The sequence below is a fragment of the Streptomyces sp. NPDC021356 genome (assembly GCF_040641015.1).
Classification (GTDB): domain Bacteria; phylum Actinomycetota; class Actinomycetes; order Streptomycetales; family Streptomycetaceae; genus Streptomyces.
Genome location: NZ_JBFACU010000014.1, coordinates 56121 through 170237, shown reverse-complemented (window position 1 = coordinate 170237; position 114117 = coordinate 56121). Strand labels below are relative to the sequence as shown.

Sequence of the window (114117 nt, the reverse complement as noted above, 5' to 3'; positions counted from 1 at the left end):
CCGCCGCCGAGCCCACGGCCGGCACGGACTCCACCCTTCCCACGGAGAACTCCGCGGCCCCCACGGCTCCCACGGCTCCTACAGATCCCACGGCCCCCACGGCCCCCACTGCCCCCACGGCCCCCACTGCCCCCACAGCCCCCACGGACCCCACCGTGGTGGCTCCCGATGCCGTCGCCGCCGCGCCCACGCCACCGTCTCCGGGACACCCCGGCGACCGGGGCGGCACGGCGGGCCACCTGCCGACCGCGGTCGACGACCAGACACCCCCGCCGGGCCCGGCCCCGACCCCCGCTCACCCGGGGCACGGTGGGCCCCCGCGGCACCCGCAGCAGCACCCCGGGCACCACCCGCCCCGGACCGGCGACCCGGCGCCCGGCCCGCCCGGCGCGACGGCCCCCGCCCCGTACGCCGGCTCCGCAGCGACCCCACCGCACGGCCATCCGCAGTACGGAAGCCATCAGGACGGACATGCGCCGTACGACTCGCAGCGGGAGGCACGCCCGCCGCACGGACCCCATCAGGACGGGCACCCGCCGCACGGCAACCAGCAGGCCGGGCACCCGCCGTACGGCAACCAGCAGGGGGCACGCCCGCCGCACGGCAACCAGCAGGACGGGCAGCCGCCGTACGGCAACCAGCAGGACGGGCAGCCGCCGTACGGCAACCAGCGGGAGGCACGCCCGCCGCACGGCAACCAGCAGGACGGGCAGCCGCCGTATGGATCGCAGGGGGAGGCGCACTCGCCGTACGGGCCCCGGCAGGGCGGCCCCCAGCCGTCCGGGCACCCGCCGCACGGCGCGGCGCCGGCCGGCTCCACCCCGTCGGCCGGCTCCACCCCGCCGTTCGGTCCCACCCCGTCACTCGGCCTCGCCGCGCAGTTCGGCCCCACTCCGCCGTTCGGTCCCTCCCCTCTCCCGGCGCGGGGCGGGCCGCGCAGCGGTGGGCTGTCCACGGTGGCGCTCGTCGTCGTGGCGATGGTGGTCGCGCTCGGCGCGGGCGGCTCGGTCTACGCCCTGATGCGGGGCGGCGGCAACGCCGGCCCCGGCCCGTCCCCGACGGTCACCGCACCCACCACGACCGGCCCCGGCCCGTCCCCCACGGCCTCCCCGCCAAACCCGGCCGCCCCCTCGGGCGGGGAGATCCCGACGGGGTACCTCGGCACCTGGAGGTCGTCGATCGACACCGCCTTCGGCCCGGGCCCCCGGCGGCTCACCATCTCCCAGGGCGGGGTCGGGGACACCGTGCTCACCCTGGTCGCCGACGGTCCCACCGAGTCGGGCGGCAGCTACCACTGCGTGTTCGAGGCCCCGCTCGCCGCGCCGCCGGGCGCCGGTGGCGCGCTGGAGATCGGTCCCTCGACGGTCTCGGCCGGGCCGGGCGGCGCGTGCAGGCCGGGCGCGGCCACGCAGCTCGTCCTGCTGCCGGGCGGCGGCCTCCAGCGCATCAACAAGGACAGCGGCGAGCAGCTGACGTACGACAAGGCGGGCGGCTGACGTACGCCGCCCCTCCCACGACCGCCGGTCCCCGGCTCCTCACCGGGGTTCCGGCGGCCGCTGCCGGGGCATGTTCGGCCGGGTGCCGCCCGGCGGCAGCGGAAAGCGGCCCGGGCCGGTGCCGCCCAGCTCCGGCCGGCCGCCGCCGGGAGCGGCGTCCCGGAGCCCCATCGGCACCGCCCCGACGCGGAACTCCACCATCCAGTCGGCCGTCTCGGTGCGCACCAACTCGGTCACGTCCTCCGAGAACCGCCGCAGCACCGCCAGGCACCGCTCCGCGGCCTCGCCCGCCGTCCCCTCGGCCGGGCCCAGCACCTCCCGCACGCACTCGGACGCCCAGTCGAACTGGAGCGTCTGCAGGCGCCGCTGCACGGCCTGCGCCGTCGCCACGTCCCGCATCCATCCCGAGGTCACCCCGAAGTACCGGTCGGTCCCGACGCACGCCGCCGACAGCAGCAGTGCCAGACAGCCCCACGGCGCCACCCCGCCCAGCACCCCGGTGAGGTCCAGCAGGGGCAGCGCCGCCCCGGCCACCGCGCCGGCCGCCGTCCCGCAGCGCAGGGCCCGCGCCCCGCGCCGTTTCCACACCCGCTCCGCCAGGTAGCGGGTGGCGGTCCGGAGCGCGCCGTGTTCCACCCACCGGTACAGCTCCTCCAGCCGCTGGGCGGGATCGCCCCAGTCGCCGAGCGGGAGGGCCCGTCCGGCCAGGTCCCCCGGCCGCAGCCCGGCCGCTTCGTCGCCCCGCCTGTCCCGAGGCGGACGCTCGGGCTGCATCTCCGGCTGACCCACCCGGCACTCCCTACTGATCACGTGCTGTGACGCTCTGCTGACCACTTTCCGATCAACCTGGTCGACGTTCCGACCACGGGCTGTGGCACTGGCTGACGCGCCGACCCCTTCCTACCCCCCAACGGGTGGCGAAGAGGACGGAAGCACCGCTTTTCCGCCCGGAAGAGGGCCTTGATCAGGTATAGGACTCACCCGAGACTCACCCGAAAGAGTGGCGGGGCGCCGCCCGCCCGGACCACGTAGGCTCGTGCCAGCGGGGAAACGCCGAAGGCACCGGCGGACGGACCCCGCCCGGACGCCCGGACCATCCGGTCATCCGGACGTGCCGTACGAAAGCAGGAGCTGATCGTGATTCCCGGTGGTGGCCAGCCCAACATGCAGCAGCTGCTCCAGCAGGCCCAGAAGATGCAGGAGGACCTGCAGCGGGCCCAGGAGGAACTGGCGCAGACCGAGGTCGACGGGCAGTCGGGCGGCGGCCTGGTGAAGGCCACCGTCACCGGCGCCGGCGAGCTGCGCGCCCTGAAGATCGACCCGAAGGCGGTGGACCCCGAGGACACCGAGACCCTCGCGGACCTGATCGTCGCCGCCGTCCACGCGGCCAACGAGAACGCCCAGACCCTCCAGCAGCAGAAGCTCGGTCCGCTGGCACAGGGCCTCGGCGGCGGCAGCGGCATCCCCGGGCTGCCTTTCTAGGCGGCCCGCGGGCAACTACCGTACGTACCGAAGCACCACACAGGAAGGACGGCGGTCCGGTGTACGAAGGCGTGGTCCAGGACCTCATCGACGAACTGGGGCGACTGCCCGGCGTCGGTCCCAAGAGCGCGCAGCGGATCGCCTTCCACATCCTGCAGGCGGAGCCGGCGGACGTGCGGCGGCTCGCCCAGGCCCTGACGGAGGTGAAGGCGAAGGTCCGCTTCTGCGCCGTCTGCGGCAACGTGGCGCAGGAGGAGCTGTGCGGCATCTGCCGCGACAGCCGCCGCGACCCCGCCGTCATCTGCGTCGTCGAGGAGCCCAAGGACGTCGTCGCGATCGAGCGCACGCGCGAGTTCCGCGGCCGCTACCACGTCCTGGGCGGGGCGATCAGCCCGATCGAGGGCGTGGGCCCGGACGACCTGCGCATCCGTGAGCTGCTGGCCCGCCTCGCGGACGGCACGGTCACGGAACTGATTTTGGCCACGGACCCGAATCTGGAAGGCGAGGCGACGGCGACGTACCTCGCCCGCATGATCAAGCCCATGGGCCTGAAGGTCACCCGCCTGGCCAGCGGCCTCCCGGTGGGTGGCGACCTGGAGTACGCGGACGAGGTCACCCTCGGCCGCGCCTTCGAGGGGAGACGACTCCTAGATGTCTGACGCCACGCTGCATGCGACCAGCCAGAACCCCGACGACTTCGCGGTCCAGATCGCCGACCAGATCGAGAGCTTCCTGGTCGCCGTCACCGAGGTCGCCAAGGGCGACGAACCGGACTCCGCGGTGCCCTTCCTCCTCCTGGAGGTCTCCCAGCTCCTGCTGGCCGGCGGCCGGCTCGGCGCGCACGAGGACATCGTCCCCGACGAGCGCTACGAGCCCGACCCGGGCCCCGAGCAGGACGTGGACGTCCTCCGCGAGAACCTGGCCCGGCTCCTGGAGCCCATCGACGTCTACTCCGAGGTCTTCGACCCCTACGAGCCGCGCCGCGCCCCGGTCCCCGCCCGTATCTCCGACGACCTCGCCGACGTCGTCAACGACCTGCGTCACGGCATGGCCCACTACCGCGCGGGCCGCACCACCGAGGCGCTGTGGTGGTGGCAGTTCTCCTACTTCTCCAACTGGGGCGGCGTCGCCTCCGCGACCCTGCGGGCCCTGCAGTCCCTCGTGGCGCACGTCCGCCTCGACCAGCCGCTGGAGGAGCTCGACGGCCTCGACACGGACCAGGCGATGGGCGACGAGACCCTGGAGTTCGAGGCGGGCCAGGTCATGGCGGAGGAGATCGGCACCCCGCTGGGGCTGCACGGGGCGCAGTAGGACGGCGTTCGCCTCCTCGTCCGGCGGCGCCGCGACGACTGTGACGCCGCCCACGTTCCGCGTGCGGGTCCGCCCCCTGGGCATGAGCCGTCCTGGTAAGCGGGCTCCGGAGGTCTCAGCATGCGGTATCGCAGAGGGGAAATTCGGACGCTCGATAGACTGAGTCGACCGCACTGCACACGCGCAGGTGCGACAGACACGGACTGAGCGAGGAGCGCACGTGGGCCTTGTCGTGCAGAAGTACGGAGGCTCCTCCGTAGCCGATGCCGAGGGCATCAAGCGCGTCGCCAAGCGGATCGTGGAAGCCAAGAAGAACGGCAACCAGGTGGTTGTCGTGGTCTCCGCGATGGGCGACACGACGGACGAGCTGATCGATCTCGCCGAGCAGGTATCCCCGATGCCTGCCGGGCGGGAGTTCGACATGCTGCTGACCGCCGGGGAGCGGATCTCCATGGCTCTGCTGGCCATGGCGATCAAGAACCTGGGCCACGAGGCCCAGTCCTTCACCGGCAGCCAGGCAGGTGTCATCACCGACTCGGTCCACAACAAAGCCCGGATCATCGATGTCACGCCCGGCCGCATCCGGACCGCGCTGGACGAGGGCAACATCGCCATCGTCGCCGGTTTCCAGGGCGTGAGCCAGGACAAGAAGGACATCACCACGCTGGGGCGCGGCGGGTCCGACACCACGGCCGTGGCGCTGGCCGCCGCCCTCGACGCCGAGGTGTGCGAGATCTACACCGACGTGGACGGCGTGTTCACCGCCGACCCGCGGGTGGTGAAGAAGGCCCGGAAGATCGACTGGATCTCGTTCGAGGACATGCTCGAACTGGCCGCGTCCGGGTCCAAGGTGCTGCTCCACCGGTGTGTGGAGTACGCCCGCCGGTACAACATCCCGATCCACGTCCGCTCCTCCTTCAGCGGGCTGCAGGGCACGTGGGTCAGCAGCGAGCCGATTCGGCAGCCGAGTGAGCAAGGGGAACAGCAGGTGGAGCAGGCCATCATCTCCGGTGTCGCGCACGACACCTCCGAGGCCAAGATCACGGTCGTCGGCGTGCCGGACAAGCCCGGCGAGGCCGCCTCCATCTTCCGTACGATCGCCGATGCCGAGATCAACATCGACATGGTCGTGCAGAACGTGTCCGCCGCCTCCACCGGCCTGACGGACATCTCCTTCACGCTCCCCAAGGCCGAGGGCCGCAAGGCCATCGACGCGCTGGAGAAGAACCGCTCCGGCATCGGCTTCGACTCGCTGCGCTACGACGACCAGATCGGCAAGATCTCCCTGGTCGGCGCGGGGATGAAGACCAACCCGGGCGTCACGGCCGACTTCTTCACCGCGCTGTCCGACGCGGGCGTGAACATCGAGCTGATCTCGACCTCCGAGATCCGCATCTCGGTGGTCACCCGCAAGGACGACGTGGCGGAGGCCGTGCGCGCCGTGCACACCGCCTTCGGGCTCGACTCCGACAGCGACGAGGCCGTCGTCTACGGCGGCACCGGGCGATGACCGTGCACCGCCGGGGCCCCGGGCACGGAGGCGTACGACGATGACCGTACGACCGACGCTCGCGGTCGTGGGAGCGACCGGAGCCGTCGGCACGGTCCTGCTGCGGATCCTGTCCCAGCGCGCGGACGTCTGGGGCGAGATCCGCCTGATCGCCTCCCCGCGCTCGGCCGGCCGCAAGCTGGCCGTGCGCGGCGAGGAGGTCGAGGTCCTCGCGCTGAGCGAGGACGCCTTCGACGGGGTGGACATCGCCCTGTTCGACGTCCCCGGCGAGGTGGCCGCCCGGTGGGTCCCGGTGGCCGCCGCCCGGGGCGCGGTCGTCGTGGACAACTCCGGTGCCTTCCGCGCCGACCCGGACGTGCCGCTGGTGGTTCCCGAGGTCAACGCGCACGCGCTGCGGCGCCGTCCGCGCTCCATCGTCGCCAGCCCCGACTGCACCACCCTGACCATGATCGTGGCCCTGGGGGCGCTGCACGCCGAGTTCGGGCTGCGCGAGCTGGTGGTCTCCTCGTACCAGGCGGTGAGCCAGGCCGGGCAGGCGGGCGTGCAGACGCTGCGCCGCCAGCTGTCCCTGGTCGCCGGTACGGAGCTGGGGACCGGCCCCGGTGACGTGCGGCGGGCCGTCGGCGACGACACCGGGCCCTTCCCCGAGCCGGTGGCGCTGAACGTGGTGCCGTGGGCCGGGGCGCTGTGCGACGACGGCTGGTCCTCGCAGGAGATGAGGCTGCGCGACGAGTCCCGCAGGATCCTCGGCCTGCCCCGGCTGCCGGTCGCCGTCACCTGCGTACGCGTGCCGGTGGTCACCACGCACTCCCTCACCGTGCACGCCCGTTTCGAGAACGACGTCACCGTCGACAAGGCCCGCGAGATCATCGCGACCGCACCCGGCGTCGTGCTCTACGACGATCCCGCGGCGGGCGAGTTCCCCACCCCGGCCGACGTGGTCGGCACCGACCCCACCTGGGTCGGGCGGGTGCGGCGCGCGCTCGACGACCCCACGGCGCTCGAACTCTTCGTCTGCGGCGACAACCAGCGCAAGGGTGCCGCGCTCAACATGGCGCAGATCGCCGAACTGGTGGCCGCTCAGGCGGAGTGAGCCCCCGTCATATGACGGACGGAAAAGGCATGGCCACAGCCGGGTCCCTTTGTAGGATCTGTGTAAGAGGTGTGGACCAGTTGTCGGTCCAGGCCACTTGAACCCTGCTGCCCCGGCGTCCGAAGATTTCCCCTCCCGCCCTCCGCAACCGCGCGCAGGGCGGGAGGCGTCTTTGCGGTCGCCTTTCGGGGGCGTGGGGACGCTGCGGGGCGTGGGGACGCCCCGGTCGCTTCGCGGCACGCCGCGACATAGGGGAAGAGCGGGACACATGAGGGCATGTGGGGCACCGGCTGTTGTGCCGCCTGACGCGAGAACGTCGTCGGACGCGCCACCGGGCCCGGCCGGCGCAGAACCGGCGTCCGGCGCGTACAACCCCCGAGGGGGCAGACGTGTCCAACTGGCGTGGCAGAGGTACTCGACTTCAGTGCGGCGACCCGCGGCGCCGCTCTGCGGCCGCCCCGCGCGGCGCTCCGACCGCGTAGACCCGGGATCCCCGGGATCCCCGGCATCCCCGGCATCCCCGGTCTCCCCGGTATGTCCGGCCCGCCGGGCGCGCCCCGCCCGGCCGGCGCGCCCGGCCCGGCCGGTGGCATGCCGGTGATCGCCCCCATGCCCGCGGCGCGGCCCACCCGCATACCGAACCAGCGTGACGCCGTCGAGGAGACCGTGGCGGCCGGCACCACCGTCGACCACCTCACCGAGACCTACCGCGCCCACTACCGCTCTCTGCTGGGCCTGGCGGCGCTCCTCCTCGACGACACGGCCTCCTGCGAGGACGTCGTCCAGGAGGCGTTCATCCGCGTCCACTCCGCCCGCAAGCGCGTCCGTGACCCGGAGAAGACGCTCGCTTACCTGCGCCAGACGGTCGTGAACCTCTCCCGTTCGGCGCTGCGCCGCCGCATCCTCGGCCTGAAGCTGCTGTCCAAGCCCATGCCGGACATGGCCAGCGCGGAGGAGGGCGCCTACGACCAGTTGGAGCGCGACTCGCTGATCAAGGCGATGAAGGGGTTGCAGCGCAGGCAGCGCGAGGTGCTGGTGCTGCGCTACTTCGCCGACATGACCGAGGCACAGGTCGCCGAGACCCTCGGCATATCCCTCGGGTCGGTGAAGGCGTACGGCTCGCGCGGCATCGCCGCGCTGCGCATCACCATGGAGGCGCGGGCATGAGGGAGAACGCCGAGGGACGCGACTCGCACGAACGCCACGAGCCCTACGCGTGGCACGAGCCGGGGCAGCAGGAAGAGCACCACCACACGCCGTCGCACGCTGGGAACGCAACCGTGAACGAGAGCCCTGAAACGAAGGGCCCTGAAGCGAAGGACCCGGACTCGAAGGGCCCGGATCTCGTGGGCCGGGTCTTGAAGGAGCCGGTCTCGGAGGACCCTGGCCCCGTGGGCCCGGTTTCGGAGGGGCCCGCCCTGAAGGGCCCGGGCTTCGAGGATCCGGTCTCGGAGGACTCGGAGCCTGTGGGCCCGGATTCGAAGGGCTCGGTATCGGAGGGGGCCGCCGCGAAGGGGCCTGGTCCCGTGGGCCCGGGCTCCGTGGGCTCGGTATCGGAGGGCTCGGTCTCTGAGGACCCGGCCCTGAAGGGCCCGGGCTTCGTGGACCCGGTCTCGGACGGCCCTGGCCCCGTGGGCCCGGAATCGAAGGATCCGGTCTCGAAGGACCCGGGCTCGAGGGCGCCCGCTGGTCCCGAGGGCGATGCCCCCGGAGGGCTTGCCCCGGACGAGCTGGCGCTGCGCCGGATGCTGCACCGGGCGGTCGAGGACGTCGAGCCGCGCGAGGAGACGCTGGAGCACCTGCGGCGCGCGGTTCCGGCGCGGCGGGCCCGCAAACGGCAGGCCGCCGTCGGCATGGCCGCCGCCGCCCTGTTCCTGGGCACCGCCGTCCCGGCCCTCGTCCACGTGTCGCAGTCCACCGGCTCCACCGCGGACCCGGCCATCGCGGGCCAGGCCTCGCAGGCCCAGGGCGGCGCCGGGGCGGGCAAGGACGCGGACGGCGGGACGAGCACCGCCGGCGCGTCCTCGGACCGTCCGACCGGCAAGCGGACCGGCGGCAAGAAGGACGACACCAAGGACAGCAAGGCCCCCGTACCGGGCAGCGCCCCCGGCGCCACGGGCAGCCCCTCCGCTCCCGTCCGCACCGGCGCCCCGGTCTGCACGGCCGCCCAGCTGGGTTCCGCCACCGCCACCGTCAGCGCCCCCGACGCGGCCGGCGCCGTGTACGGCACCTTCCATGTCACCAACGTCTCGCCCGGCAACTGCACCGTGGGCGGCCCGGGCTCGGTCACCACGCTCACCGAGGGCGCGGCCGACGCCTCCCGGGTCAGCGTGGTGCAGCACACGGCGGGGGACGCGGCGGCCGGCCTGCCCGACCCGTCCACGGAATCCGCGGCACTGGTCCTGTCCCCGGGGACGGGGTACGAGGTGAAGTTCGCCTGGGTCCCCTCCGACGCCTGCCCCACCGGCGGCGACGGCGGATCCGGGGGCAGCGGCGGCACCGGCGCTGCGGGCGGCACGGAGACGGGCAATCCGTCGTCCGGCCCGTCGCCGACCCAGGAGGCGAGCACCGAGGGCGGCACGGCCACGGGCCCGGAGACCGGTACGGGCGCGGGTACGGCGCCCCAGCTCGTCCGGGAGGACGGCGGCGGCAAGGCGGACGGGAGCGTCGTGGTCTCGCACACCCCGGAGGCCGGCTCACCGGAGGTCTCGGCGACGGTACCGGACGCCTGCGCGGGCACGGTCTACCGGACCGGAGTGCTGGCGACGACGACGCCGTAGGCCGGTCGGGGCGGGACCCCGCCGTGCCACGGCGTGTCGTGTCCGCCGGACCGGCCGGACATCCGCCGGACCGGCGGGTCAGACCGTGGCGGGGTGCTCTTCCGGGGATCCGCCGGGCCCGCCGGGACCCCGCGGGTCCCCGGGAGCCCCGGAGTCCTCGGGCGCCAGGCCGAGCGCGGCGTCGCGTGCGGTCTCCACCTCGCGCCGGACCAGCCGGAACCACATGAAGACCACGAACCCGGCGAAGACGAACCACTCACCGGTGTACCCGAGGTTCTGGAACGCCTTCAGGTCCAGCCCGCTGCCCTCGGGCGCCTTCGCGGGCACCGCCTTCATCCCGGAGTCGGCCTCGTCGAGCGTGACCCACGCGTCGTACACGTCGTACGGCACGAGGTTGACCAGCGAGGCCGCGCTGATCGCCCCGGTCTGCCCGGCCGGCAGGCCGCCCTGCGCACCCGCCCCGTTGTCACCGGGTGACTCGGAGGCCTGGAGCGCCCCGGTGACGGTGACCTCGCCGGTGGGCGGCGCGGGGGCCTTCGCCGCGTCCGCGTCACCCGGCAGCCAGCCGCGGACGACGGGCAGCGCCTTGCCGGAGTCGGTGCGCAGCAGCGTCAGGACGTAGTACCCGCTCCTGCCGTCCAGCACGCGGTCCGGGACCAGCAGCTGCTTGCCGTACCGGCCGGTCGCGGTGGCCCGCATGCCCGAGGTCCGCTTGTCGACGGGGAGCAGCCCCGCCAGCGGGCGCGGCGCCTGCGTACGGGCGGTGGCGGACTGCTCCGTGAGGGCGCGGTGGTCCTCCACGCGCGCGTCGAACCGGCTCAGCTGCCACGATCCCATGAAGACGCAGAACGGGATCGCGAGCAGCACGAACACGTTGATGCCCCACCAGCGGGGCGTCAGAAGAAACCGGTACACGGCTCAACCGTACGGTGCCCGCCCGGCGCGGCAGGCCGCGGGGTCAGAGTTTTCCACAGGCGGGTGAGCGTGGAGGGGGGCCGTGTCGAATGTTTTCCACAGGCTGGGGAACCTGGCGGCACGTTGTCGGTCGGGCCAGGCACTATGGGGCCATGACTGAGAGCAACGGGCCCGGGGCGCAGGCTCGGCAGAGCGGGCGGAGCCGGCAGGGGCGGACCGAGGACGCGGCAAAGACGCGGGGGCCGGAACAGGGCCCGGGACAGGGGGCAGGGGTGACCGTGGATACGCCGGCGAGTCCGGGCGCGTCCCGGGGGCCGGGGCTGCCGGACTGGGAGAAGCGCTTCCGGGCGCCCCGGGTGTCCCTGCCCGACTGGGCGGAGGACGCACCGGACCGCTCCCTGTTCGTGTCGAACGCGACGGGGACGTACGAGCTGTACGCCTGGGACCGGGCGAGCGGCGCCCAGCGCCAGGCCACCCACCGGCCGAACGGCACCACGGACGGCGTGCTCTCCCCGGACGGCGCGTGGATCTGGTGGTTCGACGACAAGGACGGCGACGAGTTCGGCATCTGGCGCCGCCAGCCGTTCGACGGCGGCCCCGACGAGGCCGCCGTGCCGGGCCTTGACCCCTCCTACCCGGCCGGCCTGGCACTCGGCCGGGACGGGCGTACGGCGGTCGTGGGCCGCTCCACGGACGAGGACGGCACGACGATCCACCTCGCGCGCGTGGGCTCGGGCGAGGCCCCGGCGGAGATCTACCGCCACCGCGAGTCGGCGGGCGTCGGCGACCTCTCCCACGACGGCGGCCTCATCGCGATCGAGCACACCGAGCACGGCGACGCGATGCACTCGGCGCTGCGCGTGCTGCGCCCGGACGGCACGGCGGTCGCCGAGCTGGACGACACCAAGGGCGGCACCGTCGAGCTGGGCCTCGAAGTGCTGGGCTTCGCCCCGGTCGACGGGGACACCCGGCTGCTCGTCGGCCACCAGCGCAGGGGCCGCTGGGAGCCGCTGGTCTGGGACGTGGCGACGGGCGAGGAGACCGACCTGGCCCTCGACCTGCCCGGCGACGTGAGCGCCGAGTGGTACCCGGACGGCGGCGGCCTGCTCGTCGCCCACAGCTTCGAGGCCCGCAGCGAGCTGTTCCGCTACGACCCGGCGACCCGCGAGCTGACCAGGATCCCCACCCCGCCGGGCACCGTCTCGGGGGCGTCGGCCCGCCCCGACGGCAGCGTGGAGTACCTGTGGTCGTCGGCGGCCGAGCCCTCGGCGGTCCGGTCGACGAACGGCCGGGTGGTCCTCGATCCGCCCGGCATGAAGTCCCCCGGCTCGGTCCCGGTGGAGGACGTCTGGGTGGAGGGCCCCGGCGGCCGCATCCACGCCCTCGTGCAGAAACCGGCGGGCGCCACCGGTCCGCTCCCCACGGTCTTCGACATCCACGGCGGCCCCACCTGGCACGACAGCGACTCCTTCGCCGCCGGCCCGGCCGCCTGGGTCGACCACGGCTACGCGGTGGTCCGCGTCAACTACCGGGGCTCCACGGGCTACGGCCGGGCCTGGACGGACGCCCTGAAGCACCGGGTCGGCCTGATCGAGCTGGAGGACATCGCCGCGGTCCGCCAGTGGGCGATCACCTCGGGCCTCGCCGACCCGGACCGGCTGATCCTCACCGGCGGCTCCTGGGGCGGCTACCTCACCCTCCTGGGCGTCGGCACCCAGCCGGACGCGTGGACCCTGGGCATCGCGGCGGTCCCGGTCGCCGACTACGTCACGGCGTACCACGACGAGATGGAGGCCCTGAAGGCCATGGACCGCACCTTGCTGGGCGGCACCCCGGAAGAGGTCCCCGAGCGCTTCGAGGCCTCCTCCCCGCTCACCTACGTGGACCAGGTCAGGGCCCCCGTCTACATCTCCGCCGGGGTCAACGACCCCCGCTGCCCCATCCGCCAGATCGACAACTACGTCAAGCGCCTCGCGTCCCGCGACGCCGTCCACGAGGTCTACCGCTACGACGCCGGCCACGGCTCGCTGGTGGTCGACGAGCGCATCAAACAGGTCCGGCTCGAACTGGACTTCGCCGAACGCCATCTGCCGAAGTAGCCGCCCCGGCCTCGGGAGGAGAGGGGCGGTGCGGGGGCCGCGGGGCTCCGGTGGGGGACGGCGCGGGAGGCCAGGGGTCTCCGGTGGGGGGCGGTGCGGGGGGCCGCGGGGCTCCGGCGGGGAGGGTGCGGGAAAGGCCACGGGCCTCCGGTGGGAGGCGGTGCGGGAGGCCCCGGCCGCGGCCTCCTACACCGCGCCTTCCCGTTCCTCCCGCCCCCGCCGGCCCAGCAGCTCCGCGAGTCCGCGCCGGGTCGCCGCCAGGACGACCCGGTCCTCCTTCCGCAGGACGTACGTGTCGGGCAGGTTCCACCGCGGCCCGGCCGCCCGACCCGGCAGGGGCTCCGTGCCCCCCGCCGCCTCCTGGGCGGCGGGCTCGCGCCGCTCCCCGGCCCCGCCCGGCGCGCCCGCCTCCAGCGCCAGCACTCGCCAGTACCCCGCCCGGAACGCCTCCGCGACCGTCCTGCCCTCCAGCTGCGGATGCCCGCCGACGTCCACGGACGCGAACAGCAGCACCCGCCGCTCCACCGGGACCGCCCCCAGGATCTGCCGCCCGAACATCGCCCCGGCGAACGCGGGGGCCGCCAGGTGCGTCACGCTCCGGCTGCGCGTCCGCGCCCGCGGATGCGCAGCCCGCAGCGTCCGGTAGACCGCCGTCGCGAAGTCGTCGTCGTACAGCCGCAGCACCACCCGCAGGTCGGGCCGTACCGACCGCGCGTACAGCACGGCCTCCAGGTTCGTCGTGTCCGCGCTCGTCACCGCGAGCAGCGCGTGCGCGCGGTGGATCTTCGCGGCCTCCAGCACGCCCTCCTGCGTGACGTCCCCGAGCACCACGGGCACCCGCAGCCGCCGCGCCGTCGCCAGCCCCCGCGCCTCCGGATCCGACTCCACGCACACCACCGGGACCTGGAGTTCCCGCAGCCGCGTCAGCACCCGCGTGCCGACCTTGCCCAGCCCGAGGAGCACCACGTGCCCGCCGAGTCCGCGCGGCGGCCTGCGCAGCGCGGACCCCGACCGGAAGGTCCCCAGCGCCTCCAGCACCGCGGCGAGCAGCACCGGCAGCAGCAGCAGCCCCACAAGGCCGGACAGCAGTTGGAGCACCTGCCGTCCCACCGTCTGCCCGATCGCCGGGTCGTCGATGGCGAACAGGTCGAGCAGCGTCAGATACAGCGCGCCCAGCGGACGTACCCCCGTGACCAGCCACAACGCCACCGCGAGCGCGAACACGCACGCCACGAGACCCGCCACCGACCACCGCAGGCGCCGCGAGAACAACGACGTGAGCGGCGGGACGACACCGACCCCGCGCCCGGACGGCAGGGGAGGCCCGGCGGCGTACGACACCTGCTCCAGCACCACCGTGCCGCGCCCGGTGGCCTCCCGTACCGCCGCCGCGTCCGGCAGCAGCCGGGGCCGCTGCTCCCCGCTGGCCTCGGACCCGTCGGCACCGGCCGGATCGCTGCTGGTCGCCGACAGCAGGGCCAGCGTGCACAGCCCGGGGTCGGCGACCTGCCCCGGCGCGGGCGGCGGCCGTTCGACCGCGTGCAGCAGCAGCCCCTCGGTCTGCACGACCTTGCTGGTGCCGACGACCGCACCGGCGGCCAGCGCGGGCGCGGCCGTGTCGGCGTCCGACAGCACGGTCGTGGACGCGTCGCCGGCGAGCGGGGCGTCGCTGTCGCCGGTCGCCAACGCGGCGGCCTGGTCCAGGAGTTCCTCGATGTGCTGCCCGAGCCGCCGGTTGTACAGGCGCAGGACGAGCCGCAGTCTCGGGTTGAGCCGCCGGACGGTGAGCGCGGCCCGGATGTTGGTCTCGTCGTCGTCGTACACGAGGGCCAGCGCGGTCGCCCGCTCCACCCCGGCGTCCAGGAGCACGGCCTCGGTCGGCTCGGCCGCTTCCACCACCCGGTCCGCACCACCACCGGCCCCGCCGCCGGTCCCACTGCCGCCCCCGCCGCCGGCGCCACCGGGACCGGCGCCCGCGTGAGCGTTCCCGCCGTTCCCGCCGGTCCGGCCCACGGCGGCGCTCACCACCCGGTCCAGCAGCGCCGAGGCGGACCGCGCACGGCCGACCACCGGCGGCCGTACCGCGCGCTCGGAGGCAGGCACGACCAGCGTGACCTGCTCGCCGTACACACCGCGCAGCTCGGCGGCCAGACGGTGCGCGAGCCCGTCGTCCCCGCACACCACCATGTGCGCCCCCGTGCCGCCCGGCGCACCACCTTGATACGGAACGCTCCCCACGAGGGAAAAGACTGCCCTACGGGGGCAGGTGGTTCCAGCGGCTCGAGCTCCGGGGAATCCGGGAGAATCGGACAGAGGGGTCGCGCACGGTCGGCAATCCCTCGCCACGGACAGGCCGTATGTACGGATATGTCAAGGTTCCGGTTCCCTGTGGGTCGTCTCCCGGACGAGGCTCTGCTCTCCGGGCTGGCCACCGGTGACCCGGAACTCGCCGTCAGCTTCGTGCGGCGGTTCCAGCACCGGGTCTACGGCGTCGCCATCGCCGTCACCGGTGATCCGCAACTGGCCGAGGACATCGCCCAGCAGACCTTCGAACGGGCGTGGCACCACGCGCAGATCTACGACTCGCGGCGCGGTTCGGTCACCACCTGGCTGACCACCATCGCCCACAACCTCGCCATCGACGCCGTCCGCGCCCGGCGCCCCGAACCGGTGGCGCCCGAGGACCTCGACGCGGTCCTGGACGCCGTCAGCGACACCCCGGAGCAGCACGCGCTGGCGGACGAGGCGTCGGCCCGGCTGCGGGCGGCGGTGGCGGAGCTGCCGCCCGCACAGGGCCGGGCCCTGGTGATGGCGGGCATCTACGGCATGACCGCCCAGCAGATCGCAGACCGGGAGGGGATCCCGCTGGGCACCGCCAAGACACGGATCCGGGCGGCGATGGGGAAGCTGCGGACCACGCTCGAATCCGACCGGCGAGGCGACCATGAGCAGTGACGTGACCTGCGAGAAGCTGCGCGATTTCGGCGCCGAGCTGGCGCTTGGCGTGCTGCCGGGCCGCGAGCGGGCCGGCGCCGTGGCGCATCTGGAGGGGTGCGCGGACTGCCGGGAGCACGTCCGGCAGCTGACCCAGGTCGGCGACCGGCTGATCGGGCTGCTCCCGTGCAGCGAGCCACCGGTCGGGTTCGAGACCCGGGTGGCGCAGGCGCTGACCAGGGGCGCGCAGATGCGCGAGGGACGCGACGGGCGGGAGGGACATGAGGGACACCTGGGGCGCGCGCGTGCGCGTGCGGCCGGGCTGCGGGGCCGCGGCATCCGGCCGCGGATCGTCGCCGCCGCCACGGCCTTCGTCCTCGCCGTCGGGTTCGGCGGCTGGTCGGTCGGCACGGCGGTCGAGTCCGCGCTGGCGGGCCCCGCTCCGTCCGGCACGGGCCGGGAGACGGGCCTGCTGTGGGGCGGGCTGACCTCCGTCCGTCCGGTGTCCGGACGTCCGGCCGGTGAGGTGTACGCCCACGCGGGCTCCCCCGGCTGGGTCTACATGACGGTCGATCTCACCGCGGCCGGTGCCGCGTACACCGGCAAGGTCTCCTGCGTGCTGGTGCGCCAGGACGGCAGCGGCGTCCGGGTCGGCACCTTCGACCTGTACGACGGCAAGGGCGCGTGGGGGGCACCGGCGCCGCCCATGGACCGCTCGGCGCTCGCCGGGGCCCGGCTGACGTCCGCCGACGGGACGGTGCTGGCGAGCACCCACTTCACCACCGCCTCGGCGTACTCCGGCTGACCCCGGCCGGCCGCGGCAGGGGCTGATCAGCGGCAGCCGGTCCCGCTCACTTCAGCAAGCGCGCGCAGCGCCGCCGCCAGCTCGGGGACCGTGGGCCGTGCTGCCGGGTCCTGCCGCAGACAGCCGTCGACGGCGGCGGCGAGCGCGCGAGGCAGGCGCCGCCGCGCCGAGACCGGCGGTGCCTCGGCCTCCAACTGCGGATACCAGCCCCGGCCCTCCCCGCCGCCGTCGCCAACGCCAGTGCCACCGCCGCCGCCGCCAACGCCAATGCCACCGTCGCCGTCCCGGCCGCTGCCGCTGCCGCTGTGCACGGTCACCCCGCGGTCGAAGGGCACGTCGCCGCAGGCCGTCTCGTACAGGGTGACGCCGATGCCCCACACGTCCGCCGCGGCCGTCAACGATCCCCCGCGTGCCTGCTCCGGCGCGAGGTAGGAGAAGGTGCCCACCCCGGGCGGGGCGGGACCGGGCGGCCGGGCCACGCTGAGGTCGAGCACCTTCGCGCAGCCGTGGTCCACGACGACGTTGGACGGCTTGAGATCGAGGTGCAGCAGGCCGCGGCCGTGCAGGTAGTGGACCGCGGAGCACAGCTGCACCCCCAGGAGCGCCACGTCGGCGGCGGCCGGCCGCCGCCGCAGCCGGTGGACGAGACGGGACAGCGTCTCCCCGGTCAGTGTCTCCAGGACGACCAGCGGCTGCGGTGCCGTGCGGACCTCGTACCCGCGGACCAGGTGCGGATGGGTGAAGTTGCACAGCCAGCGGCCCTCCCGCAGCAGCCGTTCGGCCGCCGCCTGCTCGGCACGGCGGTCGGGGCGCAGCACCTTGAGGACGCACCGGCAGGCCCGTTCCTCGCTCCAGGCGTCGTACACGTCCAGCCATCCGGTTCGGGCCAGGTGCCCGAGGACGCGGAAGCCGGGCACCGGCCGGGTGCCCGGGGCCAGCACGGGGCCCGCCGGGGGGCGGCTCATGACAGTACGGCCCCCCGGGAGGGAGCGGCCATGGCGTGCAGCCGGTGCAGCCGGGCGTACGCGCCGCCGTGCCCGAGGAGTTCGTCGTGGGTGCCGCACTCGGCGATCCGGCCGCGGTCGAGCACCACGATCCGGGAGGCGTCGGCGACGGTGAGCAGGTTGTGCGAGATGACGACGGTCGTCCGGCCCGACATGAGGCGGCGCAGCGGGGCCATGATCCTGCGGCCGGATCCGGCGTCGAGGCCGGTGGTGGGCTCGTCCAGGAGCAGCACGGGCGCGTCCCTGATCAACGCGCGGGCGATCGCCAGACGCTGGCGCTGGCCGCCCGAGAGCGTCCGGCCGCGCTGGCCGACCGTGGTGTCGTATCCCTGCGGGAGCCGCCGGATGAACTCGTCGGCATGCGCCGCCCGTGCCGCCGCGAAGATCTCGGACTCGGTGGCGCCGGGCCGGCCGTAGGCGATGTTCTCCCGCACGGTGCCGTGCAGGACGAGGGTCTCCTGGAGGACCACCGCGACACTCTCGCGCAGGTCGGCCAGGGCCAGGTCCCGCAGGTCGGTGCCGTCCAGGCGTACGGCGCCCAGGTCGGGGTCGTAGAAGCGCAGCTGGAGCTTGGCCACGGTGGACTTCCCGGCCCCGCTGGCTCCGACCAGGGCCAGGGTCTCGCCGGGGGAGACGCGGAAGGACACGTCGGTGAGCGCCCAGGGGGCCGCGGGACCGGACGGGATGCCCTCGCGTCCCGGGCGGCCTTCGCGTCCCGGGCGGCCTTCGCGTCCCGGGGGGCCTTCGCGTCCCGGGGGGCCTTCGCGTCCCGGCGCGGTGTCGCCGCTCGGGCCGGCCGCCGGGTAGCGGAAGCTCACCGCGTCGAACTCGATCTCACCGCGTGCCCGGCCGATCCGGCGGGTGCGGGGCGCCTCGGTGACCTGGGGGCGCTGGTCGAGCAGTTCGACGATGCGTTCGGCGGAGGCGGAGGCGGCGTAGAAGGTGGTGCCGAGGCGGGACAGGTCGCGCACCGGGCCGTAGAGCTTGCCGATCAGGGCCAGGAAGACCAGGAGGCCGCCCAGGGTGAGCTGGCCCTGGGTCAGTTTCCAGGTGCCGAGGCCCATGACGGCGAGCGCCCCGCACATCTCGATCAGTTCCACGAGCGGCCGGTACAGGGCCCGGATCCGGGTCGAGGCCATGGCGGCGTGGAAGGTGCCGAGGCTCTCGCGTTCGAAGCGGCGCGCCTCCCAGGCCTGCCGGTTGTACGCCTGCACGAGGGCCACGTTGCCCAACGACTCCTCGGCGACCGCCGTGAGCGAGCCGCCGCGGCGCCTGCGCTCCCTGGACGCCGCCTTGACCAGACGCGAGAAGTGCCGCGCGGAGCCCCAGAACAGCGGCACGATGACGAGCGCGAGCAGCGTGAGGTCCCAGCGCAGGTAGAACAGGACTCCCAGGAAGACGCCCAGTTGGAGGACGTACGAGAGGACGTCGGCCACGCCCGACAGCAGGAACGTCTCGACGGCGTCCACATCCCCCGTGATCCGTGACAGCACGTCCCCGAGCCGCCGCCGCTCGAAGAACCCGAGCGACAGTCCCTGGACGTGCCGGAAGACGTCGGAGCGCAGCGCCAGCAGGAAGCTCTCGCTGGTGTACGCGGACATCATGTCGTCGGTGAACCCCAGGACCCCGGAGACGACGACGAGTCCCAGGCATGCCGGGGCGATCCAGAGGAAGGGGGTCAGGTTCCGGGGGACGAGCACGTCGTCCACCAGGAGCTTGAACAGCCACAGTTCGCCCGCGTCGACGAGCGGCCAGGCCAGGCTGAACAGCGCCAGGGGGACGAGCCGGCCCCGCCGCCCGCGGGTGTAGGGCCAGAAACGCCGGAAGGCCGCACGCGGGCTCAGCGGGGGAGCGGCGGCGACGACGGCCTCGCCGCCCGACGCGCCGTCCGCCTCGCGGCCTGTCTCGCCGCCTGCCCCGCAGCCCACCGACAGCAGTCGCCGCAGCACGGGCCGCCCGCGAAGACGGGGCGGACCGGGTGGACAGGGCCGGCCGAACGGAGCGGCGCCCCGGGGAGCCGCTCCGTCCGGCCCTGCCGGTCCGGTGTCAGCCGTGGCGGCCAAAGTCGTCGTCCTCGTCGCGCGAACGACGCCGACGGCCCCTCATCGAGGATTCGTCGTGCCCGTGGCCCTCGCCGTGCCCGTGGTCCCCGTGGTCCCCGTGGTCACCGTGGCCGCCGTGGTCACCGTGCCCGCCGTGGTCGCGGCTGCTGGCAGGGAAGAGATCCTTGAAGATCGCCATGGCATGCCTCCTGCTCTCCGTCTGGACTCGTACTGACCCACTGGGTACGTGACGGAGGGCAGGAGGGATGGTTCTGCCCGGAAAAATCTCCGCGGACGTGGCCGCGTCCGTGAGTCTGTCCGCCGTCAGTCGCCGTCAGTCGCCGTCCGCAGCCGTCAGCCGCCGTCAGCCGCCGTCAGTCGCCGTCCGCAGCCGTCAGCCGCCGTCCCCGTACGACAGGTCGGAGCACAGGTCGTCGTCCGCGGAACGGGCGTCGTGGGCCAGCGAGTCGGGGACGGTGCCGGGCGGCGCCGCCGGGGTGGAAGGTCCGGCCGCCTCCGTCGCCGTGTAGGAGGAGCCCACGACGACATCGACGCCCCTGCCGCCGGCGGAACGCAACTCGGCCCCCGGGAAGAGGCGCGCGACGGTCTCGGCCCGGCTCCGCAGCCCGGCCCCGTACTCGACGACCGTGGTGGTGTGCTGCCTGCTGAGCGCGTTGCCGGTGGCGGTGACCGTGAAGCCGTGCCGCGTGAGCTCGGCGGCGGCCTCGGCGGCGAGGCCGCGGGTGCTGGTGCCGTTGAGGACGGCGACGTCGATACCGGCCCCGGAGACGCCCCCGGCGGAAGCGGACGAGCCGGTACCGGCCGAGGAGGGACCGGTACCGGCCGAGGACGGAAGAGCCGCAGCCCCTTCCCCGGCTCCCTTGCCGCCGCCCCCGGCTCCCTTGCCGTTCCCACGGGCGTCCTTGCCGTCGATCGTGCGGTCGGCCTTCAGCGCGGCCCACAGGTCGGAGGCGTCCGGCTCGACGACCGCGACCCGGGCGCCCTGGTAACGCCAGGGCACGGTCACGAACTTGGTGTTGTGCAGGTCGATGTCCTGCAAGGACATCGCGAAGGAGACCAGCTTGGCGGCCGACCCCAGCCCCGGGTCGACGGTCATGGACCGGGTGGCGGCGGTGGCGAGCGGCAGCAGCTTGGTGGGGGAGAACCCGTCACTCTTGATCTTCTTCAGCAGACTGGAGACGAACGCCTGCTGACGCTTGATGCGGCCGATGTCGGAGCCGTCGCCCATGCCGTGGCGTATGCGGACGTAGTCGAGCGCCTTCTGCCCGGAGACGGTCTGCTGCCCCTTGCGGAAGATCACGGCGCCCTTGGTGGCGCGGTGCGGGTCGAGGTCGCCCTGGTAGATGTCCTGCGGGAGGCACACCGGCACTCCGCCGACCACGTCCGTCAGCGACGCGAACCCCTTGAAGTCGACGACGACGGTGTGATCGACCCGCAGCCCGGTGAGCGTCTCCACCGTGTTCTGGGTGCAGGCCGGGTTCCCCTTCTCCGTCTGCCCGACGGAGAAGGCGGCGTTGAACATGGTGTGCTCCTGCGCCTTGCTCCACGAGCCGTCGGGCAGTCGGCACGGCGGCACGGTGACCAGGGTGTCCCGCGGGATCGACACCGCGATGGCGTGCCGGTGGTCGGCGTAGACGTGCAGCAGGAAGGCGGTGTCGGACCGGCCGATGTCGTCCTTGCTGCCACCGCCCAGCGCGCTGTTGCCGTCGTTGCGCGCGTCCGACCCGATCACCAGGACGTTCTCCCCCTGGGAGGAACCGGCCTGCGGACGGTCCCTGGACAGGCCGTCCCCGTCGAACGTGTTGATGCCGCCGTTCAGTTTCAGGTAGATCCAGCCCAGCCCGGCCGTGCCGAGCACGGTGACCGCCAGGGCGACCATCAGCACGGTCCGCCACGGTCCCCGCCCGCGCCGCCGCCCCGCACGGGTGCCGCGGCTCCTGCCGCCTCTGCCGCGCCGGGATGACGGGTCGCTGGTGGGAGTGGCCATCCGTGCGCGTTCCTGCGTCCGACTCATACAGAGGAGACGTACGAACAGTCCTAAAGGTTGCAAGATTGCGCAAGCTAGCAATAAGTGAGGAGGTGTCCGCCACGCGTACCCGCATGCCGGCCGCTCACCCCCTCCGCGCCCCCGCTCAGGGACTGGCCACATCGAACCCGTACCGCACCGGCCCGCCACCGCCATCCCCGTCATGCGCCCGCCGGTACAGATGGACCCCCTCCACCCGCACGCCGGTCGGCTCACCCTCCACCCGGCAGGGATAGGTCACCTGCACCACCCGGGGCCGCCCGGCGACCTCCACCCGCATTCCGTCCGCAGGACCCCCGTCGAGCACCGCGGGCTCCCACGCCGTCATATCGACTGTCTCCATGAAGACAGTTTATGGATTGCGCAATCCGCGTAGAAAGAAGCCGCCTTCGCGCGGCTGGGCGAGGCCCTGGCACCGGAGGGCGGGGTCCCGGAGGCCGGGGGCGGGGTCCCGGAGGCCGGAGGCCGGGCCCCGGGAGATCGAAGGCGGGGCCCCGGGGGCCGGGGGCGGGGCGTTCTCCGAAAGCTCCCAGGATCTCTCCGTACGCGCCCTGGACGGCACCCGCTCCCTCACCCTCACCGGCCCCGGCGGCGGCAAGCCCACCACCGCACCGGCCCTGGCCGACGAGGCACGCCGGCGGCAGGTCGTCACCAACCTCGTCGGCAACGCCGTCGCCCACACCCCCGCCGGCACACCGGTCCGCATCGGTGTCGGCACCACCGACGCGGACGCCGCCCTGGAGGTGGCCGACCAGGGGCCCGCCTGACCGTTGCGGAACGCGCCCGTGTCTTCGACCGCTTCTACCGGGCCGACGGCTCCCGCACCCGCACCCGCGCCACCGGCGGCGGCTCCGGCCTCGGTCTGGCCATAGCCCACGGCCTGGTCGCGGCACACGGCGGCCGTATCGACCTCCACACCGCCCCCGGCGCAGGCTGCACGTTCCGCGTACTGCTCCCGCTTCCGCACGCCCCCTTCCTCAAGCAGGCGTGAAACGCCGGTAACGCGGAGAGACACGTACGCAGAAACAAGCAAGGCGCCTACAGAAATCTGTAGGCGCCTCACCTGCTGTTTCAGCTGTCGGGGTGGCGGGATTTGAACCCACGACCTCTTCGTCCCGAACGAAGCGCGCTGCCAAGCTGCGCTACACCCCGATGTCACTGCTTGTCGCGGCGACGACGTTTACTTTAGCCCACCGGCGGCCTGAGGCGAAATCCGGTTTTGATGCGGCGGCGGACCGGGTTGGGGCGGGCGTGGTCCACGGCTACGAGGAGGAGGGCGAGGGCGTAGCAGGAGAGGCCCAGGAGGAGGGCGTTGCCCAGGACGTGTTTGTAGCTGTGCCGGCCGACGTCCAGGAAGGCGTACAGGTAGCGGTGCGCCGTGCCGGTGGGGAGCAGTGCGCCGCGGGCCAGGGAGAAGGCCAGGTAGGCCAGGGGGTAGAGCAGCCAGGGAGCTGCCTGACGCAGGTGGAGGCGGGCCGGGGCGGTCAGCAGGAGCCAGTCCAGGAGGGCGGCGACCGGGACGGCCGTGTGCAGGAGGAAGCCGGCCGCCGACTGCCAGAGCGGGTGGGTGGCGGGGGCGTCCGTGATCGAGTACGGCGGTGACGCCTCGGACAGGAGCAGGTGGTAGACCAGGGCGCTCATGGTGACGTAGAGCACGGCCGCTCCGGTCAGGGCCGCGGGGGCGGGGCGGCGGGCCGTCCAGGCGCGGCGGGCCGAGAGGGTGAGGACCAGGGTGAGCACGAGGACGGCCTGGACGGCGAAGTGGCTCAGGACGTGCAGCGGCGAGCCGGTGACCATTTCGGCGGACACCGCCGCCGCTGCCGTCAGGGCGACCAGGAGGCGGTACGCCGCCGTCCACGGGCGCCGTACGGGAGTCACCACGGCGGTCGCGGGGACGACGGAGGGCGCCAGTGCGGAGATGCCCGGGATCGCGGGGAGGCCCGGTATGTCCCTCGGGATCGAGGGCGTCGGGGGGACCGGAGGTATCGGGGCGGTCATGCCCTCACGGTAGGAAGCGGGGGCATGACGGGCGATTTGGGTGGGCTGTGTGGGTTACGGGCCGCGGACCCCCGGCCCCGCCGGGACGTGTCCCCTGGGCCTCCGCCCGCTCCGCGCGATCAGCCCTCTCCGTCCCCTCCGCCCGCTCGGCCCTCTCCGTCTCCTCCGCCTGCTCGGCCCTCTCCGTCTCCTCCGCCCCCTTCTCCTCAGTCCTTGCCCACCAGCGTCAGCAGCGTCGCCTCCGGGGGGCAGGCGAAGCGGACCGGCGTGTAGCGGTTGGTGCCGCAGCCCGCCGAGACGTGCAGGTAGGACGTGTGGCCCCCGGACGTGTGGGTGGACAGGCCCTTGACCCGGTCGGTGTCCAGGTCGCAGTTGGTGACCAGGGCACCGTAGAAGGGGATGCAGACCTGGCCGCCGTGGGTGTGGCCGGCCAGGATCAGGGGGTAGGCGTCGGCCGCGAAGGCGTCCAGGGCGCGCAGGTACGGGGCGTGCACCACGCCCATGGAGAAGTCCGCCCCGCTGGACGGGCCGCCGGCCACGCGTGCGTAGCGGTCCCGCTTGATGTGGGGATCGTCCAGGCCGGTCAGCTCGACCGAGACGCCCTCGACCTTCAGGTTGCCGCGGGTGTTCGTGAGGTTGAGCCAGCCCGCCGCGTCGAAACCGTCGCGCAGGTCCTCCCACGGGTTGTGGAGGGCGCCGACCACGGGCGCGTTGCCGTTGAGGCCATGGCGACCGCTCGCCTTCTCCAGCAGGTAGCGGGCCGGGTTGCGCGGCTTGGGGCCGTAGTAGTCGTTGGAGCCGAAGACGTAGGCGCCCGGGAACTCCATCAGCGGGCCGAGCGCGTCCAGGACCTCCGGCACACCCTCCGGGTCGGAGAGGTTGTCGCCCGTGTTGATCACGAAGTCCGGGCGCAGGCCGGCGAGCGAGCGCAGCCAGCGCTGCTTCTTGCGCTGGCCGCCGACCATGTGGATGTCCGAGACCTGCAGGACACGCAGGGGGCGCATGCCGGAGGGCAGTACCGGGACCGTCACCCGCCGCAGGCGGAAGGAGCGGGCTTCGAACCCGGCCGAGTAGAGGAGACCGGCGGTCGCGACCGCCGTGATGCCCAGGGGAACTCCGTATCGCGCGCGCATGTGTCCATCGTCTCAAAACCGAACCCTGCTGCGGAAATCAGCCGCTGCGACGAAATCCGGCGAGCCGGCCGTGGCACCGGTTCGCCCGTCATCCCTCGCCGGTCGCCTTCAGTCCCCCGTGCCGGTCCGGCCTTCAGTCCCCCGTGCCGGTCCGGCCTTCAGTCCCCCGTGGCCGGTCCGGCCCTCAGCTCCCGTGGCCCGTCGCCTTCAGCCCCCGGGGCCCGTAAATCAGCGCGCGGCGGGGTCGTCGTACCTGCGACAATCAAGTCCATGACCACGCTCAAGTCGAAGCTGCACGACGACCTCAACGCCGCCATCAAGGAGCGCGACGAGCTGCGCTCCGCGACGCTCCGGCTGACGCTCGCCGCGATCACCAAGGAAGAGGTCGCGGGCAAGGAGAAGCGCGAGCTGTCCGACGACGAGGTCCTCAAGGTGATCACCAAGGAGGCCAAGAAGCGTCGTGAGGCGGCCGAGGCCTTCGCGCAGGGCGGTCGTACCGAGTCGGCCGAGCGGGAGAAGGCGGAGGGCGAGGTGCTCGCCGCGTACCTGCCCAAGCAGCTGTCCGACGACGAGCTGCACACGATCGTCGCCCAGGCGGTCGAGGAGGCCAAGGCGGCCGGTGCGGAGGGGCCGCGGGCCATGGGCGCGGTCATGAAGATCGTGAACCCGAAGGTCGCGGGGCAGGCCGAGGGCGGACGCGTCGCCGCCGTGGTCAAGAAGCTGCTGGCCGGCTGAACCGGCCGGGTCGGGGGCGGTCAGGCCCGGGCTGGGGCCCTGGGCCACGTCCGATCGGTACAGAAGAAGGGCGCCCGGCTGTCCGCCGGGCGCCCTTCTTCTCTGTTTCGGCCTTGCTCTCTGCTACGGACTTCTTCTCCGCTACGGCCTTGTGCTCCGCTGCGTGCGCGGGCGGGCGTACGCCCTCGGGCCTGTCGGCTCAGCCGTGTAGGCCGCCGTTGCTGTTCCTGTGCGTGCCGCCGCCCTGGCCCTGGATGAAGCCTCCGGGGAAGCCGGGGAATCCGCCGCCGCCGTTGCCGGGGGAGCCGCCGTTACCCCCGCCGTTTCCCCCGTGGCCCTTCCCCTTGTTCTTGTCCTTGTTCTTGTTCTTGTCTTTGTTCTTGCCCTTGTCCTGACCCTGGTCCTGGCCTTTGTCCTTGCCGCCGTCCGGGATCGAGATGATGTTGAAGGACGGGGCGGGCTTGCCCTGCAGTGCGCCCGTCATCGCGTCCCGCCAGATCGGGCCGGGCACGTCGGCGCCGTAGACCAGGCCGTGCATGACGCCGCCGATGCGGATGTCGGTCATCTTGACCTTCTGGGTGGCGCTGCCGACCCACACCGCGCCCGCCATGTTCGGCGTGTAGCCGACGAACCAGGCGTTCTTGCGCTCGTCCGTGGTACCCGTCTTACCGGCGTTGTCGCGGTCCGAGAGGCCGGCCTGCTGGCCGGTCCCGGAGTCGATCACGCCCTGCAGCAGCGTGTTGACGGTGTCCGCGGTCTTCTCGGACATGGCCCGCGAGCAGGTCGACCTCGGCACGGGCAGGGGCTTCTCCTGGCCGCCGATCTTCTGGGTGATCGACTCGATGGCGACCGGGGTGCAGTAGGTGCCGCGGGAGGCGAAGGTGGCGTACGCGCTGGCCATCGTCAGCGGCGAGATGCCGACCGCGCCGAGCGCGATGGAGGGCGCCTGCGGCAGCTTCTTGCCGTCGCCCTGCACCACGTGCAGCTTGTCGGTCATGGTGGTCACCGGGCAGAGACCGACCTCGGAGATCATCTGCACGAAGTAGGTGTTGACCGACTTCGCCATGGCCTCCTTCATGGCGTACGGGCCGTGCTCGGAGGTGCTCTCGTTCTCCACGTTCTCGTGGTACGAGTTCACCCAGCGCTTGCCGTCGCACGCCTGGACCGGGCTCGGGTACGGCATCTTGTACGGCGACGAGTACTCCTGCGTGGGCGGCTTGCCGCCCTCGATCGCCGCCGCCGCCACGAACGGCTTGAACGTCGAACCGGTCGGGAACCCGTAGTTCGAGCCGCCCGCGTCGCTGCCGACCGAGTAGTTGATCTCGGTCTCGTTCTTCCCGTAGCCGTACGGCTTGGACTGGCCCATCGCGACGATCTTGCCGGTGCCCGGCTCGACCAGGACGGCCGCCGAGGCGACGGGGTCCGACTGGTAGATGTGCTGCTTCAGCGAGGCCTGCACCGACGCCTGCGCCTGGGGGTCCAGGGTGGTGCGGATGGTCAGACCGCCCTGGTTCCAGACCTTGGCCCGCTCCGCGCGGGTCTTGCCGAAGACCGGGTCGTTCAGGAAGACCTTCTCGACGTACTTGCAGAAGAAGGCCGAGTCCTTGACCGCCGTGATGCAGCCGTTGCGCGGGCGGGTGACCTTCAGTTCCAGCGGTGCCTTCTTGGCCTTGTCGGCCTCCGCCTGCGAGATGTCCCCGACCTCGGCCATGCGCTGCAGCACGGTGTTGCGCCGCTTGGTGGCCTCGGCCTCGTCGTTGACCGGGTCGTAGCGGCTCGGCGACTGGACGACGCCGGCCAGCAGCGCGGCCTCGGGGAGGGTGAGGTCCTTGGCGTGCTTGGAGAAGTAGCGCTGGGAGGCGGCCTCGACGCCGTAGGCCTGCTCACCGAAGAAGGTGATGTTCAGGTAGTTCTCGAGGATGCGCTTCTTGCCCAGGTCCTGCTCGACCTGGATCGCGTACTTCAGTTCCTTGATCTTGCGGCCGAGGGTCTGCTGCGTGGCCTGCGCGACCTTCGTCGGGTCGTCGCCCGCCTCCTCCACGAAGACGTTCTTCACGTACTGCTGGGTGAGCGTGGAGGCGCCCTGGGAGACCCCGCCGCTCGTCGCGTTCTTGTTGAGCGCGCGCAGGACGCCCTTCAGGTCGATCGCGCCGTGCTGGTAGAAGCGCGAGTCCTCGATGGCGACGATCGCCTTCTGCATGTACGGCGAGATGTCCTTGAGGTCCACCACCGTGCGGTCACGGGAGTAGACCTGGGCGAGCTGGCTGCCGTGGCTGTCCAGGATCGTGGTGCGCTGGCTGAGCGGCGGTCGCTTGAGGTTGGCCGGGATGTCGTCGAACCCCTGGACCGATCCCTTGGCCGCCAGGCCCAGCGCGCCGGCCGCGGGCAACGCGATACCGGCCAGGACCGCTCCCGCGAGCACACTGACACCGAGGAACTTGGCGGCCTGCTGCGTGGGCGACTGGCCACCGCCGGAGCGCTTCTTTGGCATGAGGGCAGCCTACGTTCTCATTCGCCGGACACGCGTATATGCCTTGGCCTAAGCTGCTCTCAACTGTCACAGCGGTACGGCTCCCTACCCGTCATCTGTCCATACGTCCGGCGATCCCGAAACGTTCCGCACCCGCACTGAACGGCGTTGAGCGCTCCTGGACGGGCGGCGGAAGTGCGTGGGGCACGTGCCCGGATTCACCTCGTGTGGTGCGCGATGTCCGTTGTGATGCACGAGAACTGCCCCCTTGTGCCGGGAATGTCGCACATGTCGCCACCTCACTCCCCCGGGTGATCTGCCGTTAACCCATAGTCCGTTCGGACCATTCAAGATTGGGCCCGCTGGGGGTGTTGCGCTGTGCCCACCTTCCGTAACGTCCTCAACTGGCGGCGGTGCATATGCCGCTGCCGCCGTGGGGGAGCCTCGATTCGGGAGAGGACGGCGCCGGTATGGGCTGGGTAACCGACTGGAGTGCGCAGGCGGCCTGCCGCACTACCGATCCGGATGAACTGTTCGTTCAGGGAGCAGCGCAGAACAGGGCCAAGGCGGTGTGCACGGGGTGCCCGGTGCGCACCGAGTGCCTGGCCGACGCGCTCGACAACCGCGTCGAGTTCGGCGTCTGGGGAGGCATGACGGAGCGGGAGCGCCGCGCACTGCTGCGCAGACGGCCGACCGTCACCTCCTGGCGCCGGCTGCTGGAGACCGCGCGCCTGGAGTACGAGCGCGGCTCGGGCCTCGTGTCACTCGACGACGACCAGGTGTACGAGAGCTACGCGGCGGTGGGCTGAGGGCGCCCGCCCGCCCCATGTCCGTCCTCCGCACCGGTCCCCTTCCGTCCCGGGCTGCCGTTCCGTCGGGCGGCTGTCTCCTGGTCCCTCGGGTCGCCGTCCCCTCAGGCGCCCGGCTCGGGCAGCTCGCGGCGGTTGTCCGCGAGCCGGTCCCCGATGTCCCGCAGCCCCACGAGGTCGTGTACGTCGCCGGGCAGCGCGGCCACCTCCGCCACCGCCACCTCGGGATGCCGGGCGGCGAAGCGGTCCCGCGTGCGCTGTTCGCGCGCGAGCAACTGCATGCGTTCGGCGTGCAGCCGCAGCAGACCCGCGGTGACCAGGTCGACGGGGTCGACGGCATCCATGGGATCCACTGCGTCCGCCGCGTCCATCGCATCCACCGCGTCCACCGGATCGGCGGGGTCGCTCACAGGTCCGGGTGCGTCGGAAGCCGTGGAACCGGCGGTGTCGACAGGGTCGCCAGAGGGGGAGGAGTCGGGGGAGCCGGAGGATTCGGGAGAACCGGGAGACTCTGAACTTCCGTACGTTTCGGGAGAGTTACGAAGTCCAGCTTTCCCGCCCTCCTGATCCACAATGCCGGGCTCTTCAAGATTTTCCGCCGCCGCGAGCGCCCGCTCGGCCGACAGATGTCCGGCGCCGCTGCCGTGGACGCGGTTGAGCACCAGGCCCGCCAGCGGCATCTTCTCCGCGGCCAGCCGCTCCACGAAGTACGCGGCCTCGCGCAGCGCGTCCCGCTCCGGGGCCGCGACCACCAGGAACGCCGTCCCCGGCGCCTGGAGCAGCTTGTACGTGGCGTCCGCGCGCGTGCGGAAGCCGCCGAAGGTCGTGTCCATCGCCGCCACGAACGTCTGTACGTCCTTGAGCAACTGACCGCCGAGCAGTTTGCCGAGCGTGCCGGTCATCATCGACATGCCGACGTTCAGGAACTTCATCCCCGCCCGCCCGCCCAGCTTCGCCGGGGCGGTCAGCAGCCGGATCAGCCGGCCGTCCAGGAAGGAACCCAGCCGCTTGGGCGCGTCCAGGAAGTCCAGCGCCGAACGGGAGGGCGGTGTGTCGACGACGATCAGGTCCCACTCGTCCCTCGCGCGCAGCTGGCCCAGCTTCTCCATCGCCATGTACTCCTGCGTGCCCGCGAAGCCCGCCGAGAGCGACTGGTAGAAGGGGTTGGCCAGGATCGCGGCGGCCCGCTCGGGATCCGCGTGCGCCTCGACGACCTCGTCGAAGGTGCGCTTCATGTCGAGCATCATGGCGTGCAGCTCGCCCTCGCCCTCGGTGCCCTTCACCCGGCGCGGCACGTTGTCGAGGGAGTCGATGCCCATGGACTGGGCGAGCCGGCGGGCCGGGTCGATGGTCAGGACGACCACCTTGCGGCCCCGCTCGGCGGCCCGCAGGCCCAGGGCCGCCGCCGTCGTCGTCTTGCCGACCCCGCCCGACCCGCAGCACACCACGATTCGCGTTCCCGGGTCGTCGATCAGCGGGTCGACGTCCAGCACGCGCGTGTGGGCGAGACGGCGGGCGCCGTCCTGGGCGTGGCCGGAGGGCCGATCGGTCTCCCGCGCGGGGGCCGGGTCCGGGCTCATGTCATCCCCTGCATTCCCTGCTTCCGCAGCTCGGTCGCCAGTTCGTACAGGCCCGCCAGGTCCATGCCCTCGGCGAGCAGCGGCAGTTCGTGCAGCGGCAGGCCCAGCTCGCTCAGGACCGACCGCTGCTCCTGTTCCAGCGCGTACCGCTCGGCGTACTCGTCGGCCTGCCCCAGCAGGGGGTCCACCAGCCGCTCGGCGTTCCCGCCGCGCCGTGCGCCGCCGAGCCCGGCGGAGGACAGCGACCGGGCGAGCGCGGTCCGCGGCACGGTCCGTACGAGTTCCAGGTCGGCCGCGTCCAGCATCTGCGGGCGCACCATGTTCACGACGATGCGGCCCACCGGCAGCCGGGCGGCGCGCAGTTCCGCGATGCCGTCCACGGTCTCCTGGACGGGCATCTCCTCCAGCAGCGTCACCAGGTGCACGGCGGTCTCGGCCGACTTCAGCACCCGCATCACGGCCTGGGCCTGATTGTGTATCGGGCCGATCTTGGCCAGCCCGGCCACCTCGTCGTTGACGTTGAGGAAGCGGGCGATGCGGCCGGTGGGGGGCGCGTCCATGACGACGTAGTCGTAGGCGAACCGTCCGCTGCGGTCCTTGCGCCGCACCGCCTCGCAGGCCTTGCCGGTCAGCAGGACGTCCCGGACGCCGGGCGCGATGGTGGTCGCGAAGTCGATCGCGCCGAGCTTCTTCAGGGCCCGGCCCGCGCTGCCCAGCTTGTAGAACATCTGGAGGTAGTCCAGCAGCGCCAGTTCGGGGTCTATGGCGAGCGCGTACACCTCCCCGCCCCCGGGGGCGACGGCGATCTTCCGTTCCTCATAGGGCAGCGCCTCCGTTTCGAAGAGCTGTGCGATGCCCTGCCGGCCCTCGACCTCGACGAGGAGCGTCCGCTTCCCCTTCGTGGCCAGGGCCAGCGCGAGGGCTGCGGCGACCGTGGTCTTTCCGGTCCCGCCCTTGCCGCTGACGACCTGGAGCCTGCTCACGCCTTCGAGCCTAACCAGTCCGCGCCCGGGGCACGCGGGAGGCTGTGGACAACCGCCGCCCCGGAGCCGTCGCGGCGCCCGTCTCCACGCCGTCCTCCGCTGCCCCTCCACGTCGCCCCCGCGCTGCCGTGACCGGTCCCGCCCCCGGTCGTGCGTCCGGCGGCCGGACCGGTCACGGCAGCGGCTACAGTCGGCCCATGACCAAGTGGGAATACGCAACCGTGCCGCTGCTCGTCCACGCCACGAAGCAGATCCTGGACAACTGGGGCGAGGACGGCTGGGAGCTCGTCCAGGTCGTGCCCGGGCCGAACCCGGAGCAGCTGGTGGCCTACCTGAAGCGGGAGAAGCAGGCATGAGCGCGGTCGAGGCCAAGCTGGCCGAGCTGGGTCTGACGCTGCCGGAGGTCGTGCCGCCGCTGGCCGCCTACCAGCCCGCCGTGCAGTCCGGCCCGTACGTCTACACCGCCGGCCAGCTGCCGATGGTGGACGGCAAGCTCCCGGTCACCGGCAAGGTGGGCCTGGAGGTCACCCCGGAGGAGGCCAAGGACCTGGCCCGCACCTGCGCGCTGAACGCGCTCGCGGCCGTCAAGTCCGTCGCGGGCGACCTGGACCGCATCGCGCGCGTGGTGAAGGTCGTGGGCTTCGTCGCCTCGGCCACGGACTTCACCGGCCAGCCCGGTGTCGTCAACGGCGCCAGCGAACTGCTGGGCGAGGTCCTGGGCGACAAGGGTGTGCACGCGCGCAGCGCGGTCGGCGTGGCGGTACTGCCGCTGGACGCGCCGGTGGAGGTGGAGATCCAGGTCGAGCTGGCCCCCTGAGCGGCCACCGCCGGACCTGCCCCCACCCTGGGGGCTGCCTGCCTCTGGCCTCGGGCAGGTGCCTGCCGCTGGCCTCGGGCACGCATCCCGCTCCTGATCTCGGCGCGGACGTGCCCCCGGCCGTGGGGGCCGCACCTGTAGCCGGCCTCGGGCCCGCGCCTGCCGCAGCCCGCTGGGCGGACCCGCTCCTGGCCAGGGGAGGGACTTGTCACTGGCCTCGGGGTGCGTCTGCGCCCATCTGCCCCGCCCCCGAGGGGGGAGCCCTCCCTCCGGGGCGCGCCGGCCTCTGACCCTGGGTACGGTCCCGTTCCCGCCTACAGGGCACGGACCCGCCCCTGGCCTCGGGGGCCCTTCCCCCCGGGTCGCAACGGCCCCTGACCCCGGGCACGGCCGCTTCTCGCCCCTGGCACGGACCCTTCTCGCCCACCGGGCACGGGCCCCCGTCCGCGATCCCAGGCACCTCTCGAACATTCGCGCGCCACGGGATAGCCTCCGGCCATGGCGAATGGGCAGTGGTTCCCTCCGGACTGGCCGGACCGCATCCGCGCGCTCGCGGACGGCACCCTCACGCCGGTCGCGCCCCGGCGCGCGGCCACCGTCATGCTCCTGCGGGACACCGACGCCGGTCCCGCCGTGCACATGCTGCGCAGACGCGCCTCCATGGCCTTCGCCGGAGGCGCGTACGCCTACCCGGGCGGCGGCGTCGACCCGCGCGACGACGACCAGCTGGTGCGCTGGGCGGGTCCCACGCGCGCGTGGTGGGCCGACCGCCTCGGCGTGGACGACGCGGCGGCCCAGGCGATCGTCTGCGCGGCCGTCCGCGAGACGTACGAGGAGGCGGGCGTCCTGCTCGCCGGGCCGGGCCCCGACTCGGTCGTCGGCGACACGACGGGCGCGGACTGGGAGGCCGACCGCGCCGCACTGGTCGGGCGGGAGCTCTCCTTCGCCGAGTTCCTCGACCGCCGCGGCCTGACCCTGCGCTCCGACCTGCTGGGTGCCTGGACGCGATGGATCACGCCCGAGTTCGAGCCCCGGCGCTACGACACCTGGTTCTTCGTGGCCGCGCTCCCGGAGGGCCAGCGGACCCGGAACGCCTCCACGGAGGCCGACCGCACGGTGTGGATCCGGCCCGCGGACGCCGCTGCCGGATACGACGAGGGCGAGTTGCTGATGATGCCGCCGACCGTCGCCACCCTGCGCCAGCTCGTCCCCTACGGCAGCCCCGCGCAGGCGCTCGGGGCGGCGGCGGAGCGGGATCTGACCCCCGTGCTCGCCCGGGCCCGCCTGGTGGACGGCGAGGTGGTCCTGTCCTGGCCGGGCCACGACGAGTTCACCCGGCGCATCCCCACCGGCGGAGCGACGACCGCATGACGCCGCCCCGGATCCGATCCTGCCCGCGGCACCGGCCCGCCCCCCGCGTCCGGCCCCGTCCACGGCACGGACTCGCCCCCCGCCTCCGCCTCCGGCCACGGCTTCGTACGCCCGATGCCCAGGAAGGTCCCCTCGCATGACGGACGCAGCAGCGCTCCCCGGCCAGCCCCGCGGTGGTGTCCTCTCCGGGCCCGCCACCGCCCGGGCGGTGAACGTCCTCGCGCCCAACGCCTCCGCCATGACCCTGGACGGCACCAACACCTGGATCGTCTCCGAGCCCGACTCGGAGTCGGCCGTGGTGATCGACCCGGGCCCGCTCGACGAGGGGCACCTGCGCAACGTCGTCGACACCGCGGAGAAGGCGGGCAAGCGCATCGCCCTGACCCTGCTGACCCACGGCCATCCCGACCACGCTGAGGGCGCCGCCCGCTTCGCCGAGCTGACCGGCACGCGCGTGCGTGCCCTCGACCCGGCCCTGCGGCTGGGCGACGAGGGCCTGGGCGCGGGGGACGTGATCCGGGTGGGCGGCCTGGAGATGGGGGTCGTCCCGACGCCCGGTCACACCGCGGACTCCCTGTGCTTCCACCTCCCGGCGGACCGCGCGGTGCTCACCGGTGACACGATCCTGGGCCGCGGCACGACGGTCGTCGCGCACCCGGACGGCCGGCTCGGCGACTACCTGGACTCGCTGCGGCGCCTGAGGTCCCTCACGGTCGACGACGGCGTGCACACCGTCCTGCCGGGCCACGGACCGGTCCTGGAGGACGCCCAGGGCGCCGTGGAGTACTACCTGGCCCACCGCGCCCACCGGCTGGCCCAGGTCGAGACGGCCGTCGAGGACGGCTACCGCAGCCCGGCCGACGTCGTCGCGCACGTGTACGCCGACGTGGACCGCTCCCTGTGGCCGGCGGCGGAGCTGTCGGTTCGGGCACAGCTCGACTACCTGCACGAGCACGGGCTGATCCAGGGCCCGGTCGGCACGTGAGCCCCGGGGCGGTGTCCCCGCGCTCAGGAGCGGGGTGCCTTGACGCCGTGCACGCGCGCGTACTCCCCGGCGAGCCAGGGGCCGAGGTCGTCGACGTACGAGCCGAGGACGGCCGGGTCACCGACGGGCTCGTACCCGCGGACGGCCGCGGCGGCCATCTGGACGGCCCGCGCGGGGTGGTACGTCCCGAAGGCGGCGGCCATCTCGTGGAGGTCGCTGGTCCAGCCCTGCCAGCGGCCCATGACCAACGTGAACCCCGTCCGCACGAGGTGCCGGGACATGAACCGGACCAGGGGCCTACGGGCCTCCTCGGTGTCCTCGGCGGTGGCGATCCGCTCCCGCCACCGGGGAAGGAGCCGGGACAGGTCCCCGTTCGTCTCGCGGGCGAGCATCGGGTCGTCCGGGCGGTAGCGGGGGAGGCGGGCGGCGAGATCGTCGCCGAGCAGGGGCGTGCACAGGCAGGCGACGAACCAGCCGAGGTCGTACCGCTCCAGGTCGCTCAGCAGCGTCTCCCGGCTGTGCAGCAGCGTGCCGACGCCGTCGACCTCGGGGAACTCCTGACCGAGCGCCGTGCCGAACGCGCGCGTGGCGTCCCGGTCGGCGTCCCCCGGTTCGCCGCGCAGGGCGACCAGCAGGTCCAGGTCGCTGCGGCCCACGCGCGCGGTACCGCGCGGGATCGACCCGTAGACGTACGCGCTGTGCAACCGCGTCCCGTAGAGGCGGGGCAGCCGCTCCCGGGCCGCGTCGAGGACGGGACGGAACGCGGCGGGCACGCGCGCGAGAGACCCTTCGCGCGCGATGTACCCCTCCGGGCTGAGGCCCTTGCGGGTGACGGGCCCGGAGGTCAGCGCGACCGCTTGGCCAGGCGCTCCACGTCGAGCAGGATGACCGCGCGCGCCTCCAGGCGGAGCCAGCCGCGCTGGGCGAAGTCGGCCAGTGCCTTGTTGACCGTCTCGCGGGACGCGCCGACCAGCTGGGCCAGCTCCTCCTGCGTCAGGTCGTGCACGACGTGGATGCCCTCCTCGGACTGCACCCCGAAGCGACGGGAGAGGTCCAGCAGGGCGCGGGCGACGCGGCCCGGCACGTCGGAGAAGACCAGGTCGGACATCTGGTCGTTGGTCTTGCGCAGTCGGCGGGCGACGGCGCGCAGCAGGGCGCCGGCCACCTCGGGCCGCACGTTCAGCCAGGGCTGGAGGTCGCCGTGGCCCAGGGCCAGCAGCTTGACCTCGGTCAGCGCCGTCGCCGTCGCGGTGCGCGGGCCCGGGTCGAAGAGCGACAGCTCGCCGATCAGCTCACCGGGGCCCACGACGGCCAGCATGTTCTCGCGGCCGTCCGGGGACGTGCGGTGCAGCTTGACCTTGCCCTCGGTGACCACGTAGAGGCGGTCACCCGGGTCACCCTCGTGGAACAGCGAGTCGCCACGTGCGAGAGTCACCTCCGTCATGGAGGCGCGAAGCTCCGCGGCCTGCTCGTCGTCGAGCGCCGCGAAGAGCGGATTGCGCCGCAGAACGTCGTCCACGAGTTCTCTCCTTGTCGACCTGCTCAGGGGATCTTGCTCCCCCGTCGCCAGGGGACCGTGTTCCCCATTTTGCCGGACGGTCCAAACAGTGTGATCTGTCACAAGGATGCCGTACAGGTGTCCCGGGGTACGCGGCAGGGGTCCAATCGGGCGCCGATCTTCGGGGTCCGGGGCGGATGTCGGTGCCGGGCCTTAGGCTGGCCGGGTGTCCGAATCGCCGGTGAGAGCACAGGCCTAGGGGGCTGGGCGGGTGGTTGTACGTAAGGATTCCGCTGTGGGCGAACAGCAGCCCGAAGGCGGTGGGAAAGCAGCGGAAGCGGCGAAAGGCGCGAACAGGACGCCCGTGAAGAAAGCGGCCGAGAAGAGCACTGCCAAGTCGACCCCCGCAGGGAAGACCGCTTCCGCGAAGAGCACCGCGAAGAAGGCCGCTCCCGCGAAGAAGGCCGCTCCCGCGAAGAAGGCCGCTCCCGCGAAGAAGGCCGCTCCCGCGAAGTCCGCTGCTGTGGAGGCGGCCGCCGTGAAGGGGGCCGCCGTGAAGAAGGCCGCGCCTCCCAAGAAGGTGACCGTCGCCCCGGAGAAGGCCATCGCCGCCGTGCGCAAGGCCTCGCCCGTGAAGGCCGTCGCCCCGAAGCCGCCGAAGGGCGAGTCGAACACCGCCCTGGTCCGCCGGGCCCGCCGCATCAACCGCGAGCTGGCCGAGGTCTACCCGTACGCCCATCCGGAACTGGACTTCGAGAACCCCTTCCAGCTGCTCGTCGCCACGGTCCTGTCCGCCCAGACCACCGATCTCCGGGTCAATCAGACGACGCCCGCCCTGTTCGCGAAGTACCCGACCCCGGAGGACCTGGCGGCGGCGGACCCCGAGGAGGTCGAGGAGATCCTGCGGCCCACCGGCTTCTTCCGGGCCAAGACCAAGTCGGTCATGGGCCTGTCCAAGGCGCTGGCGGAGGAGTTCGACGGCGAGGTCCCGGGCCGCCTGGAAGACCTGGTGAAGCTGCCCGGCGTCGGCCGCAAGACCGCCTTCGTCGTGCTGGGCAACGCCTTCGGCCGGCCCGGCATCACCGTGGACACCCACTTCCAGCGGCTGGTGAGGCGCTGGCAGTGGACCGAGGAGACCGACCCCGACAAGATCGAGGCGGCCGTCGGCGCGCTCTTCCCCAAGAGTGAGTGGACCATGCTCTCGCACCACGTGATCTTCCACGGCCGCCGCATCTGCCATGCCCGCAAGCCGGCCTGCGGCGCCTGCCCGATCGCCCCGCTCTGCCCGGCGTACGGCGAGGGGGAGACCGACCCGGAGAAGGCGAAGAAGCTGCTGAAGTACGAGAAGGGCGGCTTCCCCGGCCAGCGCCTCAAGCCCCCGCAGTCCTACCTGGACGCGGGCGGCACACCGGCACCGCCCCTGGCGGGACGATGACAGTCGAGGAACGATCTCGGTGCCCCCGGGCGTTGGACGCGACAGGACGGCGAGACGGACGGGTACGGGTGCACGCGCGGACGCGGTCATGCGCACGGGTACGGGGACGGGGGTGGCGATGACGCGAGCGAGCGAGACGGCGGACGGGCTGCGGACGGGCCGGCCGCAGAGCGGTCCGGTGGCGCTGAGCACGCAGGGCCTGCCGGAGTGGCTGGAGCCGGTCGTGCGGGTCGCCGAGACGGTCCAGCCCGTCCAGCTGAGCCGCTTCCTGCCCCCGGAGAACGGCGCGGGACGCCAGTCGGCCGTCCTCGTCCTCTTCGGGGAGGGGGAGCGCGGGCCCGAGCTGCTGCTGATGGAGCGGGCGAGTTCGCTGCGTTCGCACGCCGGACAGCCGTCCTTCCCGGGCGGTGCGCTCGACCCCGAGGACGGTGACCCGCAGGGCGAGGGACCGCTGCGGGCCGCGCTGCGCGAGGCCGAGGAGGAGACCGGACTCGACCCGGCCGGCGTCCAGTTGTTCGGCGTGCTGCCCCGGCTCTACATCCCCGTCAGCGGCTTCGTCGTGACGCCCGTGCTCGGCTGGTGGCGCGAACCCAGCCCGGTGGACGCGGTCGACCCCGCCGAGACCGCCCGCGTCTTCACCGTCCCCGTGGCGGATCTCACCCACCCCGGCAACCGGGCCACGACCGTGCATCCCAGCGGCCACAGAGGCCCGGCATTCCTGGTCGAATCGGCCCTCGTGTGGGGCTTCACGGCCGGAATCATCGACCGTCTGCTCCATTACGCGGGCTGGGAGACGCCGTGGGACCGCGACAAGCAGGTCCCGCTCGACTGGCGGTCATGACAGGGTGGGGCGTGCCGCTCGGGCCGGGATCTTCCGGGACGCCGTGTCCTGGGCTCGCCGCGCGGCCGGCCGGCCCCCGGCCGACCTGTGACCTGTGACCTGACCCGTGACCTGTGGTGACCGGAAGACGATGAGGCGAGGCTCGACGCGGTGAACGTGCTGGACATCCTGCTGCTGGTCGCCGCCGTGTGGTTCGCGGTCGTCGGGTACCGCCAGGGATTCGTCGTCGGCATACTGTCGGTGATCGGCTTCCTGGGCGGCGGCCTGGTCGCCGTGTACACGCTCCCGGTCATCTGGGACGCCCTGACGGACAACACGCCCATCAGCACCACCACGGCCGTCGTCGCCGTCATCATCGTCATCGTCTGCGCCTCGGTCGGCCAGGCCCTGACCACGCACCTCGGCAACAAACTGCGCGTGCACATCACCTGGTCCCCGGCCCGCGCCCTGGACGCGACCGGCGGCGCCCTGGTCAACGTCGTCGCGATGCTGCTCGTCGCCTGGCTGATCGGCTCGGCCCTGGGCGGCACGACCATACCGACCCTGGGCAAGGAGGTGCGCTCCTCCAGGGTGCTGCTCGGGGTCTCCCAGGTGATGCCGCAGCAGGCGAACACCTGGTTCGCGGACTTCACCTCGGTCCTCGCGCAGAACGGCTTCCCGCAGGTCTTCAGCCCCTTCACCGACGAACCGATCACCGACGTACGGCCCCCGGACCCGGCCCTGCGCACCAGCGCGGTCGCCCACAGCGCCAAACGGTCCGTCGTCAAGGTCGTCGGCACGGCCGGCAGCTGCGGCAAGGTGCTGGAGGGCAGCGGGTTCGTCTTCGCCGACCGCCGGGTCATGACCAACGCGCACGTCGTCGGCGGCGTAGACCAGCCCACCGTGCAGATAGGCGGCGAGGGCCGCAGGTACGACGCGAAGGTGGTGCTCTACGACTGGCACCGCGACATCGCCGTCCTCGACGTACCCGACCTGAAGGCGCCCGTGCTGCACTTCTCCGACGCGGTCGCGCACAACAAGGACAGCGCGATCGTCGCCGGCTTCCCGGAGAACGGGTCGTACGACGTCCGCGCCGCCCGCGTGCGCGGGCGCATCACGGCGAACGGCCCGGACATCTACCACCGGGGCACCGTCCGCCGCGACGTCTACTCGATCTACGCGACCGTCCGCCAGGGCAACTCCGGCGGCCCCCTGCTCACCACCGACGGCCGGGTCTACGGGGTGGTGTTCGCGAAGTCCCTCGACGACGCCAACACCGGTTACGCCCTCACCGCCGAGGAGATCCAGCAGGACATCGCCAAGGGCCGCACGGCCGACCAGCAGGTGGACAGCGACCGCTGCGCCATGTGAGACCGGTCCGGCACGCGACCTGGGGACGCGCCCGCCCGGCGGCGGAGCCCGGTGGCGGGTCAGCCGCGGGGATGCCGCAGGCGTACCGAGACCCAGCGGGCGCGGCGGCGCAGGATGTGCGGAATGCCGACCCGGGGGTCCGTGCCCGTCAGTTGCGGGGCTTCCCTGTGCAGGGAGCCCGGACCGCTCGCCGATCGGCGGGTGCGTGCTACGTCACTGTAGTCGTGCGTCCAGCCCATACCCCGACGTCTGCCCCCGTCCCAAGGTCGATAACCGCCTGCGGGCGCCTCAATTGGCCTATGCGCCGGGCAATTGGCCGTTCGTTGGACAGGTGTTCAGGTTCGGATACCGGGCGCATCCGAACGGTCACGGAACGGTCGCACACCGGCCGTCAGCGATCGGGTTCGGGATCCTTCAACCAGCTGATCAGCTCGGTCGAGAAGGCCGCGGGGTCCTCCTCGTGCGGGAAGTGCCCGAGCCCGTCGAACAGGCGCCAGCGGTACGGGGCCTCCACGTACTCGCCGGAACCGGCCGCGCTGCGGGTGCGCTGCACCGGGTCGAGGGAGCCGTGCAGATGCAGCGTCGGTACGAGCACCGGACGCTTCATCCGGCGGTAGAACTGGATGCCGTCCGGGCGGGCCAGGGAACGCACCAGCCAGCGGTACGGCTCGACGGAGCAATGCGCCGTCGACGGGATGCACATGGCCCTGCGGTACGTCTCCACCGCGTCGTCGTCCGGCAGCCGCGGTCCCGACCAGTCCCGTACGAGACGGGCCACCAGCGCGCCGTCGTCGGCGGTGAGCTGCCGCTCGGGGATCCACGGCCGCTGGAAGCCCCAGACGTAGGAACTCGCCGCGGTCTGCCGGGCGTCGGACAGCATCGCCGACCGCCAGCGCCGCGGGTGGGGCATCGAGGCGACGGCGAGGCGCCGGACGAGCTTGGGGCGCATCGCCGCCGCCGTCCAGGCCAGGTAGCCGCCGAAGTCGTGGCCGACCAGCGCCGCGTCGGGCTCACCGAGGGAGCGGATCACGCCGGTGATGTCCAGGGCGAGATTGGCCGGGTCGTAACCGCGCGGCGTACGGTCGCTGCCGCCCACTCCCCGCAGGTCCATCGCCACGGCCCTGAAGCCCGCGTCGGCGAGCGCGGTGAGCTGGTGCCGCCAGGTCCACCAGAACTGCGGGAAGCCGTGCAGCAGGAGAACCAGCGGTCCGTCGCCCGTCTCGGCGATGTGGAAACGGGCGCCGTTGGCGGCGACGTCCCGGTGCGTCACCTTCCGGTCGCCGGGGATGCCGATCCGTACGACCGAGGTCGATTGCGCCGAAGGAGTGGCGGGGTCCGTCATGAGGACGAGCGTGCCACAGCCTCGATGGCCGGCGGGGTGCGGTCCTCCAGAGCGGCGGTTTCCGGACGTGGGTGCGGCTTTGCGTTCTGGAGCACGCCGGCGGTCTGCTTCATGGAGGCGGCCACCTTCTGGGGGCCCTTGCCCTTCTTGGCCTTCTTGGCGAAGACGGTGCCGATCAGGCCGAGGAACCCGGCGACCAGGACGTTGGCCGCGAAGGAAAGCACGAAGCAGATCGCGAGATTCCAGCCGCTCCAGGTCCGGATGCCGTACGCGAGAGCGAAGTTGAGCATCGGCAGCGAGAAGAGCAGGATCGCGCCGGCCACCGAGAACGCGCCGCCGCTCACCGCGCCACGCTTGACGTCCTGTTTCAGCTGCGCCTTCGCCAACGCGATCTCGTCGTGCACCAGCGCCGACATCTCCGCCGTCGCCGAGGCGAACAGCTGGCCGATGCTGCGTTCGGCGCCGACCGGGCTGCCGTCGGGTGCGCTCATCGCGGTCTCCCTCTTCTGCCTGACTCTGCGTTCCGGGAACGGTCCGGGTTTTTGTACCGTCCCGTCAGATCATGCCGGACTGTCGTTCTGCTCGCCTGCCCCGCCCTGCACTTCCGCAAGCCGCCCTGCCCGTTCGGCCTCCTTGCGGGTGGCGATCCGACGGTGTTCGGCGGCCTTGCGTTCGAGGATCGCCGCCATGCGCAGGTGGTAGGCGGGGTCGTCCTCCTCGTACACGTCCGGGATGCCGTCGAGGTCGTCGTCGCGCTCCTCGGCCTCGCACATCTTGCGGTATTTCGCGTTCCGTATCTTGAGGAGCACGGTCGCGAGCGCTGCCGCGATGACCGAGCCGGTGAGGACGGCGGCCTTGACCTCGTCGGTCAGCGTCGCGTCGCCCTGGAAGGCCAGTTCGCCGATGAGCAGGGAGACGGTGAAGCCGATCCCGGCGAGCGTGGCGAGGGCGAAGACGTCGGCCCAGGCCAGGTCGTCGCTGAGCGACGCCTTGGTGAACCGGGCGGTGAGCCAGGTCCCGCCGAAGATGCCCACCGTCTTGCCGACGACCAGGCCGAGCACGACACCGAGCGTCTCGGGCCGGGTGAACACGTCGGCCAGCGCTCCGCCGGAGACGGAGACGCCCGCGCTGAACAGTGCGAACAGGGGGACGGCCAGGCCCGCCGACAGGGGGCGTACGAGATGCTCGATGTGCTCGCCGGGCGAGTGCTCCTCGCCCTCGCGGGTGGCGCAGCGCAGCATCAGGCCCATCGCGACGCCCGCGATGGTGGCGTGCACGCCGCTGTTGTACATCAGCCCCCAGATGACGAGAGCGAGCGGCACGTACACGTACCACCCGCGCACGCCCTTGCGCAGCAGCAGCCAGAAGACGGCCAGGCCCGCGACCGCTCCGGCGAGGGCTGCGAAGTTCAGGTGGTCGGTGAAGAAGACCGCGATGATCAGGATGGCGAACAGGTCGTCGACGACGGCGAGGGTGAGCAGGAAGGCGCGCAGCGCGCTGGGCAGGGAGGTGCCGATGACCGCGAGTACGGCCAGCGCGAAGGCGATGTCGGTCGCGGTCGGCACCGCCCAGCCGCCGAGCGAGCCGCCGCCGGTGAGGTTGGTGAGGGCGTACACCGCCGCGGGGGCCGCCATACCGCACAGGGCGGCGACCACCGGCAGGACGGCGGCTCTGGGGTCGCGCAGATCGCCCGCGACCAGTTCCCGCTTGAGTTCGATGCCGGCGACGAAGAAGAAGACGGCGAGGAGCCCGTCGGCGGCCCAGTGCGCCACGGACAGGTCGAGGCCGAGGGCGGAGGGGCCGAAGCGGAAGTGGCTGACGCTCTCGTAGCCGGCGTGCAGGGCGGGGATGTTCGCCCAGACGAGCGCGGCGATCGCCGCGAGCAGCAGCAGGACACCGCCCACGGTCTCGGTGCGCAGGGCGTCGGCGACGAAGTTCCGCTCCGGCAGGGACAGGCGTCCGAGGACTTTGCGGGCGGCGCGGGAGCGGGGGGTGGCCACGGGAACCTCCGGTCGGTGGGCAGCGCTGAGCACATGCCGACCAGACTTCCCGGCGCACCTGAGGATCTTGTTGCGTTGTGTTGCTTTGCTTAGTTTACCTAACGTGCGCCGGGAGGGCATACACGCTGGGACCTCGCACGCCCCACGGTGGAGCGGAGCGCGCGAAAGGGCACCCGGCGTCGCTTCCGCCGAGTGCCCTCTCGCGCTGTTCCCAGTCCTGGGCCTGTCCGGGAGCCGGACCTGGACCAGGGCCCTGGAGCCGGTCGTGCTCGGAGCGGGCCGCTGAGCCCGTCGTGCCCGGAGCCGGTCCTGGCGTCAGTCTTCGCTGGGCGCCGCCGGGAGCTGCGTCTGGATGAGGTCCATGACGGTGGAGTCCGTCAGGGTCGTCACGTCCCCGAGCTGCCGGTTCTCCGCCACGTCACGCAGCAGACGGCGCATGATCTTGCCGGAGCGGGTCTTCGGCAGCTCCGCCACCGGCAGGATCCGCTTCGGCTTGGCGATCGGGCCGAGCGTGCTGCCCACGTGGTTGCGCAGGTTGTTGACCAGGTCGTCGGTCTCGGCGGCCGTACCGCGCAGGATGACGAAGGCCACGATCGCCTGTCCGGTGGTCTCGTCCGCCGCGCCGACCACGGCCGCCTCGGCGACCGAGGGGTGCGAGACGAGCGCGGACTCCACCTCGGTGGTGGAGATGTTGTGCCCGGAGACCAGCATCACGTCGTCCACGCGGCCGAGCAGCCAGATGTCGCCGTCGTCGTCCTTCTTGGCACCGTCACCGGCGAAGTACAGGCCCTCGAAGCGGGACCAGTAGGTGTCGATGAACCGCTGGTCGTCGCCCCAGATGGTGCGCAGCATCGACGGCCACGGCTCGGTGAGCACCAGGTAGCCACCGCCGCCGTCGGGCACCTCGTTCGCCTCGTCGTCGACGACGGTCGCGCTGATGCCGGGCAGCGGGCGCTGCGCGGAGCCCGGCTTGGCCTCCGTCACGCCCGGCAGCGGGGAGATCATCATGCCGCCGGTCTCCGTCTGCCACCAGGTGTCGACGACCGGGGTGCGGTCCGCGCCGATGTTCTTGCGGTACCAGATCCACGCCTCGGGGTTGATCGGCTCGCCGACCGAGCCGAGCACCCGCAGGGAGGACAGGTCGAACTTCGCGGGGATGTCGTCGCCCCACTTCATGAACGTACGGATCGCGGTCGGCGCCGTGTAGAGGATCGTGACGCCGTACTTCTGCACGATCTCCCAGAACCTGCCCTGGTGCGGCGTGTCCGGCGTGCCCTCGTACATGACCTGGGTGCCGCCGTTGGCCAGCGGCCCGTACACGATGTACGAGTGGCCGGTGACCCAGCCGACGTCGGCGGTGCACCAGTACACGTCCGTCTCCGGCTTCAGGTCGAAGACGGCCCAGTGCGTGTACGCGACCTGGGTCAGGTAGCCGCCGGAGGTGTGCAGGATGCCCTTCGGCTTCCCTGTGGTGCCCGAGGTGTAGAGGATGAACAGCGGGTGCTCGGCGTCGAACGCCTCCGGGGTGTGCTCGGCCGACTGCCGGCCGACGACCTCGTGCCACCACAGGTCGCGGCTGTCGTCCCAGGCGACCTCCTGGCCGGTGCGGCGGACCACGAGCACGTTGCGGACGTTCTCCACGCGTCCGACCGCCTCGTCGACGGCCGGCTTGAGCGCGGACGGCTTGCCGCGGCGGTAGCCGCCGTCAGCCGTGATGACGACCTTGGCGTCGGCGTCCTGGATGCGGGTGGCGAGCGCGTCCGAGGAGAAACCGCCGAAGACGACGGAGTGCGCCGCACCGATGCGGGCACAGGCCAGCATCGCGACCGCGGTCTCCGGGATCATCGGCATGTAGATCGCGACCCGGTCGCCCTTCCGGACACCCAACTCGGTCAGGGCGTTCGCCGCCCTGGACACCTCGTCCTTCAGCTCGGCGTAGGTGATGGAACGGCTGTCGCCGGGCTCACCCTCGAAGTGGATCGCGACGCGGTCCCCGTGTCCGGCCTCCACATGCCGGTCCACGCAGTTGTACGCCACGTTGAGCGTGCCGTCCTTGAACCACTTGGCGAACGGGGGGTTCGACCAGTCGAGGGTCTCGGTCGGCTCTTCGGCCCAGGTCAGCCGGCGGGCCTGCTCGGCCCAGAAGCCGAGCCTGTCAGCCTTGGCCTGTTCGTACGCCTCTGCCGTGACGTTGGCGTTGGCGGCCAGGTCAGCAGGCGGCGCGAAGCGTCGCTCCTCCTTAAGAAGGTTGGCCAGGCTTTCGTTGCTCACGACATCTCCCTTTCCCAGGGTGTCCGTTGTGTCCCAGACCACAGCTCATCAGACCCGGGGGCCGGATGACAAGGGCCGACGGGCAATTGGTTTAGACCTGTTGCGGTGTACTCACCCGGTCCCGACGGTCGGCGGCGGGCGGCGGGTGGCGGCCAGGTTCAGCATGGCCCCCGGAAGCAAGGGGGGCCATGCCTCGGAGACGCGTGTCGTCGGTCGGCCGGTTGATCATTCTCACACCGCGCTGGACATGCCCGTCGCCGATTCCGCAGTCTCCGACTCTGCCTCTGCCTGCACTTCTACGGGCATGAACGCCTTCCTTCCACTGCCGTCGGTCTCCGTGAGCAGATACGCCCGCGCCTCGGCCACGTCGAAGTACATCCCGTGCAGCTCCAGCGCGCCCTCGCGCAGCGCCCGGGCCACCGAGTCGTGGGCCCGCAGGTGCTCCAGTTGCTGGACGATGTTGGTCAGGCACAGTCGTTCGACCGCGTCGGTGGGGCGTCGGCCGTCCAGCAGCGGGCCGGTACCGTCCCCGTCGGTCATCCGCTCCAGGCCGGCGGCTCCGTGCCGCAGCCACCGCCCGAGCGGCGTACCGCTGTCCCCGGAGCCGGAGCCGGAGCCGGAGCCGGAGCCGGAGCCGGAGCCGGAGCCGGAGCCGGAGCCGGAGCCGGAGCCGGAGCCGGAGCCGGAGCCGGAGCCCGAGCCGGGGCCGGAGCCCGAGCCGGGGCCGGAGCGCCGGCGTGGCCCCGTACCGAGGAGGGTCTGCATGGCGCCGCACCCGGAATGGCCGCACACCGTGAGGGAGCGGACCCCGAGCACGTCCACCGCGTACTCGATCCCGGCGGCCACCGAGTCGTCCCCGCCGTCCTGCCCGGGGAGCGGCACGAGGTTGCCCACGTTCCGTACGACGAAGAGGTCGCCGGGGCCGCTGCCGGTGATCATCGAGGTGACCGACCGTGAGTCGGCGCAGGTGAGGAAGAGCTGGGGCGGCTGATGCCCCTCCTGCGCCAGTCGCGTCAGCTCGTCCCGCGCCTGGGGAGCGGTGGTCCGCCGGAACGTGCCGATGCCGCGCGCCAATTGCTCCCTGCTCGGGCCGGGCGAGGAAACCGGACCGGACGCGGTGGCGTGTTCCGAAGGTGCGGTGGGTTTCGAAGGCGGGGGGTGTTCTGAAGGTGCGGCGGGTTCTGAAGGTGCAGTGGGTTTCGAAGGTGCGGCGGGTTCTGAAGGTGCAGCGGGTTTCGAAGGTGCGGTGGGTCCGAGAGCGGTGGCCGGTTCGGGAGCGGTTGCAGGTCCGGATAGGGCGGCAAGCCCGGGCCGGGAAACGGGGCCGGGGCACTGGTGGTTGCGCCAGGGCGTCCACGGACCACACTGGCATCCGGCACCGGCCGGTCCGGCCGGCTCGACGATGCGGACTCCAGCCGTACGGCGGCCGGTGAGCCGGACGGAGCCGCCCTGCGCGGTATGAGTGCGCTGCCAGTCCGACAGGGCCTCGTACGCCGCGTGATCCATGAAGGAGCCGTCCAACTCGACGACCGCGTCCGCTCCGTGCGGGACGCGGTGCAGGGTCCGGCTGAGCCGGGGCACCGCGAGGAACGTCAACTGCCCTCGTACTCGGACACGGTGGACTCCTTCCTGCTCGTCGTGGGTGATGCGGGTACGGGAGAGGCGGTGCAGGGCGACGGCGACGGCCACGGCGACTCCGAGGGCCACGCCCTGGAGGACGCCCAGCGTCACCACGCCGAGGGTGGTCACGGCGTACACCGGGACTTCCCGGTGGCGGGTCACCGTACGGATGTGGCGCGGGGAGACCATCTGGATGCCGACGGCCATCACGAGAGCGGCGAGCGAGGCGAGCGGGATGAACTCCAGGACCGGGACCAGCAGTAGCGCGGCGATCACTACGAGAACGCCGTGCAGCATCGTGGAGTTCCGGCTCACGGCCCCCGCGCGCACATTCACCGAACTGCGCACCGCCACCCCCGCCACCGGGAGGCCGCCGAGCGCGCCGGAGACGACATTGGCGGCACCCTGGCCGAGCAGCTCCCGGTCCAGGTCGGAGCGGGCTGGACCAACAGCCGGTCCCGGGCGGCCGGCCACCAGCTTGTCCACGGCTACGGCGCCGAGCAGCGACTGCACGCTGCACACCAGCGTGGTGCTGAACACCGCGGCGAGGAGGCCGAGGACCGGCCCCTCGGGCAGGCCGGCCAGGGCGTGGCTGCGCCAGGACGGCAGGACGACCCGGGGCAGTGCCAGCCCGGTGAGGCAGACGATCGCGGTGGCCCCGGCGACGGCGACGAGCGCGGCGGGCACGGTGCGCAGGAGCCGCCCGGTGCGGCCCGGCAGCCGGGGCCAGGACAGCAGGAGTGCCAGGGTGAGCGCGCCCGCCGCGAGCGCGGCGGGGTCCGGAGCGGACAACTGGGAGGGCAGCGCGAGCACATTGCCGAGCACGGAACTGCGGGGGCTGCCGCCGAGGACGATGTGCAGCTGGGCGACGGCGATGGTGATCCCGATGCCGGCGAGCATGCCGTGCACGACGGCGGGACTGACGGCGAGGGCGCCGCGGGCCACCCGCAGGCAGCCCAAAGCGAGTTGGGCCAGGCCGGCGAGGACGGTGATGGCACACGTCGTTCGCCAGCCGTAGCGGTGGATGAGGTCCGCGGTGACGACGGTGAGCCCGGCTGCGGGTCCGCTGACCTGGAGCGGGGAGCCGCCGAGACGTCCGGCGACCAGCCCGCCGACGGCCGCGGCCACCAGCCCGGCCTGGAGTGGGGCACCGATGGCGAGGGCGATGCCGAGGGAGAGCGGCAGGGCGATCAGGAAGACCGCGACGGCGGCCGAGAGGTCGGCGCCCGCGACACGGGGGCGGCGCCGCGGCGGGGGCGGGCTGTGAGGCGGGTGGGAGCGCTCGGTCCGCGCGGAGCCGGTGTGGGCGGGGACGCAGGCTGACATCTCTCTGCTCTCCTTGCGGGAGAAGGCGAATACAAGATTAGGTAAAGCAAAAGTAATGCAACGTAAAGTCCTCACATAGGTTTTCTGCGCAAATGGGGGACTGAATCACCTTGACGGGTGAAGTGAGCCTTTTATCGGCTTGTCGTACTAATCCCTTCTCGCCCCACGTGCGACCTTGACGGCGCTGTCGGCACGGCCGGCACAGCACCAGCACACGCCGTCTCGGCGTTGGACGAGAGAAGGAAGAAGGTGGGCGGAACATGGCCGCCAACCAGAGGATCGCCGCGAGCGTCGTCGCCGCCGTGGCTTGTGCCTCGTCGCTCGCCGGTTGTGCGAGCGGCACCGACGCGCCCGAGCGGCACGGCGCGCACGGTGCACCGAAGGCCGCGCAGGCGCCCGGGAGCGCCGTCCGCCTGATCGGCGACGGGTCGACCTCGTACACCGGGGCCCAGCCCCACCTGCCCAGGCCCGAGCGGCTGAAGGCGGGTGAGAAGCCTCCGCAGTTCGTCGTGTTCTCCTGGGACGGCGCGGGCGAGGACAGCCAGAAGCTGTTCTCCCACTTCCGCAAGGTGGCCAAGGAGAACAACGCGAAGATGACGTTCTTCCTCAGCGGTGTGTACATGCTGCCGAAGGAGAAGCGTGATCTGTACCGGCCGCCGCAGCACGCCCAGGGCAGTTCGGACATCGGTTTCAACGACGAGCAGGGCATCGCCGACACCGCCCGGCAGGTACGCCTCGCGTGGCTGGAGGGCAACGAGATCGGCACCCACTTCAACGGCCACTTCTGCGGCCCCGACGGCGGCGTCGGCCAGTGGTCGGTGGACGAGTGGAAGAGCGAGATCGACCAGGCCAAGCAGTTCGTGAAGACCTGGAAGACCACCAGCGGTCTGAAGAAGGCCGCCGCGCTGCCCTTCGACTACGACAAGGAGCTGATCGGCGGCCGCACCCCCTGCCTGGAGGGTCAGAAGAACTTCGTGAAGGCGGCGAGCCAGATGGGCTTCCGCTACGACAGCAGCGGTGTGAACGACCAGGTCTGGCCGAAGAAGCGCAGCGGCCTGTGGGACCTGTCGATGCAGCTGGTGCCCTTCCCCGGGCACACCTTCGAGCAACTGACCATGGACTACAACTTCATGGTCAACCAGTCGGGCACGCAGACCCAGGGCGACCCCGACAAGTTCGACTACTGGGGCGACCAGATGCGCGACGGCCTGCTCAAGGGCTTCTACCGGGCCTACGACGGCAACCGCGCGCCGCTGGTCATCGGCAACCACTTCGAGTCGTGGAACGGCGGTACCTACATGCGCGCCGTCGAGGAGGTCGTGAAGGAGGTCTGCGACAAGCCCGAGGTGCGCTGCGTCTCCTTCCACCAGCTGGCGGACTGGCTCGACGCCCAGGACCCGCAGACCCTCGCCGAGCTGCGCGGGCTGAAGGTCGGCGAAGCCCCCAAACAGGGCTGGGCGTCCTTCCTGTCCGGCCGCCCGGCCCCGGCGCCCAAGGGAGTCCCCGGGGCACCGAAGCCGTAGCGATCGTCAGACGGAGGCGGTGACGCCCTCGCCCAGGACGAAACCGGGGTCGACCTGGGCCGCCAGGTCGGCCCCGGTGCGTTCGTTCCCCCAGGAGGCGGCGTTCTTCAGGTGGAAGTGCGCCATCTGCTGGGTGTAGCGCTCCCAGTCACGCAGTTCGTAGGTGGCGTCGGCGGCGACCTGGAGGGTGCGCAGGGCGCGGCGGTTGACGTCCTCCAGGAGCTCGAACCGGGGCGGGCGGCCCTTCTCCATGGCGCGCACCCAGTCGGAGTGCCCGACCGTCACGAGCAGGTCGTCCCCGACCTCGGCGCGCAGGAAGTCGAGGTCGTCCTGGCCCTGCACCTTGTTGCCGACGACCCTCAGGACGACGCCGAAGTCGCGGGCGTACTCCTTGTACTGGCGGTAGACGGAGACCCCCTTACGGGTCGGCTCGGCGACGAGGAACGTGATGTCGAAGCGGGTGAACATGCCGGAGGCGAAGGAGTCCGAACCCGCCGTCATGTCCACCACGACGTACTCGTCGCGGCTGTCCACCAGGTGGTTCAGGTACAGCTCCACCGCTCCCGTCTTGGAGTGGTAGCAGGCGACCCCCAGGTCGGCGTCCGTGAAGGGCCCGGTGACCATCAAACGGACGGCGCCGCCGTCGAGTTCCACGCGCCGTGCGCAGGCGTCGTAGAGCGGGTTGTTCTCGGCCACGCGCAGCAGCCGCGATCCCTCACCGGGCGGTGTCGTCTTGATCATCGTCTCGGCGGAGGCGATGCGCGGGTTGCTGCCACGCAGGTAGTCCTTGATGAGGGGGAGCCGGTCACCCATCGCGGGCAGCTCCGCCGCGAGGTCCTCCTCCAGGCCCAGCGCCGCTCCCAGGTGCTGGTTGATGTCGGCGTCGACGGCGACGACGGGCGCCCCGGTCGCCGCCAGGTGGCGGATGAAGAGGGACGACAGCGTGGTCTTCCCGCTGCCGCCCTTCCCGACGAAAGCAATTTTCATGTTCACGAAGCGTAGTGCGGAGATAGCTGTACGTGGCAGCTTGCGTGAAGAAGACCACTCCTTCGGGGAAGCGGGCGCCCGGGTGCGTAGGGTCGTACTCATGAGTACGACAGGCGCGTCAGCCGGTCCTCCGCCCAGCCCGCGGACGACTCCGAACGGGGAGGACCCCCTCGCCGCCCTCGCGGCGCTGCCCGGGGTGGCCGAGGCCGTGGAGTCCGTGCGCAAGGCCGTGGACCGGGTCTACGGACACCGGATCATGCGGCGCCGCAGCAACGCGGTCACCGCCGAGGCGGCGCTGCGCGGCTCACGCGGCTCCGCGGCGTTGTCCGGGGCCGACTGGGCCCTGGAGGAGGTGCGCCGACGGACCGATTTCAGCGGCGACGACGAGGCACGCGTGCTTGGCGCGGCGCTGCGGCTGACGGCCGAGGCCGGTCAGTTGCTCTCCATCTGGCGGCAGTCGCCCCTGCGGGTGCTGGCCCGGCTCCACCTGGTGGCCGCGGCCGGCAAGGAGGACAGCGTCGGACGGCCGCGCCAGGCGGGTGAGAGTGTCGACGAGCCGCTGGTCGAGCTGCCGCCGCCCGGCGCGGCCGAGGTCTCGGGGCGCCTGGAAGGCCTGTCGGAGCTGATCATCGCGGGCAGTTCCGCACCCGCCCTGGTGACGGCTGCCGTGGTGCACGGCGAACTTCTGGCGCTGCGCCCCTTCGTCTCCCGTAACGGCCTGATCGCGCGCACCGCCGAACGCATCGTCCTGGTCGGCAGCGGCCTGGACCCGAAGTCGGTCTGCCCGGCCGAGGTGGGCCACGCCGAACTGGGCAGGGCGGCCTATCTGGCGGCCCTGGACGGGTACGTCTCCGGCACCCCGGACGGCATGGCGGCCTGGATCACCCACTGCGCCAGGGCGGTCGAGCTGGGGGCGCGCGAGTCGACGGCGGTGTGCGAGGCACTGCAGCGCGGGGCGGCGTAGGCGGGGACGCCGGAAGGGGCTGCGGCCGGGGCGGATCCGGCCGGGAAGAGGGTTGCGGCGGTACGAGTGCTCGTACCGCCGCTGGCATGTCCACCGCGTTACCAAGCGTCCTCGATATGTCGCCCATCAGGTCGGGAACTTTGCCCGTCACCTGGTGCGGCTGGCCCGTAATCGACGGGTCGACGTCGCGTGGGTGCCCGGTGTCCATGCTCGGTCCGTGGGGCCGAATGCGTTATAAGGGTGATCCTTTCGGATGTCCTCAGGTCTCGCGGGCCGTTGAGTCCTTTGTACTGCACGCGGGTGACAAGCGGAACCCCTGCCCTCACTTCTTTACTTTTAGGTTCAAACAGGCCTAACCGGACGGTCTCGTCGTCCGGCCGGCGAAATGGAATTCCGGCCCGGAAGCCACGGCTCAGGCGAGCGTGCCCCGCCGACGGCTCGCGTACCAGACGAGTCCGGCGGTGGCTGCCGCCGCTCCCACGGCCGCCGCGGCGACGAGGGCCGGGCGGGGCGGTACGGAGAGCGCGGGCAGCCGCTGCTTGAGCCGCACCGGCCGGTGGAAGTCGAGAATCGGCCACCCGCGCGCGAGAGCCTCCCTGCGCAGCGCGCGGTCCGGGTTGACGGCGTGCGGATTCCCGACGGCATCCAGCATCGGCACATCGGTGGCCGAGTCGCTGTACGCGTAGCAGCGGGCGAGGTCGTAACCCTCGGACCGGGCCAGCTCGCGGACCGCCTCCGCCTTCGTGGGCCCGTAGGCGTAGTACTCCACCTCACCGGTGAAGCACCCGTCCTCGCCCACCACCATCCGGGTGGCCACCACCCGGTCCGCGCCCAGCAGTTCGCCGATCGGCTCGACCACCTCGGCGCCCGACGTCGAGACGATGACCACGTCGCGCCCGGCGCGGTGGTGCTCCTCGATGAGGGAGGCGGCCTCGTCGTAGATGATCGGGTCGATCAGGTCGTGCAGCGTCTCGGCGACGATCTCCTTGACCTGGCGTACGTTCCAGCCGCGGCACAGCGCGGACAGGTACTCGCGCATGCGCTCCATCTGGTCGTGGTCGGCGCCGCCGGCGAGGAAGACGAACTGGGCATATGCGGTCCGCAGGACAGCCCTGCGGTTGATCAGGCCGCCTTGGTAGAACGACTTGCTGAAGGTGAGCGTGCTCGACTTCGCAATGACCGTCTTGTCCAGATCAAAGAACGCCGCTGTGCGGGGCAAGGAGTGGTTTTCCACGACGTCGAGCATAGGGGCAGCCCATTCGGCGTAAGCTGGGCGCGTGGGTTTGCCTGAGAGGGCTCTCGGGTACACCATGGAAGTCACGGATCGTTCGCGACCGTGCTAACCCGGTCCGACTCCTCCCCCCCCGAGTCGGCCGTGGAGACGACCCCCGCTCTCCCCCCCGGCGGGGGTCGTCGCATGTCCGGATGGGTTTTGCCCTCCTCTCCACGCGCTCTCGGCCGCCAGGGACCGCGCGGCACCCGCTTGCTCTCTTTCTGCGCGGGCCTCTAGATCCGTGACTCTCGGTAGCCGTGAGGCTGCGCTGCGGAAGTCGTACGAGAACCAGTACAGGGGTCACCGGTTTGGGTGACGGGCATTTTCACAACGGTCGAGTTGTCCACAGATTTCGACCAAGATCCACATCATTTTCCGGTTCGCTGCACCGTGATTCCTGCGCGCACCGCTCGCGGCGGAGTTCATGGCCGGTTCCGTTTGTCGGGCGCGTATGGCCGGTTCGTATCGGCCGCCCATATGGGCGCCGTTCGCCGGTTCTTCACATGTCCGGGATTCGCGAGGCCGCAGCGGCCGCGCGGAAGTTGCAGCGAAGGGGGAACGGCCCATGGCCGGAACTGTCACCCACGATCCGCCGTCCGGCGCCGCAGGACGGCAGGGCGGGCCACTGATCGTCACCGAGGACGCCGAACTCCTCGACGACCTGCTGCGCCTGTGCGCGGCGGCGGGCGCCACACCCGAGGTGCACCACGGCGTACCCGAGCGCCGGGGCAGCTGGGAGGCGGCCCCGCTGGTCCTGGTCGGCGACGACGCCGCGCAGCGGGTGCGGGGAGCCCTGCGCCGGCGGGGGGTCGTGCTGGTCGGCCGGGACCAGGACGACTCCGGTGTCTGGCGGCGCGCTGTCGAGATCGGCGCCGACCACGTGCTGGTGCTGCCCGACGGCGAGCAGTGGCTGGTCGACAGGATCGCCGACGTCGCCGAGGGCGTGGGCCGGCCCGCGCTCACCGTGGGCGTCATCGGCGGGCGTGGCGGCGCGGGGGCTTCCACGCTGGCCTGCGCGCTCGCCGTGACCTCCGCGCGGGAGGGACTGCGCACGCTGCTCGTGGACGCCGATCCGCTGGGCGGCGGACTCGACGTGCTCCTCGGCGGGGAGACGGCCGAGGGGCTGCGCTGGCCGGCCTTCGCCACCTCACGCGGCAGAGTGGGCGGCGGCGCGCTGGAGGAGTCATTGCCCGAGCTGCACGCGCTGCGTGTGCTCAGCTGGGACCGCGGAGACTGCGTCACCGTCCCGTCGCGGGCCGTCCGCGCGGTGCTGGCCGCCGCCCGGCGCGGCGGCGGGGCCGTGGTCGTCGATCTGCCCCGCCGGATCGACGAAGGCGCGGCCGAGGCACTGGCGCAGATCGACATCGGACTGCTCGTGGTCCCGGCCGAACTGCGCGCCGTGGCAGCCGCCTCACGGGTGGCCTCCGCGGCCGGCATGGTCCTGCGCGACCTGAGGGTGGCGGTGCGCGGACCGTACGCACCCGGCCTGGACGACCGCGAGGTGGCCCGGTTGCTCGGACTGCCGCTGGCGGGAGAGGTGCCCGTGGAGTCCGCGCTGCGGCGCCCCGGCGAGGGCAGGACACCCCCCGGCGCGGCGGCGCGTGGACCACTGGCCCGCTTCTGCACGGCCTTCTGGGAGCGGGCGCTGATCGAGGCGGGTGCCGCATGAGGGCGCAGTCCGGACAGCGGTGGCCGACGGCGGAGCGGGCCGCGGCGGCGGACCGGCCGCGAGCACCCGGCGCCGTCGACACGCCGGGGATGCCGGCCCGACTCCTCGACGGCGTACGCCAGTGGCTCGCCGAAAGCGGGGCCGAGCCGACCCCCGCGCGCGTGGCGCAGGCCCTGCGCGAACAGGGCCGGGTGCTCGGCGACGCGGAAGTGCTCGGGGCGGCCGAGCGGCTGCGCTCCGAGCTGATCGGCAGCGGTCCGCTGGAGCCGTTGCTCGCCGACCCCGCGGTGACCGACGTCCTCGTGTCAGCTCCCGACCAGGTCTGGGTGGACCGCGGGGGCGGCCTGGAGCGGTCCGCCGTCGCCTTCCCCGACGCGGCCGCCGTGCGCCGTCTCGCGCAGCGCCTGGCCGCCGTGGCCGGACGGCGACTGGACGACGCCCGGCCGTGGGCCGACGCCCGCCTGCCCGACGGCACCCGGTTGCACGCGGTACTGCCACCGGTCGCCGTCGGCTGCACGTGCCTGTCCCTGCGCGTCGTCAGGCCGCGCGCGTTCACACTCGGCGAACTGGTCGCCGCGGGCACGGTGCCGCCGGGCGGGGACCGCGTGCTGCGGGCACTCGTCGAGGCACGGCTGTCCTTCCTCGTCAGCGGCGGCACAGGCAGCGGCAAGACCACGCTGCTCAGCGCCCTGCTGGGGCTCGTCGGGCCGGGCGAGCGCATCGTGCTCGCCGAGGACTCCGCCGAGCTGCGTCCCGACCATCCGCACGTCGTCCGCCTGGAGACAAGACCCGCCAACCAGGAGGGAGCGGGCCTGGTCACGCTCGAGGACCTGGTGCGGCAGGCGCTGCGGATGCGGCCGGACCGGCTGGTGGTGGGCGAGGTCCGCGGCGCCGAAGTGGTCCATCTCCTGGCGGCGCTGAACACCGGACACGAGGGCGGGTGCGGCACGGTCCACGCCAACGCGGCGGCGGACGTCCCGGCCCGGCTGGAGGCGCTGGGCACCGCGGCCGGCCTGGACCGGGCGGCGCTGCACAGCCAGTTGGCCGCCGCGCTGTCGGTGGTGGTGCACCTGGTGCGCGACCGCGCCGGACGGCGGCGCATCGCCGAGGTGCGCGTGCTGGAGCGGGACACGAGCGGGCTGGTGCGGACGGTACCGGCGCTGCGCTGGAGCGCGGGGGCGTTCGTGGAGGAGCGGGGGTGGGAGCGACTGCGGGACCTGCTCCCCCTAGCCGACGCGGAGAGCTGCACGGAGAGCGGAGTGAGGAAGTGGTGAGCGTGATGGGCGAGTGGGGCCTGGGGCCGCCGGGAGGCACGGAAGCGGTGTTCACCGCGGCGGCCCTGGTGTGCGCCTGGCTGGCCGCCAGGCAACTGGGTGGGTGGCACTCCGGAGCGCGGCGGGCGCGTCTGCTGCTCGCCGGCGGCGGGGCGGTGGTCCCCGGTCCGCCGCTGGGGGAACGAGCGCGGGGGGAACTGGCCCGGCTGCGCACGCGGGTGCGGGCCGAGTGGTGGGCGCTGGCCGGCGGACTGCTGCTGGGGGTGCTGGGCGCCTCGGTGCTGCCGGTCGTCGCGGGAGCGGCCGGGGTGCCGGTACTGCGCCGGACCCGGCGGGCGCGGTCCACTCGCCTGGCCCGGGAGGAGCGGGCGGACGCGGTGATCGCCCTGTGCGGGGCGCTCGCCGGGGAGGTGCGCGCGGGGCGGCAGCCGGGCCAGGCGCTGCTGTGCGCCGCTCGGGACTCGGACGGCTTCGGGGACGCCCAGGCGGCCGTACTGGCGGCGGCCCGGTTCGGCGGGGACGTCCCCGGTGCGCTCGCCACCGCGGCCCGGCAACCGGGCGCCGAGGGACTGCGGGGGCTCGCCGCGTGCTGGCGGGTGGCCGTCGACCAGGGCGCGGGCCTGGCCGCGGGGCTCGACCGGCTGGAAGGGGCGCTGCGTGCGGACCGCGACCAGCGTGCGGACCTACGGGCCCAGTTGGCGGGCGCGCGGGCCACGGCGGTGATGCTCGCCGGACTGCCCGCCCTCGGGCTCCTGCTCGGTACGGCCATGGGCGCCGACCCGCTGCACGTGCTGCTGCACACTGGGGCGGGCCTGGTCTGCCTGGCCGTCGGCGGCGTGCTGGAGAGTCTGGGGCTGTGGTGGGCCCTGGGCATCGTGCGACGGGCGGAGGCGGCATGAGCGCGGACGTCGTCCACAGGCTGGGGATGGTTCTGGGTGCCGCGGCGCTCCTAGCGTCGGTGGCACGGCGGTTGGAGGCGGCGCGCCGGGAGCGGCGCGTGCGGCGGCGTACGGCCGCCCTGCTGGAGACGGCGGCCACGCCCCGCGCGGAGCCCGCGGGGACCGGCGCGCCGGGGCGGGCCAGGGGGCCGCACGTCTTACGGCGGTGGGTTCCCCTGGCGGCGGTCGTGGGTGCGGGGTGGGTGCTGCTCGGCGGGCTCGCCGGTGCCGCGGCCGGGCTGGTCTGCGCGGCCGGGCTGTGGCGGTGGCGACAGCGGGCCGGGCGGCGGCCGGGGAGCGAACGTGAGGCGGGCGAAGCCGCCCGGCAGCTTCCCCTCGCCGCCGATCTGCTGGCCGCCTGCATCGCGGCCGGGGCGGGTCCGGTGATCGCGGCCCAGGCGGTGGGCGAGGCCCTCGGCGGCCCTGTCGGGGAAGCGCTGACGCGGGGAGCCGCGGAGGTGCGGCTGGGCGCCGGGCCCGCCGACGCCTGGCGCGGCCTCGCCGCGATGCCGGGGGCCGGATCCCTGGCGCGGTTGCTGGAGCGGGCCGGCGAGTCCGGGCTTCCCGCCGCCGGACCGGCCGCCCGGCTGGCCGCCGACGTCCGCGCCGACCGCGGTCGTGCCGCCACCGCCCGGGCCCGGCAGGCCGCGGTGCTCGTCACGGCCCCGGTGGGGCTGTGCTTCCTGCCCGCCTTCGTCGCCGTCGGCGTGCTGCCCGTGGTGATCGGCCTTGCGGGCGGGGTGTGGAGAGGCGGGGGTGGCTGACGGGACGTGGAGTGAGCGTCGCGAACGCGCGATCGGTGACTGGACAACGGAACGACACCTCACGGGGGTTGAGATGAACACGGTCGAGACGAACACGACTGAAACGAACACGACTGAAACGAACATGGCTGAGACGAACACGGTTGAGATGGACGCGAAGGTGCGGGTCCGGTTGCGTGGGCTGGGGCGGCGGGCTCTGCGCCGTATGCGCAAGGACGCCGGAATGGTCACGTCCGAATACGCCATGGGCATCATCGCGGCGGTGGCGTTCGCCGTGCTGCTGTACGAGGTGGTGACGAGCGGGCAGGTCAAGACGGAGCTGCAGAACATCGTGAAGCGAGCCCTCAGTGCGCGGGTGTGAGCGACGGGGCGGGCACGGTGCCCACCTGGGGCCGGTGGCAGCGGACGGCCGGGCTGCCGGCGGCCGGGGCCACGTGGCAGCGGGTGACCGGGGGTTCGTGACGGCGGAGGCCGCCATGGTCCTGCCCGTGCTGGTGCTGGTGGTGACCACGCTGGTGTGGGGGCTGCTCGTCGTGCTCGCCCAGATCGAGTGCGTGGACGCGGCGCGGGCGGGCGCGCGGGCGGCGGCCCGTCAGGATCCGGACGGTGCGGTCGTCGGGGTGGCCCGGGAGACGGCACCACGCGGAGCGAAGATCACGGTGTCCCGGCGGGGAGAACGCGTCCACGTGGTCGTCACCGCCGCGCCACCCGGGCTGGGCCTGCTGCCCTTCCGACTCCGGGAGGAGGCCGTGGCGGAGACGGAGGAGACGGTGGCGGCGGGACCGGCGGCGGACGGGCCGGGACGAGGGGCGCGACCGTGAAGCGCCGCTTCCAGGAGCGCGACCGTGGCTCCGCCACCGTGTGGAGCGTAGGGGTGATCGCCCTGCTGTGCGCGGTGTTCGGCATCGGCCTGGCGCTGGGGCAGGCAGTGGTCGCCCGGCACCGCGCGGCCGGCGCCGCCGACCTGGCGGCGCTGGCCGCCGCGGACCACTGGGCGGAGGGCGGCGGCGTGGCCTGTGCCCGCGCGGACCGGGTGGCACAGGCACAGCGCGCCCACCTCGTCCGATGCGTGATCACGGATGACATCTCGGACGTGACGGCCACCTCGGGGGGCGGGCCGTTCGCGGCGCGGGTCCGGGCGCGGGCGGGCCCGTCGGCTCCCGGGGGCACCGGCACCGGCGTTCACCGGTGGGGAGCGGTCTCCTCCCGCTCGGCGGGCCTGTCCGGCGCCCCCTCCAGCAGCACCGTCAGCAGCCGGACGGCGCCTCTCTTGTGGAGCGGGTCGTTGCCGTTGCCGCACTTGGGGGACTGGATGCAGGAGGGGCACCCGGCATCGCACTCGCAGGAGGCGATGGCTTCACGGGTGGCGGTGAGCCACTCGCGGGCCGTGTGGAAGGCACGCTCGGCGAAGCCCGCGCCGCCGGGATGGCCGTCGTAGACGAAGACGGTCGGCAGGAGCGTGTCGGGGTGCAGCGGGATGGAGACACCGCCGATGTCCCAGCGGTCGCAGGTGGCGAAGAGCGGCAGCATGCCGATCGACGCGTGCTCGGCGGCGTGCAGGGCGCCGCCGAGGATCTCCGGGTTGATCCGGGCCTCGTCGAGCTGGTCCTCGGTGACCGTCCACCACACCGCGCGGGTGCGCAGCGTACGAGGAGGGAGGTCGAGTTTCGTCTCACCGAGCACTTCACCCGTGATGACCCGCCGGCGCAGGAAGGAGACCACCTGGTTGGTGACCTCGACGGAGCCGTAGCACAGGCGGCCGTGCCCCCAGGGGACCTCGACGTCCGTCTCCAGGACGGAGATCGCCGTCGTGTCGCGGGCGACCGTCGTGTACGGCGGGTTCGCCTCCTCGACCAGGGCGACCGAGTCGTCCAGGTCGAGCGAGCGCACCAGGTACGTACGGCCCTGGTGCAGGTGGACCGCGCCCTCGTGGACGCTCGTGTGCGCGGCGGCCTCGTCGACCGTGCCGAGCAGCCGTCCGGTGCCGGCCTCGACGATCTGCACCGGCCTGCCGCCCTCGCCGCGGATGTCGGTCAGGTCCGCGGCCCGCTCCCGGCGTGTCCAGTGCCAGGCCGTGGCCCGCCTGCGCAACAGCTTCGCCGCCTCCAGCTGCGGCAGCAGCTCCGGACACGCCGGGCCGAACAGTTCGACGTCCTCGTCGGTGAGCGGCAGCTCGGCGGCGGCGGCGCACAGGTGCGGGGCGAGGACGTAGGGGTTGTCGGGGTCGAGGACGGTGGACTCGACCGGCTGGTCGAACAGGGCCTCCGGATGGTGGACGAGGAAGGTGTCCAGCGGGTCGTCGCGGGCGACCAGCACCGCCAGGGCGCCCTGCCCGGCGCGGCCCGCCCGGCCCGCCTGCTGCCACAGGGACGCGCGGGTGCCCGGGTATCCGGCGATCACCACGGCGTCCAGGCCGGACACGTCCACGCCGAGTTCCAGGGCGGTCGTGGCGGCCAGCCCCAGCAGCTCGCCGGAGTGCAGGGCCCGTTCCAGGGCGCGGCGCTCCTCGGGGAGGTAGCCGCCCCGGTAGGCCGCGACGCGCCGGGCCAGCGGCCGGTCGATCTCCGCCAGCCGTTCCTGGGCGATCACCGAGATCAGTTCGGCGCCGCGCCGGGAGCGGACGAAGGCGACCGAGCGCACGCCCTGGAGGGTCAGGTCGGTCAGCAGGTCGGCGGTCTCGGCGGTGGCCGTGCGACGGACCGGGGCACCCTTCTCGCCGTGCAGCTCGGTGAGCGGCGGCTCCCAGAGGGCGAACACCAGTTCACCTCTGGGTGAGGCGTCGTCGGCCACCTCGACCACGGGCAGACCGGTGAGACGGCGGGCCGCCACCGACGGCTCGGCCGCGGTCGCCGAGGCCAGCAGGAAGACGGGCGAGGCGCCGTAGCGCGCGCACAGCCGGCGCAGTCGGCGCAGGACCTGGGCGACGTGGGAGCCGAAGACACCGCGGTAGGTGTGGCACTCGTCGACGACGACGTACTTCAGGGCGCGCAGGAAGGAGGACCAGCGGGGGTGGGACGGCAGGATCCCGCGGTGCAGCATGTCGGGATTGGTCAGGACGTAGTTGCCGTACTGGCGGATCCATTCCCGTTCCTCGACCGGCGTGTCGCCGTCGTACACGGCGGGACGTACCGCGCTGCCGAGCGGCCGGACCAGTTCCCGCACCGCACGGCACTGATCGGCGGCCAGGGCCTTGGTGGGGGCCAGGTAGAGGGCGGTGGCGCCCCGGCCGTTGGCGGCCTCGGAGCCCTCCAGCAGCGTCGACAGCACCGGGACCAGATAGGCGAGCGACTTGCCGGACGCCGTGCCGGTGGCGACCACCACGGAATCGCCGTCCAGGGCGTGCTCGGCGGCGCGCGCCTGGTGGGCCCAGGGGTGTTCGACGCCGCACGCCTGGACGGCTGCGACGACCTCCGGTCGAATCCGATCGGGCCAGACGGCATGGCGACCCGCCCGCGGGGGCAAGTGCTCCGTATGAGTGATGCGCGCAGCCCGGCTCGGCCCGGAGGCGAGCCGGTCCAGAACCGCGCCCGGCGACAGGCGGGTTGCGTGGTCCGTCGGTGTTCGATCGGATCGGTGATTCTTGGCCATTGGCACCGAGTGTGTCACCGGCGTGACGGACAATGGAGCCGAGGCGTCGTGCACGCCTGCCGGTAAGTGATTGAATGCCATCGCGGCTGGCGAACCGTCCTGGGGGCTTCAAGCCGAGGTGCCCGGGGGGCGACCGCTCGATAGCAAGGTGCTGGAGGATCCGTGGACCTGTCCCTGTCGACCCGTACCGTCGGCGATCGTACGGTCGTCGAGGTCGGTGGCGAAATCGACGTATATACCGCGCCCAAGCTGCGCGAGCAGCTGGTCGAGCTGGTGAACGACGGGAATTTCCACCTCGTCGTCGACATGGAGGGCGTGGACTTCCTCGACTCCACCGGGCTCGGCGTGCTGGTGGGCGGCCTGAAGCGAGTGCGGGCCCATGAGGGCTCGCTGCGCCTGGTCTGCAACCAGGAGCGCATTCTCAAGATCTTCCGCATCACCGGTCTGACCAAGGTGTTCCCCATCCACACCTCGGTCGACGAGGCGGTGGCGGCCACCGACTGACCGCCGGCCCCGGGCCGGTGTCCGGGGCGGAAGAAGTTCATGCGGGGGGCCCGGCCCTCGGCGGCCCGGCCCCGCGACAGCACACCCGTAGCTCCTAGGGGGATGCATGGCCACCGTCGAACTCCGCTTCAGCGCGCTGCCGGAGCACGTCAGGACCGCCCGGCTGGTGGCGGCAGCGGTGGCGCGCAGGGCCGGGGTCGACGAGGCCGTCCTCGACGAGGTCCGGCTCGCCGTGGGCGAGGCCTGCTCCCGTGCCGTCGGACTGCACCAGAGCGGCGGGATCGCCGCGCCGGTGACGGTCGTGCTGACCGAGGAGGAGAAGCAGTTCTCCATCGAGGTCGGCGACGAGGCCCGGCATGCCCCTCACCACCCGGGGGAGGCCCCGGGCGCCGTGGACGACGCGGAGGCCGAGGAGGACGAGATGGGCCTCGCGGTCATCAGCGGCCTCGTCGACGACGTGCAGGTCTCGGCCGGGGAGGACGGCGGGCAGATCAAGATGACCTGGCCGACCGCGCCGCCGGACGTCGTGCTGACCTGAGCCGGACCCGTGCCGACCCGTACGGCACAGACCGTTCCGAACGGGTTCGAACCATTGCGAAGGGCCCCGCACCCGCGGGGTCCTTCGGCATGTCCGGGGTCCTTCGGCGCGTCCGGGGGCCCTTCGGGCGCGACCGGTCCGGGTTCCGAAGCGCCGGATACAGTAGGCCTGCCATCATTTCGTGAATTCATTCACGATCGATAGCCTGATAATGGATCAAGGGTCAATGCTTTTGAGGCATTACCGCTTTCGGGTTCCATGGCGCCCGGCGATCATTTGCTGGGAAGCGTGTGCAGGCTGATTCCATTTACCGCACACTGTTTAGATCCGCTTCCGCTACCTACAATCCGTCCACATCTTGAGCTCAGCCCAAGCGTCAAGGAGGACGAATGGCGGGGCTTTCTACCCCTCATCAGTCGGTTCAACCCACAACTTTCGCAGCCGCGGTACTGACCAACGAAAATCGGATCATCGTGGCGGTGATCGCCGTTGTCGCGGTGGCCGCGCTCATGGTCGCAGGCGTCCTGGTACGCCAGGTGCTCGCGGCGGGCGAGGGCACCGACAGCATGAAGAAGATCGCGGAAGCGGTCCAGGAAGGCGCCAAGGCGTATCTGGGCCGCCAGCTGCGCACCCTCGGCGTATTCGCCGTGGTGGTGTTCTTCCTGCTCCTGCTGCTGCCCGCCGACGACTGGAATCAGCGTGCCGGACGGTCGGTGTTCTTCCTGATCGGAGCCGGGTTCTCGGCGGCCACCGGTTATATCGGCATGTGGCTCGCCGTACGCAGCAATGTGCGCGTCGCCGCCGCGGCCCGGGAAGCGACTCCCGCCCGGGGCGAACCGGAAAAAGATCTCACCACCGTCTCGCACAGAGCGATGAAGATCGCTTTCCGTACGGGCGGCGTCGTCGGCATGTTCACGGTGGGGCTCGGCCTGCTGGGCGCCTCCTGTGTGGTGCTCGTGTACGCGGCGGACGCGCCGAAGGTGCTGGAGGGCTTCGGCCTCGGCGCCGCGCTGATCGCCATGTTCATGCGTGTCGGCGGCGGCATCTTCACCAAGGCCGCCGACGTCGGCGCCGACCTGGTCGGCAAGGTCGAGAAGGGCATTCCGGAGGACGACCCGCGCAATGCCGCGACCATCGCCGACAACGTGGGCGACAACGTCGGCGACTGCGCGGGAATGGCGGCAGACCTCTTCGAGTCGTACGCGGTCACGCTGGTCGCCGCGCTCATCCTCGGCAAGGCGGCCTTCGGCAACGACGGGCTCGCCTTCCCGATGCTGGTCCCGGCGATCGGCGTGATCACCGCCATGATCGGCATCTTCGCGGTGGCACCGCGACGCGCCGACCGCAGCGGCATGAGCGCGATCAACCGCGGCTTCTTCATCTCCGCGGTGATCTCGCTCGCCCTGGTCGCGGCGGCCGTCTACACCTATCTGCCGTCGTCCTACGCCGACCTGACCGGCGTCACCGACGCGGCGATCCGCGCCAAGAGCGGCGACCCGCGGATCCTCGCCCTGGTCGCGGTCGCCATCGGCATCCTGCTGGCCGCCGTGATCCAGCAGTTGACCGGCTACTTCACCGAGACCAGCAGGCGGCCCGTCCGCGACATCGGCAAGACCTCGCTCACCGGCCCGGCCACCGTCGTCCTCGCCGGCATCTCCGTCGGCCTGGAGTCGGCCGTCTACACCGCGCTGCTGATCGGGCTCGGCGTGTACGGGGCGTTCCTGCTCGGCGGGACGTCGATCATGCTGGCGCTGTTCGCGGTGGCGCTGGCCGGCACCGGCCTGCTCACCACGGTCGGTGTGATCGTCGCCATGGACACCTTCGGTCCGGTCTCCGACAACGCCCAGGGCATCGCCGAGATGTCCGGCGACGTCGAGGGCGCGGGCGCCCAGGTGCTCACCAACCTGGACGCGGTCGGCAACACCACCAAGGCCATCACCAAGGGCATCGCCATCGCCACCGCGGTCCTGGCGGCGTCGGCGCTCTTCGGGTCCTACCGGGACGCCATCACCACCGGCGCGAGCGACGTCGGCGCGAAGCTGTCCGGGGCCGGTGCGCCGATGACGCTGATCATGGACATCTCGCAGCCCAACAACCTGGTCGGGCTCATCGCCGGTGCCGCGGTCGTCTTCCTCTTCTCGGGGCTGGCGATCAACGCGGTCTCGCGGTCGGCGGGGTCGGTCGTCTTCGAGGTGCGGCGGCAGTTCCGCGAGAAGCCCGGGATCATGGACTTCAGCGAGAAGCCGGAGTACGGCAAGGTCGTCGACATCTGCACCAAGGACGCCCTGCGCGAACTCGCCACGCCCGGACTGCTCGCCGTGATGGCCCCCATCTTCATCGGGTTCACGCTCGGTGTCGGCGCGCTCGGCGCGTACCTCGCGGGCGCCATCGGGGCGGGCACGCTGATGGCGGTGTTCCTCGCCAACTCCGGCGGTGCCTGGGACAACGCCAAGAAGCTGGTCGAGGACGGGCACCACGGCGGCAAGGGCAGTGAGGCCCACGCCGCCACGGTGATCGGCGACACGGTCGGCGATCCGTTCAAGGACACCGCGGGACCGGCGATCAACCCGCTGCTGAAGGTGATGAACCTCGTCTCGCTGCTCATCGCGCCCGCGGTCATCAAGTTCTCCTACGGCAACGACAAGAGCATCGGCGTACGGATCCTGATCGCGATCCTCGCGCTGGTCGTCATCGTCGGCTCGGTCTACGTCTCCAAGCGGCGCGGGATCGCCGTCGGGGACGACGAGGACAGTGCCGAACGGGTGGCCAAGCCGGCGGATCCCGCGGTGGTCTCGTAGGGGCCGCAGGGCAGGTCGGCTCGGCAGTGGGCGGGCGGCGCGTTCGACGCGTCGCCCGCCCCCTGTGTGTGCGGCGTCCGTGAGCCTTCTCTCGCTTGGTGCAAATGGCGGCAAGACAGCGGATAAGGGGTGATCAACCCCTGGATCGAGCCCTGGCCGCGCCCGAACGACGTGTATGTTCCGGGGCCGAGAGCCATGGAAGGGACCGATCCGGTGAACAAGAAGCTCGCGGCCGCACTGTCCGGCGGTGCGGTACTGGCACTGGCACTGACGGGATGCTCCGGCAGCAGCGACGACGGCAAGAACGACGCCCTGGACACCTGGGCCAAACAGGTGTGCGACGGAGTCCAGCCGCAGGCGAAGAAGATCCAGGCCGCAAGCGCCGCGATCCAGAAGCAGACCTCGGACAACACCCCGACGAAGACGGTCCAGGCGACCGACGCCCAGGCCTTCCAGGACATGTCCGACGCCTACAAGGCGATCGGCGCCGCCGTGAACAAGGCCGGCGCGCCCGACGTCGAGGGCGGCCAGAAGAAGCAGCAGGACGCGGTCAAGGAACTCAACGACCTCGGCGCCTCGTACGCCTCGCTCAAGCAGCAGGTGGACAAGCTCGACACCAAGGACCAGGCCAAGTTCGCGGACGGGCTCAAGGACATCGCCACCCAGCTGGACAAGCTGAGCAAGACGGGGAACGACGCGCTGAAGAACCTGGAGGAGGGCGACGTCGGCAAGGCGATGGCGACCCAGCCGAGCTGCAAGTCGGCCTCGACCACCGCCTCCTCCGCGACCGCTTCACCGTCGAACGGCTGAGCTTCACCGGTGCTTCACCGTCGAACGGCTGAGCTTCCCGCCGATCGGCTGCTGTGCCGCCCCTGACGGGGTCCGCTCCGGCCCGGTCCGTCCTGTAGGCGGGCGTGGAGGCGGGACGCGGAGCACGGGGCGGGCGGACGCGCGCGCGATGTCGGTGGGAGCCGACACAATGGGTGCGTGAGTGACTCCAGCCTGCCCGCCCCGACCGCCCTGCCCGCCGCCGACCGCCCGGACGTCGCCGCCCGGCTCAGGGACGCCCTGCTCGGCGCGTCGTTCACCGCCGACGGCCTGCTCGAACTGCTCGGCGCGCCCGCGTACGCGGCGCTGGCCCGCAGCGAGACCGTGCCCGCGCTCCGGGCCACGCGCGGGGACACGCCGATCGAACTGCTCGTCCGGCTCTTCCTGCTGCAGCAGCCCGTGCCCCACGCGCGCGTGGCGGACGTCCTGCCCGTCGAGGCCTGTCTGGAGACCGGCTGGCTGACGCGCGTGGGTGGCGACGAGGTGGCCGCGACGGTGGACGTACGGCCGTACGGCGGGCTCGACGGCGAGGACTGGTTCATCGTCTCCGACCTGGGCTGCGCGGTCGGCGGCGCGGGAGGCGTCGGCAGCCAGGACGAGGGCGTCGTGCTCGGCGTCGGCGGCGCCTCCACGACCCTGGCCGGCATCACGGTCCGCACGCCCGTCGGCTCCGCGCTCGACCTCGGCACCGGTTCCGGGATCCAGGCGCTGCACGCGAGCCGGCACGCAACGCGCGTGACCGCGACGGACCTCAACCCGCGCGCGCTGCACATCACCGCCCTCACCCTCGCGCTGTCCGGGGCTCCGGCCGCCGACCTGCGGGAGGGTTCGCTGTTCGAACCCGTCCGCGTCGACGAGACGTTCGACCTGATCGTGTCCAACCCGCCCTTCGTGATCTCGCCGGGCGCCCGGCTCACGTACCGCGACGGCGGGATGAGCGGGGACGATCTGTGCCGCACGCTCGTTCAGCAGGCGGGGGAGCGGCTGAGCGAGGGCGGGTTCGCGCAGTTCCTCGCCAACTGGCAGCACGTCGAGGGGGAGGACTGGCAGGACAGACTCAGGTCGTGGGTGCCCCGCGGGTGCGACGCGTGGATCGTGCAGCGCGAGGTGCAGGACGTCACGCAGTACGCCGAGCTGTGGCTGAGGGACGCCGGTGACCACCGCGGCGACCCGGCGGAGTACCAGGCGCGGTACGACGCCTGGCTGGAGGAGTTCGAGGCGCGCAAGGTGAAGGCCGTGGGGTTCGGCTGGATCACCCTGCGCAGGACGGGTTCCGCCGTGCCCTCGGTCACCGCGGAGGAGTGGCCGCACCCGGTCGAGCAGCCGCTCGGCGACACCGTGCGCGCGCACTTCGCCCGCCTCGACTACCTGCGGGAACACGACGACGCGGCGCTGCTCGACGGGCACTTCCGGCTCGCCCGGGAAGTCGTGCAGGAGCAGGTCGGGCTGCCCGGTGCGGAGGATCCCGAGCACGTGGTGCTGCGCCAGCACCGCGGCATGCGCCGGGCCACCACGGTGGACACGGTCGGTGCCGGTTTCGCGGGTGTGTGCGACGGCACGCTGAGCGCCGGCCGCATCCTGGACGCCATCGCCCAGCTGGTCGGCGAGGATCCGGTGGTGCTGCGCGACCGCACGCCGGCCCAGATCCGGCTGCTGGTGGAGCAGGGCTTCCTGGAGCCGGCGCAGTGGGAGCCTGCGGGCTAGACCGTTGCAGTACGAGTGCCGTGGCGGCCGCGGGAGTGGTGTCGCACACCGCTTCCTCGGCCATTTTTCGGTCATCCCCCACCACTGCCTCGCGCCCCGCGGACCGTCGTCCGCCGGGCCGCGCGGACGTCCGTCCGCCCGGCGTTCACGCGGGGTCGGCCGGATCGCCGTCCTGGGGTGCCGGCCTCCCCGTCCAGGGGCATCCGGGGCGGGAGGGTACGTAGATGGAAAGCGGTCCGGCGATCTTCGTGGGGGACGGTGTTCGCCCTGTTCGGAGCGGTCCTGCTGGCGTGGACGGCGGTCCGGGCGCGGCGCCGGGAGCCGGTCGCCCTCGGGATGCGCCAGACCGTGTCGGTGGCCCTCGCGACCGTGATCGCCCTGGGGTCCCGCGTGCTCGGGGCGTGGTGCCTGACGGGCGTGTGAGAACCGTCGCGGCGCTCCGTCCTCCGTATCCGGCGGATCACCTTCCGCATCTGCCCGAACGGGCCCGTGGACACTCCGGGCGGCAGGAAGGGCGGTAGTCGGGTTACCGTTCGAGTGGCCGTTGCGGGCTTTTCCCGTTTGACACGGGGGCGGGATGTACCGTCACACTCCGCAGCGTCAGCACTGCCCGGCCCCGGGAATCCACAGCCCGGGGGGACCCAGCGAGACACAGCGAGACCCAGCGTCGACCGGAGAGAAGAGCGAAGTTGTCCCCGACCAGCGAGACCGCACAGGGCGGCCGCCGACTCGTCATCGTCGAGTCGCCTGCCAAGGCGAAGACGATCAAGGGCTATCTCGGCCCCGGCTACGTCGTCGAAGCGAGCGTCGGGCACATCCGTGACCTTCCCAACGGGGCCGCGGAGGTCCCCGAGAAGTACACCGGCGAGGTCCGCCGCCTCGGTGTGGACGTAGAACACGACTTCCAGCCGATCTATGTCGTCAACGCCGACAAGAAGGCCCAGGTCAAGAAGCTCAAGGACCTGCTGAAGGACTCCGACGAACTCTTCCTCGCCACCGATGAGGACCGCGAGGGCGAGGCCATCGCGTGGCACCTCCAGGAAGTGCTGAAGCCGAAGATCCCGGTCAAGCGGATGGTCTTCCACGAGATCACCAAGGACGCGATCCGGGCCGCCGTCGCGAACCCGCGCCAGCTCAACCAGAAGCTGGTCGACGCCCAGGAGACCCGCCGCATCCTCGACCGCCTCTACGGCTACGAGGTCTCGCCGGTCCTGTGGAAGAAGGTCATGCCGCGGCTGTCCGCCGGCCGCGTCCAGTCCGTCGCGACCCGTCTCGTGGTCGAACGGGAGCGCGAGCGCATCGCCTTCCGCTCCGCCGAGTACTGGGACCTGACGGGCACCTTCGCGACCGGCCGCGCGGGAGACTCGTCGGACCCGTCGTCCCTGGTCGCGCGCCTGCAGACGGTCGAGGGCCGGCGCGTCGCGCAGGGCCGCGACTTCGACTCGCTGGGGCAGCTGAAGAGCGCGAACACCCTCCACCTCGACGAGGCGAACGCGCGTGCGCTCGCCGCCGCCCTGGAGAACACGGACTTCTCCGTGCGCTCCGTCGAGTCCAAGCCGTACCGCCGCTCGCCGTACGCCCCGTTCCGTACGACGACGCTGCAGCAGGAGGCCAGCCGCAAGCTCGGCTTCGGCGCGAAGGCCACCATGCAGATCGCGCAGAAGCTGTACGAGAACGGCTACATCACGTACATGCGTACGGACTCCACCACCCTGAGCGACACGGCGATCAGCGCCGCCCGCGCCCAGGTCACGCAGCTGTACGGCGCCGACTACCTGCCGCCGCAGCCGCGCACGTACGCCGGGAAGGTCAAGAACGCGCAGGAGGCGCACGAGGCGATCCGTCCCTCGGGCGACCGCTTCCGCACGCCCGCCGAGACCGGTCTGACCGGCGACCAGTTCAAGCTCTACGAGCTGATCTGGAAGCGGACCGTCGCCTCCCAGATGAAGGACGCGACCGGGAACTCGGTCACCGTGAAGATCGGCGGCAGGGCGGCCGACGGCCGGGACGTCGAGTTCAGCGCGTCCGGCAAGACGATCACCTTCCACGGCTTCCTGAAGGCGTACGTCGAGGGCGCCGACGACCCGAACGCCGAGCTGGACGACCGCGAGCGCCGCCTGCCGCAGGTCGCCGAGGGCGACGCGCTGACCGCCGAGGAGATCACGGTCGACGGGCACGCCACCAAGCCCCCGGCCCGCTACACCGAGGCCAGCCTGGTCAAGGAGCTGGAGGAGCGGGAGATCGGCCGCCCGTCGACGTACGCGTCGATCATCGGCACGATCCTCGACCGCGGCTACGTGTTCAAGAAGGGCACGGCGCTCGTGCCGTCCTTCCTGTCCTTCGCCGTGGTGAACCTCCTGGAGAAGCACTTCGGCCGGCTCGTCGACTACGACTTCACCGCCCGCATGGAGGACGACCTCGACCGCATCGCGCGCGGCGAGGCGCGGGCCGTGCCGTGGCTGAAGCGGTTCTACTTCGGTGAAGGCACGGGCGAGGGCGGCGCCGCGGACGCCGGCAACGGCGACGGGGACCACCTCGGCGGCCTCAAGGAACTGGTGACCGACCTGGGCGCGATCGACGCGCGCGAGGTGTCGTCGTTCCCGGTCGGCAACGGCATCGTGCTGCGCGTGGGCCGCTACGGCCCGTACATCGAGCGCGGCGAGAAGGACACCGAGCAGCACCAGCGCGCCGACATCCCGGACGACCTGGCCCCGGACGAGCTGAGCGTCGAACTCGCCGAGGAACTGCTCGCCAAGCCGAGCGGCGACTTCGAGCTGGGCGCCGACCCGGAGACCGGCCACCAGATCGTCGCCAAGGACGGCCGCTACGGCCCGTACGTCACGGAGATCCTCCCCGAGGGCACCCCGAAAACGGGCAAGAACGCGGTCAAGCCGCGCACGGCGTCGCTCTTCAAGACCATGTCCCTGGACACCGTGACCCTCCAGGACGCGCTGAAGCTGATGTCGCTGCCGCGCGTCGTCGGCACCGATACCGAAGGCGTCGAGATCACCGCGCAGAACGGCCGCTACGGGCCGTACCTGAAAAAGGGCACGGACTCGCGTTCACTGCAGTCCGAGGACCAGCTCTTCACGATCACGCTGGAGGAGGCGCTGGCGATCTACGCCCAGCCCAAGCAGCGCGGTCGTGCGGCGGCCAAGCCGCCGCTGAAGGAGCTGGGCGAGGACCCGGTCAGCGGCAAGCCGGTCGTGGTCAAGGACGGCCGCTTCGGGCCGTACGTCACCGACGGCGAGACCAACGCGACCCTGCGCTCGGGCGACAGCGTCGAGACGATCACTCCCGAACGCGGGTTCGAGCTGCTGGCGGAGAAGCGCGCCAAGAGCCCGGCCAAGAAGACCGCGAAGAAGGCCGCCGCCAAGAAGACGACCGCGAAGAAGACGGCCTCGTCCACGGCCGCGAAGAAGACGGCGGCCAAGAAGACCACGGCGAAGAAGACCACCACGGCCAAGACGGCCGCCAAGAAGACCACCGCCAAGAAGGCGACGGCTTCCCGGACGGCGACTGCCGAGGAGTGAGCGGTACCGCACGGTACGGATCCGCGGCCCTGTGCCGCGGATCTTCACACCCGTTCGCGCCTTCACACATCGCACGCCCCGTGCGCGCGCCACGGCAGCACATCCCTGCCGGGGCGCGCGGTCGTTTCCACCGAGGCGCGCAGACGTTCGGACGGTCACCGCGTGCTGTCGGTGCCTCCCGATAGGCTGAACGCATGACGCGAGCCGAGCAGCCAACGGCCCACACCCCGGCCCCCGACGACGCACTGGTGGTGGACTCCCGCGAGCGCGCCGTGCGCGCCCTGCTGCGCCGACCCCAGCTGAAGCGGCTGTGGAACGCCCAACTGGTGGGGGGCGTGGGAGACACTCTCGCGCTCCTGGTCCTGGTCGTCCTGGTCCTCCAGGCGGCCGTCGCCCAGGGGTCCTTCGGCGGCGGCTACCGGGGCGCGGCGTTCGCGGTGGCGACCGTCTTCGGCGCGCGCGTCATCGCGACGCTGCTCTTCGGAGCGGTCCTCCTCGGCCCGCTCACCACGCTCACCTCACCCGACGGCCCGCTCGACCGCCGCTGGACCATGGTCGGCGCGGACGGCGTCCGTGCCGCCCTGCTGATCGTCGCCCCGCTGTGGATCGACTGGACACCGGGCAACGCACTGACGCTCCTCCTGGTCACCGCCTTCGTGACCGGGGCCGCCGAGCGGCTGTGGACGGTGTGCCGGGAGAGCGCGGCACCCGCGCTGCTGCCCGCCCCGCCCCCGGAGGGCGCCACCGTGCGCCCGTTGCCGGACCACCTCGACGCCCTGCGCCGCCTGTCGCTGCGCACGACCTTCCTGACGATCCCGCTGGCGGCCTGCTTCCTGATCGTCGCCTCCCTGTTCAACAACCTCCTGGGCACCGGCGTCGCCTGGTTCGACCAGCACCAGGCGGCCCTCGCCGCGTACGTCGCGGCCGGTCTGTTCGCCGCTTCGCTGTCCGTGCTCACCTACCTGGAACTGCCCGGCACCCGCACCCCGCGCGCGCGGTCGCCGCTGGAGGGGCTGCGCCGCCCCAAGACGGGCACCGGAGTGGACAAGGGCCGTACCGGAGCAGTGCCGCTGCTCGTGTTCGCCTCCGCGGCCGTCGCCGGGGCGATCGCCGCCGCGGTCGCCGTCTGCGCGCTGCACGCCCGGGACCTGGGCGGCGGCCCGGTGCTCTACGGGCTGGCGGTGCTCGCCCTGACCGGCGGAGTCGTCGCCGGCATCCGTACGGCACCCAAGGTGCTCGTCTCGCTGTCGCGGCGCCGGCTGCTCGCGCTGGCAGTCGCCGTCACCGGGATCGCCCTGCTCGCCGCAGGCCTCGTCCCCGACGTCACCACCGTCCTGCTGCTCCTCGCCCTGGCCGGGGTGAGCGCGGGCATCGCCGCCAACGCGGGGCACACGCTGCTCGACCTGGAGGCCGAGGACCAGCGCAGGCCGCGCATGACCGAGCACCTGCACGCGGTGGTGCGCGTCGTCGTGGCCCTCGGTGCCCTGTGCGCCCCGGTGGTCGCGGCCGGGATCGGGCCGCACCGGCTGGAGAACGGCAGGTTCGTCTTCGCGCACGGCGGCGCGGCCTTCACCCTGATGCTCGTCGGCGCGCTGCTGCTGCCGGTGGCCGCGCTGGTGCTGGCCAAGGTCGACGACCGCTCCGGCGTACCGCTCCGCCAGGATCTGGTGGACGCGCTGCGCGGCGGCGACGACCCCGTGACGGCGCCCGCCGGATCCGGCTTCTTCATCGCCCTGGAGGGCGGCGACGGCGCGGGCAAGTCCACGCAGGCCGAGGCGCTCGCCGACTGGATCAGGGCCAAGGGACACGAAGTCGTCCTCACCCGCGAGCCGGGCGCCACGCCAGTCGGCAAGCGGCTGCGTTCGATCCTCCTGGACGTCTCCTCCCAGGGCCTGTCCCACCGCGCCGAGGCACTGTTGTACGCCGCCGACCGCGCGGAGCACGTCGACACGGTCGTACGGCCCGCCCTGGAGCGCGGCGCCGTGGTGATCACCGACCGGTACATCGACTCGTCCGTCGCCTACCAGGGCGCGGGCCGCGACCTGTCCCCGACCGAGATCGCCCGCATCTCCCGCTGGGCGACGAACGGACTGGTGCCGCACCTGACGGTCCTGCTGGACGTCTCCCCGGAGACGGCACGGGAGCGGTTCACCGAGGCGCCCGACCGCCTGGAGTCGGAGCCGGCCGAGTTCCACGCGCGCGTGCGGTCCGGCTTCCTGGCGCTGGCCGCCGCCGACCCCGGGCGGTACCTGGTGGTGGACGCCGGTCAGCAGTCCGAGGCGGTCACCACCGTCGTCCGGCACCGGCTCGACCAGATGCTGCCCCTGTCCGAGGCCGAGGTGAAGGCCCAGGAGGAGGCGCGGAAGCAGGCCGAGGAGGAGGCCCGCCGCAGGGCCGAGGAAGAGGCCCGGCGCAAGGCCGAGGAGGAGCGCCTGGAGCGGGAGCGCCAGGAGCAGCTCGCCCGGCTGCGTGCCGAGGAGGAGGAGCGCAAGCGGCGCGAGCTGGAGGAGGCGCAGCGGCGCGAGGCCGAACGGCAGGCGGAGGAGGCCAGGCAGCGCGCCGAGGAAGCTCGTCGGCGCGCCGAGGAGGAGCGCGCCCGGCTGCTCGCGGAGGAGCAGGCGCGCGCGGAGGCCGAGGCTCGGCGCAAGGCCGAGGAGGAGCGACTGCGCAAGCAGGCCGAGGAGGAAGCCCGGGCGCGGGCCGAGGCCGAGGCGCGGCGCCTGGAGAAGCAGAAGAAGGCCGAGGAGGCGCTGCTGCGCGCCGAGGAGGCCCGGAGGGCGGCCGAGCAGGCCGCTGTCGCGGCGCAGACCGGTCCCCGCAGGCCGACGCCCCCCGCCGCCTCCGCCCCGCCGTCGGACGCGGCGACCGTGTCGACGCCGCTGGTGAGCCCGGCGAGTGCGGGGAGCCCGGAACCGGAAGGGGCCAGGGACGCGACGGCCGACGAGACGGCGGTCCTGCCGGCGGTGCGTGACGTGCGTGACCCGTGGGGTGACCGGGGCGGGCGCGACGATGTCGCGGGTGGACCTGGCGGTTCCGGTGCTCCGGGCGCTCCGGGCGGCCGGGGTGGCCGGGGTGGCGCCTCCGGCGGAAACGCCGGGCCGGAGTCCGAGGCGGAGGTCACGGCCGAACTGCCGCAGCCGCCGATCCGGCCGGAGGCTTCCGGGACCCCGTTGCCGCCCGCCGGTTCGGCGGACGAGACGGCGGTCCTGCCGCAGGTGCCCGCCGACGGCGGTGACACGGGTGCCGGTGTGCCCACCGGTGCCGCCGACGAGACCACCGTGCTGCCCCCGGTGCGGGACGCGGGCCCTGCGGACGTGCGGGGCGGGGACATCTCGGACCGGGTCCCGCCGGGGTTCTTCCGGGACGAGCGCGTGTCGTCCGTCCGGCCCGACGGCTCCGACGACAGGACGCGCGAGCTGCCGCAGTTCGAGGCCGACGGGCACGGCGGGGACGCCCGCCCGGCACGGCCGCGGCCGGACTGGGCCGAGGAGACGCCGCTCGACGACCTGCCGACCCTGGCGGACGAACTGCTGGGTCCGCATCAGGGCGAGGAGGAGTACGAGGAGTACGACGACGGCCGCACCCGCGGGCGCGGTGAGGGCCACGGAGACGGCCGGGGCCGCGGACGCAGGGCCTGACGAGGAGCGCGGGGCTGAGGGCGAGTGCCGGACTGACGGCGTGCGCCCGGCTGACGGTGTCAGCCGGGCAGACGGCGGGCGTCGGCGTCGGCGGGGCCCGGCGTGCGGGACCCGCCGGGCCCGGAGCGCGAGGGCACCGGGACCCGGGCGACCGTGGAACTGCCGTACGGGCCGCCCGTGCCCCCAGCCAGCCGGCCCCCCCAGCCGCCCCGTAGCCGCACCCCCAGCAGCACCTCCGCCCCGCCCCCGCCCTCGTTGTCAGTGGCCCCGCGCACAATGGATCCCGCACCATGAACCATGACGAAAGGGCGACGTGATCCATGAGCGTGTGGGACGACCTCGTCGGGCAGGAGAAGGTCAGCGAGCAGTTGGCCGCCGCCGCCCGGGACGCCGACGCCCTGGTCACGGCGGCCGTCACCGACACCCCGCCGCCCGAGGCGTCGAAGATGACGCACGCGTGGCTGTTCACCGGCCCGCCCGGCGCGGGGATCACGCAGACGGCACGGTCCTTCGCCGCCGCGTTGCAGTGCGTCAGCCCCGACCGCGCTCTCGGCGGCACCCCCGGCTGCGGCTTCTGCGACGGGTGTCACACGGCACTGGTCGGCACCCATGCCGACGTCTCCACGGTCGCCGCCGTCGGCGCGCAGATCCTCGTCGACGACATGCGGGACACCGTCCGCAAGTCGTTCACCTCCCCGGCGAACGGCCGTTGGCAGGTGATCCTGGTGGAGGACGCCGAGCGGCTGAACGAGAAGTCCGCCAACGCCGTGCTGAAGGCGGTGGAGGAGCCCGCCCCCCGCACGGTGTGGCTCCTGTGCGCCCCGTCGGTCGAGGACGTCCTGCCCACGATCCGCTCCCGCTGCCGCCACCTGAACCTGCGCACCCCCTCCGTGGACGCGGTCGCCGACATGCTCGTACGCCGTGACGGTGTCGAGCCGGACGTCGCCGCTGCCGCCGCCCGCGCCACGCAGGGGCATGTCGACCGGGCCCGCCGCCTGGCCACGGACCCGGCCGCGCGCGAGCGCCGCGCCACCGTGCTGAAGCTCCCGCTCCGCCTCGACGAGATCGGCGGTTGCCTCAAGGCCGCCCAGGAGCTGGTCGACGCCGCCGCGGACGACGCGAAGGCGCTCGCCGAGGAGACGGACGCCAAGGAGACCGAGGAGCTGAAGGCGGCGCTGGGCGCGGCCCAGGGCGGCCGGCTGCCGCGCGGCACGGCGGGCGTGATGAAGGACCTGGAGGACAAGCAGAAGCGCCGCCGCACCCGGACGCAGCGCGACAGCCTCGACCTCGCCCTGACCGACCTCACCGCCCTCTACCGCGACGTCCTGGCCCTCCAGCTCGGCTCCCGGGTGGCGATCGCCAACGCGGACGTGGAGGACACCTTGGAGCGGGTCGCCCGGGGAAGTTCCCCGGAGGCCACACTGCGTCGCATAGAGGCGATCGCCGCCTGCCGCGACGCCCTCGACCGCAACGTGGCCCCACTGCTGGCTGTGGAGGCCATGACGATGGCCCTCAGATCCGGCTGACGCCTGACCTCCTGACGCTTGAGACGGCTGACGGGCTGACGGTCGCCCCGACCCGCTGCCACTTCTTCACTCTCGGTAGCGCTCGTCGCGCCGCGGTGTCACTCGTACGGGGCACGGCGCGGACGAAACGTACGTATGTGATCGCGGAGAGTTACGCTCGCTCGATGTACTTCAGGCGCGCCCTCCGTCCGAGCCACCTTCCGAGCGACTCCCAGAACGACCAGCTGAGCGGCCCCATGACCACCACCGCACGCCCGACCGCACCACCACCCTTCACCGACCCGCCGAGCCGTCCCCGCACCGGTGCCGGCCTCGTCGCGCTCCTCTCAGCCGCCGCACTCCTCGTACCGGCCTGTTCCGCCGGGGAGCCGCGGCACCAGCCCGCGCCCGCGGCGGAGGCGGTGCTCGCGGCGCTGCCGCGCTCCACGCCGTCCGCACTGGCGCCGTACTACGGGCAGAAGCTGACGTGGCGCGACTGCGGGGCGCCCGGTTTCCAGTGCGCCACGCTGAAGGCGCCGCTGGACTACGCCAAGCCGTCGGCGGGTGACGTGCGGCTGGCCGTGGCCAGGAAGAAGGCCACGGGACCGGGCAGCCGGCTGGGCTCGCTCATGTTGAACCCGGGCGGGCCGGGCGGTTCGGCCATCGGTTACCTGCAGCAGTTCGCCGGGCTCGGCTACCCCGCCGAGGTCCGCGCCCGCTACGACATGGTGGCGATGGACCCGCGCGGGGTCGCCCGCAGCGAGCCCGTCGAGTGCCTGGACGACCGGGCAATGGACTCGTACACGCAGACCGACGTCACCCCGGACGACCGCGGGGAGACCGACGCGCTGGTGGGCGCGTACCGGAAGTTCGCCGAGGGCTGCGGCGCGCACGCCCCCCGGTTGCTGCGGCACGTCTCCACGGTCGAGGCCGCCCGCGACATGGACATCCTCCGGGCCGTCCTCGGCGACCGCCGGCTGACCTATGTGGGGGCGTCGTACGGGACGTTCCTGGGGGCGACGTACGCCGGGCTGTTCCCGGACCGGGTGGGTCGCCTCGTGCTCGACGGCGCGTTGGACCCGTCGCTGACCGCGGCGCGGATGAACCTGGACCAGACGGCGGGCTTCGAGACGGCGTTCCAGTCGTTCGCGAAGGACTGCGTGACGCAGAGCGACTGCCCGCTCGGCGGCCGCGGCACGACGCCGAAGCAGGCCGGCGACCACCTGGCGGCCTTCTTCCGGAAGCTCGACGCGCACCCGATCCACACCGGAGACCCGGACGGCCGCGACCTCGGTGAGGCGCTCGCCACGACCGGGGTGATCGCGGCGATGTACGACCAGTCCGCGTGGCCGCGACTGCGCGGGTCGCTGGACTCGGCGATGAAGGACGGCGACGGCGCCGCCCTGCTGGCCCTCTCCGACAGCTACTACGAACGCGACTCCGGCGGCCACTACAACAACCTGATGTACGCCAACGCCGCCGTGAACTGCCTCGACCTCCCCCCGGCATACTCCACCCCCGCGCAGGTGGAGAAGGCCCTCCCCACGTTCGAGAAGGCGTCTCCGGTCTTCGGCAGGGGCCTCGCCTGGGCATCCCTGAACTGCGCGTACTGGCCGGTGAAGCCCACCGGTGCCCCGCACCGCATCGAGGCGGAGGGCGCGGCGCCCATCGTGGTGGTCGGCACCACCCGTGACCCGGCCACCCCCTACCGCTGGGCCCGGTCGCTCGCCGGCCAGCTCTCCTCCGCCCGCCTCCTGACCTACGACGGCGACGGCCACACCGCCTTCGGCCGCGGCAGCCGCTGCATCGACACCGCGATCGACGCCTACCTGCTCCGCGGCACCCCGCCGTCCCGGGGAAAGCGCTGCTCATAGCGGCTCCTACCCGCCTCGGGGCACCCCCTCCGGGGCGGGTGCGAAGCACCACAGGAAACTGTGTAGACTTACGGACGTTGCCGATCGCACCATGGTGCGGGCAGCACGCCGCTTTAGCTCAGATGGCCAGAGCAACGCACTCGTAATGCGTAGGTCTCGGGTTCGAATCCCGAAAGCGGCTCCATTGGAAAGACCCAGGTCACTCACTCTGACCTGGGTCTTTCTCGCTTTCATGAGCGCTGCGTGGTCGAACCCACTGCCCTCCCGGCGGGAAACCGGGCCTGTCGGGTCCGAGATGGTTCCGGGGCGGGGCCCAAGGGGGACCAGCGGGGGTCTCTGGGTAGGCCGCCCGGCGGCGCTGCCTCATGTGCGGCTGACCACGACGTGCGGGTGATCGCGGTGCTCGATGTGCGCCGCGCGACGTCTTCTGGCGGGTAGGACGGGGTCGATACGATCTGCGCAGCGGCGAGTTGGGGGAGTCTTGCGTGGAACCCTTCATGGGAGTGGTGCTGTCGGCCGTCGGGACGGTCGCCTCGGGCGCGCTGTCCGGGGCGGGCGGGGAGATGGGTCGGCGGTCCTCCGAGACCCTGTTCGGACTGCTGAACCGGGCGCGCGCCGAGCAGGGGGCGTCGGCGCGCACCGCACCCAGGTCGGGTGAGCCCCGGGCGGCCGGGCCGCGGGCGGTCGCCGGCGCGGCTCCCACGCTGCCGGTGACCGAGGACGAGCAGCGCGCGGCGGCGTCATGGCTGACAGAAGTCGCCCGCAGGTCGCCCGAGTTCGCCCGCGAGGTGGCGCAGTGGCTCGACGAGGCGTCCTGGGTCGGCCCGCGGGTGGTGCCCGCCGGGGCGTACGGAGCCGTCCGCCCCCGGATGCTGCCACCGGCCACCGCGGTCTTCACGGACCGCGAGGACCTGACGGCCGCGGTCACCGCGCTGATCGACGACACCGGGCGCCCGCACGGCGCCCCGGCGGTCGCCGTCCTCACCGGGCCGGGCGGCATCGGCAAGACCGCCGCCGCGGTCAACTGCGCGCACCTCCTGGCCGACCGGTTCCCGGACGGCGCGCTCCACGTGGACCTGGCCGGAGCGTCCGCGGGCACGGCGCTCGCGCCCTCCGAGGTGCTGGCCCGCTTCCTCGAACGGCTCGGCGTGCCGGCCGCCATGCTGCCCGGCGACGAGGCGCGTCAGCGGGACCTCTACCGGGACCGTACGGCCGGGCGGCGCATGGTGCTCGTGCTGGACAACGCCCACTCCGACGCCCAGGTCGTCCCCCTGCTCCCGGCCTCCCCCGACTGTCTGGTCCTGGTGACGAGCCGGCGCAGACTGGACCGGCTCGTGGCCGCCACCGGGGCCCGCCACCTCACCGTGCCCCCGCTCTCGACGGTGGACTCGGTCCGCCTGCTCACCCGCATCGTCGGGCAGGAGCGGGCGGCGGACGCGGAGGCGGGCGTCCGGGCCGTGGCCGAGGGCACCGGCGGAGTCCCGCTGGCCCTGTGCACGACGGGCGCGCGCCTGGCCGTACGGGAGCACCTGGCGTGGGAACGGGTGGCGCGGCAGTTGTCGGAACGGCGTTCCGGCTCCGGTCAGGAAGGGCAGGCGGGACCGGACGGACAGGACGGACAGGAGGGGCAGGCGATGCTGGAGGGGGAACCGCAGGACCCGGTGCGGCTCGCGCACGACGGTGCGTACCGCGAACTGGCACCCGAGTGCGCCGCCCTCTACCGGGCGATCGCCGTCTGGCCCTGGCCGGAGGTCACGGTGCGCTGCGCGGCGCTCGCCGCCGACGTCGAGGAGGGCGAGGCGCGCCGGTTGCTGGAGCAACTGGCCGATGTGCACCTGCTGGAGGAAGTGGCACAGGAGCGTTACCGGTTCCACGACGTGGCACGGGCCTTCGCCCACGACCTGGCCGTCGCGGAGGACGGGCACGGGCGGATGGCCGCCGCCGTCCGCCGGGTCGCGGTCGGGCAGCTCAGGTTCGCGGCGGGCGCCGACTTCCGGGTCATCCCGTCCCGGTGGCGGCTCGGCCCCGCCTACGCCCCGCTCACCCTGCCGGATCACCGGGACCCGGAGGACGGCAAGCGCGCGCTGCGGGAGCTGCGTGCGGAGCGCGAGAACCTCGCGGCGGCCGTGCGCGCCGCCGCGCACCACGGTTTCGACGACCTCGTGTGGCAGCTGTGCGAGGCGATGTGGGGACTGCACCTGCGGCTCGGCTTCCACGAACAGTGGGCCGACACCCACCTGCTGGGCGTGGCGGCGGCCCGGCGCGGCGCCGCCGAGTTCGGCGACCGGCGGGCCGTGGGCCGTGTGCTGGTGCAACTCGCCTTCGCGTTCATGGGGCTCGGGCGTGCGGCCGACGCGGAGCGGGCCCTGACGGAGGCGGCCGTCGCGGAGGAGGACTGCGGGCACCACCGCGGGAAGGCCAGCGCGGTGGAGGCCCTGGGGCTGCTCCATCTCAAGCAGTGGCGGTGGGCGGACGCCGAACAGGCCTTCGGGGAGGCCGGCCGGATCCTGGACCGGATCGGGGAGGGCGACCAGGGCTGGGCGGATCTGCCGCGCGCACGCGCCCTGCTGGACCACCACACCGGCCGCGCGCAGGCCAAGCAGGGCCGCACCGCAGAGGCGGTCGCCCGGCTCAACGCCGCCCTCGTGCGGTTCCGTGAGCTGCCCGGCGGCGGTGACCGCTACAACGAGGGCCGCGTGTACATGAGCCTCGGGGAGACGCACCTGGACGCGCGGGACACGGAACTCGCCCTGGTGTGCCTGGACAAGGCGGTCGACACGATGAGCGCCGAGGGCGCGGAACCGCAACTCGCCTTCGCCCTGGAGCTGAGAGCCGGATGCCACCACCGTGCGGGCCGCACGGAGGCGGAGCGGGAGGACCTGCGGGCCGCGGCGCTTCTCCACGAGCGCGGTGACGATCAGCAGGCCCTTGCCCGCCTACGGGCCCGGTCGGCCGGACCGGAGTCCTGAGCGCCGACTCCGTCGCATGCATCCGTCTTCCCACCGGACCTCGTCACCGCACCGGTCGAAAAGGCTCGACCCGTACGCGGTGGGCCGTGTCCCCAGTCCGTACGACGAGGTCCCACGCGGCCTCGGGCAGTGTCTTGCCACCGGTGGCCCAGGCGTACAGCGCGGACGCGTAGGCTGCCGGATCGCACAGATCGGGCCTGCCGTCCGGGTCCGGGGCCGCCGTCAGCCGTAGGAGGGCGCTCTCGCGGGTGCCGACGACACAGCGGTCGACTCCGTCGACGTAGACGGCCATGCCGCAGTACGGGTACCGGGCGAGCGTCTGTGCCGTCCAGGCGCCCGGGGGCCCGACCCGCGGATCGTCCGCGGTGCCGTACCGCACGACGACATCGGCGATACGCAGCCGTCCCGCGTGTCTCGTGTCCTCGTCGACCACCGTGTGGGCGGCGTCGAGGTGCTCGGGGCCGTCCTCGCCGGCGGTGGCGCGGCGGACCACCGTGACCTCCGGCGGGTCTGCGCCGAGCACTCGTGTCAGTACGCGGACCGGGGCCGTGTACCGGGGCGGTGTGTACGGCGGCAGGGGCAGGGGGTCGAGCAGGGCCGGGAGGCCGCGGGGCTCGGGCAGGTCCATGAGCCGGTAGAAAAGGTGGCGCAGGAGCGCGCCCGACTCGCCCGGTGACGACGTCGTCTGCGCCGCCAGTTCGCGGTACCGGTCCGGCTCGTGGGCGGCGATGACCTGGTCGATCTGGGTCCGCAGCGCGTCCGGTCCGCCGCGCCGGACGAGCCGGGGAGCGGTACGGCCCAGGGCGGCGACGGGGGAGTGCGGGTCGAGGGCGTCCTCGGGGAAGGCCCCGAGGAGGACGGGGACACCGATCGACGCCGCGTAGTACGTCACGCTGCCGTGGTCCCCGATCACGCAGTCGGCCGCGATCAGGGCCTGGCGCCAGCCGTCGAGGGGCGCGACGGCGTCCAGGCCCGCCTGGCGGGCGTGGTCGAGCCAGGCCCGGACCTGTCCCGGGCCGTGGCCGTACCAGATGTTGGGGTGGAGGACGGCGGCGACGCGGTACTCGTCGGCGGGCAGTTCGGCGGCCAGCCGTGAGAGCAACCAGGGCAGCAGGTCGCCGTCCGCGCCTTCCCGGCGGGCCCCGCTTCCCCGGCCGGCACGGTCCCTGCCACCGGTTCCGTGTTCCTCGCCGGTTCGGTCTCCCTCGCCGGTTCGGTCTTCCTCGCCGGTTCGGTCTTCCTCGCCGGTTCGGTCTTCCTCGCCGGTTCGGTCTTCCTCGCCGGTTCCGGTGGTGGCGCCGAAGAGCGCGCGCGTCGACCAGGTGGAGTTGAGCACGATCAGCCGGCGGCCCGGACCAACGCCCAGCGCGCGGCGGAAACTGTCGCGCCGGGGGAGTGCGGCGAGGATGCGGTCGTAACAGGGGTCGCCGGCGAGGACCGCCGTGGGCGCCGCCTCGGGGCAGTACGCCCTCAGCCTCTCCAGCTGTTCTGGGTGGGACAGCACGGTCGCGGTCGCGAGCGGACGCCCGTCATCGAGGAGCCAGTCCGGCGACATACCGAAGACCGGTGCTCGGTGCTCGGTGCTCGGTGCTCGGTGCTCGGTGCTCGGTGCTCGGTGACGCCAGTTTCTTATTGTATCCAACGCCATGTGACAAGACCGCCAACTTGCCCTGGAAAGCTGCCAGTTCGCCCCCGTAGCTGGCCGAGACCGCCAGGTCGAACTCGGTCTCCTTGGCCTGCTCCCAGGGGAGGACGGGCAGCCCGGCCCGCGCCAGCAGCTCCGGTACGCCGGCGAGGAAGGGCGAGGAGCCCGTGCACGTCGCGAACAACTGCACGCGGAGATCGCCGTCGAACAGCGGGAGCGTGTCCAGCAGGCGGGTAGCCGAGGTCACGTTGTGGACGATGAACAGGACGCGGCGGCAGCCCGCCCGGGTGATCCACCGCTCCGCGTCCTCGCCCACCGGTACGCGCAGTCGCGCCGCCCCGCCCATCCCCGCCGCTCCCCTCCTCGTCGCCCGCCCGATGCTATCGAGGGGAGGGCGGGGCCGGGTCAGCCGAGCACCCGGACCGGGCTCCCCGCCAGATACGCCTCGATGTCCTCCACCGCCTGCCCGTAGTAGCGCGCGTAGTTCGCCTGGGAGACGTAGCCGAGGTGCGGGGTGGCCAGCAGGCGCGGCGCGGTGCGCATCGGGTGGTCCGCGGGCAGCGGTTCGGTGTCGAAGACGTCGATGCCCGCCCCGGCGATCCGGCCCTCGTGCAACGCCGTGAGCAGCGCTTCCTGGTCGACGATGGCGGCGCGGGAGGTGTTGACGAGGTACGCCGTCGGCTTCAGGAGGGCCAGTTCACGGGGGCCGAGCAGTCCGCGGGTGCGGTCGCTCAGGGCGAGGTGGACGGAGACGAAGTCGGCGTCCGACAGCAGGTCCTCCTTGCTCGGGGCCAGGGTCACGCCCACCTCGTCGGCCCGTTCCTTCGTGAGGTTCTGGCTCCACGCCGCGACCTCCATGCCGAAGGCGAGCCCCACGTGGGCGACCCGGCTGCCGATCTTGCCGAGTCCGAGCAGGCCGAGGCGGCGGCCGTGCAGGTCGGCGCCGACGGTGGACTGCCAGGGGCCGCCGCCGCGCAGCGCGTTGTTCTCCTGGACGATCCCGCGGGCCAGGCCGAGCAGCAGGGCCCAGGTCAGCTCCACCGGCGGGGCGGAGGAGGACTGGGTGCCGCAGACGGTCACGCCGCCTGCACGCGCCGCCGCGTGGTCGATGACCGAGTTGCGCATGCCGGAGGCGATCAGCAGTTTCAGGCGCGGCAGCCGGTTCAGGAGGGAGGCCGGGAAGGCGACCCGCTCGCGCAGGGTCACCACGATGTCGGCGTCGGCGAGCGCTTCGGCCAGCGCGTCCTCCGTGGCGAAGTGCTCGGTGTACGGGACGACGTCCACCCGGTCGCTCAGCGGTGACCAGTCGGCGGCGGTGAGCGCGGCGTTCTGGAAGTCGTCGAGCACGGCGCAGCGCAGTCGCATGTCTGTCGTTCCTCCTGCGGGTTCGGTGTTCCGGTCCGGTAGTGGATCTCCAGTGCCCCTTGGCCCCTTGGCCCCTTGGCTCTCCAGGGGTACCGCAGGAGCGGCCGCCGGGTAAATCGCGGTAGGACGCCGGAAAGAGGTGGCAAAGCGATGTCGCTTCGGGACAACCGGCGGAAATGAGGCAACATCTTGGTGAACGAGGAGCAGGGCACCGTGCGGTGGAGTACGGGTCCGCCGTCGCCGGATGGGGTGAGCAGAGGTGGTGGAAGCGGTGGAGCCGAGGATCGCCGTCGCCGTGGTGACCATGGGGAACCGGCCCGACGAGGTCGACGCCCTGCTGGAGTCCGTGGCCAAGCAGGACCTCACGCCCGCCCGCATCGTGATCGTCGGCAACGGTTGCCGGCTGCCCGAGTTCGCGCACCGCCTCTCCCTGCCCGGCGAGGTCACCACCATCGACGTCGACGACAACCTCGGCTGCCCCGGCGGCCGCAACGTAGCCCTCGCCCGGCTCCGCGAGTTCGGCGACGTCGACGTGGTCGTGGAACTCGACGACGACGGGCTGCTCGTCGACGCGGACGTGCTGCGCCGCGTCCGGGACCTGTACGCCGCCGATCCGCGGCTCGGCATCGTGGGTTTCCGCATCGCCGACGAGCGCGGCGAGACCCAGCAGCGGCACGTGCCCCGGCTCGGCTCCGCCGACCCGATGCGGGGCGGGTACGTCACCGGGTTCCTCGGCGGCGGGCACGCCCTGAGCATGCCGATGCTCGACCAGACCGGCGACTGGCCCGCGGAGTTCTTCTTCGCGCACGAGGAGACGGACCTGGCCTGGCGGGCCGCCGACGCGGGCTGGAAGATCCTCTACGCCCCTGAGCTGCTGCTCCAGCACCCGAAGACCTCGCCCGCCCGGCACGCCATCTACTACCGCGTCACGGCCCGCAACCGCGTCTGGCTGGTCCGCCGCAGGCTGCCGCTCGTCCTGATCCCGGTCCACCTCGGCGTGTGGACGCTTCTCACCCTGCTGCGGGCGCGCTCGGCCGCCGGACTGCGGGCGTGGCTCGGCGGGTTCACGGAGGGGCTGCGCCGGCCGGCGGGGGAGCGGCGTCCCATGCGCTGGCGAACCGTCTGGCGGCTCACCCGGCTGGGCCGCCCTCCGATCGTCTGACGACGGTCTTGCGACCGCTACCGCTACCGCTACTGCCGCCGCCCCACCCCTGCCCCCGCCCCCCTGTCCCGCTCCGCGCGCGCTCACTTGGCGTCCGCGTAGCACTTCACCACCGCCGTCGTGAACGGGAACCGCACCGGCGTCCGGCCGAACGTGAGGCGCCCCGCCAGATCCGCCGCCTCGCGTATCGCCGCAGCGACCGCGTCGGCCTCCTCCTCGGGGCAGTGCACGATCACCTCGTCGTGCTGGAAGAAGACCAGCTCCGCCGCCATGTCCCGGCAGGTGCGGCGCAGCGCGGCGAGCATCAGCAGGGCCCAGTCGGCGGCGCTGCCCTGGACGACGAAGTTGCGGGCGAAGCGGCCCCGGGCCCTGGAGTCGCCGGAGGCGTACCCCGGCGTCCAGCCGTGGCCACCGGCGCCCTGCTCGTCCGGCTCGTCCTGCGGAAGGCCGGCCTCCTGCGTCGCCTCGTCGGCCGCCGCCCCGGCCGCGGGCGGGCAGGTGCGCCCCAGCCAGGTCCGTACGAGCCGCCCCTCCTCGCCCGCCCGCGCGGCCTCGTCGACGTAGGCCACCGCGCGGGGGAAGCGGCGGCGCAGCGCGGCGAGGTTCTTCAGGCCGTCCCCGGAGGTCTGGCCGTAGACGGCGCCGAGCACGGCCAGTTTGGCCTGGTCGCGATCGCCGGAGAAGGCGCGGTCGGACACCGACTGGTAGAGGTCGTCCGGGCGTCCGGCCACCTCCATCAGGCCGGGGTCACGGGAGATGGCCGCCAGCACACGCGGCTCCATCTGGTCGGCGTCCGCCACCACCAGTCGCCAGCCCGGGTCGGCGACCACGGCCCGCCGGATCACCTTGGGGATCTGCAGCGCGCCCCCGCCGTTGGTCACCCACCGCCCGGTGACCGTGCCGCCGGCCAGGAATTCAGGACGGAACCGGCCCTCGCGCACCCAGTCCTGCAACCAGGACCAGCCGTGGGCCACCCAGATCCGGTACAGCTTCTTGTACTCAAGCAGCGGGGCGACGGCCGGGTGGTCCACGGACTTCAGCTCCCACCGGCGGGTGGACCTGACCTTGATCCCGGCGCGCGCGAAGGCCTTGACCACGTCGGCGGGCAGATCGGGCCGCACCCGGCGGCCGAAGGCGGCGGACACCTCGTCGGCCAGCTCGGCCAGGCGGCGCGGCTCGCCGCCGCCCGCGTACCGCTCGCCGAGCAGTTCGTGCAGGACCCGGCGGTGCACGTCCGCGCTCCAGGGCAGGCCCGCCCGGTTCATCTCGGCCGCCACCAGCATCCCGGCCGACTCGGCGGTGGTCAGCAGGTGCATGCGGTCGGGGTGCGCGGTCCGGTCGTGCCGCCGCTGCTGCTCGGCGTAGACCGCGAGCAGGTCGGTCAGCGGCAGGTGCGTGCCCTGCGGTTCGAAGAGCGGGGACTGGGCGCCGGGTTCGGCCGGCCGCTGCGGCGGATCCGGGGGTACGGGGCCGCCGCGCAGCCTGGCCAGGGCGGCGGCGGCCGAGCGGGGCTCGCCGTGGTGCCCCTCGTGGCCGAGCAGGAGCGTCTCGGCGTCCTCGATGTCGTAGCACCGCTCGACGCGCACGCCCGCGGCGAGCAGGCGCGGGTAGACCTCCGCGGTGGACCGCCACACCCACCGGGTGACGTCCGGCCTGCTGCGGACGGCCCCGGCCAGGTCCGGCTCCCGGCGCACCGGTCCGGCGGGCAGCCCGTCCGGGCCGAGGAGAGCGACGTCGGCGCCGCCGTCCTCGGCCGGAGCGAGAGCCCACCGGTCGGTCATGCCGCGAGTGTCGCAGGCACCTCTGACAATCGCCCGCGGCCCGCGGCCCGGCGGATCACTCGGAGGGAGTCCCGCCCTGCTCGCGGTCGGCCAGGAACTGCTCCAGGGTGCGCACGACGTATTGCTCGGTGCGCGCCTTGTCCAGGCCGAGTCCGCTCAGCGGGCCCTCGCCGTTCTCCAGCTCCAGCAGGGCCAGCAGGATGTGCTCGGTGCCGATGTAGTTGTGGCCCAGGCGCAGGGCCTCGCGGAAGGTGAGTTCCAGGGCCTTCTTGGCGGCCGGGCCGTAGGGGACGAGGTCGGGCGCGTCGGCGGACGCCGGCGGCAGGGCGGCGGTCGCGGCCTGGCGGACCGCCTCCAGCGTGACGCCCTGTTCCTGGATCGCCTTGGAGGCCAGCGCCTCCGGCTCGGTGAGCAGGCCCAGGACGAGGTGCGCGGGCAGCCCCTCGGGGCTCTTCGCCGACTTGGCGGCCTCGTGGGCGGCCATGACGACCTGCCGCGCGCGCGGCGTGTAGCGGCTGAAGCCCTGACTGGGGTCGAGGTCGGCGGACTCCTTGGGCACGAACCGCTTCTGCGCCGCCTGCCGGGTGACGCCCATGCTCGCGCCGATGTCGGTCCAGGAGGCGCCGGAGCGGCGGGCCTGGTCGACGAAGTGCCCGATGAGGTGGTCGGCCACCTCGCCGAGGTGCTCGCCGGCGAGCACGGCGTCCTGGAGCTGTTCGAGGGGTTCCTGGTGGACCTTCTTGATGGCCGAGATGAGGTCGTCGAGACGGACCGTCGACCGGATTGGGTTCGTCATGCGTCAACCGTAAGTTGACAGTGAGGGGGTGTCAACCTTCGGTTGACATAAAGGTGCGGGTGGCCACCCGGGCGTGGGTCCGGCACTCCGAACGTGCCACCGCCCGTGCCACCGCCCGCAGAGTTGTCCACAGGGTGTGGACGGGGAATCCGGTGCTCGTGGCACGATCGATGCGTGACCCCGCCCCGTACGTCCCGCACGTCCAGCGCCTCCGAGACCACCGGCGAGGCCGGCGAGTCCGGCACCGTCGACCGCGCCTTCCGGGCCGCCCTCTACGCCGCCTCCGATGACGCCCTCGACGCGGGCGCCTCCCTGCTCGCGGCCGACCCCGCGTCCGACGCCGAACTCGACCTGCGCGGGCGGGAGTTCGTGTCGGCGGCGTGGCAGCGCGGCTGGCAGCCCGCCGACGTCGTACGGATCGTGGGACGCGAGCTGGGCGAGGCGCAGACCCGGCTCGTGGCCGCCCTGATCCGCGCCCAGGCCCCGCACGACCGGCCGCGCGGCCGCCGCTGGGCCGCCCAGCTCGACGAGCTGACCACCGAGGAGCCGTCGCCGACCGACCGCTTCTCGTACGCCACCGCCGTGCTGCAGCTGTACCGCCTGCTGCTGCGGCTGCCCACCCTCGAACACCTGGACGCACCCGTCGGGCGCCCGTCCGCCGCCCCGGCCGGCGAGTCCCGCGTGCTCGGCCGCATCCGCGCGCTGCTCGCCAAGGCGGAGGCCACCGGGTTCCCGGAGGAGGCGGAGGCGCTGAGCGCGAAGGCGCAGGAACTGATGGCCCGGCACAGCGTCGACGAGGCGCTGCTGGCTGCCCGTGCTCCCTCGCCCGACGCCCCCGGCGCCTGCCGGATCGGCGTCGAGCCGCCGTACGAACAGGCCAAGGCCGTCCTGCTGGACGCCGTCGCCACCGCGAACCACTGCCGTGCCGTGTGGAACGAACCCCTCGGCTTCGCCACCGTCGTCGGCTTCGAGGCCGAACTCGACGCGGTCGAACTGCTGTACACCTCGCTCCTCGTGCAGGCCACGACCGCCATGGCGCGGGCCGAGGCGGCCCAGAGAGCGGGCGGGCGCAAACGGACCAAGACCTTCCGCCAGTCCTTCCTGGCCGCCTACGCCCACCGCATAGGCACCCGGCTCGCGGCGGCCGCCGAGACCCAGGTGACCGAGGACCTGCTGCCCGTCCTGGCGAGCCGGGACGTCGCGGTCACCGACCGGCTGGAGCGCATGTTCCCCGAGACGACCACGACGCGGCTGCGCGGCGTGAGCGACGCGGCGGGCTGGACGGAGGGCGCGCAGGCGGCCGACCGGGCCCAGGTGGGATCCCGCCGCAGGCTGGAGTGAGGACCAGCGCGTCCCGCAGGACCGACGAGCCCCGGCCGGGACACGGTCCCCGCCCCGGCCAAGACCCGGACTCTGCTCCGGCCGGAACCCGGACGCCGCCCGAGCCGGCCCGTCTCGGCCGGAACGCGGACCTCGCCCCCGCCGGGACGGAACCCCGCCCCAGCCGGGACGGAACCCCGCTCCAGCCGCCGCTCACGGCGCGCGTGTCGTCGTGGGTCGTCAGTCCCCGGCCTGCTGGAAGGCCGTCACCGAGGCGTCCGGGTCGCCCGCGTCCTTCTTGCCCCGCACCGGGCCGTAGGACCACTTGAAGCTCTGGCCCTCGCCCGCCCCGGGCAGCGTGATCTTCAGTGAGTTCGCCGCCAGGCTCTTCCCGTCGCCCTCCTTGCCCCGCACGTAGGTGAGGGTGAAGGACGCGGTGTCGCCCTTGGCGAGGGTGAGCTTCTGCGGCCGGCCGGTCTTGTCCTCCGCCACGCGCGCGGAGGTGCCCCCGGCGGCCAGGGTGACGCCCGGGAAGCCGTCCAGGGTGCACCGGGCACCCCGGTTGGTGAGGGTGACCGGGACGTCGCCGGTGTCGCCGGCGGCGGGCGCGGCGTTGGCGGGGCCCACCTGGAGCCCCACCTCGCCGATCCGGCAGGCCGTGCTGTCGGTGTTCTTGCTGCCGGTGTCGGTGTCGGAACCGCTGCCGCCACCGCTGTCGCAGGCGGCGAGGAGGAGGGCCGCGGCGACGGCGCTGACGGTGATCGGAAAGGCGCGCATGTGGTGGTTCCTCGGGTCGTGACGATGCTCAAGGATCATCACGTACGAGCGTGCGGCGCGGTTGCCCGCCCCGCCAGCGGTCTGAGCGGACGCCGCGGACGTTCAGGTGCCGGGGCTCGCCGTGGGCAGTCCTGACGGTAGCGCCCCGCCCTCGGCCCTGGTGTACGTCTCCTTGCCGACTCCACCCTCCCAGGTCACTTGGAGGGTGGTCTTGTTGACGGAGTCGACGGCGCCCGTCGACCGCGCCTTGCACGGCGCCAGGTGGATCACACCCTTGCCCGCCTGTCCGGCCGCGGTGCCGGTGCAGGTGGTCCGGTCCGTCGAGAAGAGCGCCGCCTGGCGGCCGGTGATGATGAGCACGACGGCCTTGCCGCCGCTGGTGGTGAGCCAACTGCCGTTCAGCGCGCTGTCCGTGCCGTTCGCGCCGCCGGTGGACGGGGGCGTGCCGCCGGTCGCCGGGGGCGTGCCGGCCGCGGAGGCGACGGCGTCGCTCCCGGCGGCGCCGTCGGAACCGGTGCTCCCGCCGCTGTCGCACGCGGCCAGCGCGAGCGCGCCGAGCAGCCCGGCGGCGGCGACCCGTACTGCCGTGGTCGTCCTGGTCACTGAGATCCCCCAACCTGGCACCGGTAGGCCGCCCGGCGGCGGTGTGCGACCTCAGCAGGCTAGCGGTCGCCCGCGCGAAGCTCGTCGGTGGTGGACGGAACACCGCGGGCTCCCCGTGCGTCTTTCCTCCATGCACGTGTCAGCGAGGGCGTGCGGTGGTGGCTTCCGGGGCAGGGACGCGGATCACCCGCGCGCATGCCCTGCCCTTCCGGGGGCGAACGCGGGAGCATCTTCGGTAAAGCGCTCGTCAAAGCTGTAATCACTGAAACACTCCGCGTGCACGTGCATCTGCTCATGCAACTGCATATGAACAAGGTTATGATCCGGTTCAGTTGACCAATGCATCTATGGCCACACCAGCCAGTGCACCACCGGGGAGCGACCTGTGAATCACGACGTCGAGGGCGTGTACGGGGAGTGCGACGTGCACAACGGCATGGCGGCCACACGCCTGCGCGGGGTGGCCTGGCAGAAGAGCCGGCACAGCAACTCCCAGGGCTCGTGCGTGGAGTTCGCACGGCTGCCGGGGGGAGACGTGGCCGTCCGCAATTCGCGCTTCCCCGACGGGCCCGCGCTCGTCTACACCCGCGCGGAGATAGAGGCCATGCTGCTGGGCGTCAAGGACGGCGAGTTCGACCATCTGGTCGGGGGCTGACGGCGCGGGCGGATGCCGCGATCCGGCCGCGCCCGGGGACCGTGGCGCGGCCTCAGCCCGCGGGCCGCAGCCGGAACAGCGCCCAGACGACCTTGCCGCCGAGCGTGCCCGCCAGCGGGTGCCACCCCCAGCCGTCGCTGAAGGAGTCGACGAGGAACAGGCCCCGGCCGGACTCGGCCGAGAAGTCGTCCGTGTCGCGGGCGACGGGACTGTCCTGGCTGGGGTCGCGCACGGCGCACACCAGCCGCTCGGTCCAGTGCATCAGGTGCAGGCGCACCGACGAGCCCTGTTCGCACACGTGCGCGGCCGAGGCCGTCGGCAGCGCGTGCCGCAGGGCGTTGGTGACGAGTTCGGAGACCACCAGGCAGACGTCGTCGAAGCGGTCGCCCAGTTCCCACTGGTCGAGCGTGGCGCGGGTGAACTGTCTGGCCTCGCGCACGGCCTCGTAACGGGCGGGCAGGGCGCGGGAGGCGGCATCGCAGACGGCCGAGGGGTCCAGTGGCGGAAGGCCCTGCCGTAACGGCTGGAGCATGGTCGATCCATTCGTCCCCATGCGAGGCACTCCCGGGAAATCGCGATCGTTGCGATGCATTGGTCGTTGCGATGCAGCGGTGGCGCGGGACCATGGTTTCGGATGCGCACAGCAGATGCAAGGGCAGATGCACGTGCACGAGACCGAAATGGACCTACACGTACCGCTTGTTGGCCATTTTTTCCGCCATCTTCTCGAGCGCCGCTTGCCTCCTTCTTGCCTCGGGCTGCACGTTTTCTGTGATCTCTTTCCGTTTCCGTAACCGCCCGAGTACTGCTCGAAGTGCTTTAGTGGCAGACTGCGGCTCTTGAGGACGGCTGGGGAGGCTGGCGAACGTGAGCGCGGGAGAGCCCGGATCGGTGGTGCGGCGCATGCTGCTCGGCTCGCAACTGAGGCGACTGCGAGAGGCACGGGGGATCACGCGGGAGGCGGCGGGGTACTCGATCCGCGCCTCGGAATCGAAGATCAGCCGGATGGAGCTGGGCCGGGTGAGCTTCAAGACGCGTGACGTGGAAGACCTGTTGACGCTGTACGGCATCACCGACGGCGCGGAGCGCACCTCACTGCTCTCGCTCGCCAAGGAGGCCAACGTCGCGGGCTGGTGGCACAGTTACTCCGACGTCCTGCCCAGCTGGTTCCCCACCTACGTGGGCCTGGAGGGTGCGGCGTCCCTGATCCGCGTCTACGAGGTGCAGTTCGTGCACGGCCTGCTGCAGACCGAGGCGTACGCCCGTGCGGTGGTCCGGCGCGGCATGCAGGGCGCGAGCGAGGCGGACGTGGAGCGGCGCGTGGCGCTGCGCCTGGAGCGGCAGAAATACCTCGTGTCGGAGAACGCGCCGGAACTGCACATCGTCCTGGACGAGGCCGCCCTGCGCCGTCCGTACGGCGACCGCGAGGTGATGCGCGGGCAGTTGCAGCACCTCATCGAGATCTCCGAGCGGCCCAACGTACGGCTGCAGGTCATGCCCTTCAGCTTCGGCGGCCACGCCGGCGAGTCCGGCTCGTTCACCCTTCTCAGCTTCCCCGAGTCCGACCTGTCGGACGTCGTCTACCTGGAGCAGCTCTCCAGCGCGCTCTACCTGGACAAGCGCGAGGACGTCACCCAGTACGAGAAGGCGCTCAAGGAACTCCAGCACGACAGCCCCGGCCCGGACGACAGCCGCGACGTCCTGCGCGGCCTGCTGCAGCTCTCCTGAGCTCGCCCGGGCCCCGCCGGAGAAGTGCCGGTAAGCCCTCAACTCCGGTTACCCGCACGTACGATGACGTCACATCGGAGAGCGAGAGCCTGGGATTCGAGGGATCACATGTCGTCCTACTTCACCGACCTGGCCCGGCAGTACATCGACGGCGAGTGGCGCCAGGGCACCGGCTCCTGGGACATCATCGACTTCAACCCGTACGACGACGAGAAGCTGGCCTCGATCACCATAGCCACGGCCGACGAGGTGGACGAGGCGTACCGTGCGGCGGCCCGCGCCCAGAAGCAGTGGGCCGCCACCAACCCCTACACGCGCCGCGCGGTCTTCGAGAAGGCGCTGCGGCTGGTCGAGGAGCGCGAGCAGGAGATCACCGAGGTGATCATCGCCGAGCTGGGCGGTACGCACCTCAAGGCCGCCTTCGAACTGCACCTCGTCAAGGAGTTCCTGCGCGAGTCGGTCCACCTGGCGCTGGCTCCGGAGGGCAGGATCCTGCCCTCGCCGTCCGACGGCAAGGAGAACCGCGTCTACCGGGTCCCGGTCGGCGTCGTCGGCGTGATCAGCCCCTTCAACTTCCCCTTCCTGCTGTCGGTCAAGTCGGTCGCCCCGGCGCTCGCGCTCGGCAACGGCGTGGTGCTCAAGCCGCACCAGAACACGCCGGTCGCCGGCGGCACGCTGGTCGCGAAGATCTTCGAGGACGCGGGGCTGCCCGGCGGCCTGCTCAACGTCGTCGTCACGGACATCGCCGAGATCGGCGACGCCTTCATCGAGCACCCGGTCCCGAAGCTGATCTCCTTCACCGGCTCCGACAAGGTCGGCCGGCACGTGGCCACCGTCTGCGCCGCGAACTTCAAGCGCTCGGTCCTCGAACTGGGCGGCAACAGCGCGATCGTGGTCCTGGACGACGCCGACCTCGACTACGCGGTCGACGCGGCCGTCTTCAGCCGCTACGTCCACCAGGGCCAGGTCTGCATGGCCGCGAACCGGGTCCTCGTGGACCGCTCGATCGCCGGCGCGTTCACCGAGAAGTTCGTCGCCAAGGTGAAGTCGCTGAAGGTCGGCGACCCGCGCGACCCGCGGACCGTCATCGGCCCGGTGATCAACTCCGCGCAGGCGAACGCCGTGTCCGGTGTCGTGGAGCAGGCGATCGCCGAGGGAGCCACCGCGCTGGTGCACGGCTCCACCACCGACAACCTGGTCGCCCCCTCCGTCCTGACGGACGTACCGGCCGGCTCGGCACTGCTCCAGCAGGAGGTCTTCGGCCCGGTCGCCTTCCTCATCCCCTTCGACGGCGAGGAGGAGGCGGTCCGGATCGTCAACGACACCCCCTACGGCCTCAGCGGCGCCGTCCACACGGGCGACATCGAGCGGGGTGTGGCCTTCGCCAAGCGGATCGACACCGGCATGTTCCACGTGAACGACGGCACCGTGCACGACGAGCCGCTGGTGCCGTTCGGCGGCGAGAAGCACTCGGGCATCGGCCGCCTCAACGGCGAGACGACGGTGGACGCCTTCACCACGGTGAAGTGGATCTCGGTGCAGCACGGCCGCAGCGGTTTCCCGTTCTGACCCGCGCCCCGCCCGGCGGCCCTCGCGCGGGCGGCCGGGGCCCCGGCAATAACCTGGACCGCATGTCAGCGATCCGTCTCCTGGTGCTGGGCGCTGTCCGCCAGCACGGGCGGGCCCACGGCTACCAGGTGCGCAACGACCTGGAGTACTGGGGCGCCCACGAGTGGTCCAACGCCAAGCCGGGCTCGGTCTACCACGCCCTGAAGCAGATGGCGAAGCAGGGAATGCTGCACGCGCACGAGATCGCGCCGTCCACGGCGGGCGGCCCGCCGCGCGTCGAGTACGAGATCACCGACAAGGGCACCGAGGAGTACTTCTCCCTGCTGCGCGCCTCGCTCACCTCCTACGACCAGCGTCCCGACGTGCTGACCGCCGCCCTCGGCTTCATGGTGAACCTGGAGCGGGCGGAGGCGCTGGCCCTTCTGGAGGAGCGGGTGCGCAGCATCGGGGAGTGGCGCAGGTCGGTCACCGAGTACTACACGCCCGAGGACGGCCCCGGCCGGCTGGGCCACATCGGCGAGATCATGAACTTCTGGGTGCACTTGGCCGACACCGGCGCCGAGTGGACGCGGGGACTGATCGACCGCGTCCGGGGCGGGGCGTACACCTTCGCCGGCGAGGGCGAGCCGTTCTCCGGCGTACTGGCCGAGAACCAGGAGAACCCGTACGCCACGGGACGGCCGCATCCCGGGGACACCCGCTAATCAAGTTTGACCAGATGAGCGGACGGAGTTACTTTCGATCGGTAGTCAAGTTTGGCTAGTGAGGAGCGGTCTGTGCGGTCTGTGACCGAGGCGGCGATCACCGTCGAAGGGGTGCGCAAGAAGTACGGCGGCAAGGGGGGTGCGTACGCGCTGGACGGACTCGACCTGCGGGTCGCCCGGGGGACGGTGCACGGGGTGCTGGGGCAGAACGGCGCCGGCAAGACCACCCTGGTCCGCATCCTGTCCACCCTGCTGCGGCCCGACGCGGGCCGGATCGAGGTGGTCGGCGGCGGCCGGGGCGTGCGCGGCGACTACGTCGACTACCTGGTCCCCGGCATGCTCGCGCTCACCATGGCCTTCGGTCTGGAAGGCACGACGGTCGCCCTCACCCAGGACCTGAACAAGGGCGTCATCGACCGGTTCCGCTCGATGCCGATGGCCGACGGCGCGGTGCTGGTGGGCCGCTCGGCCGCCGACATGCTCCAGTCGGCGCTGGTCCTCGCCGTCCTGCTCGGCGTCGGGTTCGCGCTCGGCTGGCGCGCCCACGGCGGCCCCGGCGGCCTCCTGGGCGCCCTGGGACTCCTGCTGCTGTTCCGCTTCGCCATGCTGTGGATCGGCATCCACCTGGCGCTGGTGGCGGGCAGGCCCGAACTGGTCCAGGCCGTGCAGATCCTGGTCTGGCCGGTCGGCTTCCTGTCCAACGCCTTCGCCGTCCCCGGCTCCATGCCCGGCTGGCTGGGCACGATCGTCCAGTGGAACCCGATGTCCCACACGGCGACGGCCGTACGGGACCTGCTGGGCGGGCCGGGCGGTGAGTCCGGGCACGTGACGGCGGCCGTCCTGTGGCCGCTCGCGCTGCTCGCGGTGTTCTTCCCGCTGGCGCTGCGCAGGTTCAGGCGCCTGAGCCGTTGAGGCCCGGTGGCGGGGCGGTGGTCAGCGCACCGCCGTTCCGTCCGCCCGCAGCTGCATCTGCGGCCTGCCGGTCACCAGCAGCCACGCCGGCAGCGAGGCGAGGCACAACAGGGACAGGACGGCCGGCGAGGACACGAGGACCGCGGCCGTGAACAGGCTCACCCAGCCCTGCCGGGTGATGGCCAGCAGGGTGCCCAGGACGGCCGCCGCCACGCCGAGCGCGGGCGGTACCGCGGGCACCAGGGCGTGGGCGGCCAGCCCGAGCGCGGCACCGATGAAGACGGACGGGAAGATCCGGCCGCCGCGGAAGCCGCAGGAAGCGGCCACGAGCAGGGCGGCCAGCTTGACCACGGCGAGCGCGGCGAACTGCCCCGCAGTCCGGTCCTCGGGGTGCCGGGCCAGCTCCGCGACCTCCGCGAGCCCCTTGAACAGTGTGAGATGACCGCCCAGCGCCCCCAGCAGGCCCAGCACCAGCCCGCCGGCCGGGAGGGCGATCATCGGATGGCCGAGCCGGCCGAAGACCCGGTGGACGTAGGGGAAGGCGTACACGGCGGCGAGGCCGAGCAGCGCGCCCGCCGAGGAGATCACGAGGGCGGCGAGCACATCGCCCCAGTGCGGGCGGCCGAACGGCGGCAGCCCGAGGTCGAAGGTGGGGCGGGCGACCAGGGTCGTGGTCATGGCACCGGCCGCGCCCGCGGCCAGCGGCGCGAAGAGGTTGTCCCACAGCGCCCCCTTCATCGGCCGCCCGGCCAGCGCCTCGGAGACGACCAGCGCGGCGGCCACCGCCGTCCCGAACAGGGCCCCGACGGTCGCCGCCTCGGCCAGCGCGGGCCACAGCGCGCCCGGCAGCCGGGGCAGCAGCCTGCGGCCGAGCCAGAACGCCAGGGCCACGTTGACCGCGATGATCGGGTTCTCGGGGCCGAGGCTCGGCCCGCCGGCCAGCATCAGCATGGTCGCCAGCAGCAGCCCCGGCAGCACGACCGGCGCCATCGGAGCGGCCGACAGGCCCAGGGTGGCCGGGTCGGGACCCGCGTGGCCCGGCGCCTTCCACACCACGAGCCCCACCAGCACACCCGTCGCGGTCAGCACCACCAGCATCCACACCACGGAGTACCGGCCGACGCCCAGCGCGTCCGGCAGGTCCCCCCACAGCGCCCCCTGCAACCGCTCCGCCGCCCCGCTCACCACCAGGAAGAGCAGGCTGGAGCCGACGCCGGTGACGAGGGCGGGCAGGATCAGGGGCAGCAGCGCGCGGGCCGGCGGCGCCGGCCCGGCCGGTGCGGCGGCTGCCTGCCGCTCGGTGTCCTGGGCCACCGGCACACGATAAGCGGACGGGTCCGGCAGACCGGGAGGAACGCGCACGACACGGGCGGAGCGGAAACGTCCTTGCACCTCACGCGACGTGAGGAGGGACCGTGGAGCGCGTACCGAGGAGGGAGCGGAAGTGAGCCACACCGTGGGCCAGGTCGCCGGTTTCGCCGGAGTGACGGTGCGCACCCTGCACCACTACGACGACATCGGCCTGCTCGTCCCGGGCGAGCGCAACCACGCGGGGCACCGGCGCTACAGCGACGCCGACCTCGACCGGTTGCAGCAGATCCTGTTCTACCGGGAGCTCGGCTTCCCGCTCGACGAGGTCGCGGCGCTGCTGGACGACCCGGACGCGGACCCGCGCGCGCACCTGCGCCGCCGGCACGAACTGCTGACCGCCCGGATCGACAAGCTGCGGAAGATGGCCGCGGCCGTGGAGCAGGCCATGGAGGCACGCAGGATGGGAATCAACCTCACGCCCGAGGAACGGTTCGAGGTGTTCGGGGACAAGGACCCCGAGCAGTACGCGGAGGAGGCCGAGCAGCGCTGGGGCGGCACCGAGGCCTACACCGAGTCGCAGCGCCGCGCCGCCCGCTACGGCAAAGCGGACTGGAAGCGCATCCAGGCCGAGGTCGACGCCTGGGGCGAGCGGTACGCCGCCCTGGTGGCCGCCGGGGAGCCCCCGACAGGCGAGGCGGCCATGGACCTGGCCGAGGAACACCGCCGCCACATCGGCAGGTGGTTGTTCGAGTGCCCGTACGAGATGCACCGCAACCTGGGGGAGATGTACGTCGCAGACGAGCGCTTCAAGGCCTTCTACGACTCCGTGCGGCCGGGCACGGCCGAGCACCTCAGGGAGGCGATCCTCGCGAACGCCGCCCGTCACGAGGGGTGAGGTAAGGGGCGTCCGCCCGGGGAGGACACCCCTTACGTCTGTGTCTCTTTACGTCCGTGTCTCTGCGCGTGTCCCTGTGCGCCGCCGCGGCTACTCCCGGATCACGACCACCGCCGTCCCGTACGCGCACACCTCCGTGCCCACGTCGGCCGCCTCGGTCACGTCGAAGCGGAAGGCCAGCACCGCGTTGGCGCCCCGCGCGCGTGCCTGCTCCACGAGCCGCTCCATCGCCTGGTTGCGGGTCTGCACCAGCGTCTTGGTCAGACCCCTCAGCTCCCCGCCGATCATCGACTTCAGCCCGGCGCCGATCTGGCTGCCCAGGTGCCGGGACCGGACGGTGAGTCCGAACACCTCGCCGATGACCTGTTCGACCCGGTGGCCCGGTACGTCGTTCGTGGTGACGACCAGCACGTCCGGCTGGGGACCCTGACCGCCGCCGTATTCCTCGATGCCCATGGGGGACAGCCTGGCCCGAGGAGACGCACAGCGCATCCCTTGGAACCCGGTGGAACCTGAGCCGTACACCATCCGTTGATACTTTGTGCGGCAGTACACGGAGGCCGACCCGCCGCCGACCGTCCTCACCCCCTCAGGAGCCCGGAACCGTGACGACGCTTGCCCTCGGCCCGAGCTGGCTGGATCCGAATCACCTGTTGGACACCTTCGGCATCTGGGGCCTGCTCCTCGTCGTCTTCGCCGAGTCGGGCCTGCTGATCGGCTTCTTCCTGCCGGGTGACTCGCTCCTGTTCACCTGCGGTCTGCTGATCACCTCGCACCAGTTGGACTTCCCCCTGTGGGCGGCGATCGCCCTGATCTGCCTCGCGGCGGTCCTCGGCGACCAGGCGGGCTACATGTTCGGCAAGAAGGTCGGCCCGTCCCTCTTCAACCGCCCCGACTCCCGCCTGTTCAAACAGGAGAACGTCGCCAAGGCGCACGAGTTCTTCGAGAAGTACGGCCCGAAGTCCCTGGTCCTGGCCCGCTTCGTGCCCGTCGTGCGGACGTTCACGCCGATCATCGCGGGCGTCAGCGGCATGCGGTACCGCTCGTTCGCCACCTTCAACATCATCGGCGGCGTGCTGTGGGGCGCGGGCGTGACCCTGCTCGGCTCCTGGCTGGGCAAGATCGACTTCGTCAAGAACAACATCGAGGCGATCCTCATCCTGATCGTCCTCGTCTCGGTCGTCCCGATCGCCATCGAGTTCCTGCGCGCCCGCGCCAAGGCGAAGAACGGGCCCGCGCCCGCCGCGGCCGAGCCGGAGCACGCCGCCCAGGCCCCGTACCAGCAGCAGTTCGCGCAGCAGCCCCAGCCGTACGCGCAGCAGTACCAGCAGCCCGTCAGGGACGACGAGACCACCCAACTGCGCCGCATCGAGCCGCAGCACCAGCAGCCGCACCAGCAGCCGCACCAGTCCCAGCAGCCGCAGCCGCAGCCGCAGCCGCAGCCGCCGTACGGCTACGACCAGGGCCAGTACCACGGCGGCCAGTACCCGCAGCCGCCCCAGCAGCAGGAGCACCAGCCCCAGCAGCACCAGCCCCAGGGCCACCCCCAGCAGCAGCCTCCGCAGCAGCCGTACGGCGGCCCGCAGGAGGGCTACGACCAGCAGCACCCGCAGCAGTACCCCTACGACCAGGGCCAGGGCTACTACCGGGCGCCGTGAGGCAGCGCGGGCAGTGGCCGGCTCAGAAGCCCCTGGTCCGCTTCGCCGCCCGGCGGCCCGCCGCGCTCCCGGCTCCCGGCACCCGCAGGAACAGCCGGGAGATCTCGGAGCCGAGGTTCACCCCGATGGCGATGGCCATGGCGAGCGACACCGCCTTGGCCAGCGACACGAGCCCCTTGTCGACGTGGCTCTGGGCGATCGACAGCAGACCGAAGTACGTCGCGGAACCCGGCAGCAGCGGCCCGATCGCGGCCGTCGTGTACGGCAGCGCGGAGGCGAACCGGTACCGGGAGAGCAACTGCCCGAACAGCCCCACCAGCCCCGCCGCCACCGCGGTGGAGGCCACCGGCGAGATACGGCCGACGTCGTGCATCGCGCCGTACACCACCCAGGCGACCCCGCCGTTGAGCGTCACCCACAGCACGGTGGACCGCTCCTGCTGGAGCAGCACGGCGAAGGTCAGCGACAGCAGCATCGAGGCGACGACCTGGAGCACCGGCCGCTGGCTGACCACCAGCGCCGCGTCCGGATTGAGCTGGGCGCCCAGCTTCACGCCGAAGTACAGGACCAGCAGCACGCCCGTGACGATGCCGACGAAGAAGTACATGACCTCCAGCAGACGCGCGGAGGCCGTGATGTAGAAGCCGGTCAGGCCGTCCTGCACCCCCGCCACCAGCGCACGCCCCGGCAGCAGCGCGAACAGGCCACCGGTGATGACCGCGGACGCCTTCACGTCGACGTTCGCCACGGTGAGCGCGACGCCGATCGCGGCCGGTGGCGTCGCGGCGACCATGAACTGGTAGAACTCCGGCAGCCCGCGCCCGGCGCACAGCCAGGCCAGCCGGTCGCCGAGCATCGCGCCGATCGCGGCCACCACGAAGACGAGCAGACCGCCGCCGACGAGCACGGAGGCCGCGCCCGCCAGCAGTCCGGCCGCGCCGGTCAGGGCCCAGCCGGGGTAGGGGTGCCGGTTGCGGCGGATCTCCGCCAGCCGCCGGTAGGCCTCCTCCAGGGAGACGTGGGTCTCCGGGTCGCTGAGGTCGTCGACGAGCTGGAAGACGGCCGCGAGCCGGGTGTAGTCGGTGCCGCGCCGGCGCACCACACGGGAGGCCGACACCGGGTCGTCCACCAGGGACGGCTGGTAGGAGATCGACAGCAGGGTGAAGGTGACGTTCGGCTCGCAGCGGTCCAGGCCGTAGGAGCGGCAGACCGCGAACATCGCCGTCTCCACGTCCTCGGCGCCCTCACCGCCGGCGAGCAGCAGCTCGCCGATACGCAGGGTCAGGTCGAGGACGCGCGGGACGGCCGGACCGCCCTCCTCCGCTTTCTGCGCGAACTCCAGCGCCGGGCGCTCGGTCACCGACATGCGCAGCATGGTGCGCATCCGGTCCTGCCAGGGGGCGTCCTTGGTCAGGCTGACCGCCGGGGTGCCGCGCGGCGGGGTGAAGGCGTAGGGCGCCTCCCGGGCGTTGAAGGTGCTCGGCGGAGTGAAAGCCGAACCCTCGGGCTCCGCGGTCGCCGCGTCGGGCACGTCCAGGCCGTCCGGCAGGGCGAACTCCGAGGTCGTCTCGGACTCGGTCCCGGTCCTGGCCACCGCCAGCCCCTGCGGGACGGCGAACTCGGACGTCGTCGACGACTCGCTGTCGACCCCAGGAGCCGGCGTCACAGGGATCACCTGGGTCACGGAGACCACGGGAATCACCTGCGTCGCCTGCGTCACCTCCGCGTCCGCGGGCGGCGTGGCGCGGGACGTGTAGTCACTCCGCGCCTCGTCCGACTGCGGTTTGCGGTCCTCCGCGTCCGTCACTGGGCAACGCTCCCTGAACGACACCTTCCGTAAGCCTCAGTATGCGCGGGTACCCCCGCCCGCATGCCAAAGGCCGCGTCACACCCGATCGAGTGCGACGCGGCCCGTGGACGTGCTGCGGTCAGTGGCCGCCGTGCTCCTCGAAGCGCTTGCGGGAACGCTCGATCTCCGTCTCCGCGTCGGCCCGGCCCACCCAGTTGGCGCCCTCGACCGACTTGCCCGGCTCCAGGTCCTTGTAGACCTCGAAGAAGTGCTGGATCTCCAGGCGGTCGAACTCCGACACGTGGTGGATGTCACGCAGGTGCTCCACCCGCGGGTCGGACGCCGGCACGCACAGCAGCTTGTCGTCGCCGCCGGCCTCGTCCGTCATCCGGAACATGCCGATCGCGCGGCACTTGATGAGACAGCCGGGGAAGGTCGGCTCGTCCAGGATGACCAGCGCGTCCAGCGGGTCGCCGTCCTCGCCGAGGGTGTCCTCGACGAAGCCGTAGTCGGCCGGGTAGCTGGTCGAAGTGAAGAGTCGACGGTCCAGGCGGATACGACCGGTCTCGTGGTCCACCTCGTACTTGTTCCGCGAACCCTTCGGGATCTCGATCGTGACGTCGAACTCCACCGGTGGCTCCTCCATGATCAGCACATAGTTCTGGTGATTAAGTGTCCCTCACGCAGGTGTGTGATCGCGAAAGGGGCTGGTGGTCATGCCGGAGCTGAGGGGCTGGCAGGCCGCGGGAGGGCGGCTGGCACGCCTGGCACGGTCCACGCGGCCGCGGCTGGCACGACTCGCACGGTCCGTACGGCCGCGTCCGGCACCGGCCGCGCGGTCCGCACGGCCGTGGATCGCACGGCTCACGCAGGCCACCGGGCACCGGCCGGGGCAGCCGAGGACGTGGCAGTACACCGCGGGTGCCGCCACCGCCGGACTGGCGCTGGCCGCCGGTGTGGTGACTGCCGCCGGTCCCTGGGACTCCACCGGTCAGCGTACGGCCGAGCGGGATCGGGCCGCCGCCCTGGAGCACGCGGGTGGCGCAGATCACGGCCAGGGTTCCGATATGTCCGGTGGTGGGGCGGCGTCCGCCGCCCGGCCCGCGCCCAGCGCCGCCCCCGTGCTGGTCGGCCTCGACGGCACCGGCGGCGCCGTGGAACCGGCCGGCGACCGGACGGCCCTCGCCGCCGTCCTCGACCCCCTCCTGAAGAACCCGGCACTCGGCGCCCGCCACTCCGCCGTGGTCGTCGACGTCGCCACCGGCCGGCAGCTGTACGGGCAGGGCGGCGGCGACGGCCTCACCCCCGCCTCCACCACCAAGATCGCCACTGCCGTCGCCGCCCTGTCCGCGCTCGGCCCCGACCACCGCTTCACCACCCGCGCCGCCCTGGAACCCGACACCGGGGAACTCGTCCTGGTCGGCGGCGGCGACCCCACCCTCACCGCCCGCCCCGACGCCCACGGCGCGGCCAGTCTGCGCACCCTCGCCGACGCCACGGCCAAAGCCCTGGCCAAGCGCGGCACGCACCAGGTCACGCTGTCCTACGACGCCACCCTGTACGCCGGTTCCGACCTGCACCCCATCGGCGTGAACGAGAACCTGGCCAGGGTCGCCGCGCTGATGGCCGACGAGGCCCGCACCGACGACTCGACCGGCGGACCGGCGCAGCGCGCCGCCGACCCGGCCGCCGACGCCGCCCGCGCCTTCGCCCGCTTCCTGAACGACCGCGGCATCCGGACCACCGCCCCCGGCCCCTCCAAGGCGACCGGCCGCTCCCGGACCCTCGCGACCGTGTCCTCGCCGCCCCTGTCGGACGTCGTCGAACGCATGCTCACCAACAGCGACAACGACATCGCCGAGGCCCTGGCCCGGCAGACCGCCCTGGCCTCGGGCGAACGCCCCGACTTCGCCGGCGGCGCCCGGGCGATCACGGCCCGGCTCAAGCGGCTCGGCCTGCCCCTGACCGGCACCGCCTTCCACGACGGCAGCGGCCTGGACCGCACCGACCGGCTCACCGCGAACCTGCTGACCGCCCTGCTGCGCACGGCCGCCGGCCCCGCCCATCCCGGACTGCGCCCGGTCCTCACCGGCCTGCCGGTCGCCGGCTTCACCGGCACCCTCGCCGACCGCTACACCTCCGACGCCTCCGGCGGCGCCGCGGGGCTCGTCCGGGCCAAGACCGGCACCCTGACCGGCGTGAACACGCTCGCGGGCACCACCGTCGACCACGACGGCCGCCTGCTCGCCTTCGCCTTCCTGGCCGAGGGCACGACCGACCCGCAGGCCGCCCAGTCCACCCTGGACCACACGGCGACGGCCCTGGCCGCCTGCGGATGCGACGAGGAGGCACCCGGTACGGGCCCGGTGCCGGGGACGGACGGTACGGGGTCGGTGGGGCGCGGCGGCGGGACCCGACGCTGATTTCAGGCACCGCGCCACCGCCCTGCCCCGAGCGGCGGCGCTCACGTACCGTTGACACATGACGAGCATCGGTGGTGCCGCAAGTCCCGGGATGGTCGACTGGAATCTCGCGGTGGCGACCGCGACCCGGCTGGTCCGGCCGGGCCCCGAGGTGAGCCGCGAGGACGCCCGCGCCGTCGTCGCCGAACTGCGCCGGCACGCCAAGGTCTCCGAGGAGCACGTGCGGGCGTTCACCCGCCTGGGCGCGGAGGACACCCACGACACACCCGTGCTGGTCGTCGACCGCCCGGGCTGGGTCCGGGCGAACGTCGCCGGATTCCGGGAGCTGCTCAAGCCCCTGCTGGACAAGATGCAGGAGCGGCGCGGCAGCAGCCCCGGCAACGCGGTGCTCGGCGCCGTCGGCGGCAAGGTCACCGGCGTGGAACTGGGCATGCTGCTGTCGTTCCTCGCCTCCCGCGTCCTCGGCCAGTACGAGACCTTCGCCCCAGCCACCCGCGACCTGCCCGCCGGGGCGAACGGCGGCGGGCGGCTGCTGCTCGTCGCCCCGAACATCGTCCACGTCGAACGCGAACTCGACGTACAGCCCCACGACTTCCGCCTCTGGGTGTGCCTGCACGAGGAGACCCACCGCACGCAGTTCACCGCCGTGCCCTGGCTGCGCGACCACCTGGAGGGCGAGATCCAGTCTTTCCTCTCGGAGACCGACGTCGACCCGATGGCCTTCCTGGAGCGCATCCGGGAGGCCGCGCAGTCCCTCGTCGGCGGGCGGCCCGAGGGCGAGGAGGACGACGGCGGGCGCTCCCTCGTCGAACTCGTACAGACCCCCGCCCAGCGGGAGATCCTCGGCCGGCTCACCGCCGTGATGTCCCTCCTGGAGGGCCACGCCGACTACGTGATGGACGGCGTGGGCCCCGCGGTCGTGCCGACCGTGGCGGAGATCCGCGAGAAGTTCCAGCAGCGCCGCGCCAAGGGCGCCTCCCGGCTGGACTCGGCCCTGCGCAAGCTGCTCGGCCTGGACGCCAAGCTGCGCCAGTACCGGGACGGTGAGCGCTTCGTGCGCGCCGTCGTCGACCAGGTCGGCATGGACGGCTTCAACCGCGTGTGGACCTCCCCGAACACCCTCCCCACCAAGGCGGAGATCGCCAAACCGGCGGACTGGGTCGCGCGGGTGCACCGCAGGGCCGAGTCGTGAACCGGGCGCGGACGGGGTGAACCGAATCCGGCCGACGGCAGGCGAACGCCCCTCCAATCACCCGTCCGAGGGACCGTGAGTGAGGGATAGGCGTGCAATGCTCGGGGAACGGCCCGTTTCTGTCACCATCGACCCACTCTGAGTGACCGATCTCGGGCTCACCCCCCCGAAAACTTCCGTGAAGGGAACCGGACATGGGTCCCCATCCTGCGGTCGCGGCGATACGCCTGGCGGTACGCCGCGTCCTGAACGACATCCTCGACGAGCAGACCCCGGCCCCGCCCCCCGCCGGGCCGCTCCGCCCCGAACTCCAGACCGCGCACGCCGCGCAGACGGCGTACGCCGCCCAGGAGCGGCCCACCGCGCCCGGCCCGCGGCCCGCCCGGATGACCGGGCACCCCCCGCTGGGCGTGCCGACCCCCAGCCGCGCCCCCTCCCGCGGCCTGCGCGCCGCCCAGCGGTCCCCGCACGACGACCGGCCCGGCCACGGGCGCCCCGAGGCGCCGCTCGTCCTCGTGGCCTGCTCCGGGGGCGCCGATTCCATGGCACTCGCCTCCGCCCTCGCCTTCGAGGCGCCCAAGCTCGGCATCCGCGCCGGCGGCATCACCGTCGACCACGGCCTGCAGCCCGGCTCCGGCCTGCGCGCCGACGAGGTCGCCCAGCGGCTGCGCGACCTCGGCCTGGACCCGGTCGACGCCGTCGCCGTCACCGTGGGCCGCGACGGCGGCCCCGAGGCCGCCGCCCGCGACGCGCGCTACGCCGCCCTGGACGCCGCCGCCGACCGCCACGGCGCCCACGCGATCCTGCTCGGCCACACCCGCGACGACCAGGCGGAGACGGTCCTGCTCGGCCTCGCGCGCGGCTCCGGCATCCGCTCCCTGTCCGGCATGGCCGCGGTCTCGGGGGCCGGCGGCCGCTACCGGCGCCCGTTCCTGCACATCGACCGGCAGACCGCCCGCAAGGCCTGCATGGTCCAGTCGCTGTCCGTCTGGGACGACCCGCACAACGCCGACCCCGCCTACACCCGCTCCCGGCTGCGCCACGAGGGCCTGCCCGCCCTGGAGAAGGCCCTGGGCAAGGGCGTCGTCGAGGCTCTCGCCCGCACCGCCCAGCTCTCCCGCGACGACGCCGACGCCCTCGACGCCTGGGCCGGCCAGGCCGAGGCCACCGCCCGCGACGACGCCGGCTGCCTGGAGTGCGCCAAACTGCACGACCTGCCCCCCGCGGTCCGCCGCCGCGTCCTGCGCCGTGCCGCCATCGACGCGGGGTCCCCGGCCGGTTCCCTGTTCGCCCGCCACATCGAGGAGATCGACCGGCTGATCACCGGATGGCGTGGTCAGGGGGCCATCAACCTCCCGGGCAAAGTCGTCGCCCGGCGCCAGGGTGGCAGACTGGTGATTCGGCAAGGCTGAAACCTTCCCCCACGGGGAGGCGCCGGTCTCCCCGCCGGGGAGGCCCCCGGCGGCCGGACTCCCCGCCGGGAGGCCGGAACAGCCGCGAGCCGTCAATGCGGGACGACCGACCGAAAGTGATGCGGGTGGACGCGAAAGACATGGGTGCCGACCTCCAGCAGGTACTCATCACCAAGGAAGAGATCGACGCGAAGCTGGCCGAGCTGGCCGCGAAGATCGACGCGGAGTACGCGGGCAAGGACCTGCTGATCGTCGGAGTCCTCAAGGGCGCGGTCATGGTCATGGCCGACCTGGCGCGGGCGCTGTCCACCCCGCTCACCATGGACTGGATGGCCGTGTCCTCCTACGGCGCGGGCACCCAGTCCTCCGGTGTCGTGCGGATCCTCAAGGACCTGGACACCGACATCAAGGGCAAGCACGTCCTGATCGTCGAGGACATCATCGACTCGGGCCTGACCCTGTCCTGGCTGCTGTCCAACCTGGGTTCACGCGAGCCGGCCTCCCTCAAGGTCTGCACGCTGCTGCGCAAGCCCGACGCCGCGAAGGTCGCCATCGACGTGGAGTGGGTCGGCTTCGACATCCCCAACGAGTTCGTCGTCGGCTACGGCCTGGACTACGCCGAGAAGTACCGCAACCTGCCGTTCGTCGGTACGCTCGCCCCCCACGTCTACGGCGGCTGACCACGGCGGGCTGACCCGGAAGGGCGCAGTCCGTACGGTGATCGGGAACCCCGGCGGCACCGCAGCCGTTGGAGCATGCAGACAGGAACGCCAGCTCTCCCGTGCGGCTTCGAGCCACAATGCTGGGGTACCGTCAGAAGAACTGTCTTATCAAACTCACTATGGCAGGAGGGACGGGGCGACACCGCTCCGTATGGATGGACGTGAAGCGATACTTCCGTGGGCCGGTCATGTGGATCGTGCTGGCCGTCCTTGCCGTGGTCGTGTTGATGCAGGTCGTCGGCTCGTCCGGCGGCTACAAGACGGTGGACACAGGCCAGGTCGTAGCAGCGATCAATGACAACCGGGTCCAGCAGGCCAAGCTGACCACCGGGGACGATCAGAGCATCAAGGTCGAACTCAAGGACGGCCAGAAGGTCTCCGGCAGCTCGAAGATCCAGGCCAGCTACATCGGCGACCAGGGCGCCGCCCTCGCCAACACGCTGCAGGACAAGTACCAGCACAAGCAGATCCCGGACGGCTACACGGTCTCGCCGTCCAAGCAGAACCCCTTCCTCGGCGTCCTGCTCACCCTGCTGCCCTTCGTCCTCATCGTGGTCGTCTTCCTGTTCCTGATGAACCAGATGCAGGGCGGCGGCTCCCGGGTGATGAACTTCGGGAAGTCCAAGGCCAAGCTCATCACCAAGGACACCCCGAAGACGACGTTCTCGGACGTCGCGGGCGCGGACGAGGCCGTCGAGGAACTCCACGAGATCAAGGAGTTCCTCCAGGAGCCGGCCAAGTTCCAGGCCGTCGGGGCGAAGATCCCCAAGGGCGTGCTGCTCTACGGCCCGCCCGGCACCGGCAAGACCCTGCTCGCGCGAGCCGTCGCGGGCGAGGCCGGCGTCCCGTTCTACTCGATCTCCGGTTCCGACTTCGTCGAGATGTTCGTCGGTGTCGGTGCCTCCCGTGTCCGTGACCTGTTCGAGCAGGCCAAGGCGAACGCCCCGGCGATCGTCTTCGTCGACGAGATCGACGCGGTCGGCCGCCACCGCGGCGCCGGCCTCGGCGGCGGTCACGACGAGCGCGAGCAGACGCTGAACCAGCTGCTCGTCGAGATGGACGGCTTCGACGTGAAGGGCGGCGTGATCCTCATCGCCGCCACCAACCGGCCCGACATCCTCGACCCGGCCCTCCTGCGCCCCGGCCGCTTCGACCGGCAGATCGCAGTCGACCGCCCGGACATGCAGGGCCGCCTGGAGATCCTCAAGGTCCACCAGAAGGGCAAGCCGGTCGCGAAGGACGTCGACCTGGCCGCGGTCGCCCGCCGCACCCCCGGCTTCACCGGCGCCGATCTCTCCAACGTGCTGAACGAGGCCGCGCTGCTCACGGCCCGCAGCGACCAGAAGCTGATCGACAACAAGATGCTGGACGAGGCGATCGACCGTGTGGTCGCGGGCCCGCAGAAGCGGACCCGGATCATGTCGGACAAGGAGAAGAAGATCACCGCGTACCACGAGGGCGGTCACGCCCTGGTCGCGGCGGCCTCGCCGAACTCCGACCCGGTCCACAAGATCACGATCCTCTCCCGCGGCCGGGCCCTCGGTTACACGATGGTCCTCCCGGACGAGGACAAGTACTCGACCACGCGCAACGAGATGCTGGACCAGCTGGCCTACATGCTCGGCGGTCGCGCGGCCGAGGAGCTGGTCTTCCACGACCCGACCACCGGCGCGGCGAACGACATCGAGAAGGCCACCTCCACGGCCCGCGCGATGGTCACGCAGTACGGCATGACCGAGCGTCTCGGCGCGATCAAGTTCGGCGGCGACAACACCGAGCCGTTCCTCGGCCGTGAGATGGCTCACCAGCGCGACTACTCGGAAGAGGTCGCCGCGCTGGTGGACGAGGAAGTCAAGAAGCTCATCGAGAACGCGCACAACGAAGCCTGGGAGATCCTGGTCGAGAACCGCGACGTCCTCGACAACCTGGTCCTGGCCCTGCTGGAGAAGGAGACGCTGGGCAAGGAGGAGATCGCCGAGGTCTTCGCCCCCATCGTCAAGCGCCCGCCCCGGCCCGCCTGGACCGGTTCCTCCCGCCGCACCCCGTCCACCCGCCCGCCGGTGCTCTCCCCCAAGGAGCTGGCCCTCACCAACGGGGCGAACGGCGCGACGGCGGCGATCAGCACCGTGAAGTCCACGGCCACGGAGCCCGCCCCGGCGACGGAGCAGACTCCGGAGGACCGCCCGGAGAGCTGACCGGAGCCCACCGGCCCCGGAATGTATGCCGCGCCCCCCAGGTTCTAGCCTGGGGGGCGCGGCATTTCGCATGCCCGCAGCTGAGACAGACAGGAACGAGGCTTCACATGACCGACCCCGTGACGCTGGACGTCGAGGGCGCCATCGGCGAGTTCGACGAGAAGCGCGCCGAGAACGCCGTACGCGAACTCCTCATCGCGGTCGGCGAGGACCCGGACCGCGAAGGCCTGCGCGACACCCCGGCGCGAGTGGCGCGGGCGTACAAGGAGATATTCGCGGGGCTGTGGCAGAAGCCGGAGGACGTCCTGACAACGACGTTCGACCTGGGCCACGACGAGATGGTGCTGGTGAAGGACATCGAGGTCTTCTCGACCTGCGAGCACCACCTCGTGCCGTTCCGGGGGGTCGCCCACGTCGGGTACATCCCGGCCGGCAGCGGGAAGATCACGGGGCTGTCGAAGCTGGCCCGTCTCGTGGACGTCTACGCCCGCCGTCCGCAGGTGCAGGAACGTCTCACCACGCAGATCGCCGACTCGCTGATGGAGATCCTGGAGCCCCGGGGCGTCATCGTCGTCATCGAGTGCGAGCACATGTGCATGTCGATGCGGGGCATCCGCAAGCCCGGCGCGAAGACCATCACCTCGGCGGTGCGCGGCCAGCTGCGGGACGCGGCGACGCGCAACGAGGCGATGAGCCTCATCATGGCGCGCTGAGCGGCGGCGCCGCGGCTCTGCGGACGGTTTGAGGGTGCCCGGGTGCCGGTGGCTCAGGCCGCCGGCTCCGCGCCGCCGTGGTTCTCGTCGTCGTCCTCGGGGAGTTTGCAGACCCGTTCCAGGAACAGGGCCGCCGCTATCACCGCGAGGCCCGCCAGGACCGAGGAGCCGGCGTAGATGGCCTGATCGCGGCGGGTGGGCAGGTCGAGGAGTTCCAGCAGGAAGACGCCGGCGCCGCCGTACATGCCGGCGACCAGGGCGGCGACCAGGGCGCTGGCCTGGCCGAAGACGACCGCGCGGGCGGCCATCAGCGGGTCGACGCCCTTGGCGCCGGGGCGGCGCTCGCGCTGGGCCCTCAGGCGGGCGCGCAGCGAGAGCGCCGTGGACAGCAGGACCACGGCGATCAGGGCGAGGACGATGGGGGCGGCCAGGGGGACGCTGGGCAGGGTCCCCACCGCGTTCCACAGGCGGGCGCCCGCCCAGGACAGCACTCCGGCGATGACGAACACGCCTGCCAGCACCCTGATGCGCAGCTCTTTCACGGTGTCCCTTCAGCTCCCCCGGACCGTGGTCGGGCGTCCCGGCGGCTCGTCCCGGCCCGGCCGCGGTTCGGCCGTGCCGTCCCTGGGCCGGGCGTCTGGATCTTCCTCGACCTTAACGACTACTCGGGCAGCCGGAGTTCCAGGTCCGCGCGCGGTGCGACACCCGTGCGCGTGACCGATGCCAGCAGGGCCGCCACCGCGCCCCGGCCGGGGAGCTGGGCCTCGGGGTCCACGTCGTGCCACGGCGCGAGGACGAAGGCGCGTTCGTGGGCGCGCGGGTGGGGGAGGGTGAGGAGCGGGTCGTCGGAGACGACGTCCGCGTAGGCGACGATGTCGACGTCGATGGTGCGCGGGCCCCAGTGTTCGTCGCGGACCCGGTGGAAGGCCTCCTCGATGGCGTGCGCGCGCTCCAGCAGGGAGGACGGCGGCAGGGTCGTCTTCAGGACCACGACCGCGTTGAAGTACGACGGCTGGGTGCCGGGCTCGACGCCCCACGGCTCCGTCTCGTAGACCGGGGAGACCGCCTTGATACGGACGCCCGGGGTGTCCTCCAGCGCGTCGACGGCGCCCTGGAGGGTCTCCAGGCGGTTGCCGAGGTTGGAGCCGAGCGAGAGCACGGCCCGTTTCGGGTTGCTGAGCGTGGTGTCGGCGGCGTCGACCTGTTCGACGACGGCGGCCGGCACCGGCTGGACGGTCGGGTCGCTCTGACCCTGGAGGAAAGGTCGGGTCATACTCGGCTCCGGGTGATGGTGACGGTCACGTCGTCGAAGGGGACCGTGATCGGGGCGTCCGGCTTGTGCACGCACACCTCGACCTCCTGGACCCCCTCGTGCTTCAGACAGGTCTGGGCGATGCGCTCGGCGAGCGTCTCGATGAGGTTCACCGGCTCGCCCTCCACCACGGCCACGACCTCCTCGGCCACGATGCCGTAGTGCACCGTCTTCGCCAGGTCGTCGTCGGCCGCGGCCTGCCGGGTGTCCACGCCCAGGACGAGGTCGACGAGGAAGGTCTGGCCCTCCTCGCGCTCCTTGGGGAACACACCGTGGTTCCCGCGGGCCTTCAGGCCGCGCAGCGCGACACGATCCACGCGAATCACTCCTGCAATCGTCGGTGGCGGTCGGTTCGTACCGCGTGCGGGCGGCACACCGGCCTCGGACGAATCTACCTGCGGGCACCGACATCGCCGGGACACGGGGGCACCGGGGCGAGCCGGGCCCGGCGGGCCCCACCCGGTGTTTTCCCTGGAGAACCGGGCCGCTCACGGCCCGCGGGCCGCCCGCGGCGCCGGGCCCGTGATTCCGGCCACTTCCGCGTCCGTGCCCGTCGCCTACCCACTCACGCCGGTGAGTCGTCCTCGTCCCCCGTGTCGTTTTCGGCCAGAACGGGGGAGGCGTGGTGGGACCAGAGCTTCCAGCCGAGCGGGGTGCGCCGGAACACGTTGGTGGCGACGACCAGCTGTCCGACCAGCGGGCCCAGCTCGTCGCCGGCGCCGGGGGCGGGGCCGCCGCTGAGGATGTTCTCGGTGCAGGTCACCAGGGCGGTGTCGCCGGTGACCGAGACGTGCACGTCGGTCAGGATGAACTGGATGTAGTCCGTGTTCGCCATGATCAGCGCGTAGCTGCGGAGCACCTCGCCGCGGCCGATGAGGACCGGCCAGCCCGGGTGCACGCAGGAGATCACGCCGGTGTCGGCCGGATCGTGGTACTCCTCGTCGACGCCCAGGTCGGACGGGGTGAGCCAGAGGGAGGTCAGCTCCTCGAAGTCACCCTGCTCCAGCGCCTCGTAGAAGGCGGTGTTGGCCGCCTCGACCTGCTCGACATCGGTGTGGGGGGCGCTCACCGGGCTCCTTCTGGGGAGCGGGCCGGGTCCTCGGGGGTGCGGACCCCGGCGGCGCGTGCCTCCTCCACGGCACGGGCGACCCGTACCGCGTCGGCCGTGGCGCGTACCTCGTGCACGCGGACCGCCCACGCGCCCGCGTGCGCGGCGAGCGCGGAGACGGCGGCCGTGGCGGCGTCGCGCTCCCGGGCGGGCGGCGGCGCGCCCTGCGGGCCGGCCAGCACCCGGCCGAGGAACCGCTTGCGGGAGGCGGCGACCAGCACGGGGTGGCCGAGGCCGCGCAGGCGGTCGAGGTGCGCCAGCAGTGTCAGGTCGTGCCCGGCGTCCTTGGAGAAGCCGAGGCCGGGGTCCACGACGACGCGGCCGGGGGCGATCCCGCCCTCCAGAACGGCCTGCACGCGCGCGTGCAGTTCGTCGACGACCTCGGTGACCACGTCGGCGTAGGAGCCCTGGACGGTGCTGCCCTGGAGGAAACCGCGCCAGTGCATGACGACGAAGGGGGCGCCGGCGTCGGCGACCACGGGGACCATGGCGGGGTCGGCGAGGCCGCCGCTGACGTCGTTGACAAGTGCCGCGCCCGCCGCGAGCGCCTGCTCGGCGACCCGGGCGCGCATGGTGTCGACGGAGATGGTGACGCCCTCGGCGGCGAGACCGCGGACGACGGGTATGACGCGCCGCAGCTCCTCGGCCTCGTCGACGCGGGTGGCACCGGGGCGGGTGGACTCGCCGCCGACGTCGACCAGGTCGGCGCCCTGGGCCACCAGGTCGAGGCCGTGCTTGACGGCGGTCGTCGTGTCGAACCAGCGGCCGCCGTCGGAGAAGGAGTCGGGGGTCACGTTCACGACCCCCATGACCGCGCAGCGGTCCCATGCCGGTAGGCCCGCCACTCGGCCGCGCCCGCTCTGGTTGCTCATACGTTCAGCGTAGGCCCCGCGCCCGGCGGCGACCGCCCTGACCCGGGGGCGTGCGGCGGGCACGGACGCGGCCCGAGCGGCCGCCGCCTCCGGGTGGGGAGGGGGGCGGCCGCTCGGGCCGTGTCGGGGGTGGTGGGCCGTGTCGGGCGGTGGCCGACCGAGGGGGCCGGTCACCGCGGGTCGCGCCGGTGTCAGGCCGCGCGGACGTCCCGTTCCGCCACCGCGTGCGCGCACGGGCGCTGGGAGGCGGCGCGGCGGCGGCGCAGGAAGCGCGGCATGGGCACCGCCAGGTTGACGAATCCCTCCGCCTGCATGGCGGCGAAGCCGATGCGGGCGAGGTCGGAGGAGGCGCGGTAGACGACGAACCGCGGTTCCCAGCGGGGCTGGAACTTGGCGTTGAACTTGTACAGCGACTCGATCTGGAACCACCGGGACAGGAACACCAGCAGTCCGCGCCAGGCGCGCAGCACCGGGCCCGCGCCGATCTTCTCGCCGCGTGCCAGCGCCGAGCGGAACATCGCGAAGTTGAGCGAGACGCGGCTGAT

The 114117-nt window shown here is 72.7% G+C and carries 97 protein-coding genes, 2 tRNA genes and 2 pseudogenes (2 of these 101 running past the window's edge); 57 read left to right on the top strand and 44 right to left on the bottom strand.

Translation table 11 applies throughout. The features are described from left to right. Positions 1 to 1496 carry the 3' portion of a protein kinase gene (locus tag AB0G56_RS20800; RefSeq protein ID WP_360971248.1) on the top strand. The gene continues 1033 nt to the left of window position 1, outside the view, so 1496 of the gene's 2529 nt are visible here — the last part of the coding sequence; its start codon lies beyond the left edge, outside the window; the stop codon is at positions 1494 to 1496. A gap of 39 nt (positions 1497 to 1535) precedes the next feature. Here AB0G56_RS20800 and AB0G56_RS20795 read toward each other — a convergent pair whose 3' ends face one another. Continuing rightward, positions 1536 to 2285, bottom strand: coding sequence for an SLATT domain-containing protein (locus AB0G56_RS20795; protein ID WP_360971245.1), 750 nt, complete (start codon positions 2283 to 2285; stop codon positions 1536 to 1538). 348 nt (positions 2286 to 2633) lie between these two features. On the opposite strand from AB0G56_RS20795, the gene AB0G56_RS20790 reads away from it, so the two are divergent. From AB0G56_RS20790 to AB0G56_RS20760, 7 genes are all read left to right on the top strand, one after another. After that, entirely contained in the window at positions 2634 to 2978 is a 345-nt protein-coding gene (locus AB0G56_RS20790) for a YbaB/EbfC family nucleoid-associated protein (protein WP_360971242.1), read from the top strand. A gap of 59 nt (positions 2979 to 3037) precedes the next feature. After that, positions 3038 to 3637 carry a recombination mediator RecR gene (gene recR / locus AB0G56_RS20785; protein ID WP_037850715.1) on the top strand — a complete coding sequence of 200 codons (600 nt, stop codon included), beginning with the start codon at positions 3038 to 3040 and terminating at the stop codon, positions 3635 to 3637. Then, positions 3630 to 4289, top strand: a complete 660-nt coding sequence (locus AB0G56_RS20780; protein WP_360971239.1) for a DUF5063 domain-containing protein — start codon at positions 3630 to 3632, stop codon at positions 4287 to 4289. The genes recR and AB0G56_RS20780 overlap by 8 nt, the downstream gene beginning before the upstream one ends. Positions 4290 to 4509: 220 nt before the next feature. Beyond that, positions 4510 to 5799, top strand: coding sequence for an aspartate kinase (locus tag AB0G56_RS20775; protein ID WP_360971236.1), 1290 nt, complete (start codon positions 4510 to 4512; stop codon positions 5797 to 5799). A 40-nt stretch (positions 5800 to 5839) separates the two neighbouring features. After that, positions 5840 to 6892 (top strand): aspartate-semialdehyde dehydrogenase, encoded by a 1053-nt coding sequence (locus tag AB0G56_RS20770; RefSeq protein WP_360971234.1) that lies wholly within the window; start codon positions 5840 to 5842, stop codon positions 6890 to 6892. 534 nt (positions 6893 to 7426) lie between these two features. Further along, entirely contained in the window at positions 7427 to 8059 is a 633-nt protein-coding gene (locus tag AB0G56_RS20765) for a SigE family RNA polymerase sigma factor (RefSeq protein ID WP_360971232.1), read from the top strand. A gap of 578 nt (positions 8060 to 8637) precedes the next feature. Continuing rightward, positions 8638 to 9672, top strand: coding sequence for a hypothetical protein (locus AB0G56_RS20760; RefSeq protein WP_360971229.1), 1035 nt, complete (start codon positions 8638 to 8640; stop codon positions 9670 to 9672). A 78-nt stretch (positions 9673 to 9750) separates the two neighbouring features. Here AB0G56_RS20760 and AB0G56_RS20755 read toward each other — a convergent pair whose 3' ends face one another. Next, on the bottom strand, positions 9751 to 10587 hold the full coding sequence (locus AB0G56_RS20755; protein WP_360971226.1) for an SURF1 family protein: 837 nt from the start codon (positions 10585 to 10587) through the stop codon (positions 9751 to 9753). Positions 10588 to 10865: 278 nt separating this feature from the next. On the opposite strand from AB0G56_RS20755, the gene AB0G56_RS20750 reads away from it, so the two are divergent. Then, positions 10866 to 12686, top strand: a complete 1821-nt coding sequence (locus AB0G56_RS20750) for a prolyl oligopeptidase family serine peptidase (RefSeq protein ID WP_360971436.1) — start codon at positions 10866 to 10868, stop codon at positions 12684 to 12686. A gap of 186 nt (positions 12687 to 12872) precedes the next feature. Here AB0G56_RS20750 and AB0G56_RS20745 read toward each other — a convergent pair whose 3' ends face one another. After that, positions 12873 to 14873: an NAD-binding protein gene (locus AB0G56_RS20745; RefSeq protein ID WP_360971224.1), complete on the bottom strand. Its 2001-nt coding sequence runs from the start codon at positions 14871 to 14873 to the stop codon at positions 12873 to 12875. A 180-nt stretch (positions 14874 to 15053) separates the two neighbouring features. Here AB0G56_RS20745 and AB0G56_RS20740 point away from each other — a divergent pair, with 180 nt between their 5' ends. Together AB0G56_RS20740 and AB0G56_RS20735 are read left to right on the top strand one after the other, a co-directional pair. Next, a complete protein-coding gene (locus tag AB0G56_RS20740; protein WP_360971221.1) occupies positions 15054 to 15641 on the top strand; it encodes a sigma-70 family RNA polymerase sigma factor in 588 nt (195 codons plus the stop codon). Further along, positions 15631 to 16425 (top strand): hypothetical protein, encoded by a 795-nt coding sequence (locus tag AB0G56_RS20735; protein WP_360971218.1) that lies wholly within the window; start codon positions 15631 to 15633, stop codon positions 16423 to 16425. The genes AB0G56_RS20740 and AB0G56_RS20735 overlap by 11 nt, the downstream gene beginning before the upstream one ends. A gap of 26 nt (positions 16426 to 16451) precedes the next feature. On the opposite strand, the gene AB0G56_RS20730 is transcribed toward AB0G56_RS20735, so the two are convergent. From AB0G56_RS20730 to AB0G56_RS20710, 5 genes are all read right to left on the bottom strand, one after another. Continuing rightward, the gene (locus AB0G56_RS20730) at positions 16452 to 17390 is read right to left on the bottom strand and encodes a serine/threonine-protein kinase (RefSeq protein WP_360971215.1); all 939 of its coding nucleotides are present in this window, start codon (positions 17388 to 17390) and stop codon (positions 16452 to 16454) included. Further along, entirely contained in the window at positions 17387 to 19378 is a 1992-nt protein-coding gene (locus tag AB0G56_RS20725) for an ABC transporter ATP-binding protein (protein WP_360971212.1), read from the bottom strand. The genes AB0G56_RS20730 and AB0G56_RS20725 overlap by 4 nt, the downstream gene beginning before the upstream one ends. 97 nt (positions 19379 to 19475) lie before the next feature. Continuing rightward, positions 19476 to 19670, bottom strand: coding sequence for a hypothetical protein (locus AB0G56_RS20720; protein ID WP_360971210.1), 195 nt, complete (start codon positions 19668 to 19670; stop codon positions 19476 to 19478). A gap of 195 nt (positions 19671 to 19865) precedes the next feature. Further along, positions 19866 to 21371, bottom strand: coding sequence for an LCP family protein (locus AB0G56_RS20715; protein ID WP_360971433.1), 1506 nt, complete (start codon positions 21369 to 21371; stop codon positions 19866 to 19868). Positions 21372 to 21624: 253 nt separating this feature from the next. Beyond that, positions 21625 to 21861, bottom strand: coding sequence for a hypothetical protein (locus AB0G56_RS20710; protein ID WP_360971207.1), 237 nt, complete (start codon positions 21859 to 21861; stop codon positions 21625 to 21627). A 175-nt stretch (positions 21862 to 22036) separates the two neighbouring features. On the opposite strand from AB0G56_RS20710, the pseudogene AB0G56_RS20705 reads away from it, so the two are divergent. Further along, positions 22037 to 22509 (top strand): annotated as a pseudogene (locus tag AB0G56_RS20705) (sensor histidine kinase); the annotation flags it as partial. An 87-nt stretch (positions 22510 to 22596) separates the two neighbouring features. On the opposite strand, the gene AB0G56_RS20700 reads toward AB0G56_RS20705, so the two are convergent. The 3 genes from AB0G56_RS20700 to AB0G56_RS20690 all read right to left on the bottom strand — a co-directional run bounded on the left by AB0G56_RS20700 (position 22597) and on the right by AB0G56_RS20690 (position 24649). Then, positions 22597 to 22670, bottom strand: a tRNA-Pro gene (locus tag AB0G56_RS20700). A gap of 33 nt (positions 22671 to 22703) precedes the next feature. After that, positions 22704 to 23516 (bottom strand): Pr6Pr family membrane protein, encoded by an 813-nt coding sequence (locus AB0G56_RS20695; protein WP_360971205.1) that lies wholly within the window; start codon positions 23514 to 23516, stop codon positions 22704 to 22706. A 206-nt stretch (positions 23517 to 23722) separates the two neighbouring features. Next, the gene (locus AB0G56_RS20690) at positions 23723 to 24649 is read right to left on the bottom strand and encodes a metallophosphoesterase (protein WP_360971202.1); all 927 of its coding nucleotides are present in this window, start codon (positions 24647 to 24649) and stop codon (positions 23723 to 23725) included. 270 nt (positions 24650 to 24919) lie between these two features. Here AB0G56_RS20690 and AB0G56_RS20685 point away from each other — a divergent pair, with 270 nt between their 5' ends. Continuing rightward, a complete protein-coding gene (locus tag AB0G56_RS20685) occupies positions 24920 to 25384 on the top strand; it encodes a GatB/YqeY domain-containing protein (protein ID WP_360971199.1) in 465 nt (154 codons plus the stop codon). Between the two features lie 199 nt (positions 25385 to 25583). Here AB0G56_RS20685 and AB0G56_RS20680 read toward each other — a convergent pair whose 3' ends face one another. Then, complete coding sequence (locus tag AB0G56_RS20680) at positions 25584 to 27875, bottom strand: transglycosylase domain-containing protein (RefSeq protein ID WP_360971196.1); 2292 nt, start codon at positions 27873 to 27875, stop codon at positions 25584 to 25586. Between the two features lie 449 nt (positions 27876 to 28324). Here AB0G56_RS20680 and wblA point away from each other — a divergent pair, with 449 nt between their 5' ends. Then, entirely contained in the window at positions 28325 to 28663 is a 339-nt protein-coding gene (wblA, locus tag AB0G56_RS20675) for a transcriptional regulator WblA (protein ID WP_360971193.1), read from the top strand. A 104-nt stretch (positions 28664 to 28767) separates the two neighbouring features. Here the strand turns inward: wblA and AB0G56_RS20670 are convergent, their stop codons facing one another. Beyond that, positions 28768 to 30243 carry an ArsA family ATPase gene (locus AB0G56_RS20670; RefSeq protein ID WP_360971191.1) on the bottom strand — a complete coding sequence of 492 codons (1476 nt, stop codon included), beginning with the start codon at positions 30241 to 30243 and terminating at the stop codon, positions 28768 to 28770. Next, positions 30240 to 31226 (bottom strand): ArsA-related P-loop ATPase, encoded by a 987-nt coding sequence (locus AB0G56_RS20665; RefSeq protein WP_360971189.1) that lies wholly within the window; start codon positions 31224 to 31226, stop codon positions 30240 to 30242. The genes AB0G56_RS20670 and AB0G56_RS20665 overlap by 4 nt, the downstream gene beginning before the upstream one ends. A gap of 197 nt (positions 31227 to 31423) precedes the next feature. Between AB0G56_RS20665 and AB0G56_RS20660 the strand changes: the two genes are divergently transcribed. From AB0G56_RS20660 to AB0G56_RS20645, 4 genes are all read left to right on the top strand, one after another. Continuing rightward, positions 31424 to 31582 (top strand): DUF4177 domain-containing protein, encoded by a 159-nt coding sequence (locus AB0G56_RS20660; protein WP_086024262.1) that lies wholly within the window; start codon positions 31424 to 31426, stop codon positions 31580 to 31582. Continuing rightward, complete coding sequence (locus AB0G56_RS20655) at positions 31579 to 32043, top strand: RidA family protein (RefSeq protein WP_037850590.1); 465 nt, start codon at positions 31579 to 31581, stop codon at positions 32041 to 32043. Before AB0G56_RS20660 ends, AB0G56_RS20655 begins: the two co-directional genes overlap by 4 nt. Positions 32044 to 32541: 498 nt before the next feature. Next, on the top strand, positions 32542 to 33414 hold the full coding sequence (locus AB0G56_RS20650) for an NUDIX hydrolase (protein ID WP_360971186.1): 873 nt from the start codon (positions 32542 to 32544) through the stop codon (positions 33412 to 33414). A 136-nt stretch (positions 33415 to 33550) separates the two neighbouring features. After that, the gene (locus AB0G56_RS20645; protein ID WP_360971184.1) at positions 33551 to 34399 is read left to right on the top strand and encodes an MBL fold metallo-hydrolase; all 849 of its coding nucleotides are present in this window, start codon (positions 33551 to 33553) and stop codon (positions 34397 to 34399) included. Positions 34400 to 34422: 23 nt separating this feature from the next. Here the strand turns inward: AB0G56_RS20645 and AB0G56_RS20640 are convergent, their stop codons facing one another. After that, positions 34423 to 35172: a nucleotidyltransferase domain-containing protein gene (locus AB0G56_RS20640; RefSeq protein WP_360971181.1), complete on the bottom strand. Its 750-nt coding sequence runs from the start codon at positions 35170 to 35172 to the stop codon at positions 34423 to 34425. A 71-nt stretch (positions 35173 to 35243) separates the two neighbouring features. Next, on the bottom strand, positions 35244 to 35918 hold the full coding sequence (locus tag AB0G56_RS20635; RefSeq protein WP_009189818.1) for a Crp/Fnr family transcriptional regulator: 675 nt from the start codon (positions 35916 to 35918) through the stop codon (positions 35244 to 35246). A 343-nt stretch (positions 35919 to 36261) separates the two neighbouring features. Between AB0G56_RS20635 and nth the strand changes: the two genes are divergently transcribed. The 3 genes from nth to AB0G56_RS20620 all read left to right on the top strand — a co-directional run bounded on the left by nth (position 36262) and on the right by AB0G56_RS20620 (position 39523). Then, positions 36262 to 37332 (top strand): endonuclease III, encoded by a 1071-nt coding sequence (nth, locus tag AB0G56_RS20630; protein WP_360971178.1) that lies wholly within the window; start codon positions 36262 to 36264, stop codon positions 37330 to 37332. 118 nt (positions 37333 to 37450) lie between these two features. Continuing rightward, positions 37451 to 38173 carry a CoA pyrophosphatase gene (locus tag AB0G56_RS20625; protein ID WP_360971175.1) on the top strand — a complete coding sequence of 241 codons (723 nt, stop codon included), beginning with the start codon at positions 37451 to 37453 and terminating at the stop codon, positions 38171 to 38173. Positions 38174 to 38323: 150 nt separating this feature from the next. Continuing rightward, a complete protein-coding gene (locus tag AB0G56_RS20620; RefSeq protein WP_360971172.1) occupies positions 38324 to 39523 on the top strand; it encodes a MarP family serine protease in 1200 nt (399 codons plus the stop codon). A gap of 59 nt (positions 39524 to 39582) precedes the next feature. Here the strand turns inward: AB0G56_RS20620 and AB0G56_RS20615 are convergent, their stop codons facing one another. The 6 genes from AB0G56_RS20615 to AB0G56_RS20590 form a co-directional block, all read right to left on the bottom strand. After that, entirely contained in the window at positions 39583 to 39762 is a 180-nt protein-coding gene (locus AB0G56_RS20615) for a hypothetical protein (protein WP_360971170.1), read from the bottom strand. A 152-nt stretch (positions 39763 to 39914) separates the two neighbouring features. Then, positions 39915 to 40865, bottom strand: a complete 951-nt coding sequence (locus tag AB0G56_RS20610; RefSeq protein ID WP_360971167.1) for an alpha/beta hydrolase — start codon at positions 40863 to 40865, stop codon at positions 39915 to 39917. Beyond that, positions 40862 to 41356: a phage holin family protein gene (locus tag AB0G56_RS20605; protein ID WP_360971164.1), complete on the bottom strand. Its 495-nt coding sequence runs from the start codon at positions 41354 to 41356 to the stop codon at positions 40862 to 40864. The genes AB0G56_RS20610 and AB0G56_RS20605 overlap by 4 nt, the downstream gene beginning before the upstream one ends. Before the next feature lie 69 nt (positions 41357 to 41425). Further along, entirely contained in the window at positions 41426 to 42865 is a 1440-nt protein-coding gene (nhaA, locus tag AB0G56_RS20600; protein WP_360971161.1) for a Na+/H+ antiporter NhaA, read from the bottom strand. Between the two features lie 315 nt (positions 42866 to 43180). Beyond that, positions 43181 to 45136, bottom strand: coding sequence for an acetate--CoA ligase (gene acs / locus AB0G56_RS20595; RefSeq protein ID WP_360971158.1), 1956 nt, complete (start codon positions 45134 to 45136; stop codon positions 43181 to 43183). Positions 45137 to 45367: 231 nt separating this feature from the next. Beyond that, positions 45368 to 48082: a SulP family inorganic anion transporter gene (locus AB0G56_RS20590; protein ID WP_360971156.1), complete on the bottom strand. Its 2715-nt coding sequence runs from the start codon at positions 48080 to 48082 to the stop codon at positions 45368 to 45370. A 260-nt stretch (positions 48083 to 48342) separates the two neighbouring features. Here AB0G56_RS20590 and AB0G56_RS20585 point away from each other — a divergent pair, with 260 nt between their 5' ends. After that, positions 48343 to 49605, top strand: coding sequence for a hypothetical protein (locus AB0G56_RS20585; protein ID WP_360971153.1), 1263 nt, complete (start codon positions 48343 to 48345; stop codon positions 49603 to 49605). A 6-nt stretch (positions 49606 to 49611) separates the two neighbouring features. Here AB0G56_RS20585 and AB0G56_RS20580 read toward each other — a convergent pair whose 3' ends face one another. Then, on the bottom strand, positions 49612 to 50592 hold the full coding sequence (locus AB0G56_RS20580; protein WP_360971150.1) for an ATP-binding protein: 981 nt from the start codon (positions 50590 to 50592) through the stop codon (positions 49612 to 49614). A gap of 100 nt (positions 50593 to 50692) precedes the next feature. Between AB0G56_RS20580 and AB0G56_RS20575 the strand changes: the two genes are divergently transcribed. After that, a complete protein-coding gene (locus AB0G56_RS20575) occupies positions 50693 to 51556 on the top strand; it encodes an oxidoreductase (RefSeq protein WP_360971147.1) in 864 nt (287 codons plus the stop codon). Between the two features lie 412 nt (positions 51557 to 51968). Here AB0G56_RS20575 and AB0G56_RS20570 read toward each other — a convergent pair whose 3' ends face one another. Next, on the bottom strand, positions 51969 to 52802 hold the full coding sequence (locus tag AB0G56_RS20570) for an HAD-IB family hydrolase (RefSeq protein WP_360971144.1): 834 nt from the start codon (positions 52800 to 52802) through the stop codon (positions 51969 to 51971). A 592-nt stretch (positions 52803 to 53394) separates the two neighbouring features. On the opposite strand from AB0G56_RS20570, the gene ssd reads away from it, so the two are divergent. The 7 genes and pseudogenes from ssd to AB0G56_RS20535 form a co-directional block, all read left to right on the top strand. Next, complete coding sequence (ssd, locus tag AB0G56_RS20565; RefSeq protein WP_360971141.1) at positions 53395 to 54498, top strand: septum site-determining protein Ssd; 1104 nt, start codon at positions 53395 to 53397, stop codon at positions 54496 to 54498. Positions 54499 to 54587: 89 nt separating this feature from the next. Then, positions 54588 to 55772, top strand: a complete 1185-nt coding sequence (locus AB0G56_RS20560) for a TadA family conjugal transfer-associated ATPase (protein WP_360971430.1) — start codon at positions 54588 to 54590, stop codon at positions 55770 to 55772. Positions 55773 to 55777: 5 nt separating this feature from the next. Continuing rightward, a complete protein-coding gene (locus AB0G56_RS20555; RefSeq protein ID WP_360971428.1) occupies positions 55778 to 56671 on the top strand; it encodes a type II secretion system F family protein in 894 nt (297 codons plus the stop codon). After that, positions 56668 to 57474: a type II secretion system F family protein gene (locus AB0G56_RS20550; RefSeq protein ID WP_360971138.1), complete on the top strand. Its 807-nt coding sequence runs from the start codon at positions 56668 to 56670 to the stop codon at positions 57472 to 57474. The genes AB0G56_RS20555 and AB0G56_RS20550 overlap by 4 nt, the downstream gene beginning before the upstream one ends. Before the next feature lie 148 nt (positions 57475 to 57622). Next, positions 57623 to 57835, top strand: coding sequence for a DUF4244 domain-containing protein (locus tag AB0G56_RS20545; RefSeq protein ID WP_360971425.1), 213 nt, complete (start codon positions 57623 to 57625; stop codon positions 57833 to 57835). A gap of 73 nt (positions 57836 to 57908) precedes the next feature. Then, positions 57909 to 58295 carry a TadE family type IV pilus minor pilin gene (locus AB0G56_RS20540; protein ID WP_360971422.1) on the top strand — a complete coding sequence of 129 codons (387 nt, stop codon included), beginning with the start codon at positions 57909 to 57911 and terminating at the stop codon, positions 58293 to 58295. Then, positions 58292 to 58642, top strand: a pseudogene (locus AB0G56_RS20535) (Rv3654c family TadE-like protein); the annotation flags it as partial. The gene AB0G56_RS20540 and the pseudogene AB0G56_RS20535, both read left to right, overlap by 4 nt. A gap of 14 nt (positions 58643 to 58656) precedes the next feature. On the opposite strand, the gene AB0G56_RS20530 reads toward AB0G56_RS20535, so the two are convergent. Beyond that, the gene (locus AB0G56_RS20530) at positions 58657 to 61143 is read right to left on the bottom strand and encodes a DEAD/DEAH box helicase (protein WP_360971135.1); all 2487 of its coding nucleotides are present in this window, start codon (positions 61141 to 61143) and stop codon (positions 58657 to 58659) included. 81 nt (positions 61144 to 61224) lie between these two features. Here AB0G56_RS20530 and bldG point away from each other — a divergent pair, with 81 nt between their 5' ends. From bldG to tmk, 8 genes are all read left to right on the top strand, one after another. Beyond that, positions 61225 to 61566: an anti-sigma factor antagonist BldG gene (gene bldG / locus AB0G56_RS20525; protein WP_009189842.1), complete on the top strand. Its 342-nt coding sequence runs from the start codon at positions 61225 to 61227 to the stop codon at positions 61564 to 61566. A gap of 106 nt (positions 61567 to 61672) precedes the next feature. Next, positions 61673 to 62104 (top strand): ATP-binding protein, encoded by a 432-nt coding sequence (locus AB0G56_RS20520; protein ID WP_360971132.1) that lies wholly within the window; start codon positions 61673 to 61675, stop codon positions 62102 to 62104. A gap of 389 nt (positions 62105 to 62493) precedes the next feature. Then, positions 62494 to 64902 carry a sodium-translocating pyrophosphatase gene (locus AB0G56_RS20515; protein WP_360971129.1) on the top strand — a complete coding sequence of 803 codons (2409 nt, stop codon included), beginning with the start codon at positions 62494 to 62496 and terminating at the stop codon, positions 64900 to 64902. Between the two features lie 195 nt (positions 64903 to 65097). After that, entirely contained in the window at positions 65098 to 65712 is a 615-nt protein-coding gene (locus AB0G56_RS20510; RefSeq protein ID WP_360971126.1) for a small secreted protein, read from the top strand. A gap of 177 nt (positions 65713 to 65889) precedes the next feature. After that, on the top strand, positions 65890 to 67434 hold the full coding sequence (locus tag AB0G56_RS20505; protein ID WP_360971123.1) for a class I SAM-dependent methyltransferase: 1545 nt from the start codon (positions 65890 to 65892) through the stop codon (positions 67432 to 67434). A 258-nt stretch (positions 67435 to 67692) separates the two neighbouring features. Further along, positions 67693 to 67857, top strand: coding sequence for a hypothetical protein (locus AB0G56_RS20500; protein ID WP_360971120.1), 165 nt, complete (start codon positions 67693 to 67695; stop codon positions 67855 to 67857). A 266-nt stretch (positions 67858 to 68123) separates the two neighbouring features. Beyond that, positions 68124 to 70967 (top strand): type I DNA topoisomerase, encoded by a 2844-nt coding sequence (gene topA, locus AB0G56_RS20495; RefSeq protein WP_360971117.1) that lies wholly within the window; start codon positions 68124 to 68126, stop codon positions 70965 to 70967. A gap of 194 nt (positions 70968 to 71161) precedes the next feature. Then, the gene (tmk, locus tag AB0G56_RS20490; RefSeq protein WP_360971114.1) at positions 71162 to 74605 is read left to right on the top strand and encodes a dTMP kinase; all 3444 of its coding nucleotides are present in this window, start codon (positions 71162 to 71164) and stop codon (positions 74603 to 74605) included. A 59-nt stretch (positions 74606 to 74664) separates the two neighbouring features. Here tmk and AB0G56_RS20485 read toward each other — a convergent pair whose 3' ends face one another. Further along, positions 74665 to 74880 carry a hypothetical protein gene (locus AB0G56_RS20485; protein ID WP_360971112.1) on the bottom strand — a complete coding sequence of 72 codons (216 nt, stop codon included), beginning with the start codon at positions 74878 to 74880 and terminating at the stop codon, positions 74665 to 74667. Between the two features lie 45 nt (positions 74881 to 74925). Between AB0G56_RS20485 and AB0G56_RS20480 the strand changes: the two genes are divergently transcribed. The 4 genes from AB0G56_RS20480 (at position 74926) to AB0G56_RS20465 (ending at position 80953) form a co-directional block, all read left to right on the top strand. Continuing rightward, positions 74926 to 76131, top strand: a complete 1206-nt coding sequence (locus tag AB0G56_RS20480) for a DNA polymerase III subunit delta' (RefSeq protein ID WP_360971109.1) — start codon at positions 74926 to 74928, stop codon at positions 76129 to 76131. Between the two features lie 236 nt (positions 76132 to 76367). Then, complete coding sequence (locus tag AB0G56_RS20475; protein WP_360971419.1) at positions 76368 to 77984, top strand: alpha/beta hydrolase; 1617 nt, start codon at positions 76368 to 76370, stop codon at positions 77982 to 77984. Positions 77985 to 78091: 107 nt separating this feature from the next. Next, a tRNA-Thr gene (locus AB0G56_RS20470) sits at positions 78092 to 78168 on the top strand. Between the two features lie 301 nt (positions 78169 to 78469). Next, positions 78470 to 80953: an NB-ARC domain-containing protein gene (locus tag AB0G56_RS20465; RefSeq protein WP_360971106.1), complete on the top strand. Its 2484-nt coding sequence runs from the start codon at positions 78470 to 78472 to the stop codon at positions 80951 to 80953. A 43-nt stretch (positions 80954 to 80996) separates the two neighbouring features. Here AB0G56_RS20465 and AB0G56_RS20460 read toward each other — a convergent pair whose 3' ends face one another. Genes AB0G56_RS20460 through AB0G56_RS20450 form a run of 3 tightly spaced genes read right to left on the bottom strand, consistent with a single transcriptional unit; the run spans position 80997 to position 83963 of the window. Beyond that, complete coding sequence (locus AB0G56_RS20460; RefSeq protein WP_360971103.1) at positions 80997 to 82508, bottom strand: hypothetical protein; 1512 nt, start codon at positions 82506 to 82508, stop codon at positions 80997 to 80999. Then, the gene (locus AB0G56_RS20455; RefSeq protein WP_360971100.1) at positions 82483 to 82944 is read right to left on the bottom strand and encodes a hypothetical protein; all 462 of its coding nucleotides are present in this window, start codon (positions 82942 to 82944) and stop codon (positions 82483 to 82485) included. The genes AB0G56_RS20460 and AB0G56_RS20455 overlap by 26 nt, the downstream gene beginning before the upstream one ends. Positions 82945 to 83003: 59 nt before the next feature. After that, complete coding sequence (locus AB0G56_RS20450; protein ID WP_360971097.1) at positions 83004 to 83963, bottom strand: D-2-hydroxyacid dehydrogenase family protein; 960 nt, start codon at positions 83961 to 83963, stop codon at positions 83004 to 83006. A gap of 271 nt (positions 83964 to 84234) precedes the next feature. On the opposite strand from AB0G56_RS20450, the gene AB0G56_RS20445 reads away from it, so the two are divergent. Then, positions 84235 to 85125: a glycosyltransferase gene (locus AB0G56_RS20445; protein ID WP_360971094.1), complete on the top strand. Its 891-nt coding sequence runs from the start codon at positions 84235 to 84237 to the stop codon at positions 85123 to 85125. 83 nt (positions 85126 to 85208) lie between these two features. On the opposite strand, the gene AB0G56_RS20440 is transcribed toward AB0G56_RS20445, so the two are convergent. Both AB0G56_RS20440 and AB0G56_RS20435 read right to left on the bottom strand, forming a co-directional pair. Continuing rightward, complete coding sequence (locus AB0G56_RS20440) at positions 85209 to 86906, bottom strand: bifunctional 3'-5' exonuclease/DNA polymerase (RefSeq protein ID WP_360971091.1); 1698 nt, start codon at positions 86904 to 86906, stop codon at positions 85209 to 85211. 55 nt (positions 86907 to 86961) lie between these two features. Beyond that, positions 86962 to 87702 carry a Clp protease N-terminal domain-containing protein gene (locus AB0G56_RS20435; RefSeq protein WP_360971088.1) on the bottom strand — a complete coding sequence of 247 codons (741 nt, stop codon included), beginning with the start codon at positions 87700 to 87702 and terminating at the stop codon, positions 86962 to 86964. A 174-nt stretch (positions 87703 to 87876) separates the two neighbouring features. Between AB0G56_RS20435 and AB0G56_RS20430 the strand changes: the two genes are divergently transcribed. After that, entirely contained in the window at positions 87877 to 89043 is a 1167-nt protein-coding gene (locus AB0G56_RS20430) for a DUF2786 domain-containing protein (RefSeq protein WP_360971085.1), read from the top strand. A 219-nt stretch (positions 89044 to 89262) separates the two neighbouring features. On the opposite strand, the gene AB0G56_RS20425 is transcribed toward AB0G56_RS20430, so the two are convergent. After that, on the bottom strand, positions 89263 to 89799 hold the full coding sequence (locus AB0G56_RS20425) for a DUF4232 domain-containing protein (RefSeq protein WP_360971082.1): 537 nt from the start codon (positions 89797 to 89799) through the stop codon (positions 89263 to 89265). Positions 89800 to 89901: 102 nt separating this feature from the next. Further along, positions 89902 to 90402: a hypothetical protein gene (locus AB0G56_RS20420; RefSeq protein WP_360971080.1), complete on the bottom strand. Its 501-nt coding sequence runs from the start codon at positions 90400 to 90402 to the stop codon at positions 89902 to 89904. Positions 90403 to 90787: 385 nt separating this feature from the next. Here AB0G56_RS20420 and AB0G56_RS20415 point away from each other — a divergent pair, with 385 nt between their 5' ends. Beyond that, positions 90788 to 91057, top strand: a complete 270-nt coding sequence (locus AB0G56_RS20415; protein ID WP_360971078.1) for a DUF397 domain-containing protein — start codon at positions 90788 to 90790, stop codon at positions 91055 to 91057. Positions 91058 to 91109: 52 nt separating this feature from the next. Here the strand turns inward: AB0G56_RS20415 and AB0G56_RS20410 are convergent, their stop codons facing one another. Further along, positions 91110 to 91610, bottom strand: coding sequence for an ATP-binding protein (locus AB0G56_RS20410; protein ID WP_360971076.1), 501 nt, complete (start codon positions 91608 to 91610; stop codon positions 91110 to 91112). Positions 91611 to 91960: 350 nt separating this feature from the next. Here AB0G56_RS20410 and AB0G56_RS20405 point away from each other — a divergent pair, with 350 nt between their 5' ends. From AB0G56_RS20405 to AB0G56_RS20390, 4 genes are all read left to right on the top strand, one after another. Beyond that, a complete protein-coding gene (locus tag AB0G56_RS20405) occupies positions 91961 to 92785 on the top strand; it encodes a helix-turn-helix transcriptional regulator (RefSeq protein ID WP_360971416.1) in 825 nt (274 codons plus the stop codon). Between the two features lie 108 nt (positions 92786 to 92893). Then, positions 92894 to 94354, top strand: a complete 1461-nt coding sequence (locus AB0G56_RS20400; RefSeq protein WP_360971073.1) for an aldehyde dehydrogenase family protein — start codon at positions 92894 to 92896, stop codon at positions 94352 to 94354. 62 nt (positions 94355 to 94416) lie between these two features. Further along, positions 94417 to 95058 (top strand): PadR family transcriptional regulator, encoded by a 642-nt coding sequence (locus tag AB0G56_RS20395; RefSeq protein WP_360971070.1) that lies wholly within the window; start codon positions 94417 to 94419, stop codon positions 95056 to 95058. Positions 95059 to 95130: 72 nt separating this feature from the next. Further along, entirely contained in the window at positions 95131 to 95970 is an 840-nt protein-coding gene (locus AB0G56_RS20390) for an ABC transporter permease (RefSeq protein ID WP_360971067.1), read from the top strand. A gap of 21 nt (positions 95971 to 95991) precedes the next feature. On the opposite strand, the gene AB0G56_RS20385 is transcribed toward AB0G56_RS20390, so the two are convergent. Continuing rightward, complete coding sequence (locus tag AB0G56_RS20385) at positions 95992 to 97284, bottom strand: ion channel protein (protein WP_360971064.1); 1293 nt, start codon at positions 97282 to 97284, stop codon at positions 95992 to 95994. A gap of 130 nt (positions 97285 to 97414) precedes the next feature. Here AB0G56_RS20385 and AB0G56_RS20380 point away from each other — a divergent pair, with 130 nt between their 5' ends. Beyond that, entirely contained in the window at positions 97415 to 98176 is a 762-nt protein-coding gene (locus tag AB0G56_RS20380; protein ID WP_360971061.1) for a MerR family transcriptional regulator, read from the top strand. 90 nt (positions 98177 to 98266) lie between these two features. On the opposite strand, the gene AB0G56_RS20375 is transcribed toward AB0G56_RS20380, so the two are convergent. Beyond that, entirely contained in the window at positions 98267 to 98632 is a 366-nt protein-coding gene (locus AB0G56_RS20375; RefSeq protein WP_360971058.1) for a YbjQ family protein, read from the bottom strand. 149 nt (positions 98633 to 98781) lie between these two features. Here AB0G56_RS20375 and AB0G56_RS20370 point away from each other — a divergent pair, with 149 nt between their 5' ends. Beyond that, on the top strand, positions 98782 to 99834 hold the full coding sequence (locus AB0G56_RS20370) for a VTT domain-containing protein (protein WP_360971055.1): 1053 nt from the start codon (positions 98782 to 98784) through the stop codon (positions 99832 to 99834). Between the two features lie 22 nt (positions 99835 to 99856). On the opposite strand, the gene AB0G56_RS20365 is transcribed toward AB0G56_RS20370, so the two are convergent. After that, positions 99857 to 101641 (bottom strand): threonine/serine exporter family protein, encoded by a 1785-nt coding sequence (locus tag AB0G56_RS20365; RefSeq protein WP_360971052.1) that lies wholly within the window; start codon positions 101639 to 101641, stop codon positions 99857 to 99859. 121 nt (positions 101642 to 101762) lie between these two features. Then, a complete protein-coding gene (locus AB0G56_RS20360; protein ID WP_360971414.1) occupies positions 101763 to 102254 on the bottom strand; it encodes an inorganic diphosphatase in 492 nt (163 codons plus the stop codon). An 85-nt stretch (positions 102255 to 102339) separates the two neighbouring features. Between AB0G56_RS20360 and dacB the strand changes: the two genes are divergently transcribed. From dacB to folE, 6 genes are all read left to right on the top strand, one after another. Further along, entirely contained in the window at positions 102340 to 104046 is a 1707-nt protein-coding gene (gene dacB, locus AB0G56_RS20355; protein ID WP_360971049.1) for a D-alanyl-D-alanine carboxypeptidase/D-alanyl-D-alanine-endopeptidase, read from the top strand. 58 nt (positions 104047 to 104104) lie between these two features. After that, the gene (locus AB0G56_RS20350; protein WP_360971047.1) at positions 104105 to 105238 is read left to right on the top strand and encodes a zinc-dependent metalloprotease; all 1134 of its coding nucleotides are present in this window, start codon (positions 104105 to 104107) and stop codon (positions 105236 to 105238) included. Positions 105239 to 105432: 194 nt separating this feature from the next. Next, positions 105433 to 106650, top strand: a complete 1218-nt coding sequence (gene tilS, locus AB0G56_RS20345; RefSeq protein ID WP_360971044.1) for a tRNA lysidine(34) synthetase TilS — start codon at positions 105433 to 105435, stop codon at positions 106648 to 106650. Between the two features lie 119 nt (positions 106651 to 106769). Then, positions 106770 to 107330, top strand: a complete 561-nt coding sequence (gene hpt / locus AB0G56_RS20340; RefSeq protein ID WP_360971411.1) for a hypoxanthine phosphoribosyltransferase — start codon at positions 106770 to 106772, stop codon at positions 107328 to 107330. A 197-nt stretch (positions 107331 to 107527) separates the two neighbouring features. Beyond that, on the top strand, positions 107528 to 109567 hold the full coding sequence (ftsH, locus tag AB0G56_RS20335; RefSeq protein WP_360971041.1) for an ATP-dependent zinc metalloprotease FtsH: 2040 nt from the start codon (positions 107528 to 107530) through the stop codon (positions 109565 to 109567). Positions 109568 to 109674: 107 nt separating this feature from the next. Next, complete coding sequence (gene folE, locus AB0G56_RS20330; RefSeq protein WP_360971038.1) at positions 109675 to 110280, top strand: GTP cyclohydrolase I FolE; 606 nt, start codon at positions 109675 to 109677, stop codon at positions 110278 to 110280. A gap of 53 nt (positions 110281 to 110333) precedes the next feature. Here the strand turns inward: folE and AB0G56_RS20325 are convergent, their stop codons facing one another. The 6 genes from AB0G56_RS20325 to AB0G56_RS20300 form a co-directional block, all read right to left on the bottom strand. Beyond that, a complete protein-coding gene (locus AB0G56_RS20325) occupies positions 110334 to 110822 on the bottom strand; it encodes a DUF3180 domain-containing protein (protein WP_360971035.1) in 489 nt (162 codons plus the stop codon). A gap of 119 nt (positions 110823 to 110941) precedes the next feature. Continuing rightward, on the bottom strand, positions 110942 to 111553 hold the full coding sequence (gene folK, locus AB0G56_RS20320; RefSeq protein WP_360971032.1) for a 2-amino-4-hydroxy-6-hydroxymethyldihydropteridine diphosphokinase: 612 nt from the start codon (positions 111551 to 111553) through the stop codon (positions 110942 to 110944). Further along, entirely contained in the window at positions 111550 to 111909 is a 360-nt protein-coding gene (gene folB, locus AB0G56_RS20315; RefSeq protein WP_360971029.1) for a dihydroneopterin aldolase, read from the bottom strand. The genes folK and folB overlap by 4 nt, the downstream gene beginning before the upstream one ends. 248 nt (positions 111910 to 112157) lie before the next feature. Further along, entirely contained in the window at positions 112158 to 112661 is a 504-nt protein-coding gene (locus tag AB0G56_RS20310) for a nuclear transport factor 2 family protein (RefSeq protein WP_360971026.1), read from the bottom strand. Beyond that, complete coding sequence (folP, locus tag AB0G56_RS20305) at positions 112658 to 113572, bottom strand: dihydropteroate synthase (protein WP_360971022.1); 915 nt, start codon at positions 113570 to 113572, stop codon at positions 112658 to 112660. Before folP ends, AB0G56_RS20310 begins: the two co-directional genes overlap by 4 nt. Before the next feature lie 191 nt (positions 113573 to 113763). Beyond that, on the bottom strand, positions 113764 to 114117 hold the final stretch of the coding sequence (locus AB0G56_RS20300) for a phosphatidylglycerol lysyltransferase domain-containing protein (protein ID WP_360971019.1). 1485 nt of this gene lie beyond the right edge of the window; the window shows 354 of its 1839 coding nt (coding positions 1486–1839); the start codon falls outside the window, past its right edge; its stop codon occupies positions 113764 to 113766.

What these genes read in the sequence shown, in the direction of transcription:
- folP (WP_360971022.1), bottom strand. Translation starts at nt 113,572, where the DNA reads ATGAGCAACCAGAGCGGGCGCGGCCGAGTGGCGGGCCTACCGGCATGG.
- folK (WP_360971032.1), bottom strand. Translation starts at nt 111,553, where the DNA reads ATGACCCGACCTTTCCTCCAGGGTCAGAGCGACCCGACCGTCCAGCCG.
- AB0G56_RS20405 (WP_360971416.1), top strand. Translation starts at nt 91,961, where the DNA reads ATGCTGCTCGGCTCGCAACTGAGGCGACTGCGAGAGGCACGGGGGATC.
- dacB (WP_360971049.1), top strand. Translation starts at nt 102,340, where the DNA reads ATGCCGGAGCTGAGGGGCTGGCAGGCCGCGGGAGGGCGGCTGGCACGC.
- AB0G56_RS20615 (WP_360971170.1), bottom strand. Translation starts at nt 39,762, where the DNA reads ATGGGCTGGACGCACGACTACAGTGACGTAGCACGCACCCGCCGATCG.
- AB0G56_RS20475 (WP_360971419.1), top strand. Translation starts at nt 76,368, where the DNA reads ATGACCACCACCGCACGCCCGACCGCACCACCACCCTTCACCGACCCG.
- AB0G56_RS20590 (WP_360971156.1), bottom strand. Translation starts at nt 48,082, where the DNA reads ATGTCAGCCTGCGTCCCCGCCCACACCGGCTCCGCGCGGACCGAGCGC.
- AB0G56_RS20410 (WP_360971076.1), bottom strand. Translation starts at nt 91,610, where the DNA reads ATGGGGACGAATGGATCGACCATGCTCCAGCCGTTACGGCAGGGCCTT.
- AB0G56_RS20720 (WP_360971210.1), bottom strand. Translation starts at nt 19,670, where the DNA reads ATGGCGATCTTCAAGGATCTCTTCCCTGCCAGCAGCCGCGACCACGGC.
- AB0G56_RS20780 (WP_360971239.1), top strand. Translation starts at nt 3,630, where the DNA reads ATGTCTGACGCCACGCTGCATGCGACCAGCCAGAACCCCGACGACTTC.
- AB0G56_RS20730 (WP_360971215.1), bottom strand. Translation starts at nt 17,390, where the DNA reads ATGAGCCGCCCCCCGGCGGGCCCCGTGCTGGCCCCGGGCACCCGGCCG.
- AB0G56_RS20685 (WP_360971199.1), top strand. Translation starts at nt 24,920, where the DNA reads ATGACCACGCTCAAGTCGAAGCTGCACGACGACCTCAACGCCGCCATC.
- AB0G56_RS20580 (WP_360971150.1), bottom strand. Translation starts at nt 50,592, where the DNA reads ATGAAAATTGCTTTCGTCGGGAAGGGCGGCAGCGGGAAGACCACGCTG.
- AB0G56_RS20435 (WP_360971088.1), bottom strand. Translation starts at nt 87,702, where the DNA reads ATGACGAACCCAATCCGGTCGACGGTCCGTCTCGACGACCTCATCTCG.
- AB0G56_RS20690 (WP_360971202.1), bottom strand. Translation starts at nt 24,649, where the DNA reads ATGCGCGCGCGATACGGAGTTCCCCTGGGCATCACGGCGGTCGCGACC.
- AB0G56_RS20710 (WP_360971207.1), bottom strand. Translation starts at nt 21,861, where the DNA reads ATGGAGACAGTCGATATGACGGCGTGGGAGCCCGCGGTGCTCGACGGG.
- AB0G56_RS20510 (WP_360971126.1), top strand. Translation starts at nt 65,098, where the DNA reads ATGGAAGGGACCGATCCGGTGAACAAGAAGCTCGCGGCCGCACTGTCC.
- AB0G56_RS20425 (WP_360971082.1), bottom strand. Translation starts at nt 89,799, where the DNA reads ATGCGCGCCTTTCCGATCACCGTCAGCGCCGTCGCCGCGGCCCTCCTC.
- AB0G56_RS20395 (WP_360971070.1), top strand. Translation starts at nt 94,417, where the DNA reads ATGTCAGCGATCCGTCTCCTGGTGCTGGGCGCTGTCCGCCAGCACGGG.
- AB0G56_RS20610 (WP_360971167.1), bottom strand. Translation starts at nt 40,865, where the DNA reads ATGACGGACCCCGCCACTCCTTCGGCGCAATCGACCTCGGTCGTACGG.
- AB0G56_RS20550 (WP_360971138.1), top strand. Translation starts at nt 56,668, where the DNA reads ATGAGCGCGGACGTCGTCCACAGGCTGGGGATGGTTCTGGGTGCCGCG.
- AB0G56_RS20625 (WP_360971175.1), top strand. Translation starts at nt 37,451, where the DNA reads ATGACGCGAGCGAGCGAGACGGCGGACGGGCTGCGGACGGGCCGGCCG.
- AB0G56_RS20560 (WP_360971430.1), top strand. Translation starts at nt 54,588, where the DNA reads ATGCCGGCCCGACTCCTCGACGGCGTACGCCAGTGGCTCGCCGAAAGC.
- AB0G56_RS20545 (WP_360971425.1), top strand. Translation starts at nt 57,623, where the DNA reads ATGGACGCGAAGGTGCGGGTCCGGTTGCGTGGGCTGGGGCGGCGGGCT.
- tilS (WP_360971044.1), top strand. Translation starts at nt 105,433, where the DNA reads ATGGGTCCCCATCCTGCGGTCGCGGCGATACGCCTGGCGGTACGCCGC.
- AB0G56_RS20440 (WP_360971091.1), bottom strand. Translation starts at nt 86,906, where the DNA reads ATGACCGACCGGTGGGCTCTCGCTCCGGCCGAGGACGGCGGCGCCGAC.
- AB0G56_RS20760 (WP_360971229.1), top strand. Translation starts at nt 8,638, where the DNA reads ATGCTGCACCGGGCGGTCGAGGACGTCGAGCCGCGCGAGGAGACGCTG.
- AB0G56_RS20585 (WP_360971153.1), top strand. Translation starts at nt 48,343, where the DNA reads ATGGCCGCCAACCAGAGGATCGCCGCGAGCGTCGTCGCCGCCGTGGCT.
- wblA (WP_360971193.1), top strand. Translation starts at nt 28,325, where the DNA reads ATGGGCTGGGTAACCGACTGGAGTGCGCAGGCGGCCTGCCGCACTACC.
- AB0G56_RS20570 (WP_360971144.1), bottom strand. Translation starts at nt 52,802, where the DNA reads ATGCTCGACGTCGTGGAAAACCACTCCTTGCCCCGCACAGCGGCGTTC.
- hpt (WP_360971411.1), top strand. Translation starts at nt 106,770, where the DNA reads ATGCGGGTGGACGCGAAAGACATGGGTGCCGACCTCCAGCAGGTACTC.
- AB0G56_RS20645 (WP_360971184.1), top strand. Translation starts at nt 33,551, where the DNA reads ATGACGGACGCAGCAGCGCTCCCCGGCCAGCCCCGCGGTGGTGTCCTC.
- ftsH (WP_360971041.1), top strand. Translation starts at nt 107,528, where the DNA reads ATGGACGTGAAGCGATACTTCCGTGGGCCGGTCATGTGGATCGTGCTG.
- AB0G56_RS20515 (WP_360971129.1), top strand. Translation starts at nt 62,494, where the DNA reads ATGGCGGGGCTTTCTACCCCTCATCAGTCGGTTCAACCCACAACTTTC.
- AB0G56_RS20460 (WP_360971103.1), bottom strand. Translation starts at nt 82,508, where the DNA reads ATGTCGCCGGACTGGCTCCTCGATGACGGGCGTCCGCTCGCGACCGCG.
- tmk (WP_360971114.1), top strand. Translation starts at nt 71,162, where the DNA reads ATGACGCGAGCCGAGCAGCCAACGGCCCACACCCCGGCCCCCGACGAC.
- AB0G56_RS20735 (WP_360971218.1), top strand. Translation starts at nt 15,631, where the DNA reads ATGAGCAGTGACGTGACCTGCGAGAAGCTGCGCGATTTCGGCGCCGAG.
- AB0G56_RS20695 (WP_360971205.1), bottom strand. Translation starts at nt 23,516, where the DNA reads ATGACCGCCCCGATACCTCCGGTCCCCCCGACGCCCTCGATCCCGAGG.
- AB0G56_RS20480 (WP_360971109.1), top strand. Translation starts at nt 74,926, where the DNA reads ATGAGCGTGTGGGACGACCTCGTCGGGCAGGAGAAGGTCAGCGAGCAG.
- AB0G56_RS20530 (WP_360971135.1), bottom strand. Translation starts at nt 61,143, where the DNA reads ATGGCATTCAATCACTTACCGGCAGGCGTGCACGACGCCTCGGCTCCA.
- folE (WP_360971038.1), top strand. Translation starts at nt 109,675, where the DNA reads ATGACCGACCCCGTGACGCTGGACGTCGAGGGCGCCATCGGCGAGTTC.
- AB0G56_RS20655 (WP_037850590.1), top strand. Translation starts at nt 31,579, where the DNA reads ATGAGCGCGGTCGAGGCCAAGCTGGCCGAGCTGGGTCTGACGCTGCCG.
- AB0G56_RS20740 (WP_360971221.1), top strand. Translation starts at nt 15,054, where the DNA reads ATGTCAAGGTTCCGGTTCCCTGTGGGTCGTCTCCCGGACGAGGCTCTG.
- AB0G56_RS20455 (WP_360971100.1), bottom strand. Translation starts at nt 82,944, where the DNA reads ATGGGCGGGGCGGCGCGACTGCGCGTACCGGTGGGCGAGGACGCGGAG.
- AB0G56_RS20605 (WP_360971164.1), bottom strand. Translation starts at nt 41,356, where the DNA reads ATGAGCGCACCCGACGGCAGCCCGGTCGGCGCCGAACGCAGCATCGGC.
- AB0G56_RS20765 (WP_360971232.1), top strand. Translation starts at nt 7,427, where the DNA reads ATGTCCGGCCCGCCGGGCGCGCCCCGCCCGGCCGGCGCGCCCGGCCCG.
- AB0G56_RS20660 (WP_086024262.1), top strand. Translation starts at nt 31,424, where the DNA reads ATGACCAAGTGGGAATACGCAACCGTGCCGCTGCTCGTCCACGCCACG.
- AB0G56_RS20400 (WP_360971073.1), top strand. Translation starts at nt 92,894, where the DNA reads ATGTCGTCCTACTTCACCGACCTGGCCCGGCAGTACATCGACGGCGAG.
- AB0G56_RS20350 (WP_360971047.1), top strand. Translation starts at nt 104,105, where the DNA reads ATGACGAGCATCGGTGGTGCCGCAAGTCCCGGGATGGTCGACTGGAAT.
- AB0G56_RS20770 (WP_360971234.1), top strand. Translation starts at nt 5,840, where the DNA reads ATGACCGTACGACCGACGCTCGCGGTCGTGGGAGCGACCGGAGCCGTC.
- AB0G56_RS20450 (WP_360971097.1), bottom strand. Translation starts at nt 83,963, where the DNA reads ATGCGACTGCGCTGCGCCGTGCTCGACGACTTCCAGAACGCCGCGCTC.
- AB0G56_RS20650 (WP_360971186.1), top strand. Translation starts at nt 32,542, where the DNA reads ATGGCGAATGGGCAGTGGTTCCCTCCGGACTGGCCGGACCGCATCCGC.
- ssd (WP_360971141.1), top strand. Translation starts at nt 53,395, where the DNA reads ATGGCCGGAACTGTCACCCACGATCCGCCGTCCGGCGCCGCAGGACGG.
- AB0G56_RS20555 (WP_360971428.1), top strand. Translation starts at nt 55,778, where the DNA reads ATGGGCGAGTGGGGCCTGGGGCCGCCGGGAGGCACGGAAGCGGTGTTC.
- AB0G56_RS20375 (WP_360971058.1), bottom strand. Translation starts at nt 98,632, where the DNA reads ATGGGCATCGAGGAATACGGCGGCGGTCAGGGTCCCCAGCCGGACGTG.
- AB0G56_RS20670 (WP_360971191.1), bottom strand. Translation starts at nt 30,243, where the DNA reads ATGAGCCCGGACCCGGCCCCCGCGCGGGAGACCGATCGGCCCTCCGGC.
- AB0G56_RS20520 (WP_360971132.1), top strand. Translation starts at nt 61,673, where the DNA reads ATGGCCACCGTCGAACTCCGCTTCAGCGCGCTGCCGGAGCACGTCAGG.
- AB0G56_RS20680 (WP_360971196.1), bottom strand. Translation starts at nt 27,875, where the DNA reads ATGCCAAAGAAGCGCTCCGGCGGTGGCCAGTCGCCCACGCAGCAGGCC.
- AB0G56_RS20715 (WP_360971433.1), bottom strand. Translation starts at nt 21,371, where the DNA reads ATGGTCGCCCTGGCGGTCACCGTGCTCGGCACGGCCGGGCTGGGCTGG.
- AB0G56_RS20745 (WP_360971224.1), bottom strand. Translation starts at nt 14,873, where the DNA reads ATGGTGGTGTGCGGGGACGACGGGCTCGCGCACCGTCTGGCCGCCGAG.
- AB0G56_RS20575 (WP_360971147.1), top strand. Translation starts at nt 50,693, where the DNA reads ATGAGTACGACAGGCGCGTCAGCCGGTCCTCCGCCCAGCCCGCGGACG.